101 protein-coding genes and 1 riboswitch (1 of these 102 running past the window's edge) are annotated in these 114,755 nt (G+C 72.8%); of the genes, 54 read left to right on the top strand and 47 right to left on the bottom strand.

What is annotated here, in order from left to right:
• Both ACI78R_RS07420 and ACI78R_RS07415 read left to right on the top strand, forming a co-directional pair.
• Positions 1-443 carry the 3' portion of an SIR2 family NAD-dependent protein deacylase gene (locus ACI78R_RS07420; RefSeq protein WP_457040205.1) on the top strand. Its footprint begins 1,183 nt before the window's first position, so the window shows 443 of its 1,626 coding nt (coding positions 1,184-1,626); the start codon falls outside the window, past its left edge; the stop codon is at positions 441-443.
• A 37-nt stretch (positions 444-480) separates the two neighbouring features.
• The gene (locus ACI78R_RS07415) at positions 481-1,713 is read left to right on the top strand and encodes a cytochrome P450 (protein ID WP_457040204.1); all 1,233 of its coding nucleotides are present in this window, start codon (positions 481-483) and stop codon (positions 1,711-1,713) included.
• A 137-nt stretch (positions 1,714-1,850) separates the two neighbouring features.
• On the opposite strand, the gene ACI78R_RS07410 is transcribed toward ACI78R_RS07415, so the two are convergent.
• The 3 genes from ACI78R_RS07410 to ACI78R_RS07400 all read right to left on the bottom strand — a co-directional run bounded on the left by ACI78R_RS07410 (position 1,851) and on the right by ACI78R_RS07400 (position 5,709).
• Positions 1,851-4,178, bottom strand: coding sequence for a HelD family protein (locus tag ACI78R_RS07410; RefSeq protein WP_457040203.1), 2,328 nt, complete (start codon positions 4,176-4,178; stop codon positions 1,851-1,853).
• 98 nt (positions 4,179-4,276) lie between these two features.
• Complete coding sequence (locus tag ACI78R_RS07405) at positions 4,277-5,002, bottom strand: alpha/beta fold hydrolase (RefSeq protein ID WP_457040202.1); 726 nt, start codon at positions 5,000-5,002, stop codon at positions 4,277-4,279.
• 41 nt (positions 5,003-5,043) lie between these two features.
• Positions 5,044-5,709: a hypothetical protein gene (locus ACI78R_RS07400; RefSeq protein ID WP_073420508.1), complete on the bottom strand. Its 666-nt coding sequence runs from the start codon at positions 5,707-5,709 to the stop codon at positions 5,044-5,046.
• Between the two features lie 248 nt (positions 5,710-5,957).
• Between ACI78R_RS07400 and ACI78R_RS07395 the strand changes: the two genes are divergently transcribed.
• From ACI78R_RS07395 to ACI78R_RS07370, 6 genes are all read left to right on the top strand, one after another.
• Positions 5,958-6,089 carry a hypothetical protein gene (locus tag ACI78R_RS07395; protein ID WP_281248085.1) on the top strand — a complete coding sequence of 44 codons (132 nt, stop codon included), beginning with the start codon at positions 5,958-5,960 and terminating at the stop codon, positions 6,087-6,089.
• A 184-nt stretch (positions 6,090-6,273) separates the two neighbouring features.
• Positions 6,274-7,044: an alpha/beta fold hydrolase gene (locus tag ACI78R_RS07390; RefSeq protein ID WP_457040201.1), complete on the top strand. Its 771-nt coding sequence runs from the start codon at positions 6,274-6,276 to the stop codon at positions 7,042-7,044.
• A 10-nt stretch (positions 7,045-7,054) separates the two neighbouring features.
• Positions 7,055-9,316, top strand: a complete 2,262-nt coding sequence (locus ACI78R_RS07385; protein ID WP_457040200.1) for a SpoIIE family protein phosphatase — start codon at positions 7,055-7,057, stop codon at positions 9,314-9,316.
• A gap of 107 nt (positions 9,317-9,423) precedes the next feature.
• Positions 9,424-9,717, top strand: coding sequence for a hypothetical protein (locus tag ACI78R_RS07380; RefSeq protein ID WP_457040199.1), 294 nt, complete (start codon positions 9,424-9,426; stop codon positions 9,715-9,717).
• Positions 9,718-9,851: 134 nt separating this feature from the next.
• On the top strand, positions 9,852-11,021 hold the full coding sequence (locus ACI78R_RS07375) for an acyl-CoA dehydrogenase family protein (RefSeq protein WP_457040198.1): 1,170 nt from the start codon (positions 9,852-9,854) through the stop codon (positions 11,019-11,021).
• Positions 11,021-12,097, top strand: a complete 1,077-nt coding sequence (locus tag ACI78R_RS07370) for an acyl-CoA dehydrogenase family protein (RefSeq protein ID WP_073420503.1) — start codon at positions 11,021-11,023, stop codon at positions 12,095-12,097. The genes ACI78R_RS07375 and ACI78R_RS07370 overlap by 1 nt, the downstream gene beginning before the upstream one ends.
• Positions 12,098-12,125: 28 nt before the next feature.
• Here the strand turns inward: ACI78R_RS07370 and ACI78R_RS07365 are convergent, their stop codons facing one another.
• Positions 12,126-12,746 (bottom strand): antibiotic biosynthesis monooxygenase, encoded by a 621-nt coding sequence (locus tag ACI78R_RS07365; RefSeq protein WP_073420501.1) that lies wholly within the window; start codon positions 12,744-12,746, stop codon positions 12,126-12,128.
• A gap of 147 nt (positions 12,747-12,893) precedes the next feature.
• The gene (locus tag ACI78R_RS07360) at positions 12,894-13,823 is read right to left on the bottom strand and encodes a DNA-3-methyladenine glycosylase family protein (RefSeq protein WP_457040197.1); all 930 of its coding nucleotides are present in this window, start codon (positions 13,821-13,823) and stop codon (positions 12,894-12,896) included.
• 2 nt (positions 13,824-13,825) lie between these two features.
• Here ACI78R_RS07360 and ACI78R_RS07355 point away from each other — a divergent pair, with 2 nt between their 5' ends.
• From ACI78R_RS07355 to ACI78R_RS07330, 6 genes are all read left to right on the top strand, one after another.
• Positions 13,826-14,545: a type 1 glutamine amidotransferase gene (locus tag ACI78R_RS07355; RefSeq protein WP_457040196.1), complete on the top strand. Its 720-nt coding sequence runs from the start codon at positions 13,826-13,828 to the stop codon at positions 14,543-14,545.
• 22 nt (positions 14,546-14,567) lie between these two features.
• Positions 14,568-15,302 (top strand): alanyl-tRNA editing protein, encoded by a 735-nt coding sequence (locus ACI78R_RS07350; RefSeq protein WP_457040195.1) that lies wholly within the window; start codon positions 14,568-14,570, stop codon positions 15,300-15,302.
• A gap of 51 nt (positions 15,303-15,353) precedes the next feature.
• Positions 15,354-17,579 carry a hypothetical protein gene (locus ACI78R_RS07345; protein WP_457040194.1) on the top strand — a complete coding sequence of 742 codons (2,226 nt, stop codon included), beginning with the start codon at positions 15,354-15,356 and terminating at the stop codon, positions 17,577-17,579.
• Positions 17,580-17,891: 312 nt separating this feature from the next.
• A complete protein-coding gene (locus ACI78R_RS07340; protein WP_457040193.1) occupies positions 17,892-18,059 on the top strand; it encodes a hypothetical protein in 168 nt (55 codons plus the stop codon).
• A 51-nt stretch (positions 18,060-18,110) separates the two neighbouring features.
• The gene (locus ACI78R_RS07335) at positions 18,111-18,359 is read left to right on the top strand and encodes a hypothetical protein (RefSeq protein ID WP_457040192.1); all 249 of its coding nucleotides are present in this window, start codon (positions 18,111-18,113) and stop codon (positions 18,357-18,359) included.
• 57 nt (positions 18,360-18,416) lie between these two features.
• Complete coding sequence (locus ACI78R_RS07330; RefSeq protein ID WP_139252947.1) at positions 18,417-18,668, top strand: hypothetical protein; 252 nt, start codon at positions 18,417-18,419, stop codon at positions 18,666-18,668.
• A 19-nt stretch (positions 18,669-18,687) separates the two neighbouring features.
• On the opposite strand, the gene ACI78R_RS07325 is transcribed toward ACI78R_RS07330, so the two are convergent.
• Positions 18,688-19,746: a glutathione S-transferase family protein gene (locus tag ACI78R_RS07325; RefSeq protein WP_457040191.1), complete on the bottom strand. Its 1,059-nt coding sequence runs from the start codon at positions 19,744-19,746 to the stop codon at positions 18,688-18,690.
• A 158-nt stretch (positions 19,747-19,904) separates the two neighbouring features.
• Positions 19,905-20,327 (bottom strand): DUF1810 domain-containing protein, encoded by a 423-nt coding sequence (locus tag ACI78R_RS07320; RefSeq protein ID WP_457040190.1) that lies wholly within the window; start codon positions 20,325-20,327, stop codon positions 19,905-19,907.
• Positions 20,328-20,432: 105 nt separating this feature from the next.
• On the opposite strand from ACI78R_RS07320, the gene ACI78R_RS07315 reads away from it, so the two are divergent.
• Positions 20,433-20,882 carry a hypothetical protein gene (locus tag ACI78R_RS07315; protein WP_457040189.1) on the top strand — a complete coding sequence of 150 codons (450 nt, stop codon included), beginning with the start codon at positions 20,433-20,435 and terminating at the stop codon, positions 20,880-20,882.
• A 7-nt stretch (positions 20,883-20,889) separates the two neighbouring features.
• Here the strand turns inward: ACI78R_RS07315 and ACI78R_RS07310 are convergent, their stop codons facing one another.
• From ACI78R_RS07310 to ACI78R_RS07295, 4 genes are all read right to left on the bottom strand, one after another.
• On the bottom strand, positions 20,890-22,833 hold the full coding sequence (locus ACI78R_RS07310; RefSeq protein ID WP_245794578.1) for a glycoside hydrolase family 15 protein: 1,944 nt from the start codon (positions 22,831-22,833) through the stop codon (positions 20,890-20,892).
• A gap of 126 nt (positions 22,834-22,959) precedes the next feature.
• Positions 22,960-23,160: a hypothetical protein gene (locus tag ACI78R_RS07305; protein ID WP_457040188.1), complete on the bottom strand. Its 201-nt coding sequence runs from the start codon at positions 23,158-23,160 to the stop codon at positions 22,960-22,962.
• A gap of 59 nt (positions 23,161-23,219) precedes the next feature.
• Positions 23,220-23,846 carry a DUF6308 family protein gene (locus tag ACI78R_RS07300; RefSeq protein WP_457040187.1) on the bottom strand — a complete coding sequence of 209 codons (627 nt, stop codon included), beginning with the start codon at positions 23,844-23,846 and terminating at the stop codon, positions 23,220-23,222.
• Positions 23,847-23,876: 30 nt separating this feature from the next.
• Entirely contained in the window at positions 23,877-24,656 is a 780-nt protein-coding gene (locus ACI78R_RS07295; RefSeq protein ID WP_457040186.1) for a DUF6308 family protein, read from the bottom strand.
• A 66-nt stretch (positions 24,657-24,722) separates the two neighbouring features.
• On the opposite strand from ACI78R_RS07295, the gene ACI78R_RS07290 reads away from it, so the two are divergent.
• A complete protein-coding gene (locus tag ACI78R_RS07290) occupies positions 24,723-25,292 on the top strand; it encodes a TIGR03086 family metal-binding protein (RefSeq protein ID WP_073420489.1) in 570 nt (189 codons plus the stop codon).
• Here the strand turns inward: ACI78R_RS07290 and ACI78R_RS07285 are convergent.
• The 4 genes from ACI78R_RS07285 to ACI78R_RS07270 form a co-directional block, all read right to left on the bottom strand.
• Positions 25,289-26,305, bottom strand: coding sequence for a hypothetical protein (locus ACI78R_RS07285; RefSeq protein WP_457040185.1), 1,017 nt, complete (start codon positions 26,303-26,305; stop codon positions 25,289-25,291). The two genes, ACI78R_RS07290 and ACI78R_RS07285, sit on opposite strands and share 4 nt — an antisense overlap.
• Positions 26,306-26,356: 51 nt before the next feature.
• Positions 26,357-26,893, bottom strand: a complete 537-nt coding sequence (locus ACI78R_RS07280) for a hypothetical protein (protein WP_457040184.1) — start codon at positions 26,891-26,893, stop codon at positions 26,357-26,359.
• 353 nt (positions 26,894-27,246) lie between these two features.
• The gene (locus ACI78R_RS07275) at positions 27,247-27,834 is read right to left on the bottom strand and encodes a hypothetical protein (RefSeq protein ID WP_457040183.1); all 588 of its coding nucleotides are present in this window, start codon (positions 27,832-27,834) and stop codon (positions 27,247-27,249) included.
• Positions 27,835-27,912: 78 nt separating this feature from the next.
• On the bottom strand, positions 27,913-28,854 hold the full coding sequence (locus ACI78R_RS07270; protein ID WP_457040182.1) for a YncE family protein: 942 nt from the start codon (positions 28,852-28,854) through the stop codon (positions 27,913-27,915).
• A gap of 223 nt (positions 28,855-29,077) precedes the next feature.
• Between ACI78R_RS07270 and ACI78R_RS07265 the strand changes: the two genes are divergently transcribed.
• The gene (locus ACI78R_RS07265) at positions 29,078-29,824 is read left to right on the top strand and encodes an enoyl-CoA hydratase/isomerase family protein (RefSeq protein WP_457040181.1); all 747 of its coding nucleotides are present in this window, start codon (positions 29,078-29,080) and stop codon (positions 29,822-29,824) included.
• A 34-nt stretch (positions 29,825-29,858) separates the two neighbouring features.
• On the opposite strand, the gene ACI78R_RS07260 is transcribed toward ACI78R_RS07265, so the two are convergent.
• The 4 genes from ACI78R_RS07260 to ACI78R_RS07245 all read right to left on the bottom strand — a co-directional run bounded on the left by ACI78R_RS07260 (position 29,859) and on the right by ACI78R_RS07245 (position 32,384).
• Complete coding sequence (locus ACI78R_RS07260) at positions 29,859-30,407, bottom strand: hypothetical protein (protein ID WP_457040180.1); 549 nt, start codon at positions 30,405-30,407, stop codon at positions 29,859-29,861.
• Complete coding sequence (locus ACI78R_RS07255; protein WP_457040179.1) at positions 30,404-30,859, bottom strand: hypothetical protein; 456 nt, start codon at positions 30,857-30,859, stop codon at positions 30,404-30,406. Before ACI78R_RS07255 ends, ACI78R_RS07260 begins: the two co-directional genes overlap by 4 nt.
• A 77-nt stretch (positions 30,860-30,936) precedes the next feature.
• Complete coding sequence (locus tag ACI78R_RS07250; RefSeq protein ID WP_457040178.1) at positions 30,937-31,320, bottom strand: very short patch repair endonuclease; 384 nt, start codon at positions 31,318-31,320, stop codon at positions 30,937-30,939.
• A gap of 155 nt (positions 31,321-31,475) precedes the next feature.
• Positions 31,476-32,384 carry an alpha/beta hydrolase gene (locus tag ACI78R_RS07245; protein ID WP_457040177.1) on the bottom strand — a complete coding sequence of 303 codons (909 nt, stop codon included), beginning with the start codon at positions 32,382-32,384 and terminating at the stop codon, positions 31,476-31,478.
• A 121-nt stretch (positions 32,385-32,505) separates the two neighbouring features.
• On the opposite strand from ACI78R_RS07245, the gene ACI78R_RS07240 reads away from it, so the two are divergent.
• On the top strand, positions 32,506-33,402 hold the full coding sequence (locus tag ACI78R_RS07240; RefSeq protein ID WP_457040176.1) for a helix-turn-helix domain-containing protein: 897 nt from the start codon (positions 32,506-32,508) through the stop codon (positions 33,400-33,402).
• A gap of 7 nt (positions 33,403-33,409) precedes the next feature.
• Here ACI78R_RS07240 and ACI78R_RS07235 read toward each other — a convergent pair whose 3' ends face one another.
• From ACI78R_RS07235 to ACI78R_RS07225, 3 genes are all read right to left on the bottom strand, one after another.
• Positions 33,410-34,741, bottom strand: a complete 1,332-nt coding sequence (locus ACI78R_RS07235; protein ID WP_457040175.1) for an ABC1 kinase family protein — start codon at positions 34,739-34,741, stop codon at positions 33,410-33,412.
• 28 nt (positions 34,742-34,769) lie between these two features.
• Positions 34,770-35,231 carry an ester cyclase gene (locus tag ACI78R_RS07230; RefSeq protein WP_457040174.1) on the bottom strand — a complete coding sequence of 154 codons (462 nt, stop codon included), beginning with the start codon at positions 35,229-35,231 and terminating at the stop codon, positions 34,770-34,772.
• An 89-nt stretch (positions 35,232-35,320) separates the two neighbouring features.
• Complete coding sequence (locus ACI78R_RS07225) at positions 35,321-36,865, bottom strand: long-chain-fatty-acid--CoA ligase (protein WP_457040173.1); 1,545 nt, start codon at positions 36,863-36,865, stop codon at positions 35,321-35,323.
• Between the two features lie 130 nt (positions 36,866-36,995).
• On the opposite strand from ACI78R_RS07225, the gene ACI78R_RS07220 reads away from it, so the two are divergent.
• A complete protein-coding gene (locus ACI78R_RS07220; RefSeq protein ID WP_457040172.1) occupies positions 36,996-38,243 on the top strand; it encodes a diguanylate cyclase domain-containing protein in 1,248 nt (415 codons plus the stop codon).
• A 640-nt stretch (positions 38,244-38,883) separates the two neighbouring features.
• Here the strand turns inward: ACI78R_RS07220 and ACI78R_RS07215 are convergent.
• Together ACI78R_RS07215 and ACI78R_RS07210 are read right to left on the bottom strand one after the other, a co-directional pair.
• Entirely contained in the window at positions 38,884-39,387 is a 504-nt protein-coding gene (locus ACI78R_RS07215) for a hypothetical protein (protein WP_457040171.1), read from the bottom strand.
• Between the two features lie 400 nt (positions 39,388-39,787).
• The gene (locus ACI78R_RS07210) at positions 39,788-40,000 is read right to left on the bottom strand and encodes a hypothetical protein (protein WP_457040170.1); all 213 of its coding nucleotides are present in this window, start codon (positions 39,998-40,000) and stop codon (positions 39,788-39,790) included.
• 510 nt (positions 40,001-40,510) lie between these two features.
• Here ACI78R_RS07210 and ACI78R_RS07205 point away from each other — a divergent pair.
• From ACI78R_RS07205 to ACI78R_RS07195, 3 genes are all read left to right on the top strand, one after another.
• The gene (locus tag ACI78R_RS07205; protein WP_457040169.1) at positions 40,511-40,843 is read left to right on the top strand and encodes a hypothetical protein; all 333 of its coding nucleotides are present in this window, start codon (positions 40,511-40,513) and stop codon (positions 40,841-40,843) included.
• Between the two features lie 1,529 nt (positions 40,844-42,372).
• Entirely contained in the window at positions 42,373-44,385 is a 2,013-nt protein-coding gene (locus ACI78R_RS07200) for a DEAD/DEAH box helicase family protein (RefSeq protein WP_457040168.1), read from the top strand.
• Positions 44,386-44,623: 238 nt separating this feature from the next.
• On the top strand, positions 44,624-46,753 hold the full coding sequence (locus tag ACI78R_RS07195; RefSeq protein WP_457040167.1) for an AAA family ATPase: 2,130 nt from the start codon (positions 44,624-44,626) through the stop codon (positions 46,751-46,753).
• Between the two features lie 664 nt (positions 46,754-47,417).
• On the opposite strand, the gene ACI78R_RS07190 is transcribed toward ACI78R_RS07195, so the two are convergent.
• Positions 47,418-47,723 (bottom strand): hypothetical protein, encoded by a 306-nt coding sequence (locus ACI78R_RS07190; RefSeq protein ID WP_457040166.1) that lies wholly within the window; start codon positions 47,721-47,723, stop codon positions 47,418-47,420.
• A 570-nt stretch (positions 47,724-48,293) separates the two neighbouring features.
• On the opposite strand from ACI78R_RS07190, the gene ACI78R_RS07185 reads away from it, so the two are divergent.
• The 10 genes from ACI78R_RS07185 to ACI78R_RS07140 all read left to right on the top strand — a co-directional run bounded on the left by ACI78R_RS07185 (position 48,294) and on the right by ACI78R_RS07140 (position 62,488).
• Positions 48,294-50,372: a GTPase gene (locus ACI78R_RS07185; protein ID WP_457040165.1), complete on the top strand. Its 2,079-nt coding sequence runs from the start codon at positions 48,294-48,296 to the stop codon at positions 50,370-50,372.
• Positions 50,369-52,108 carry a GTPase gene (locus tag ACI78R_RS07180; protein WP_457040164.1) on the top strand — a complete coding sequence of 580 codons (1,740 nt, stop codon included), beginning with the start codon at positions 50,369-50,371 and terminating at the stop codon, positions 52,106-52,108. Before ACI78R_RS07185 ends, ACI78R_RS07180 begins: the two co-directional genes overlap by 4 nt.
• 172 nt (positions 52,109-52,280) lie before the next feature.
• A complete protein-coding gene (locus tag ACI78R_RS07175) occupies positions 52,281-52,913 on the top strand; it encodes a hypothetical protein (protein ID WP_457040163.1) in 633 nt (210 codons plus the stop codon).
• 832 nt (positions 52,914-53,745) lie between these two features.
• Positions 53,746-53,973 carry a helix-turn-helix transcriptional regulator gene (locus ACI78R_RS07170; RefSeq protein ID WP_457040162.1) on the top strand — a complete coding sequence of 76 codons (228 nt, stop codon included), beginning with the start codon at positions 53,746-53,748 and terminating at the stop codon, positions 53,971-53,973.
• Positions 53,970-55,169, top strand: a complete 1,200-nt coding sequence (locus ACI78R_RS07165; RefSeq protein WP_457040161.1) for a cysteine desulfurase family protein — start codon at positions 53,970-53,972, stop codon at positions 55,167-55,169. Before ACI78R_RS07170 ends, ACI78R_RS07165 begins: the two co-directional genes overlap by 4 nt.
• Positions 55,166-56,119, top strand: a complete 954-nt coding sequence (locus ACI78R_RS07160) for a DUF4007 family protein (RefSeq protein WP_457040160.1) — start codon at positions 55,166-55,168, stop codon at positions 56,117-56,119. Before ACI78R_RS07165 ends, ACI78R_RS07160 begins: the two co-directional genes overlap by 4 nt.
• A gap of 560 nt (positions 56,120-56,679) precedes the next feature.
• A complete protein-coding gene (locus ACI78R_RS07155; RefSeq protein WP_457040159.1) occupies positions 56,680-59,664 on the top strand; it encodes a hypothetical protein in 2,985 nt (994 codons plus the stop codon).
• Positions 59,657-60,520 (top strand): phosphoadenosine phosphosulfate reductase family protein, encoded by an 864-nt coding sequence (locus ACI78R_RS07150; RefSeq protein WP_457040158.1) that lies wholly within the window; start codon positions 59,657-59,659, stop codon positions 60,518-60,520. Before ACI78R_RS07155 ends, ACI78R_RS07150 begins: the two co-directional genes overlap by 8 nt.
• Positions 60,517-61,125, top strand: coding sequence for a hypothetical protein (locus ACI78R_RS07145; RefSeq protein ID WP_457040157.1), 609 nt, complete (start codon positions 60,517-60,519; stop codon positions 61,123-61,125). Before ACI78R_RS07150 ends, ACI78R_RS07145 begins: the two co-directional genes overlap by 4 nt.
• Before the next feature lie 4 nt (positions 61,126-61,129).
• Positions 61,130-62,488 carry a DNA sulfur modification protein DndB gene (locus tag ACI78R_RS07140; RefSeq protein WP_457040156.1) on the top strand — a complete coding sequence of 453 codons (1,359 nt, stop codon included), beginning with the start codon at positions 61,130-61,132 and terminating at the stop codon, positions 62,486-62,488.
• A gap of 612 nt (positions 62,489-63,100) precedes the next feature.
• On the opposite strand, the gene ACI78R_RS07135 is transcribed toward ACI78R_RS07140, so the two are convergent.
• Both ACI78R_RS07135 and ACI78R_RS07130 read right to left on the bottom strand, forming a co-directional pair.
• The gene (locus ACI78R_RS07135; protein WP_457040155.1) at positions 63,101-66,208 is read right to left on the bottom strand and encodes a DUF3427 domain-containing protein; all 3,108 of its coding nucleotides are present in this window, start codon (positions 66,206-66,208) and stop codon (positions 63,101-63,103) included.
• Positions 66,209-66,256: 48 nt separating this feature from the next.
• Positions 66,257-66,538, bottom strand: a complete 282-nt coding sequence (locus ACI78R_RS07130; protein WP_457040154.1) for a GIY-YIG nuclease family protein — start codon at positions 66,536-66,538, stop codon at positions 66,257-66,259.
• Between the two features lie 87 nt (positions 66,539-66,625).
• On the opposite strand from ACI78R_RS07130, the gene ACI78R_RS07125 reads away from it, so the two are divergent.
• From ACI78R_RS07125 to ACI78R_RS07085, 9 genes are all read left to right on the top strand, one after another.
• Entirely contained in the window at positions 66,626-66,946 is a 321-nt protein-coding gene (locus ACI78R_RS07125; RefSeq protein WP_457040153.1) for a hypothetical protein, read from the top strand.
• A 764-nt stretch (positions 66,947-67,710) separates the two neighbouring features.
• The gene (recC, locus tag ACI78R_RS07120; RefSeq protein WP_457040152.1) at positions 67,711-71,049 is read left to right on the top strand and encodes an exodeoxyribonuclease V subunit gamma; all 3,339 of its coding nucleotides are present in this window, start codon (positions 67,711-67,713) and stop codon (positions 71,047-71,049) included.
• Entirely contained in the window at positions 71,046-74,444 is a 3,399-nt protein-coding gene (locus ACI78R_RS07115; RefSeq protein ID WP_457040151.1) for a UvrD-helicase domain-containing protein, read from the top strand. Before recC ends, ACI78R_RS07115 begins: the two co-directional genes overlap by 4 nt.
• Positions 74,441-76,330, top strand: a complete 1,890-nt coding sequence (gene recD, locus ACI78R_RS07110; RefSeq protein WP_457040150.1) for an exodeoxyribonuclease V subunit alpha — start codon at positions 74,441-74,443, stop codon at positions 76,328-76,330. The genes ACI78R_RS07115 and recD overlap by 4 nt, the downstream gene beginning before the upstream one ends.
• Positions 76,331-76,795: 465 nt before the next feature.
• Entirely contained in the window at positions 76,796-78,466 is a 1,671-nt protein-coding gene (locus tag ACI78R_RS07105) for an NERD domain-containing protein (RefSeq protein WP_457040149.1), read from the top strand.
• Positions 78,467-78,764: 298 nt separating this feature from the next.
• Positions 78,765-79,385 carry a hypothetical protein gene (locus tag ACI78R_RS07100; protein WP_457040148.1) on the top strand — a complete coding sequence of 207 codons (621 nt, stop codon included), beginning with the start codon at positions 78,765-78,767 and terminating at the stop codon, positions 79,383-79,385.
• A 167-nt stretch (positions 79,386-79,552) separates the two neighbouring features.
• Complete coding sequence (locus ACI78R_RS07095) at positions 79,553-80,743, top strand: hypothetical protein (RefSeq protein ID WP_457040147.1); 1,191 nt, start codon at positions 79,553-79,555, stop codon at positions 80,741-80,743.
• Between the two features lie 316 nt (positions 80,744-81,059).
• Positions 81,060-81,935 carry a hypothetical protein gene (locus ACI78R_RS07090; protein WP_457040146.1) on the top strand — a complete coding sequence of 292 codons (876 nt, stop codon included), beginning with the start codon at positions 81,060-81,062 and terminating at the stop codon, positions 81,933-81,935.
• Positions 81,932-83,263, top strand: a complete 1,332-nt coding sequence (locus ACI78R_RS07085) for a DUF4407 domain-containing protein (RefSeq protein ID WP_457040145.1) — start codon at positions 81,932-81,934, stop codon at positions 83,261-83,263. Before ACI78R_RS07090 ends, ACI78R_RS07085 begins: the two co-directional genes overlap by 4 nt.
• Here ACI78R_RS07085 and bla read toward each other — a convergent pair.
• Both bla and ACI78R_RS07075 read right to left on the bottom strand, forming a co-directional pair.
• On the bottom strand, positions 83,260-84,174 hold the full coding sequence (gene bla / locus ACI78R_RS07080; protein WP_457040144.1) for a class A beta-lactamase: 915 nt from the start codon (positions 84,172-84,174) through the stop codon (positions 83,260-83,262). The genes ACI78R_RS07085 and bla overlap by 4 nt on opposite strands.
• A gap of 10 nt (positions 84,175-84,184) precedes the next feature.
• The gene (locus ACI78R_RS07075) at positions 84,185-84,706 is read right to left on the bottom strand and encodes an HAD domain-containing protein (RefSeq protein WP_457040143.1); all 522 of its coding nucleotides are present in this window, start codon (positions 84,704-84,706) and stop codon (positions 84,185-84,187) included.
• A gap of 150 nt (positions 84,707-84,856) precedes the next feature.
• On the opposite strand from ACI78R_RS07075, the gene ACI78R_RS07070 reads away from it, so the two are divergent.
• Together ACI78R_RS07070 and ACI78R_RS07065 are read left to right on the top strand one after the other, a co-directional pair.
• Positions 84,857-86,110: a hypothetical protein gene (locus tag ACI78R_RS07070; RefSeq protein ID WP_457040142.1), complete on the top strand. Its 1,254-nt coding sequence runs from the start codon at positions 84,857-84,859 to the stop codon at positions 86,108-86,110.
• Positions 86,111-86,298: 188 nt separating this feature from the next.
• The gene (locus ACI78R_RS07065; RefSeq protein ID WP_457040141.1) at positions 86,299-86,535 is read left to right on the top strand and encodes a FitA-like ribbon-helix-helix domain-containing protein; all 237 of its coding nucleotides are present in this window, start codon (positions 86,299-86,301) and stop codon (positions 86,533-86,535) included.
• Positions 86,536-86,590: 55 nt separating this feature from the next.
• On the opposite strand, the gene ACI78R_RS07060 is transcribed toward ACI78R_RS07065, so the two are convergent.
• A complete protein-coding gene (locus ACI78R_RS07060; protein WP_457040140.1) occupies positions 86,591-87,433 on the bottom strand; it encodes a trypsin-like serine protease in 843 nt (280 codons plus the stop codon).
• A 130-nt stretch (positions 87,434-87,563) separates the two neighbouring features.
• Between ACI78R_RS07060 and ACI78R_RS07055 the strand changes: the two genes are divergently transcribed.
• Together ACI78R_RS07055 and ACI78R_RS07050 are read left to right on the top strand one after the other, a co-directional pair.
• Positions 87,564-88,376 carry a hypothetical protein gene (locus tag ACI78R_RS07055; protein ID WP_457040139.1) on the top strand — a complete coding sequence of 271 codons (813 nt, stop codon included), beginning with the start codon at positions 87,564-87,566 and terminating at the stop codon, positions 88,374-88,376.
• Between the two features lie 91 nt (positions 88,377-88,467).
• A complete protein-coding gene (locus tag ACI78R_RS07050) occupies positions 88,468-89,859 on the top strand; it encodes a DUF4407 domain-containing protein (protein WP_457040138.1) in 1,392 nt (463 codons plus the stop codon).
• 148 nt (positions 89,860-90,007) lie between these two features.
• Here ACI78R_RS07050 and ACI78R_RS07045 read toward each other — a convergent pair whose 3' ends face one another.
• The 7 genes from ACI78R_RS07045 to ACI78R_RS07015 form a co-directional block, all read right to left on the bottom strand.
• On the bottom strand, positions 90,008-90,379 hold the full coding sequence (locus ACI78R_RS07045; RefSeq protein WP_457027063.1) for a DUF1330 domain-containing protein: 372 nt from the start codon (positions 90,377-90,379) through the stop codon (positions 90,008-90,010).
• A 30-nt stretch (positions 90,380-90,409) separates the two neighbouring features.
• Positions 90,410-90,706, bottom strand: coding sequence for a hypothetical protein (locus tag ACI78R_RS07040; protein WP_457040137.1), 297 nt, complete (start codon positions 90,704-90,706; stop codon positions 90,410-90,412).
• Entirely contained in the window at positions 90,703-91,149 is a 447-nt protein-coding gene (locus tag ACI78R_RS07035; RefSeq protein WP_457040136.1) for a hypothetical protein, read from the bottom strand. The genes ACI78R_RS07040 and ACI78R_RS07035 overlap by 4 nt, the downstream gene beginning before the upstream one ends.
• Positions 91,146-91,826: a helix-turn-helix domain-containing protein gene (locus tag ACI78R_RS07030; RefSeq protein ID WP_457040135.1), complete on the bottom strand. Its 681-nt coding sequence runs from the start codon at positions 91,824-91,826 to the stop codon at positions 91,146-91,148. The genes ACI78R_RS07035 and ACI78R_RS07030 overlap by 4 nt, the downstream gene beginning before the upstream one ends.
• A 93-nt stretch (positions 91,827-91,919) precedes the next feature.
• The gene (locus ACI78R_RS07025) at positions 91,920-92,537 is read right to left on the bottom strand and encodes a hypothetical protein (protein WP_457040134.1); all 618 of its coding nucleotides are present in this window, start codon (positions 92,535-92,537) and stop codon (positions 91,920-91,922) included.
• A gap of 422 nt (positions 92,538-92,959) precedes the next feature.
• The gene (locus ACI78R_RS07020; RefSeq protein WP_457040133.1) at positions 92,960-94,357 is read right to left on the bottom strand and encodes an ADP-ribosylglycohydrolase family protein; all 1,398 of its coding nucleotides are present in this window, start codon (positions 94,355-94,357) and stop codon (positions 92,960-92,962) included.
• A gap of 36 nt (positions 94,358-94,393) precedes the next feature.
• Positions 94,394-94,936: a DUF2510 domain-containing protein gene (locus ACI78R_RS07015; RefSeq protein ID WP_457040132.1), complete on the bottom strand. Its 543-nt coding sequence runs from the start codon at positions 94,934-94,936 to the stop codon at positions 94,394-94,396.
• 192 nt (positions 94,937-95,128) lie between these two features.
• On the opposite strand from ACI78R_RS07015, the gene ACI78R_RS07010 reads away from it, so the two are divergent.
• Positions 95,129-98,404 (top strand): TM0106 family RecB-like putative nuclease, encoded by a 3,276-nt coding sequence (locus ACI78R_RS07010; protein ID WP_457040131.1) that lies wholly within the window; start codon positions 95,129-95,131, stop codon positions 98,402-98,404.
• A complete protein-coding gene (locus ACI78R_RS07005) occupies positions 98,397-98,819 on the top strand; it encodes a hypothetical protein (RefSeq protein WP_457040130.1) in 423 nt (140 codons plus the stop codon). Before ACI78R_RS07010 ends, ACI78R_RS07005 begins: the two co-directional genes overlap by 8 nt.
• 92 nt (positions 98,820-98,911) lie before the next feature.
• Here ACI78R_RS07005 and ACI78R_RS07000 read toward each other — a convergent pair whose 3' ends face one another.
• Positions 98,912-99,427 (bottom strand): C40 family peptidase, encoded by a 516-nt coding sequence (locus ACI78R_RS07000; RefSeq protein ID WP_073420439.1) that lies wholly within the window; start codon positions 99,425-99,427, stop codon positions 98,912-98,914.
• Between the two features lie 12 nt (positions 99,428-99,439).
• Positions 99,440-99,591, bottom strand: a riboswitch (cyclic di-AMP (ydaO/yuaA leader).
• A 358-nt stretch (positions 99,592-99,949) separates the two neighbouring features.
• Between ACI78R_RS07000 and ACI78R_RS06995 the strand changes: the two genes are divergently transcribed.
• Both ACI78R_RS06995 and ACI78R_RS06990 read left to right on the top strand, forming a co-directional pair.
• Positions 99,950-100,102, top strand: coding sequence for a hypothetical protein (locus ACI78R_RS06995; RefSeq protein WP_175562858.1), 153 nt, complete (start codon positions 99,950-99,952; stop codon positions 100,100-100,102).
• Between the two features lie 224 nt (positions 100,103-100,326).
• Positions 100,327-100,803, top strand: a complete 477-nt coding sequence (locus ACI78R_RS06990; RefSeq protein ID WP_457040129.1) for a hypothetical protein — start codon at positions 100,327-100,329, stop codon at positions 100,801-100,803.
• 45 nt (positions 100,804-100,848) lie between these two features.
• Here ACI78R_RS06990 and ACI78R_RS06985 read toward each other — a convergent pair whose 3' ends face one another.
• The 6 genes from ACI78R_RS06985 to ACI78R_RS06960 all read right to left on the bottom strand — a co-directional run bounded on the left by ACI78R_RS06985 (position 100,849) and on the right by ACI78R_RS06960 (position 106,994).
• The gene (locus ACI78R_RS06985; RefSeq protein ID WP_457040128.1) at positions 100,849-101,748 is read right to left on the bottom strand and encodes an SMP-30/gluconolactonase/LRE family protein; all 900 of its coding nucleotides are present in this window, start codon (positions 101,746-101,748) and stop codon (positions 100,849-100,851) included.
• A 10-nt stretch (positions 101,749-101,758) separates the two neighbouring features.
• Positions 101,759-102,682: a fumarylacetoacetate hydrolase family protein gene (locus ACI78R_RS06980; RefSeq protein WP_457040127.1), complete on the bottom strand. Its 924-nt coding sequence runs from the start codon at positions 102,680-102,682 to the stop codon at positions 101,759-101,761.
• Between the two features lie 13 nt (positions 102,683-102,695).
• Positions 102,696-103,625, bottom strand: coding sequence for an MBL fold metallo-hydrolase (locus tag ACI78R_RS06975; protein WP_457040126.1), 930 nt, complete (start codon positions 103,623-103,625; stop codon positions 102,696-102,698).
• Positions 103,622-105,058 carry an amidohydrolase family protein gene (locus tag ACI78R_RS06970; RefSeq protein ID WP_457040125.1) on the bottom strand — a complete coding sequence of 479 codons (1,437 nt, stop codon included), beginning with the start codon at positions 105,056-105,058 and terminating at the stop codon, positions 103,622-103,624. Before ACI78R_RS06970 ends, ACI78R_RS06975 begins: the two co-directional genes overlap by 4 nt.
• An 83-nt stretch (positions 105,059-105,141) precedes the next feature.
• Positions 105,142-106,002 carry a LysR family transcriptional regulator gene (locus tag ACI78R_RS06965; protein ID WP_457040124.1) on the bottom strand — a complete coding sequence of 287 codons (861 nt, stop codon included), beginning with the start codon at positions 106,000-106,002 and terminating at the stop codon, positions 105,142-105,144.
• Between the two features lie 128 nt (positions 106,003-106,130).
• Positions 106,131-106,994, bottom strand: a complete 864-nt coding sequence (locus tag ACI78R_RS06960; RefSeq protein ID WP_457040123.1) for a hypothetical protein — start codon at positions 106,992-106,994, stop codon at positions 106,131-106,133.
• 101 nt (positions 106,995-107,095) lie between these two features.
• Here ACI78R_RS06960 and ACI78R_RS06955 point away from each other — a divergent pair, with 101 nt between their 5' ends.
• Entirely contained in the window at positions 107,096-108,061 is a 966-nt protein-coding gene (locus ACI78R_RS06955) for a TIGR03557 family F420-dependent LLM class oxidoreductase (protein ID WP_457040122.1), read from the top strand.
• Positions 108,062-108,152: 91 nt separating this feature from the next.
• Positions 108,153-108,749, top strand: a complete 597-nt coding sequence (locus ACI78R_RS06950) for an HD domain-containing protein (protein WP_457040121.1) — start codon at positions 108,153-108,155, stop codon at positions 108,747-108,749.
• Between the two features lie 76 nt (positions 108,750-108,825).
• On the opposite strand, the gene ACI78R_RS06945 is transcribed toward ACI78R_RS06950, so the two are convergent.
• Positions 108,826-109,827, bottom strand: coding sequence for a zinc-binding alcohol dehydrogenase family protein (locus tag ACI78R_RS06945; RefSeq protein WP_457040120.1), 1,002 nt, complete (start codon positions 109,825-109,827; stop codon positions 108,826-108,828).
• Positions 109,828-109,906: 79 nt separating this feature from the next.
• Here ACI78R_RS06945 and ACI78R_RS06940 point away from each other — a divergent pair, with 79 nt between their 5' ends.
• A complete protein-coding gene (locus tag ACI78R_RS06940; protein ID WP_457040119.1) occupies positions 109,907-110,269 on the top strand; it encodes a winged helix-turn-helix transcriptional regulator in 363 nt (120 codons plus the stop codon).
• 3 nt (positions 110,270-110,272) lie between these two features.
• Here ACI78R_RS06940 and ACI78R_RS06935 read toward each other — a convergent pair whose 3' ends face one another.
• On the bottom strand, positions 110,273-110,713 hold the full coding sequence (locus tag ACI78R_RS06935) for an ATP-binding protein (protein ID WP_073420429.1): 441 nt from the start codon (positions 110,711-110,713) through the stop codon (positions 110,273-110,275).
• A 69-nt stretch (positions 110,714-110,782) separates the two neighbouring features.
• Here ACI78R_RS06935 and ACI78R_RS06930 point away from each other — a divergent pair, with 69 nt between their 5' ends.
• Positions 110,783-111,133, top strand: a complete 351-nt coding sequence (locus ACI78R_RS06930; RefSeq protein WP_073420428.1) for an STAS domain-containing protein — start codon at positions 110,783-110,785, stop codon at positions 111,131-111,133.
• A gap of 11 nt (positions 111,134-111,144) precedes the next feature.
• Positions 111,145-113,388 (top strand): SpoIIE family protein phosphatase, encoded by a 2,244-nt coding sequence (locus tag ACI78R_RS06925; RefSeq protein WP_457040118.1) that lies wholly within the window; start codon positions 111,145-111,147, stop codon positions 113,386-113,388.
• Positions 113,389-113,391: 3 nt separating this feature from the next.
• On the opposite strand, the gene ilvA is transcribed toward ACI78R_RS06925, so the two are convergent.
• Positions 113,392-114,675: a threonine ammonia-lyase IlvA gene (gene ilvA, locus ACI78R_RS06920; protein ID WP_457040117.1), complete on the bottom strand. Its 1,284-nt coding sequence runs from the start codon at positions 114,673-114,675 to the stop codon at positions 113,392-113,394.
• Positions 114,676-114,755: the final 80 nt, after the last annotated feature.

The raw sequence follows: 114,755 nt of genomic DNA, 5'->3' as shown, positions 1-114,755 counted from the left end.
GCGAGCCCCGGCACCGCACCGGCACCGTGCTCGCGCTCCGGGAGGACGCCGCCCGCAGCCGCCTGTGGGAGCAGGACGTGGAGACGGTCGCGATGTCGCGCGGCAGCACCCCGCCCGCCGAGGCCGCGCGTCGGCTCGAGGTGCTGCTCGACCTCATCGGCTGCCTGTCCACCCCGCCCACCGGCTACCTGCTCGACCCCGCCTACCGCGGGATGCTCGACGCCGACGAGCGCGACCTCGCCGAGGCGCTGCAGCAGGTGGCCGCGCGGCTGCCGGAGGGCGTGGCGACGACGTCGGCCGCCGCCGAGGTGGGCGCGCTGCTGCGCCGGCTCGGGCACGGGCGGTCGGCGGGGCGCCGCGACGACGCGGACGCCTCCGACGGCCCCGCCGACGCCGCCAGCGAGCCGCGCGACGACCGCCTGCAGTCCCAGCGCCCCGGCTGAGCGGTTGGCCGCCCGCCGTCCGGGGCACCGCGGACGCATGCGTCTCGAGAACTCCCTGGCCCTGCTCGCCAAGGGGTACGCCTGGTTGCCGGACCTGCGCCGTGCCCGCGGCGCGCAGGCGGTCGGCACGCGGCTGGGCGGCCTGCCGGCGGTGGGCATCGAGGGTCCCGACGCCGCCCGGTTCCTCTACGACGAGGACCACGTGCGCCGCTCGCACGCCATCCCCGAACCGGTGCAGGGCACGCTGTTCGGCAAGGGCGCCGTGCACACCCTCGACGGCGAGGCGCACCGCGTCCGCAAGGCGATGTTCGTGGCGATGCTCATGGACGGCGCCGGCATCGACGCCCTCGCGGAGCGGACGGCGGCCGCCTGGGACGACGCCGTGCGCGACTGGGCCACCCGGCCGCAGGTGGTGCTCTTCGACGCCTCCGCCGAGGTGATCGCCGGGTCGGTCACCCGCTGGGCCGGCATCCCCGTGACCGACGCCGAGGTGCCGGCCCTGACCCGGGACCTGCTCGCGATGGTCGACGGCTTCGCCACCGGCGGGCCCCGGCACTGGCGGGCGCGGCGGGCACGCGGCCGGCGCGAGCGCTGGCTGGCCGACGTCGTGCAGCGCGTGCGGGCGGGAGAGCTCCCCGCGCCGGAGGGCTCGGTGCTGGCCGTCGTCTCCGCGCACCGCGACGCCGACGGCTCGCTGCTCGACCCGCGGGTGGCCGCCGTCGAGCTGCTCAACGTCATCCGCCCGACGACGGCGGTCGCCTGGTTCATGGCCTTCAGCGGGCACGCGCTGGCCCGCTGGCCCGGGTACCGCGGGAAGCTCGCCTCGGCCGACCCGGGGTTCGCCGGGGCGTGGGCGCACGAGGTGCGCCGGTTCTACCCCTTCGCGCCGTTCATCGGCGGGCGGGCGCCGCAGCGGCTGGAGTTCGGCGGGCAGACGATCCGGGAGAACTCGATGGTGCTGCTCGACCTGTACGGGCAGAACCACGACCCGGCGCTGTGGGAGGAGCCCTACGCCTTCCGGCCCGAGCGGTTCCTCGGCCGGGAGATCGGCGCGTTCGAGCTGGTGCCGCAGGGCGGCGGCGACCCGCGCACCAACCACCGCTGCCCGGGCGAGCAGATCACCATCGCGCTGCTGGCGACCCTCGCCCCGCGGCTGGCGGCGGCGCCGGTCGACATCCCGGAGGACCAGGACCTCACCATCGCGCTGCACCGCATCCCGGCCCGCCCGGCCAGCGGCGTCGTCCTCCGACCGGCGGCCACGACCTCCTGAGCGGCCCTGCCTCCTGAGCGGCCCTGCCTCCTGAGCGGCCCCGGCCACCGGGACCGCCCGGGAGCAGGTGCCCTTCCCCGAGCGCAGTCGTGCTCTGCCCCGTCTCCGTGGGCAGAGCACGACTCCGCTCGAGAGGACTAGGCCGCCGCAGGCTCCAGCGCCCCGAGCACGGCCGGCAGCGGGCCGGGGGAGAGCACCGTCAGCCGCTGGGTGGCCCGGGTCAGCGCCACGTACAGGTCGTTGAGTCCGCGTACGCCCTCGTCGAGCACGCCCTGCGGGTCCACGACGACGACCGAGTCGAACTCCAGCCCCTTGGCCTCGCCCGGCAGCAGCACGACCGGCCCGAGCGAGGAGTCGGCGTCCGGGCCCGACTGCACGTCCGGTCGCAGCTCCGCGAGCGCCGCCACCACCTCGTCGCGACGGCCCGGCGGCACGACCAGCGCCGTCGTCCCCTCGCCGGCGGCCAGGTCCGCCCCGACCGACGCCGCCCGCGACGCCAGGCCCGACTCGCCGGTCACCTCCGCGACCGGCGGCGCCCCGCCGGTGCGCACCGACCGCGGGGGAGTGAGGCCGGTGCCGGTCGCGGCGAGCACGTCGGCGGCCACGGCCATCACCTCGGCCGGCGTCCGGTAGTTGACGGTCAGCTCCTCCAGCCGCCAGGCGTTGCCGACGTGCGGGGTGAGCACCGCCTCCCACCGGTCGGTGCCGGCCAGGCTGCCGGTCTGGGCGACGTCGCCGACGACGGTCATCGACCGGGTGGGGCAGCGGCGCACCAGCAGCCGCCACGCCATCGGCGAGAGCTCCTGCGCCTCGTCGACCACCACGTGCCCGAAGGTCCAGGTGCGGTCGGCGGCGGCCCGCTCGGCGGTGGTGCGCAGGTCGACCTCGCGCTGCCGGTCGGCGAGGTCCTCGGCCGACAGCAGGTCGCCGGCGCTGAGCACCTCGGCCTCCAGGTGCTCGTCCTCGAGGTCCACCGACCGCGAGCCGTGCAGCACGTCGAGGGTCTCCTGCGCCCGCCGGAGCGCGCGCTGCCGGTCGCGGTCGGCGCGGGCCCGCTGCGCGCTGTCGTCGAACCCGAGCAGCTCCTCGGCCTCCTCGAGCAGCGGCACGTCGGCCGGGGTCCACGCCGCCGGGTGGGCGGATGACGGGCGCGGGCGGTGCAGCAGCGCCCGGTCGGCGTCGGACCAGCCCGCGGTGGCCGTGGCGATCCGCGCGGGGTCGGCGTAGAGGTCGGTGAGCAGTCGCTCCGGCGTGAGCACCGGCCACAGCCGCGCGAGCAGCGAGCGCACGCCGGGGTCCTGGGCCACCTCGCTCCGCAGGGCGGCGACGTCCTCCCGGTCGAGCAGGTCGGGCCCGGCCTGCACTCCGGCGCCGATGCGGTCGACGTAGCGGCGGGTCAGCAGGTCGACGACCCGGCGCACGAACACCGGCCGGGCCAGGTTGTGCAGCGGGTCGGCCTTGCGGGCGGCGGCCTGCGCCCGGCTGACGTCGATCGGCCGCAGCTTGAGCGGGAAGCCGTCGACGACGACCTCGACCGGCGCGTCGGGCACCACCTGGCGGTCGCGGACGGCGGCGCGCAGCACGTCGACCATCTCCAGCCGGCCCTTGACCGCCGCGGTCTCCGGCGACTCCTCGCCGCGCGCGTCCAGGCCCGGCCGCAGCTGCCCCAGCCCGGCCAGCAGCACGCCGGTCTCGCCGAGGGAGGGCAGCACGTCGGCGATGTAGCGCAGGAAGGTCGGCGTCGGACCGACGACGAGCAGCCCGCGGCGGGCCAGCCGCTCGCGGTGCGTGTAGAGCAGGTAGGCCGCCCGGTGGAGCGCCACCGCCGTCTTGCCGGTGCCCGGCCCGCCCTGGACGACGAGCACGCCGGCGGCGTCGCTGCGGATGATCCGGTCCTGCTCGGCCTGGATGGTGCGCACGATGTCGGTCATCCGGCCGGTGCGCGAGGCGTCCAGCGCCGACAGCAGCGCCGCCTCGCCGGTGAGCCCCGACCCGGCGATGCCGGTGGTGAGCAGCTCGTCGTCGAGGCGGACGACGGTGCGCCCGCGGGTGCGGATGTGCCGGCGCCGGACGATGCCCAGCGGGTGCACCGGCGTGGCCACGTAGAACGGCCGCGCCGCCGGCGCCCGCCAGTCGACCAGCGCCGGGTCGCCGCCCGCGTCGTCGGCGGGCAGGCCGATGCGGCCGACGTAGAGCGCGCCGCCGTCGTCCTCGCGGTCGATGCGGCCCACGCACAGGCCAGCCTCGGCCGCGTCGAGGGCGACCATCCGCTCCCCGTGGAAGCGGACGGTCGCGTCGCGCTCCTGCAGCGCCTGCGGGTCGACGGCGGGCCAGGTGATCGCCTGCCTCCACCGCTGCTCGGCCAGGGCGCGGGCGGCGTCGAGCCGGGCGTAGAGGTCGCTGACGTACTCCTGCTCGCGGGCCAGTTCTGGGTCGGGGACGACGTCGGACGGGGTGGCCGGCAATGCACTTCCCTCGTGCTCGGGGTGGCGATCGGACCGCGCGGTACCGGATGACCGGCACCACGGGCGGCCGTCCATCCTGCGCCGTCGCGGGCCGCGCGTCACGCGTGTGGGCGTGTCGTCTCCCGCACGAGCCCGTCCAGGCGTTCCGCCAGCTCGGCCGGCCGGCTCAGCGCGCACAGGTGGCCGCCCGGCACCTCGTCGACGTCGAGACCCAGCCGCTCGCGGGCCACCCGCCGCTGCAGGGCGGGCGGGAAGAACCGGTCGTCCCGCCCGGCCAGCACGCGGGTGGGCACGGCGGGCCAGGCGGGCAGCGGCCACGGCTCGGTGAACGGCGTGCCCGACTGCGCGAACGGCTGGTCCGCGCCGGCCGCCCAGACCTCCGGCGGGACGTCGTGGGAGAAGTCGCTGTCGGGGTCGTCGTCCTCGGGGCGCCCCTGCGCCCGCGCCAGCTCGGCGCGGGCGGCGGCCTGGCCGACCGCCTCCCACCACTGCCCGCCGGTCTCGCCGGGCCGCGGGACCATCGCGTTGAGCAGGACCAGCAGCCGCACCGGCCGGCGCGCCGCCACCAGCGGCGCGCTCAGCCCGCCCATCGACTGCCCGACCACGACGACGTCCCCGTCGACGTCGCCGTCCCGGGGGCTCCCGGCCGCCGCGTCCAGGGCGGCCGTCGCCACCGCGGCGTAGCGCTCCAGGCCCGCGGCGTCGTCGCCGGCCGGCAGGTCGACGGCCACCGCCCGGTGCCCGCGGCTCTCCAGCTCGGGGACCAGGCGGTGCCAGTACCAGGCGCGGCCGCCGGCGCCGGGGACGAGGAGGAGGGTGCTCACGTCCTCCCGACCGGCGCCGGCCCCCGGACTCATCGGCCCGGTCAGAACAGGGTGCGCAGGGCCTCGGCGAAGGCGTCGGACGCGGCGTCGTCGTCGGCGGAGTTGCCGGAGAACTCGACCGTGCCCGACTCCGGGGCGGCGATGCCGGTGCTGCCGTTGTCGTGGTCGCCGGTCAGGCCGTAGCCGTACTCCACGCCGACCTCCCAGTAGGCCCAGCCGTCGGCCTCGGCGAAGACGTAGGTCACCGTCGCGTAGGCGTAGGAGGAGGGCACGGCGGCCTCCGACCAGTCGGCGTAGCCGTCGTCGTCGTGGTCGTAGGCCACGGCGTCGATGAAGCCGTCGTAGTCGCTGTCGGCGCCCCACACGTCGGGCAGGCCGTTGTAGGTCGTGTCGACGCCGACCTCCTCGCTGTAGCCGTCCTCGTCGCTGTCGAAGGCGAACGTGTCGGCCCAGCCGTCCCCGTCGGTGTCGACGGCGACCTGCTCGACGTAGCCGTTCTCGTCCCAGTCGATCGCCCAGGTGTCCTCGTACCCGTCGCCGCTGTCGTCGAAGGCGTACTGGTCGTAGTAGCCGTTGTAGTCCGTGTCGTAGGCGTTGTAGGCGTAGGAGTCGGCCGACGCGGTGCCGGCGGTGGCCAGGACCGTGGCCATCGCGGCCACGGGGACGGCGGTGCGGAGCAGCGTGCGGGTCAGGCGGGTGCGGGTCATGGCAGTGCCTCCTCGGTGGGGAGCCGTGGTCCGGCTCGCTGGGGAGGACGCTCCCGCCCGCCGCCTGCAGGGGACTGGGCCGCGACTGGGGAGCCGGCTTGCAGCCCGTTCCCAGTGCGCCGCCAGCGCCCCGTGGCGGGATGGACGCGGAGTCAGGGGAGATCCGGAACCTTCCGCAACCCGCAGGACATCTCCCCGTCATCCCGGCTGCCTACCGTCGGGGGCTCCCGGACGACAGGGGAGAAGAGATGACCACGACCGTCACCGAGCGACCGACCGAGCGCACCACCGACCGGGCCACCTGGTCCTGCCCGAACTGCCAGGGCGAGACCACGACGGCCAAGAAGCGCTGCCGCGACTGCGGCACCTCCCGCTGGTGAACCCGGTGCCGGGCCCGTCGTCGCGCCCGGCACCCGGCTCCCGGCGTCCCCGCCCCGGCGCCCCGGCCGGCCGGGCACCCCGCTGACCTGCGGCCCCGCGCCGGTGTGGAACGGGACGGGGACACAGACGGCGGCGTCCGTTACGGTCGGTACGGTGAGCGTGATCACGCGGAACTGTGTGCGCGTGAGCGGCCCGCCGACCGGCCGGCCCATGCTGCTGGCACACGGCTTCGGCTGCGACCAGGCGATGTGGCGGGCCGTCGTCCCGCACTTCTCCGTCGACCACCGCGTGGTCACCTTCGACCACGTCGGCTCCGGCTCGTCCGACGTCGGCGCCTACGACCCGCGGCGCTACGCCTCACTCGACGGGTACGCCGACGACGTCGTCGAGATCTGCCGCGAGCTCGGCCTCTCCGACGTCGTGCTGGTCGGCCACTCGGTGAGCTCCATGATCGGCGTGCTCGCCGTCCGGCGGGCGCCGGAGCTGTTCGGGGCGCTGGTGATGGTCGGGCCGAGCCCGCGGTACGTCGACGACGAGGGCTACACCGGCGGGTTCAGCCGCGCCGACATCGCGGGCCTGCTGGACTCCCTCGACAGTGACCCGGACCTCTGGTCGGCGGCGCTGGCGCCGGTCGTCGCCGGGCCCGGCAACCCCGAGGTCGCCGCCGAGCTGCAGCAGAGCTTCTGCCGCACCGACCCCGGGGTGGCCCGCCAGTTCGCGCGGGTCACGTTCCTCTCCGACAACCGCGCCGACCTGCCCGCCGTCACCGTGCCCACGCTGGTGCTGCAGTGCACCGACGACACGATCGCGCCCGAGCCCGTCGGTCGGTACGTGCACGCGCACGTGCCCGGCAGCGTCTTCCACCAGCTGGCGGCCACCGGCCACTGCCCGCACCTGTCCGCGCCGGAGGAGACGGCGGCGGCGATCCGGACCTTCCTCCTCGCGGGGACCTGAGGGAGCGCCGGTGCAGGGGGAGCACGGGGCGGGCGGGCTGGCGCGGCTGCTGGAGGAGGACCCCGCCGACCTCTACGAGAACGCGCCCTGCGGGTACCTGTCGATGGTCCCGGACGGACGGGTCGTCAAGGTCAACGGCACGTTCTGCTCCTGGACCGGCCGGGCTCCCGACGACATCCGCGGCAGCCGGCTGCCCGACCTGCTCAGCGCGGGCGGGCGGGTCTACTACGAGACCCACCTCGCGCCGCTGCTGCGGCTGCAGGGCGCGGTGCGCGAGGTGGCCCTCGACGTCGTCCGCGCCGACGGGTCGGTGCTGCCGTGCCTGGTCAACGCCGTCGAGGTCCGCGACCCCGACGGGCGGCCGCTGCTCATCCGCGCCACCGTGTTCGAGGCCACCTCGCGGCGGCGCTACGAGCGGGCGCTGCTCGCCGCGCAACGGGCCGCCGAGGAGTCCGAGGGGCGCGCCCGCACGCTGCAGCAGGTGGTGTCCGAGCTCGCCGCCGCGGCCACGCCCGCGGACGTCGCCGACGTCGTCGTCCGCCGGGCCCGGCAGGCGGTGCAGGCCGGCGGCGCCGGGCTGTGGCTGGCGGCGGGCGGGCCGGGCCGCCCGGTCGAGGGCCGGCCGGTGCCGGTCCAGCTCGCCGCGGCCGACGGCCTGGGCCCCGAGCTGCTCGCCGCGATGGCGGAGGCCGCCGGCGCGGGGGCGGAGCTGGTGCGCACGGGCGGGGTGCGCACGGTGCCGCTGGGCCCGGGGCTGCGGGGGCGCTGGCCGCTGCTGGCGGAGCTGCTGGCGGAGGCCGGGCAGGAGGCGATCGTCGTCGTGCCGGTGTCGGCCACCGACGACCGGCACCTCGGGGCGCTCGTGCTCGTCCTCGGCGTCACCGACGACAGCGACCTCATCAGCCTCGCCGAGCCCGGCACGCGGGGGTCGCTCGCGCCCGCCGACGCCGACCTGCTGGCCACCCTCGGCCGCCAGGCCGGGCAGGCGCTTGAGCGGGTCCGGCTGCACGAGGAGACCGCCCGGCAGGCCACCCGCTCGGCGTTCCTGCTCGACGCCGCGCGGCTGATGGCCGCCGGCCACGGGGTCGCCGAGACCAGCGAGGGCCTCGCCCGGCTGGCGGTGGAGCGGCTGGCCGACATGTGCGTCATCGACCTGGTGACCGAGCACGGCCTGACCGAGCCGGTGGTCGCGCACGCCGACCCGACGCGCCGGTCGCTCATCGAGGAGCTGCGCGACGTGCACCTGCCGCGGCGCGACGGCTCCCACCCGAGCGTGCAGGCGATGGTCGGCCGCCGGACGGTGTGGCTGCGCGGCATCGACGAGGCGCTGCGAGCGCGGTTCACCTCCGGCCCCGGCCACCTGGCGATCTCGCGGGCGCTGGAGGTCACCGACCTCATCTGCGTGCCGCTGGTGGTCGACAACCGGCCGCTCGGGGTGATCACCCTGGGCAACGACGTCCGGCGCGGCTCGTTCACCGAGGCCGACGTCGACACCGCCGAGCAGCTGGCGCTGCAGATGGCGCAGGGCATGGAGGTCGCCGCGCGCTTCGAGCTGGAGTCGCGGACGTCGCACACGCTGCAGGCCAGCCTGCTGCCGCCGGCGCCCCCGCACCTGCCCGGCCTCGCGGTGGCGGCGCGCTACCTGCCGGGCAGCCGCGGCGCCGACGTCGGCGGCGACTTCCACGACGTCGTGCCGCTGCCCGAGGGCGACGTGGCGCTGGCCGTCGGCGACGTCGTCGGCCACGACGTCACCGCCGCCGCCACGATGGGCCAGCTGCGCAGCGTGCACCGCGCGCTGCTGGCCGAGCGGCCGGGCCCGGCCGAGCTGGTCGACCGGCTGCACGGCAGCTGGCCGCTGCTCGGCCTGCCGCGGATGGCCACCGCGTTGTTCGCCCGGCTCGACCCGGCCACCGGGGCGCTGCGGATCGCGTCGGCCGGGCACCTCCCGCCGCTGGTGGTCGCCGGCGGGCGGGCCGAGCTGCTCGACGTCGTCCCCGGCCGGCTGCTCGGCGCGCCGCCGGGCCCGGCGCCGGAGTGGACCGGCGTGCTGCTGCCCGGCGCCACCCTGGTGCTCTACACCGACGGGCTGGTGGAGAGCCGCACGGCCGACCTCGACGACGGCCTGGCCCGGCTGCGCACGGTCGCCGCCGACGCGGCCCGCGACGGCGGGGACGCCGACCCCGGCGTGCTGGCCGACCGGCTGCTCGCCGCGCTCACCGGGCCGCGCCGGGCCGACGACGTCGCGCTGCTGGCCCTGACCCGGTTGCCCTGACCCGGTTGCCCTGACCCGGCTGTCCTGACCGGTGGACGCCCGGTCCCCGCGGGCGGACCATCCCGGTAGCGCCGGTCGCGCCGGCGCCCACCCGCGAGGAGGCGGCCGTGGGACCTGAGCCGGGGGACCTGTCCGACGCGCTCGACGGCGCGGGCGCCGACCTGACCGTCTCCGGGGACGCGATGCGCTGGTCACCGGAGCGGTCCGGGGCCGAGCCGCCCGCGGCCTTCCCGGGGGCCGACGTCGCCGCCGGGATCGGGGAGTTCCTCGGCTTCGACCCGGCGACCGTCCGCCGGCTGGTGTCCGAGGCGGCCGGGCGGCTGGCGGTCGCCGCGGGCGACGCGGTCGCGGAGCTGCGGCGGCTCGCCGCCGACGCCTTCCCGGGCGACGACCGCTCCTGACCCGCGGGCGCGTCGGGTGCACGGCCGGATGCACTCGCGGGAGTGGGACATCCGACACCCCCGCCCGCGGGTGCGACACGTCGGTGACCTGTACAACCGACGGTGACCACTGCCACGCCGACGTGGGAGACCGCATGACCACCGACCAGCTCACCCTGGCGCCCGCGCCACCGTCCGAGGCCGCCGAGCGCGTGCGGCTCCAGGTGCGCCAGTTCCTCGCCGAGGAACTCGCCGCCGGCAGCTTCAGCACGCACGTCGACACCTGGCTGTCCGGCGTCGACCCGGAGTTCTCCCGCAAGCTCGGCGCCCGCGGCTGGCTCGGGATGACCTGGCCGAAGGAGTACGGCGGCCACGAGCGCACCGCGCAGGAGCGCTACGCCGTCACCGAGGAGCTGCTCGCCGCCGGCGCCCCGGTGGCCGCGCACTGGATCGCCGACCGGCAGTCCGGGCCGAACCTGCTGCGCTACGGCACCGAGGCGCAGCGCAAGGAGATCCTGCCGCGCATCGCCGCGGGGGAGTGCTACTTCGTCATCGGGATGAGCGAGCCCGACAGCGGCTCCGACCTCGCCTCCATCCGCACCCGGGCCACCCGCAACGCCGACGGCGACTTCGTCGTCAACGGCGCGAAGGTCTGGACGAGCAACGCCCACCACTCGCACTACGCGATCGTGCTGGTGCGCACCGGCCCGCCCGGGGAGGGCCCGCGCGGCAAGCACCAGGGCCTCACCCAGCTGCTGGTCGACCTGTCGCTGCCGGGGATCGCCATCAACCCGATCCGCATCCTCGACGGCGGCCACCACTTCAACGAGGTCGTGTTCAGCGACGTCGTCGTCCCCGGCGACATGCTGCTGGGCACCGAGGGCGCCGGCTGGCACCAGGTGACCGCGGAGCTCGCGTTCGAGCGATCGGGCCCCGAGCGGTTCCTGTCCACCTGGCCGCTGCTGGCGGAGTTCGGCCGCCGCGCCGCCGCCACGCAGGACCCGGCGCAGCTGGCCACGCTGGGCCGGCTGTCGTCACGGGCGCTGGCGCTGCGCCAGCTGTCGCTGCGCATCGCCGCGGCCCTGGACCGCGGGGAGCTGCCCGACATCCCGGCCGCGCTGGTCAAGGACGTGGGGACGACGTTCGAGCAGGACGTCGTCGACGAGGTGCGCCGGGTGGCCGACGTGCCGGCGTCGCTGGACAGCCCCGACCCGCTCGGGCGGGCGCTGGCCGAGGCGCAGCTGCACGCGCCGGGCTACACGCTGCGCGGCGGCACCAACGAGATCCTCAAGGGGATCGTGGCGCGAGGGCTGGGGCTGCGCTGATGGCATCCGACCAGGACCTGGTGGTCGAGACCGTCCGGGAGATCCTCCACGGGCACGAGCCGTTCGTGCTCACCGCCGAGCGGTCGTGGGACGAGGGCCTGTGGGCCGCCCTGGCCGACGCCGGGCTGACCGGCGTCGGGCTGCCCGAGGAGGCCGGCGGCTCCGGCGGGGAGCTCGCCGACGCCGTCGCGGTCGTGCGCACCCTGGCCGCCGGGGCCGGCGCCGTGCCGGTGGCCGAGCAGCTGCTCGTCGCCGGGCCCGCGCTCGTGGCCGCCGACCTCGACCTGCCCTCGCCCGACGAGCCGCTGACCGTGGCGTTCGAGGGCACGGTGGCCGCGGAGCCCTCCGACGACGGCGACGGCCCCGGTCGGTTCGTCCTCACCGGCACCGCCACCGACGTCCCGTGGGCCGGCGTCGCGCGGCACGTCGCGGTGCTCGCCACCCCGCCGGCCGGCATCGAGGGCGCGGTGCTCGCCGTCGTCGACGCCTCGGGACTGACGGCGTCGCGTGCGGTCAACCTCGCCGGGGAGCCGCGCGGCTCGCTCGTGCTCGACGGCGTCGGCGTGCCCGGCGCGCTGCTGGACCCGGCGCGGGCCGCCCAGCTGCGTGCCCGCTACGCCCTGGCCCGCGCGGTGCAGATCTCCGCGGCGCTGCAGCAGGTGCTCGCCTGGACGGTGCAGTACGCCGGCGAGCGGGTGCAGTTCGGCCGGCCGCTGGGCAAGTTCCAGGCGATCCAGATGGAGCTCGCGCAGATGGCCGGCGAGGTCACCGCTACCGCCGCGCTCGTCGACGCCGCCGTCCAGGCCCTCGGCCGCGGCGAGGAGACCCTGCCGCTGGCCGCCGCGGCCGCCAAGGTGCGGGCCGGCGAGGCGGTGGAGCGGGTGGCCAAGCTCGCCCACCAGGTGCACGGCGCGATCGGGTTCACCCAGGAGCACCGGCTGCACCACCTCACCCGGCGCTGCTGGTCGTGGCGCGACGAGGCCGGCTCCGAGCTGACCTGGTCCCGCACGCTCGGTGCCGCGCTGGTGGCGGCCGGCCCCGACGACGTCTGGCCGGCCTTCACCGCCGTCGTCTAGGGCCGTCCTCCCGCGTGCCCGGGACGGGTCACACCGTCTCGGGCACGCGCAGGTGGGCGAGGACGAGGTCGAACTCGTCGGCGTCGATGATCGCGACCTTCATGAGGCGGGCGAAGTCGTCACGGCTGGCGCGCGCGTGGGTGCGGCTGGCCTCCATGCAGTCGCGGTCCTCGAACACCACCGCGGAGGCGGCCAGGCCCTCCTCGCGGTCGAGGAACAGGCTCACGCTGCAGAACCCGGGGTAGTCCTCCATGCGCGGCACCATCACCGAGCGGTAGGCGTCGAGCACCCGGTCGACGGCGGCCGGCTCCATGCGGAACCACGTCACCCGGCAGCCGGCGCCCGACGGCGACTCGGAGCGGCGGTGCATGACCGCGACCTCCCAGTCGTGCACCTCGGGCGGGCCGCCGAACACCGACGCGGCGCGCTCGCGCAGCCCGCGGACGGCGTCGGCGCTGCTGCGCATCGCGGCGAGGTCGCGCCAGGAGGAGGTGACGATGCACCGGCCGGTCGCCCGGTCGGCCAGCATCGACATCCCCATGCAGCCGGGCATCGCGGTGATCGCGGGCATGACCTCGTCGCAGACGTGGGCGATGCCGTCGTCGATGGTGGCGGGCGCACCGGTGAGCGTGGTCGAGCGTGCGTACATGCCGTCCTCCTGTCACAGACGGCGGCGCCCGCGCGGCACCGCCGCCCGGTCAGCGTGCTCGCTCTCGCCGATCACCGGGAGCGCCTGTGCGACGCGCCCGGGACGTCCGTGACCCACCGTGCACCGGCTGGTGCGGTGTGCAGTGGCTCACAGCCGGGTGATGTCCTCGCTGCGTCCGCGCGGCCCGTGGCGCGGGGGCCTCCGCCCGCTGGCCATGACCAGCCCGAGCACCCGGTAGCGGTGCGGGCGGTGCGGCTCCAGCAGCTCGAGCATCGCGGCGTCGTCGGCCCGCCTGCGGCCCGCGAGCACCCACGCCACGAGGGAGGGGATGCCGCTGTCGCCGGGGATGACGGCGTCGCGGTCGCCCCAGGTCAGCGCGGCCAGGCAGCCGGTGGTCCACGGGCCGACGCCCGGCACGCTGCGCAGCGCCGCCGTCCCCGCGGCGACGTCGCCGTCGGCGAGGTCCTGGTGCCGGGCCAGCGCGACGGCGGCGGTGACGAGCGTCTGCGCCCGCCGCCGCTCCAGGCCGGTGAGGTGCAGCCTCGGCGTCGACAGCCGGCCGACGACCTCCGGCGCGGGCGGCACCCACAGGCCCGGGACGCCGGGCGCGGGGGAGCCGTGCGCGCTGACCAGGCGGCGCCACTGGTCGGCGGCGTCGGCGCGGCTGACCCGCTGCTGCACGACCAGGCAGGCCAGGTCGTGCCAGAGCGTGCCGGTGCGGGCGATGCGCCGGCGGCGGTGCCGGCGCCAGAGGTCGCGCAGCGGTGGCGTGGCGGGGTCGAAGCCGGTCACGTCGTCCTCGCAGCCGAGCAGCCGGGGCGCGCGCTCGAGCAGCCAGCCGGCGCCGTCGCCGTGCGCCTCGACCCGCGCGCTGCCGCCGTCCCAGGTGACGACGACGGTGCCGGGGCCCTCCGGCGTCCAGGTGGCGCGCTCGAACCGGCTCGCCCCGACCCGCACCGTCGGGTCGCCGGGCAGCCAGGCGACCGCGCCCAGGGTGGCCGCGAGGTCGACGTCGCCGGTGGGGACGGTCCGCACCGTCGTCGGTCCGGGCTCCTCGGGCACCTGCCGATACTGCACCCGTGACGACCGCTCTCGTCCTCGTCCACGACGCCGATCCCTCCCGCGGGCACCGCCTCGTGGGCACGCTCCGCCCGGCGCTGGAGGTCCAGGGGCTGGAGGTCGTCGTCGGCACGACCGTCGGACCCTCGCCCCTGATGACCGAGCTGCCCGACCCGGCGGCGCTGCGCACGGTGGTGGTCATGGGGTCCGGTGCGGCCGCCTACGACGACACCGTCCCGTGGCTGGCCGGCGAGCTCGCGTACCTGCGCTGGGCGGTCGCCGTCGGGACGCCGGTGCTCGGCGTCTGCTTCGGCGGGCAGGCGCTGTCGCGGGTGCTCGGCGGGGTGGTGGCGCAGGCGCCGGCCGGCGAGCACGGCTTCCTCGACGTCGAGACCGCCGACCCCGCGCTGGTCCCGGCCGGGCCGTGGTTCGAGTACCACGGCGACCGGTTCACCGTGCCGCCCGGCGCGGTGGAGGTGGCCCGGACCGGGCGCGCGGTGCAGGCGTTCGTCTCCGGCCCGCACCTGGGCGTGCAGTTCCACCCGGAGATCGACCCCGGCGCCTTCTCGGCGTGGGAGGAGACCTGGGAGCTCACCGGCCCGCCGCCGCCGGAGGCCGCCGCGCTGGTGCCCGCGCTGCGGCGGGAGATCGCCGAGCGGGCGCCGGAGTCGGCCGCGGCCTGCGCCCGGCTGGTGGAGGCGTTCCTCGCCCGCGCGGAGGAGCTCCGCCCGGCCGCCTGAGCGTTCGGCAGGATGCCGTCCCGTGAGCGCTGACCTGCACGGGCACACCCACCGCCTCGACCTCGACGACGCCACCGTCCGGGAGTGGGACGCCACCGTCGTCGCCGCCGACCCCGAGCAGGGGATCGTGCTCGACCGGTCGGCGTTCTACCCCGGCGGCGGCGGGCAGCCGCCGGACGAGGGCGTGCTGCTGTGGGGCGGGGTGCGCACCCGGATCGCCGGTACGCGCAAGGGCGACGAGCTGTACCTCGTCCCGGTCGAGGGCGACCCGCTGCCGCCGCCCGGGACGACCGTGCGCGGGGCCCTCGACGACGAGCGGCGCACCGCGCTCATGCGCACCCACTCGGGGCTGCACGTGCTCACCGGCGTCGTGCTGCGCGACTTCGGCGCGAAGGTCACCGGCGGCAACATGGAGCCGCTGACCGCGCGGATGGACTTCGACCTGCCCGAGGTGCCGGCCGACTTCCGCGACCGCATCGCCGAGGCGGTGAACGCCGAGATCGCCGCCGACCGGCGCATCGAGGTGCGCACGCTGCCCCGCGCGGAGGCCTACGCCATCCCGGACCTCATCCGCACCGCGACCGACCTGCTGCCGCCCGACATCGAGCAGGTGCGGATCGTCGACATCGTGGGCCTGGACCTGCAGGCCGACGGCGGTACGCACGTGGCCTCGACGGCGATGGTCGGCCGGGTCGAGGTGGTGAAGCTGGAGAACAAGGGGCGCGGGTTCCGGCGGCTCCGGATCCGGATCGTCTGAGATCTGCGTGATCGACGAGCGGACGGACCCGGACGGATCTAATCTCCGTCCGTGGCGAGGACCGGCTCGGCACCGGCGGCGCAGACCGCCCATGCGTGGCTCAGGCGAGCGCTGTTGCTCGCCGGCCTCGTCGCGTGCCTGTACGCGGTCCTGCTCGCCGTCTCCGACTCCCGGGCGCGGGCCGAGGACCCGCCGGCCCCGGTCGGCGGGGTGCTCGGGGGAGTGGCCGAGGCCGTGACCGAGCCGGCCGCCGAGGTCGACGCTCCGGTGGTCGAGGAGGTCGCGCAGCCGGTCGTCGACGCGGTGACCGAGCCGGTGACGGATGTTGTCGCTCCGGTCGTCGAGGCCGTGGCCGACGTTCCCGCGGAAACGCTGCAGCCGGTCGTCGAGACCGTCGAGCCGGTCGTCGACGCGGTGACCGAGCCGGTCGCGGAGGTGGCTGCGCCGGTCGTGGAGGCTGTCGCCGAGCCGGTCGCGGAGGAGTCGGCGCCGGTCGTCGAGGCCGTCGCCGACGTTCCCGCGGGGACGGCGCAGCTGGTGGAGCCGGCCGCGCCGATCGTCGGCGCCGTGACCGAGCCGGTGACCGAGGTGGTCGCGCCGGTCGTCGAGGAGGTCGTGCCTCCCGTCGTCGAGCCGGTGACCGACGTGGTCGAGACCGTCGTCGAGCCGGTCGGCGGCGTTCCCGCGGGAACGCCTGCGCCCGTGACCGACGTGGTGGCTCCGGTGGTCGAGGCCGTCGTTCCGCCGGTCACCGAGGTGGTGGCCCCGGTCGTCGAGGCCGTCGTTCCGCCGGTCACCGAGGTGGTGGCCCCGGTCGTCGAGGCCGTCGTTCCGCCGGTCACCGAGGTGGTGGCCCCGGTCGTCGAGAGCGTGACCGAGCCGGTCACCGAGGTCGTCACGCCGGCTGTCGGGACCGTCGTGCCACCGGCTGTCGAGGCCGTCCTCCCGCCAGTGGTCGAGGTCGTGGCGCCGGTGGTCGACGCAGCAGTGCCGCCGGTCCTCGAGCCGGTCACCGGCGTCGTGGTGCCGGTGGTCGAGGTCGTACCTCCGGTGGTGCAGCCGGTGACCGCGGTCGTTTCGCCTGTCCTCAAGCCGGTCGGGGCGCCGGTTGCCCGCGGCGTCACGCCCGTGGTCGACGCCGTCGTCAAGCCGGTGCTCCGCGGTGTCGTGCCGCCCGTGGCCCGCGTCGTGGTCCCCGTCGTCGACACCGTCATGCCGCCGGTGGTCGAGGTCGTCACGCCCGGGGTGCCCCCGGTGGTCGAGGTCGTCACGCCTGTGGTCGACGCCATCGTGCCGCCGGTGACCGAAGTTGTGGCGCCGGTGGTGGACACCGTCATGCCGCCGGTGGTCGAGGTGCTCGTGCCGGTCGTCGACGAGGTCGTGGCACCGGTGGTCGATCCCGTGGTGCCGCCCGTGGCCGAGGTCGTCACGCCGGTGGTGGACGCCGTGGTACCGCCGGTGATCGAGGTCCTCGTGCCGGTCGTCGACGAGGTCGTCGGGCCGGTCATCGAGGTCCTTCCCCCAGTGGTGGACGCCGTCGTGCCGCCGGTGGTCGACGCCGTCGTCCCGCCGGCGGTCGAGGTGCCGGCCCCGGGCGTCGGGACGGTCGCGCAGCCCGCGCTCAGCCCCGTCGAAAAGGCGGTCGCGACGCCCGGGCTCGCACCCGCCGTCGCGCCGGTGCTCGAGGTCGCGGCTCCCGTCGCCCCCGTCGCGCCGCTGGTCGTCGAGGTCGCTGCTCCGGTGCTGCGGCCGGTGACGGTCCCGGTCGCCGAACCGGTCACCACGGCCGGGACGCCCGCCGTCCAGCCCGTCGCCACCACGGTGCCCACGGCCACCACGGCCACGGCGGCCACCGCACCGACCCCGGCCGCCACCGTCGTCATCACGACGTCGACGGTGGCCGCTCCGGCAGCCTCTCTGCCCGTCCCGACCGACGTGCGCACGGTCGCCGTCCGCTCGATCGCCGAGGCCGTCGCCCCGCTCACCGCGGACCTAACCGCGCCGGCGGCCCCGCAGCCGGTTGGGAACCACCGCACCCCGGCACCGGCGCCACTCCCGCTGCCGACCCTGCCCGCCGGTGACACCGGCACCATGCCGCCCGTCGCGCCCAGCGCGCCGTCGGGCTCCTCGCAGTCCTCGTCCGGTGGGCCCGCGGCGGTTGCCGCCGTCCTCTCGGCGGGGCTCCCGGCACCGGGCGCCTTCGAGCTCCTCGTGCCCGCGCCGGCCCCGGCGGTCGCGTCGGCCTACCTGCGCGACCCCTCCTTCTCGCCCGACTGACCTCCTCGCCAGGCGCGCTCCAGCCGCCGGCCGGGTCCGGGTCCTGCCCGCACCACATCGCCGCGCTGGGCGCTGCCTCCCGGGTGTGACCCCGTCCTGGCCTCCGGCTGGGCCGGGGCCACCGGGCGGGGAGGTATCGGGGCTGGGGGTTCCACGCACGGCCGCGCCGTCGGGGCACCCCTGACCTCCCCGCCCGATCCTCAGGCCGACGGAGGCGGTGGGTGCACCGCCGCCTCCGTCGACCTCTCGGCGGACACGTCGGCGACGTCGACAGGCCACCCGTTCGACACGGAGATGTGCTGTCATGACGTCATGACGACTCGTCCGATCCTGGTCCCACGACGGGAGGACGCGACGGTCGTCGAGGTCCACGGCTCCCGGTTCCTGCTCGAGTGGCTCGACCTCGGGACCCTCGCGCACGCCGCGCTCGACCGGCCCCGCGACGAGCTGCCCGAGCCGGAGGCCCCGGCCGCCGCCTGACCGCGCGGGAGATCCCCCCGCACCGCGGACCCATCGGGCACAGTGCCGCCCATGACGGTCGTCCTGGTCGTGATCGCCCTCACGGTCGCCTTCTCCTTCGCTGTCGGCGCGCTGACCAACCGCCTCCGCGCGCCCCACCACCGGCCGCGCCACCGCAGCAGCGGCGGTGGCGACGGCGGCACGTGGTACGGCGGTGACGGCTACGACGGCGGCTCGCACTCGCATTCCGACAGCGGCTGGGGCGGCGGCGACGGCGGTGGCGGCGGGGACGGCGGCGGAGGCGGTGGCGGCGGCGACTGAGCGCCGCCGAGCCGGAGGTCCCTGGCGCGCACGAGCCGGATGCGGGACCGTTCCGCCATGACGGCAGTCGTGGTGATCGCCGCGGTGGCGGTGGTCCTCCTCCTGGCACTGGCACAGCAGCGCAACCGCGTCCGCGCCGAGCGGCGGGGCGGCTCCTGGGACGCCGCCGGCGGCTACGGCGTCGGCCGCGGCCACTCCGGCCGCTACCTGGCGGGCGGCGCCGCCGGCTACACCGCCGCCGACGGCGGCGGTGGTGGCTTCGACGCCGGCGGTGGTGGCGGGGGAGGGGACGGCGGAGGCGGCTGCTGACCGCCCCCGCCGACCGGGCTCAGGACTGCCGCTCCTCGTCGGGGCGGTGGCCGATCCCGCCCGGGCCGTGCGACTCCGGCACCTCCTCGCCGGGGGCCACCGGGCCGGGCGGCGTCCCGTCGCCGAACGGTGAGCCGCCGAGCTCCTCGCGCCCGTGCGGGGTCAGCCAGTTGCGGGTGTCGGGCCCCATCGGGATGACCTGCGTCGGGTTGATGTCGGCGTGCACCACGTAGTAGTGCTCCTTGATCTGCGGGAAGTCGGTGGTGTCCCCGAACCCCGGCGTCTGGAACAGGTCGCGCGCGTAGCCCCACAGCGCCGGCATCTCGGAGAGCTTCTGCCGGTTGGCCTTGAAGTGGCCGTGGTAGACGGCGTCGAAGCGGGCCAGCGTGGTGAACAGCCGGACGTCGGCCTCGGTGATCGTGTCGCCCATGAGGTAGCGCTGCGTCGTCAGCCGCTCCTCGAGCCAGTCCAGCGCCGTCCACAGCCGCTCGTAGGCCGCGTCGTAGGCGTCCTGCGAGCCGGCGAACCCGCACCGGTACACGCCGTTGTTGACCTCCGTGTAGACGCGCTTCATGACGGCGTCCATCTCGTCCCGCAGGTGCTCGGGGTAGAGGTCGGGGGCGCCGTCGCGGTGGTGCGCCGTCCACTGGGTGGAGAAGTCGAGCGTCATCTGCATGAAGTCGTTGGTGACGACGGCCTTCGTCGGGACGTCGACCATCGCCGGGACCGTGATGCCGCGCGGGTACTCCGGGTCGCGGGCGAAGAAGGCCTCCTGCAGCCGCTCGTAGCCCAGCACGGGGTCGCGGCCGCCGGGGTCGAGGTCGAAGGTCCAGCTGCGCTCGTCGTGCGTGGGGCCGCAGATGCCCATCGAGAAGGCCTGCTCCAGCCCGAGCAGCCGGCGCACGATCGCCGCGCGGTTGGCCCAGGGGCACGCCCGCGCGATGACCAGCCGGTACCGGCCGGCCTCCACGGGCCATGGGCTCGACCCGTCGGCAGTGATCCGGTCGGTGATGTAGTTCGTGTCGCGGCTGTACTCCTGGCCGCTGGTGACGTACCCGGATCCGCTGTTGTCGCTCACGTGATCAAGGGTCGCCGACCCGGGGCGCGACCGCCCGCCGGACGGTCGCGATCCGCAACTCACCCGCAACGTCCGGTTGCGCCAGCGGAAGCACAGGTGTCCGGAGCGGAGTCGTGCTCTACCCACGGAGGCGGGGCAGAGCACGACTGGCTCCAGGACTACAGCCGCGACGTCGTCGCCCCGTCCTCCTCGCCGCCGAAGTACTGGTCCAGCACGGTTCGGAAGACCGGCTGCGCCGGGTCGGCGCGGGCGAACAGCGTCATCGACGAGCGCAGCTTCTGCGCGTCGACGGAACCGAGGACGGCGGCGGCGTCCGTGCCGGGCAGGTCGGTGAGCGCCTGCGCCGCCTCGACCAGGCGCTCGCCGAGCACGGGGTGCGCCAGGTAGGCGCGCGCCTCGTCGAGCCCGCTGATCGCGTAGCGCTGCGCGGTCGCGCTGCGGCCCAGGCCCTCGACCTGCGGGAACACGAACCACATCCAGTGGCTGGTCTTGTGCCCGGCGCGCAGCTCGGTGAGCGCCTGGGCCCAGGTGTCGGTCTGGGCGTCGACGAAGCGGGACAGCCGGTACGGGTCGTCGGTCACGACCGGCAGCATCGCCCACTCCGCGGACGGGGGCCCGACGGGCGCGGGCGGACGGCGGCGCTCACCATGGTCCCCGGCACACGCGACGGAAGGGAGGGCCACCGGATGCAGCACGACGACCCGGTGTGGACGGCGTGGTCGGAGGCCGCCGCCCTCGCCGCCGCGGCCCTGGACCGCGCCGACGAGACCTGGCGCCGGGCGTGGGTGGACGCGGTCGCGGCCGCGGTGCCCGCCTCCGCGATGGCGCCGGCGCGGCCGTGGCAGCTGCGCGCCCGCCGCCGGGCGCACCTGCAGCGCGCCGCCGTTTTCGGCGTCGACCCGCTGCGCGACCCGGTGCCCGCCTGGTCGCGGGCGGTCGACATGGCGCGCATCCGCGCGGCGCTGGCCACCGAGCGGCCGGCCGGTCCCGTCGGGCTGGCCGAGCTGCCGTCGCTGCGGCTGCCCGAGGTCGCGGTGCGCGGCCTGCCCGTCCCGCTCGACGCCGCGGCCGCCGACCTCGCCGAGCGGGTGCGCATCTGGGACGCCGAGGTCCGCGCGGTGCTGGCCGGGGTCTGAGCCGGTCCTAGCGGGTCTCCGCCGGGTCGTCGTCGGTGCCGACCGTGATCGCGGCGTTGATCAGCGCCAGGTGGGTGAGCGCCTGGGGGAGGTTGCCCAGCCAGTCGCCGGTGGCCGGGTCGAGCACCTCGGGCAGCAGGCCGACGTCGTTCGCCGTCGTCATCAGCTCGTCCATGAGCGCGTACGCCTCCTCGCGCCGGCCGCAGAGCGCGAGCGCCGAGACGGTCCAGAACGAGCACGGCAGGAAGACGCCCTCGACGTCGGACGCGCCGGTGAAGCGGTACAGGTGCGGGCCGGCGCCGAGCTCGCGGCGCAGCGCGTCCAGTGTCGAGCTCATCCGCTCGCCGCGGTCGAAGCCGCTGATCGCGTGCAGCACGATCGAGGCGTCCAGCGCGTCCGAGCCCGGGTACCAGACGTAGGCGCCGCGCTCGGCGTCCCACGCGTTCTCGTCCACCCACGCAGCGATCCGCTCGGCCTCGTGTGCCCACCGCGCCGGGTCGCCGGGGATCTGCCCGCGCTCGGCGAGCTCCACGGCCTTGGTCAGCGCCTGCCAGCAGCCGAGCTTCGACGTCGTGTAGTGGCGCAGCTCCGGCAGCTCCCACATGCCGGAGTCGCGCACCTGCCAGCGGTCGCAGGCGAGGTCGGCGATGCCGGCGAGCATCCGGCCGGTCCCGGCGTCGAGCACGTGCCCGTTCTCCACGTACAGCGACACGATGCCGAAGACGTCGCCGAAGACGCCGAGCTGCAGCTGGTCGGCCGCGGCGTTGCCCACCCGCACCGGGCCGATGCCGCGCCAGCCGGGCACGTCGGCCACGGTGACGCCGTCGCTGCGGCCGCCGTCGACGGTGTAGCAGACCCGCGGCTCGGGCCCGTGCCGGCGCATCACCGACAGCAGCCAGCTCATCGCGCCGTGGGTCTCCTCGCGCAGGCCGAACCGGATGAGTGCCACGAGGGCATAGGCGGAGTCGCGCACCCAGGCGTAGCGGTAGTCCCAGGTGCGCCCGCCGGCCGGGCCTTCGGGCAGCGACGTCGTCGGCGCGGCGACGATCGCGCCGGTCGAGGCGTGGATGAGCTGCTTGAGGATGAGCGTGCTGCGGCGGACGGCGTCGGCCCACGGCCCCTTCCACTCGAAGGCGTCCATCCACGCGCCCCAGCGGTCGACGGTGCGGTCGATGCCGGCGTCGATGGCCTCCGGCGGCGGGAGGAACAGCGGCTCGTCCTCGGTGCCGACGACGGCGAGCAGGTGCCGCGAGCCCGCGTGCGTGGTGAAGGTGACGTCGATGCGGCGGTCGGCGGCGGTCACGTCGTCGGCGGCCAGCGTGCGGACGGCGAGGGTCAGGCCGGCCACCCGCAGCACTGGACCGTGCGTGGTGTCGTGCACCCACGGGCTGACGGTGTTCAGGCAGGTGCCCGGGCGGACGGTGCCGCGCATCGTCACCGATCCCTCGAGCCCCTCGACCCGGCGGGCCAGCTCGACCCAGGGCAGCCGGCCGGCGATGCCGGTGTTGAGCGCGTCGGTGACCCGGACCCGGCCGGTGGGCGTGGTGAACGTCGTGGCCAGGACGTTCGAGTCGCCGACGTACGCGCGGGCGACGGTGAACTCGCCGTCGGGGCACAGCTCCAGGCAGCCGCCGTTGTCGGTGTCGAGCAGCGCGCCGAACACCGGGGCGCCGTCGAGCTCGGGCAGCGGCAGCCAGTCGATCCGGCCGTCGCGGGCGACCAGCGCGAGGGTGCGGCCGTCGCCGATCGAGGCGTAGGTGCGCAGGTCGGCGTAGCCGAGGTCGTCGCGCTCGGTCACCGGTGCCTCGCGGCCGTCGCCCCAGCGCAGGCTCTCGACGCGCACGGCGCCGGGTCGGGGCACCTCGGTGCGGGCCGGGTCGACGCCGGCGGACTCGTCGACGCCGGTGACGCCGGGCATCGGGCGGGAGGCGGAGCGCGCGGTGCCGGTCACGGGCTGTGGCTGCCCGTCGTGCGCCGGGGTGAATCCCGGGTGCCGGCGGTGGCCTACGTGTTGATCATCGGATGTGTGCCGCTCGCTCCGGCGTGTCCGCGCGTGTCGGCGGCACGCAGCCGATGATCAACTGGCGAGGCGGTGCTGCGTCCCCTCGCGGAGGCGCTGCGCGGCGTCCCGCAGCGAGGTGACGTTGCTCCGCGCGGGCGTCGTCCGCTGCACCCAGGCCTCGCGCGGCGGGAGGACGTCGCGGCACCACCGCTCGCAGTCGGCCAGCAGGTGGCCGGTGGAGATCGAGCGGGACATGCGGTCGAGCGGGGGGTGCACGGGCGTCCTTCCGGAGGGGTCCTCCTGTCCATCGGCAGGCCGGACCCCGACCGGCACCCTCAGGCCGCGGGCAGCCGCAGCCCGGCGCAGCGGACGCGCAGGTGCTCGCGGTGGTGCCGCATCCAGACGAGGTCCTGCAGAGCGCGCAGGTCCCCCGTCGTGACGAGCCCGGCCGCCCGCCGGACCGCGGTCACCCGCCCGGCGAGTTCGCCGTCCTCCCCGAACGCGCCCAGCACCCAGTCCCACCCGTCGCCGGTCACGTCGAGCGCGCACCACACGACCGGGTCGGGCACCGGCACGAGCAGGGGCCGCTTGCGCGCGAGCAGCGTGCCGGCGGCGCGCAGGCCCGCGCGCTCCGCCAGCAGGTCCCGCGCGACGTCCAGCGGCGAGCCCGGCTCGAGCAGAACTGCCGCGAGCGGGTCGCTCGGCACGACGTCGTCCGGGGCCAGGGCGAGGCAGTCGGCGACGTCGAGGCCGAGGTCGCCTTCCAGCAGGTCGAGCGCGACGTCGCCCGGCACGGTCACGCCCACGAGCCCGACGGCGACCAGGTCGTCGGCCGTGACGCGCCCGGGGTCGCGGGCGCCGAGCCACTCGAAGCGCCGGCCGGGGTAGAACGGCGCGTCGTGCCGGCGCAGGTCCTCGACCGCGTGCGGGTCGTCGACGAGGGGGAGCAGATCGACGGGCATGGCGGCACGGTGCCGCGGGGGTCCGACGGTTCAGGCGGGCAGCAGCGCGTCCAGGCCCTGCTCGGAGTCGGCGGCCAGCGCCCGGCCGACGGCGACCGCGTGCGTCATCCGCAGCGACCCGGACAGCCACAGCAGCACGTCGTGCAGGCGCAGCCGGGTGAGCGGGCGGCCGATGAGCGCCGCCGTCGCCGTCTCCAGGGAGGCGAACGCGCCGGCGTTGGCGGTGAGCTCGCGGTGGACGACGGCCTCCGGTCCGCTGTCGCCCTCGCTCACGTGGCCGTAGAGCTGGCGCCGCGTGACGCCGTCGACCAGCGGCACCAGCCCCGGGTACCGCGAGTGCAGCGCGGCGACCACGTGCCGGGCGCCCGGCGAGCCGGTGAGCGTGCGCAGCGCCGCGCCGACGGTGCCAGGCTCGCCGAGCACGGAGAACTCGTCGTCGGGCAGCTCCCACATCGGGCGGCCGTTGGCTCGGTCGAGCATCGTGCGGACCAGCGGCCAGACGTCGTCGAGGGTGCTGCGCACCTCCCGCCAGGCGGCCGGGTCGAGGCGGCCGTGCAGGCCCTCGGCGACGAGGACGTCGCGGTCGGTGGGCCGGTCGGCGGTCTCGGGCGCCTGGCCGTCGAAGCGGTCGAGGGCGTAGGCGAGCACCTCAACCCAGCGTCCCTGCGGCTGGCTGGGGGAGCGGAAGAACAGCGGCCGGCGGCCGCGCGCGTACCCGAGGACGGCGGCCAGCGCGGTCGGCAGCGGGATCGGGTCGGGTCCGGCGCTGGGCAGCACCAGGACGGCGTCGCTCCCTCGTCCCGCGGTCACGGCTGTCCTTCTTACTCCGTTCCCGCGACGGCGATGAGTCCCGGCGCGCCGTCCGGTCTGCCGTCCATGACCTTCGACCTGGGACCGGCCGCGGCGACGACGGCGGGGGTGGTCGCCGGCATCCGCGACGAGCAACTCGACGCCCCCACGCCCTGCGCCGGCACCTCCGTCGCGGGCCTCCTCGGTCACCTCGCCGGGCTGGCGTACGCGTTCCGGATGGCCGCGGCGAAGACGCCGGTCGAGGGCGCCGCGTCGGTCGACCCGGCGCATCTGCCCGCCGACTGGCGCACCCGCATCCCCGCCGAGCTCGACGCGCTGGCCGCCGCCTGGCGCGACCCGGCCGCGTGGGAGGGGATGACGGCGGCCGGCGGCGTGGAGATGCCGGGCGACGTCACCGCCGTCGTCGCGCTGGACGAGGTGGTCGTGCACGGCTGGGACCTCGCCGTCGCCACCGGACAGCCCTACGACGTCGACCTAGCGGCGGCCGACGCGTGCCGGGAGTTCGCCGAGTCCTTCGGCGACGACCGCCCGCCGAGCCTGTACGGGCCGGTCGTGCCGGTGCCCGCCGGCGCGCCCGCGCTCGACCGCCTGCTGGGCGCCACCGGCCGCGACCCGGGCTGGAAGCCGCCGGCCTAGCCGAGGCGCCAGAGGGTGGGCTCGCCGCGGCAGTCGGCGACCACCGCGCCGCCGCCCTCGTCGTCGAGGTCCGCCCCGGCGACCGACCCGCTGTCGCACAGCTCCACCTCTCCGGTCACCTCCCCGGAGGCCAGGTCGACGGTGCGCTCGAGCACCCGCGGCACCTCGGCGTCGGACACGGTGTCGACGAGCGTGGCGGTGCTCCCGTCGACGGCGATCGCGGCGGGCAGGTCGCCGTCGACGGTGGTGACCACCTCGGCGCCGCGGGTGATGCGCAGCTCGCCGCGGCTGCCGGCGGTCGCGTACACCTCGCCGCCTGCCACGGTCAGCGGTCCCGCGGACCCGTTGCCGAGCGGCGTCGCGCCCACGACGGCCGCCGCGGCGTCGACCGTGGTGACGGCGGCCGCCGGCCCGTCCTCGGTGGCGACGACCGCGCCGCCGTCGCCGGTCGGCTGCAGGTCGCGCGGGGTGCCGGGCAGCGTGGCGGTACCGCGGACGGCGCCGGTCGCCGGGTCGACGGCGACCACCCGCGCGGTGCCGGTGATGCCGCCGAGCGCGAGGTGCAGCGAGTCGGTGCCGCCGGCGACGTGGACGGCCGCGACGTCGGCGGCGCCGATCGTGCCGACCGGCTGGACCTCGCCGGCGCCCTGCGGGCCGACGGCGACCAGGGCTACGCGCCCCGCGGCCGTGCCGACGACGACCACGCCGTCGCCGGTGGCCGCGATGCGGGTGAGGCCGGGCCGCTCGGCGTCGAGGCCGGGCACGGGGACGGCGGTGGCCGTGCCGTCGGCGGCGACGTCGGCGAGGGTGAGCGGGCCGCCCGGCGGGGCGAGCAGGACGACCGACCGCCCGTCGGGGAGGGAGGCGACCCCGAGGACGCCGGCGTCGGCCCCGGCGACGTCTCCCAGCGGGATCGGGTCCGGGCCCTGGCTGCTGGCGGCGTCCGCGGCGACCGGGCCGCCGCAGCCGGTGAGCAGGACGGCAGCCACCAGGAGCGCAGGTGAGCGGCGCACCCGCCGGAGTCTGGCCGGGCCGTTCCGGTGCGACAAGGAGTCGCGGCGCGGTCAGTCGTAGGGGTTCGTGAGCACGGCGGCGGCCTCGACCACGGAGAAGGTGACCGGTGGGCCGTCGGTCGTGGTCGTGCCGGGGACGTCGGCCGGCGCGCTGCCGTCGACGGTGAACGTGGCGCCCCAGGTGACGGTGAGCGACGCGGTGTAGGTGCCGGAGCGGTAGAGGTGCTCGGTGGCCTGGCCGGGGTAGGCGCGGCCGGGGTCGGTGGTGGTGAGCGTCGGGCGGGTGGGGTCGCCGGTGTGCCAGTCGTAGCGCTCCGCCTCGGCGACGATGACGACGTCGAAGCCGCGGATGTCGACGGTGAAGGTCTGCGTGGAGGGGGTGTCGGTCCAGAAGACGACGGGGAGGCCGGCGAGCCCGCGGCCCGGCGGCGCCTGGGAGGTGGCGAGCTGGGGGAGCGGGAGGCGCTGGAAGTACTGGAACACCTCCTCCGGCGACGGCGGCGGGTTCAGCGCGGTGATGTCGATGCAAGCCGTGCGCAGTGTCTCCCACCGTCCGAGCAGGTCTCCCGGGACTGCGCCCGGAGTCACCGGGACGACGGCCGTGCCGTCCGGACGCACGACTGGGCGCTGCTGCACGGACAGGTACCGGACGACCTGGCCGGGATCGGCCGGGCAGTCCTGAAAGTCGATGGCCGTACAGGCGCCCTCGCGTTCATCAGTGAGTGCGCAGGGACGGATCAGACGCCAGACGTAGTCGACTGCAGCCGCCCCGCCACCGCTGATCAGTTGACTGACAGCCCCACCCGAGTACTCGACGGTTGCCGCTCCGCTCTCTAGGCCGGTCTCCGGGCAGCGGCTCCACCCGCAGTCCGCCGCAGCAGGTGCTACCCCGAGCAGGGCTATGAACAGGGCGAGCAACACACAGATCGGACCGCGGGTCCTCATCCGAGGTTGAAGCCCAGAACGAGCCAGCTGTCGAGGTCCGGCGCCCAGACGAGGTCAATGCCGGACCCAAGGTCATCCTCCGCCGGAGGTCCGACCTCGACCACGCCACCGGTGGCATCCGTCTTCGACACGGCCGCGATGTCAGCCGCGAAGGAGACGAGGGCGCCATCCCCCTCGAGCAGCGGCTCGGCTACGGCACCGACGGCCACCTCGCCGCCGGCGTAACGCTGACCGGCTGATGCTGTTTCGTCGTATGCATTGGCGATGCGCAGGCACTCGTCGCAATCCGGCCCGAGGTCGCGTAGCGGCTGGCCAGCCGGGATCGCCTGCTGCCGGTTGAGCAGGTCGATCCAGTAGCGGAGGAAGGCCTCGGCGCCCGCGGCGTCCTGCGTGCGGGCCTCGGGCGGGACGGGGAAGTCGGGCGGGCCGACCACCGGCAGCGACTCGGTGGTGGTCGCGGGCGCCGACGTCGTCGGCAGGCTCTCGCTCGGTGCCTCGGCCTCCGCGGAGCAGGCCGACAGCAGCGCCGTCGCGAGGGTCAGCGCCGCGGCAGCGAGGCGCGTCCGTCGTCCGGGATTCCGCACGATCGCGGACGATAACCAGCCGGACGCCCTCCGCGCGGTAGCCCTGGGGACAACCCACCCGAACGGCTGCCCGGCCTCCTACGAGACGACGAACGCGGTCGACGACGGCGCGTCGCTGCTGATGCACGAGCCGACGACGACCAGTGCCTCCTTGCCCAGCGCGACGCGGCCGAAGGTGCCCTGGCCGCCGCACAGCCGGACGTCGCCGAGTTGCTCGCCGCTGTCGAGGTCGAGGGTGATGACGCCGGAGGTGACCTCGAACCCGGCCACCGGCAGGTAGGCGACCCGGCCGTCGGGGGAGACCGCGAGGTCGGGCGGGGTGCGGTCGGTGCCGGGGATGGCGTGCGACGCGGTCACCTCGCCGTCCTCGACCACCACGATGCGGAACGGCTCGTCGCCGCCGGCGCTGAGCGTGACGACGGCGGTGCCGTCCCCGGCGAGCCGTAGGCCGAACGGGACGCTCGCCGGCTGGTCGGGCGCGAGCTCGACGCGGGCGGTCTCGCGGAGCCGGTCGTCCCAGGTGGCCAGCGCGGCGACGTCGGCCAGGTCGGGCGCGCGGGCGTCGCTGAGCAGCGCGGTGACGCCGTCGTCGGAGGCGGCGAGATCCCGCACGGTGAGACCGTCGTCGAGGTCGGTGGTGCCGGCGGTCTCGCCGGTGGCCGGGTCGACGGCGGCGACGCTGCGCTCGTCGGCGAGGTAGAGGCGGCGGCCGTCGCGGGAGAGCGCGGCGGCGGTCGCGTCGACGTCGAGCGGGACGACGTCGGGCCCGCCGCCGGGCGGGACCCGCGTGAGCGTGCCCGGGCCGACGACGAGCGCGGTGCCGTCGGGCGCGACGAGCAGGTGCTGCCCGCCGTCGACCCGCCGCACCTCGTCGACGCCGTCGGCGTCTACCGGCGCCAGGTAGGTGACCGCCGGATCGGCGGTGTCGGCGAGCAGGGCGAGCGCGCCGTCCGGGCCGGCCGCCAGGTCGAGGACGTCGACGCCCGCGGGGGAGACGGCGTCCAGGTCGATGGTCACCACGTCGGAGAAGCTGCGCGGCGGCGGGGTGGGATTGCCGTCGACGCCCGTGCACCCGCTGAGGGCCAAAAGCGCGACAAAGGCTGTTCGGCGGGACGGCATGCGGGCTCCGGGGTCGGGGCCCGAGTGTGGAACCGGGCCGCTCGGGGCGGCAACCGGACGCCGTGGTCTGATGCCCCGGCAGGCCCGGCACCGGTGCCGAGGCCCCGTATCCGGAGGTGCACTGGTGGCTGACGCCGAGGTCCTGCTCGAGGTCGACGGCGGCGTGGCGGTGGTGACGCTCAACGCGCCCGACCGCCGCAACGCGCTGACGCCGGCGATGGCGTCCGAGCTCATCGACGTCTTCGACCAGGTGGACGCCCGGCCCGAGGTCGGCGCGCTGGTGCTCCGCGCGGTGGGCAAGTCGTTCTGCGCGGGCGGCGACGTCGCCACGCTGACCAACGCAGGCAAGGACCCGGCGGCGCCGGACGCCTACGACGGCATGGGCCGCATCTACGACTCCTTCTACCGGCTCGGCCAGGTCAAGGTCCCCACGATCGCCGCGGTGCGCGGGTCCGCCGTCGGCGCCGGGATGAACATGCTGCTGGCGGCCGACCTGCGGATCGTCGCGAACGACGTCCGGCTGCTGGCCGGCTTCCTCAAGCGCGGCCTGCACCCCGGCGGCGGCCACTTCGTCATCCTGTCGCGGCTGATCGGCCGCGAGGCCGCCGCGGCGATGGCCCTCTTCGGCGAGGAGATCAACGGGGCCAAGGCCGTGGAACTCGGGCTGGCGTGGGAGTCGGTGGACGACGCAGCCGTCGAGGACCGCGCCCTCGAGTTGGCCCGCCGGGTGGCCGCCGACCCCGAGCTCGCCCGCGTGGCCGTGGGCAACTTCCGCAAGGAGGTCGTCAACGGCGCGGTGAGCTGGGAGGTCGCCACCCAGTTCGAGCGCCCGGCGCAGATGTGGTCGATGCGCCGGTCGTCCCAGGGCTGATCCGGGCAGCGGGGCGACGGTCGGGCGTCTCCGGTCAGGCCTCCGACCCGGGCGGGCTGCAGACGGCGAAGCCGCCCTCCTCCTCCACGACCACGAGCCGGAGGGGGTACATGCCGCTGTCCTCCGGCAGGTAGTACTCGACCACGTACGCCGGCGGCACGGTGTCCGGCATCGGGCGAGCACGTCCGGCGACGACGGTGAGGCCCGGCGTCACGCCGTCCGAGGTGGCGATCGCCGTCTCCTTGAGTTCGATCCAGCGCTCGACGGAGCCCAGCGCCTGCCGTTCGGACGTGCAGAGGAGGTCCCACGACGCGGACCAGTCCGCGCGCCCCTCGGCAGCGGCGAAGAGCTCCACCGCCTCCTGTGGCGTGGCCGGTCCGGTGTCGACGGCCCGCCAGCCGATCACCCCACCCACGGCCGACGCGACCGTGAGCGCTGCCGCGCCGACCAGGAGCCACCGGCGTCTCCGTCGCCCGACAGCGGGCGGGGGCTCGACGGTGGCGTCGACCACCCAGTCGCGGGGACCGGGTGTCCAGCGCGGGAGGTCGTCCCGGGCGGGCGCCTCGCCGGGCTGCGCCGTCACCGGGCACCGTCCTCGGCGGGCGCGAACCGGTCGAGGAAGTACCGGACGTCGGTGAGCGGCTCGACCCGTCCGCCGGCGGCCAGGTGGAGGCTCCAGCAGGTGCCGAGCGCGTCGTCGAGGACGTCGCGGAAGGCGTCGGCCCACGCGCGGTCGTCGGCGGTGACACCCGGACGCCCGGGGCGGCACAGCGCCATCGCCAGGAGGACCTCGCTGCCGCCGGCCGGCGCGGCGACGTCCTCGTGGAGGGCGAGCAGCTCGGCGACCAGCCGGTGGCGGGGCCGGGCCGGCACGTCCTCGACGGGGACGAGGAACGGTGTCTGCCGGCCGTCCGGGGTCAGCCAGCTGAGCCAGATGCTGCGGGAGGCGAACAGCGGCGGCGCGAGGAGGTCGGCCCAGCGGTTGGTGAGCTCGAGAGCGGACCGCACGGGGTCGGTGGGCATCGGGATCGTCATGCCGGTCACCGTGGCAGCCCGGGAGGCCCTCCCACGGAGTTGTCCACAGGTCCACCGGGACGACGGGGCTCTGGGGGTCACCGGTCCCGGCGGCGCTCGGCCACCACGGCGGCGATCCGCGCGACGACGTCGTCCGGTGCCTGGTGCTCCCAGAAGCGGAGCACCGTCCACCCGAGCCCATCGAGCTGTGCGGTCGCCGCTGCATCCCGTGCACGGTTGCCGGCCAGCTTGCGCACCCACCACCCGGAGTTGGCGGTCGGGAGGTGCAGGTGCTCGGGGCACCCGTGCCAGAAGCAGCCGTCGATGTAGACGGCGATGCGGAGGCGGGTGAAGGCGATGTCGATGGTTCGCCGTCGCTGTCCGGGGATCCGGTACGCGACGCGGTAGCGGTGTCCGGCCGCGTGCAGTCGTCGGCGCACCGCCAGCTCCGGCCCGTTGTCCCGCTTGGCCACTCGCCGCATGCGCTCGGCGATGGCCGCGCTAGAGGCACCCGGATGCGGACCCGGGTCCGTCGGAGCCCGAGGCCTCGTCGTCCGCACGACGACGAACCTGCCCGTAACCTACGACAGGTGGCGGCCGGTGACCGACGTCGTCCGGCTCCCGTCGCCGGCGGAGGTCAGGTCAGGTGGCGGCGGAACCAGTCGAGCTGCGCCGGCGCCGAGCGCTCGAACGCCTCGCCCGTGTAGGCCTCGAAGTGGCCGACCGGCAGCACCAGCAGCTCCTTCGGGTGCCGGGCCCGCTCGAAGTACTCGAGGGTCAGGTCGGCGACGGTGAGGTGGTCCTTCGCGGCCACCACGACCATGAGCGGCGTCGGCGCGATGTCGGCGATGTAGGCGCCCGGCTCGTACTCGATGAACATCTCCACCGAGCGCAGCGTCGTCTCGTTGCGCCACGTAGCCGCCCGGTCCTGGATCGGGCCGAAGAAGAACTCCGAGGTGTCGGCCGTGGGCAGCGCGCACACCTCGGCCGGGTCCTTCTCCCAGGTCACCGGCATCATCGCCGGCGGCTTGCCCTCGTAGCGGGCGGCGCGGTCGGCGTCGAAGGCGGCCCGCAGGTCGGCGAACTGGTCGGACCGGATCAGCCGGCGCGCGTTGGCCAGCCCGCTCACCAGCGGCACCTGGCTCACGACGCACCGCACCCGGCGGTCGATCGCCCCGACGACGAGCACGTGCCCGCCGCTGTAGCTGGACCCCCAGACGCCGATGCGGTCCGGGTCGCACCACGGCTGCGTCTGCGCCCAGGTGATCGCCGTCCGGTAGTCCCGCACCTGCTGCCACGGGTCGATCTCCCCGCGCGGCTCGCCGTCGGAGCTGCCCAGGTTGCGGTTGTCGTAGGCCAGGACGCCGAGCCCGCCGGCGGCGAAGTGCTCGGCGAAGTCGTCCAGGTACATCTCCTTGACGGCGGAGAAGCCGTGCGCCATGACCACCAGGGGCCGGCGGGTGTCGGACGGCCCGTCGTCGGGGGCGTAGTGCCAGCCGCGCAGGGTCACGCCGTCCTCGGTCGCGAACTCGATGTCCTCTCGCATGCGGCCGACCCTGGCTCCCGCCGTCCGGCCGGTCGCGGCGCTGCCTGCACGCCCCGCGGCGATGCCTGCAGGCCTTGATGCGCGGCCCGGCCCGGAGTTGGCTGCGCGGGAGGAGGTGCCCGTGACGCTGACCGTCGAGCGCTGGGACCCTCTCGACGTGCCTCCGAGCGCGCGGGACGAGGCCTTCCGCGAGGCGGTCAGCGCCACCCACCTGCCGTGGTTGCTCGAGTCCGGCCCGGAGGCCCCCGGCGCGACCGAGCTCACCCGCTACCGCATCGGCGACGTCGCCCTCGTCGACTGCCGGTGCGGCCCCTGCGCCGGGTCGCGGGGCCGGGCGCAGCTGGCGGCCACCGACGACGACCTGGTCGGCGTCCTCCTCGTCCGCGAGGGGGTCGAGGTCGTGGAGACAGGCGGCGCGGCGGTCGTCGTCCGCCCGGGGACGGCACTGCTCTGGCGGGCCGACCAGCCCGTCCGCTTCCGGGTGCTCGGGCGGCTGCACAAGTGGACGCTCCTGGTCCCCGCGTCCCGGCTGCCTCCCGGGCCCGCCGGACTGCTCGACGGGCCGGCGGTCCGGTTGGTGAGCGCCCTGGTCGGGACGACGCTGTCCGGCGCCGACACCCTCGACCCGCGGCTGGGGCAGCCGGTGGCCGACGCGCTGGTCGACCTCCTGGCCGGGGCGCTGGCGCCGGTGGACGACGACCCGGCGTGGGCCCGGGTGACTGCGTTCGTGGCCGCGCACCTCCGCGACCCAGCACTGTCCCCGGCGGCGATCGCGGCAGGCTCCTACGTGTCGGTGCGGGCCCTCTACGGGCTGTGCGCCGCCCGCGGGACGACGCCGGCCAGCTACGTCCGCGGGCTGCGGTTGGAGGGCGCCCGCCGGGAGCTCGCCCGGCGGGGGACGGCCGTGAGCGTGGCCGGCGTCGCGCACGCGTGGGGGTTCGGCGACGTCGTCACGTTCGGTCGCGGCTTCCGCGCGGCGTTCGGGTGCACGCCGGACGACGTCCGCCGGGGCCGCTGACGCCGCGTCAGCACCGCGGCTCCGCGGCGTACCCGGGCAGCCACCGGCGCAGCTCGCCGTCGACGGGGACCGTGGCGCCCAGCGAGCAGAGGACGCCGGCGAGCCCGACGGCGACCCGCTGCAGCAGCAGGTGGCGCGGCGGGATCATGAGCCGGCGCTGGGTCCGCGACGCGGCGCTGAACGGGTCGGAGGCGGCCTTGGTCTGCTCCTGCATCCAGGCGCGGGTGAAGGCGAAGGCGGGAGAGCGCAGCGGCCGCAGGTAGGGGTCGAGCAGCGACAGCAGGGCGGCCGGCGTCACCTGGTCCGCCCGCAGCAGCCCCGCCGACGCCGCGATCCGGTGCAGCGCCGCGGCGTCGCCGTCGCGGCCCGCCGCGAGCAGCGGCCCGAGCCGGTGCGGCCAGCCGGACGGCAGGGCCTCGGTCGCGCCGAAGTCGAGGACGCCGAGCCGGCCGTCGGGCAGCAGCCGGAAGTTGCCGGGGTGCGGGTCCCCGTGCAGCCGCCGGGCGCGGGCCGGGGAGGAGGCGAGCAGGCGCGCCAGCAGCAGGCCGGCGCGGTCCCGCTCCTCCCGCGTGCCGGTGGCGATGACGCGGGACAGCGGCGTCCCCTCGAGCCAGCCGGTCACCAGGACGCGGTCCTCGGTGGCGAGCACCTCGGGCACGCAGATGTCGGGGTCGCCGCGGTAGGCCTCGGCGAACGCCATCTGGGCGTCGGCCTCGAGGACGTAGTCGACCTCCTCGACCAGCCGGGCGCGCAGCTCCGCGAGCAGCTGCCGGGCGTCGAGGCCCGGCATCGCCGCCTGCATGAGCGGAGCCGCCGTCTGCAGCATCCCGAGGTCAGCGACCAGCGCCTCCCCGGCACCCGGGTACTGCACCTTCACCGCCACCGGGGTGCCGTCGGACCAGGTGGCCCGGTGCACCTGCCCCACGCTGGCCGCCGCGACCGGCCGGTCGTCGAAGTCGCGCAGCAGCCGGCGCCAGGTCGTCCCGAACGCCGTCTCCAGCTGCTGGTGCACCATCGCCGCCGGCATGGCGGGCGCGGCGTCCTGCAGGCGGACGAGCGCCTCGCGGTAGGGGCCGGCCAGCTGCTCGGGCAGCGCCGCCTCCATCGCCGACATCGCCTGGCCGACCTTCATCGCGCCGCCCTTGAGCTGTCCGAGGGTGGCGAACAGCTGCTCGGCGGTGCGCTGCTGCACCTGGGCGGCGACCAGTTCGGCCGGCCGCCCGCCGATCCGCCTGCCGAGGCCCACGGCGGTGCGGCCGGCGAACGCCGCGGGCAGCGCGGCGAGCCGGGCGGTGCGGGCGAGGCGGCTCGACGTCGGCCGGCCGTCCCCGGAGGTCACCACCCCGCCCGCCGGTCCGGAACCCCGCTCAGCCGCCCATGCCGGGCGCGGGCGGGAGCACGCCGGCCTTGGTCAGCCAGCCGAGCCAGTCACCGATGTGCCAGGCCTCGGACACCCGGTCCCCGGTCCAGTGCAGGACGTGCGCGCCGTCGGCGGACGCGTGGTTCCCGGTCGGTTCCACCCCCGGGAGCAGCGGCGTCGTCCCGGTGAGGTCGGCCTCGGCCGTCCAGCGGTGCACGGAGGTGGTCCCGTCGACGACGTGCTCGTGCACCTGGACGTGGATGCCGGAGAAGCCCGAGCGGAAGGCGGCGACGAAGTCGCGCAGTCCGTCGCGGTCCATGTCCGGGAACGGGGGCCCGTGGTAGACGAGGTCCTCGGCGAACACCTCGTCGACGGCGGATATGTCCCCCTGCTCCCAGGCCGCCATGAAGCGGATCATCGCCTCCCGCGCCCGGTCCTTCGAGACCGTCGAACCCGTGGTCTGGGTCATGGCAGCAGCTCCTTCCGCATGCGATCCCGACGACGTCCCCGATGCTCCTCGGGCGAACGTCCCGGACCAGGGACTTCCGCCCCCGAGCGTCAGTGCACGGCCCGCTCCTGCCCCGCCCAGTAGGGCGCGCGCAGCTCCCGCTTGAGCACCTTGCCGGCGGCGGACAGCGGCAGCGCCTCGACGACCTCCATCGACCGCGGCGTCTTGTAGCCCGCGAGCCGGTCGGCGCAGAAGTCCCGCAGCTCGTCGAGCGTCACCGTGGCGCCCGAGGCCGGGACGACGACGGCGTGCACGCGCTCGCCCCAGGTCTCGTCGGGGACGCCGATGACCGCGCACGTGGCCACCGCCGGGTGCTGGGCGAGGACGCTCTCAACCTCGACCGAGTACACGTTCTCCCCGCCGGAGATGATCATGTCCTTGAGGCGGTCGGTGAGGGAGACGTAGCCCTGCTCGTCCATCCACCCGGCGTCGCCGGTGTGCATCCAGCCGCCGCGCAGCGCCTCGGCGGTGGCCTCGGGCCGGTCCCAGTAGCCGAGCATGACGTTGCCGCCGCGGACGACGATCTCGCCGACCTCGCCGCGGGGCAGCTCGGCGTCGTCCGGCCCGACGACGCGCACCTCGGTGCAGGGCGCGGCACGCCCGACGGTGCGCCGGTGGACGGCGTCCTGGTGGTCCTCGGGGGTGAGCAGGGTGGCGATCGGCGCGAGTTCGGTCATGCCGTAGGCCTGCACGAAGCTGGCGTTGGGGAAGCCCTTCATGGCGCGGCCGAGCAGCGCGTCGGACATGGGGGAGGCGCCGTAGAGGACGCGCCGCAGGCTGGTCAGGTCGAACTCGTCGACCCGCGGGGAGTCGACGGTCAGCTGGATCATCGTGGGGACGAGCAGGACGTCGGTGACGCGGTGCTCCTGGACGGCGGAGAGGACGGCGACCGGGTCGAACGCCGGGATCATCACCTGCGTGCCGCCGACCACGCAGCCGGCGACCCAGGCGGAGAAGTCGGCGAGGTGGAACATCGGCGCGGCGTGCAGGTAGACGCGGTCGCCCGGGGTGGGGACGCCGGCGAGGTAGCCCATGGACGACGTCAGCAGGTTGTCGTGGCTGAGCATGACGCCCTTGGACCGGCCGGTGGTGCCGCCGGTGTAGAAGACGCTGGCGAGTGCGTCGGCGCCGCGGCGGGCGTCCTCGACCGGCTCGTGCGCGCTCACCAGCTCCTCGAGGGCGAGCATGCCGCCGGGGGTGGGGCCGTCGCCGGCGTGGACGACGTGCTCCAGGCCGGGGCAGGCGGCGCGGATGCCGTCGACGCACCCGGCGAGGGCGTCGTCGACGACGAGCACCCGGGCACCCACCTCGGCGAGCGACTCGGCGATCTCCGGGACGCTCCAGCGGAAGTTCACCGGGACGACGACGCCGCCGGCCCACAGCGTCGCGGCGAGGAACTCGGAGTACCGGTCGGAGTTCAGGGACAGGATGGCCGCGCGGTCGCCGTCGCCGATCCCGAGCTCCTGCAGGGCGGCTGCGAGGCGGGCGATCCGGTCGACGGACTCGGCGTGGGTGCGGACGCGGCCGGCGCAGACGGTGGCGACCTCGTCGGGCCGCTGCTGGACGTGGCGATGCAGACCCTGGGTGACGTACACGGGGACCTCCCTGTCCGGTGGAGGCTCCGCATCGTGACGGCGACGGCGACGGCGCGGCCAGAGGCGGACGGCCCTGCGGCGGCGCGCGGCGTGTTCCCGGGGTGACGCGGCGCCACTAGGGTGCGCGCGCGTGAGCGCCGCCGTCGAGACGCCCGTCCTGCCCTCCCCGCGCGCCGCCGTCGCGGAGCCCGCGCGGCTGGCCGCGATCGGCAGCTACCGGTTGGGCGGGCACGCGGGCGTCGCGGACCTCGACGCCGTCGTCGCCTACATGGCGCGGACGGTGGAGGCGCCGATCGCGATGATCAACCTGGTCGGCCCGGACGAGCAGTGCTACCCGGCCGAGAAGGGCGCCGGGGCGCCGTACTCGCACGTGCCCGACGAGCTGTCGTTCTGCGCGTACGTGGTGGCGCTGCGGGAGCCGCTGCAGGTGGCCGACGCGCTCGACCACCCGGTGTTCCGCGACAACCCGGCGGTGGCGGCCGGCGCCATCCGGTCCTACCTCGGGGTGCCGCTGGTCGACGAGGACGGCTTCGTCCTCGGCTCGCTCGGCGTCTTCGACGACGAGCCGCGGGCGTTCTCGCAGGCGGAGCAGGCGCTGCTGGAGAACCAGGTCCGGCTGGTGCGCAGCGTGCTGTCGCTGCGGCGGCAGGTGGCCGCGCACTGCTGGGACAAGGGCCTGCTGGCGGCGCAGGGGCGGACGCTGGAGGCGGTCGCGGCGGGGCTGCCGCTGGAGGCGGTGCTGGACACGCTGGCGTCGTCGACGGCGTCGCTGGCTCCGGAGGCCGACGCCGATCAGGAGCGGCGGCTGCACGAGGCGGTGGACCGGCTGACCGCGGTGGCGACCAAGGCCGACGGGTGGAAGCAGGCGCTGCTGCGGTCGGCGCGGCAGGACCCGCTGACCGGGCTGGCCAACCGCAGCCACCTGCTCGACACCGGCCGCGCGGCGCTGGCGGTCGGGGGAGCGGTGCTGTTCGTGGACGTCGACCGGTTCAAGGAGGTCAACGACCGCGGCGGGCACGCGGTGGGCGACCAGCTGCTCGTCCGGCTCGCCGACCGGCTGCGCCGGCACGTGGAGCGGGAGCTGCCGGGGGCGGTGGTCGGCCGGCTGGGTGGGGACGAGTTCGTGGCGGTGCTGCCGGGGGTGTCCGCCGCCGCGGCGGAGGCGATCGGGCACGGGCTCGCCGCCGTGCTGGTGGACGAGGTCGAGGTGGGACGGCGGACGGTGCGGGTGTCGGCCTCCATCGGCCTGGCGATGGCTGCGCCCGGGACGACGCTGGATGAGGTCCTCACGCTGGCGGACCGGGCGATGTACGGCGCCAAGGAGCGCGGCCGCGGCGTCCTGCACAAGGTTGAGGCTGGGGGCCTATCAGGCTCGTAGGCGCGCGCCTCGGTCCGTGTCCTGTCATCAATGCGTCACGTCGCCACGGCACCGTCAGCCTCAACGAGCTGCACGGCGTACTTCGCGATGGCCATGCTCCACTTGATGTTCTGGTGGCCGCTTCGCCGTCGTTCCGGTTGAGCGACAATTCGTCCCACCGATGTATTCAATTCGGCGGCCTGGCCCGCTCATGGCCACCCAGCGGAAAGCGGGGTCCAAAAGAGGTTCAAGCAGGCCCTCCGAAGGCTCCGCCAGAGCCTCCTGCAGCCGGCCGACAGCGGTGGCGCCCCCGCCGGGCGCACGGCCGGGGACGACGTGGCGGCGGGCGGCCGTCCGCGCGCGACCGGGGTGCGGAAGCAGTTCGCGGACGACCTAGAGCGGCTCAACCGCGACCTCGCCGACTGGTGGGATCCCGACTTCCTCCGGCCGCGGCTAATCCTGCTCGGCCCGATCGCGCTGCGCGCGCACAGGGATGAGCAGGCCGTCGCCCGGTCCGGGCTGCGCCGCCGCCACGAGGAGGCGGTCACCTACCTCGCCACCCGCCTGCACGGAGCCACCGTCGACGAAGCCGCGACCGCGCTGCAGCCGGCCCGCGGCGGGAAGAGCGACCCGGTCAGCGCCCGCGCCTACGTGCACCGGATCACCGCCGCGCCCGCGCCTGGCTCGGCACCGACCCGCTACCGGTGCGAAGCACCTCAGCTCCGGACACCACGGCCCCTACACGCTGACCAACGTCCTCATCGACGCCGATCCCTTCCGCCAGCTGCGCGCCCGTGCCGGTGTCCGCGACGGCAAGCCCAACCTGCTGGCCGCGCTCGGAGTGGTGTCCGGACCGCCCTTCGCGCAGCGGCCCACCGGCTAAGAGTGGCTCGGCAGCCTGGACCTCACTCTCACCGCGGCGATTTGCGACGTCGCCCATCAGGTCGTTACCGCAGCACTCGCTGACGGCGACCTGGACGCCGCCCGCACCGCCAGCGCCACCGCGCTCCCGGTTGCGCCTGACGACGAGAGAGTCCTGCTCGACGCCATGGGAGTCGCCTATCGCGGAGGCAATCGCGCCGGAGCCGCGAACTATGTCGCACGCATCATCGATGTCAATGACGGTGACGACGATGGACCTACCGCTCAGCACCGCCCAGACCATCGACCGTGCTTGCTGTCAGCACCTCAATCGCGCCTCGTGAGAGATGCACGGTGGTCGCGATGGGAACGCAACGTTCGGTGTCCAGCTGGGCACGGTCGCTGCGTATTCCGACGTCTCCGTGCTGGACAGCGTGCGCAGCCGCTCAGGGTGATAGGTGCAGGGTGCCGGACGGGTCGTGCGTTGACTGCGACCGCTGGCCTCGCTGGCCCCGCTGCAGCCATGGCGGTGACCGCATTTGAGGATTGACCCGCCGGCAGCGACGACCCCTGCGTCGAGGTTGACGATGGCCGAGGTAGCTCGCCGACGTTCTGGTCGTCACGGTGAGGGTGTGCGTCGACCGCAGACGCCGAGCCGTCACATGGGTCAGCTATGGGCAATCTCTTTGGCCACCTTGCGGAGGTCACTGCGGTTTCGACACAGCACCGACCGAGCGCACCGCACGCGCTAGCGCGGCGAGGACGATGCCTTCGGGCTTTCCCTTGTGCGTCCGTGCTACCTCGTTGACCTTTCGCTGCGCCTCAGCGGTGGCATCCTTCGGCACCGCGCGCATGTGGCCCGGGACGGCCTTCTGCAGGTTCGCGGCGAGTTCCATATCGAATTTGAACGTGGCCATGAGTGGCTCCGTCCTGTCGGGCTGCGCCTGTTGCGTCGACCCGGACTAGTCCGGACCGTATGTGGTGGAGCTCACAGGAGGCGAGCTCAATCGCCCAACGAGGCCTCGGCCATGTCATCGGTGAGTCTCGCGCCGCCAGCAGGATCAAGGTCGATTCCCATGGCATCGTGCAATCGCTCCAGCTCGGTCAACACCTCGGGGTGCGGTCGGCCGGCATGGGTAGGCCGACCGCATCGATGCGATGCTCAAGCCCAGCCATGTCGCGGCCCGCGGCCCGCGGCTCAGGTCTAGGTGGAGATGCGGAACGGGCGTCTGTCGCGCCTCGCGTCGCCGATCAATCACGGGTTTGTAGGGGTCGAGGTACCCGCCAATGGTAGACCCTGCCTCCTCGGGCCCGAGCCCAAGGACGGTGCGCCGCCGACTTGCCGGATCACTCCAACGAGCGGACAAATCGCGATTCGGCCGTGTCTAAACCGGTTGCTGTCCTCGGTCGGTGTAACAGTCGCCGCCATGGAGCAGAAGTTGTGGCAGGCGCACCGTGGCGTCCCCCGTCGCACTGCGACGGTGCGTGGCGCGGGTGACCTCGGCCTGCCGGCCACAGTCGACATCATGGCGGCGATCAGCGATCAGGACGACCTCCGCGGTCAGGCGTCCTACATCCAGCTTTCGGTGCCGGGCGTGGGTCCGGCGCTGGCGTGGGTTGGCGTCCCGGGTGGCGGTCAGCGCGACGGTCGCTTCGTTCACCCGCTGAGCGGGGAGACATGGCCCTGGGGGCAACTGCACTGTGCTGTCAGATTCGCCATCGACTACGCACGCGACGGTGGCAGCGCAGCAGGCGACTAACCGAGCAACGGTCGTCGCTCGAGGAAGTCTTGGGGGAGCCGGCAGTTGCGGCGGCGCCCGGAGTGCTTACATATTTGGCACCCGGGCGGATGCGGCAGTATTGCGTGAGCGGCGACTCCGATCACATCCCGATTCCAGGCCCTCGCGAACGAACGTGCGTCTCGCGGAGGCCCACACGTCCAAACTCGAGGAACTCGCGCATCTCGGAAGGTGCGAGGGCGGCCTCCAGAACCATGGGAGCCCTCTCCTGTGAGGCGCTCGTCGGCGGATAGCGCTCAATAAGGGCGGGCGTTATAAACCCTCAGCGAAGGGTGTCTGCTGCGGAGGCTCAATCCGCTGCCGAGCGAACAAGAGGGCGGTCCTTGTCTATCTCGCCTTGGCCGCTTTCCGCGGCCGCCCATTGCTCAAGAGACTTCCCCCAAGCCTCCAGCGGGATGTCGCCACGCTATCTCGGTCGTACCAGGCCACAAGGCGCGAAGCAGACGATCTCCTCTTCGCCGTCGCTGATCGGACTAGCTCGACGAGTTCATCGCGACTATGGACGTCGGCATGCGCCTTTCGGGTGCTCTATACTTCTACGTGCCAGGTGTGACCTATACCCCACCAGTCATTCGCGTTTACGAAGGCTATGCCACGGTTCTAGCGGGGCGCAGCGACTTCGCTGACGTCACAAGGCTCAATCGCATAAATCGAAAGGTCGCGTACCTGTCTTACCCCGCGTTCGACAAAGAGGCACACCGCTCTGGCCGCATCGCTGACATGCGCCCTGAAGTCGTTCGACGTCCGTGTGCGCGACTCTCGGTCGTGCGCGAATGCCCCGATCCTGCACCGCAAGGACTCAATTGCCCCGCTTGACTAGCCCGTGAGAGGCAAGTTCGCGCGCGCCTGACCAAGCAGGAGGAGCGAGCTGGCCTCCTTGGTGCGGCGAATATCGATAATAGCCAGGCTCGGGAGAGAGGGTTGCAAGAGGCTGAATCTGTGGTTCGAGGGCACCGGCTGTTGAAGAGGAAGTCCCCCGAACCCGCTCTGGCGCCCTAGTGCATCGTTCCAAGAGGGCATCGCCGGGCGCCTCGCGCCTTATGGAGCACTGCCGGCCAATACGGGCTCTCCGGGCGAGCCGCGGCAACTTCTCACGGTGTGCCGGCAGGACACAGCCGTCGACGACTTGCTCCGACGGCACTGACTCGAACCGTCGGCGGCCGCAACTCCGGCGGGTGACTAGGCGCGTCTTTCCGACCAGTTAAGCCGCTCCCCAGGTAGATTGGCGCGGAGCGCAAGGCCTGGGCGTGCCCAGGAAAGAGCAGGGATGGGACGATGCGACACGGATGCAGCACACTTGCTTCCTTCAACAGGGGCTCTGAACGCCATGACCGTGGCGCGCCGGCTTACCCAGTCGACCGCCTCCCATGAATGAGCATGGTCTTCGTTCCGCCCTATACGCCGTGAAGCGTACGTGGTGGGTGCCCAGGGATCCCGTCGTCGACGCGGTCCTGATTCCCGCGCTCACGCATGCTACGGGTTTCGAGTGCATGGCCGGCTACTTCGGTGGCGGTGTGCTCCGCGACCTCGCGCCCGGCCTCGCCTCTTACATCGTTCGCACGGGTGCACCGATCCGGTTGCTCGTGAGTCCAGTTCTGTCAGAGGAGGACCAGGCGGCCCTGCGGGGCGGTACTGCCCATGACGTCGAAGGCCTGGCAGTATCGGCCATCGAAGCTGCGCTCAATGATGAGCTGGCGCTGACCAGCGCCCTTGCGCAGCATACGCGCCAGTGCCTCGCTTACCTGGCGAAGGTCGGGCGGCTCGAACTGCGAGTCGTCCTCATGAAGACCGGCATCTTCCATCCGAAGCAGTGGACCTTCATGGACGGCGATGACATCGCGGTCCTGTCCGGCAGCGCCAACTTCTCGCACCGTGCGGTGGCAGACAATGTAGAGAAGCTTCACCTGCAGTCCACTTGGAGCGGCGATGGCGAGGATTGCCTTGAGGCGGTCGAAGTCTTTCGCCAATACTGGGAGAACAAATTCCTTGATCACGCCGTCTCGGTAAGTCTTGATCGTGCGGTCGCTGAGAACCTGCTGCAGCCGTACGACAGCGGCGCTGTCCCTCGCCCGGAGGACTATGAGAAAGCACGGACGCTGGAGGGGTACCCGACCGTGGTCACTGCAGACAGATCCAAAGACCTTTTCGTCATTCCACCTGACGTCCGCTGGGAAGACGGCCCCTATGCCCATCAGGGCGAGGCTGTGCACCGCTGGGAGAATGCTGGGCGACGAGGCGTCCTCTGCATGGCGACCGGCGCCGGGAAGACCATCAGCGCGTTGATCGCCGCCCAGAGACTTTGGAAGGAGAAGGGCGGTCTGCTCGTTCTTGCTGCAGTTCCAACCCTTCCACTTGTGGCGCAATGGACCGAAGAGATGCGGGCATTTGGGCTTGAGCCCTACAACACTCTAAGGGGCTCGGGCGACCATCATATCAATCACATTGCAGAGCAGCTTGAGTATCTCGAGTATGGCGTCTCTTCCGTGGAGGCGACCGTGGTTACCCACGACCTGCTGAAGCGTCCGCAACTACGGGCCTTATTGGAGCAGCATCGGTCAAGAGTGATCCTGATTGCTGATGAAATGCACAATCTTGGCACGCAAGCGTTCATATCCAACCCGCCGGAACTCGAGTACAGGCTTGGCTTATCCGCAACCCCCGAGCGGCAGTATGACAGCGCCGGCACAAAGGCGCTTCTAGAGTACTTCGGAGAGGTCGTCTTCGAGTTCGGATTAAGGGAGGCGATCGGGCTGTGTCTGGTCCCGTACCAGTATGAATTGCACCCCGTTCGGCTCAGCGACGAAGAGAATCTTCAGTATGTCGAGCTGTCAGCGAAGATCCGCCAGGCTTACGCGCGGAGCGGAGGCGCGGACGATGTAAATGCCGCCACGCAACGACTGCTAGAGAAGCGGCGCCTCATTCTGGAGTCGGCTTCCGGCAAGGTCAGTGAGCTTGAGCGTCTACTCAGTCAGCAGAGCCTGAGGGATCTCAGATACACCCTGATCTACTGTACGGACAAGAACGGCGCCCAACTCCGCGAGGTCAACGCCATGCTGCGACGACTTGGGATTCGATTTCATCAGGTGACAAGTGAGGAGACGCAGAAGCCGGCCACACTCGAGCGCACTATCGCTGCATTCCGCAGCGGCAGCATCCAGTGCCTCACGGCCATGCGTGTCCTCGACGAGGGGTTCAACCTCCCTGAGATCGCAACCGCTTACGTGCTAGCGAGCACGACCGTGCGGCGCCAATGGGTGCAGCGTCGGGGTCGGGTCTTGCGACTGTCCCGCAGCACGACTAAACCGTTCGCGACCATCCACGACCTGATTGTCCTACCGCCAGACGATGTCACTGGTGACCCCGACGCCCGCCGACTCGTGAAGGCGGAATTGGAGCGGGCAGATGAGTTCGCACAGCTAGCGGCGAACAGAGACCGAGCAGATGGACCCGCAAGTGTTGTCCAGGAGTTGGAATCAGAGTATGTCGTGTGGGGGGTGCGATAATGTCTGCGATTCAGCAGCGTCATCTGCTTGAGGTCCTGCAGGGACAAATCGAGAAGATTCCCGAGGGCGAGCGGGTGGCCGACTATAGGCAGCAGCTGAAGGACCACTTGATCACTGTTCTCGCGATGGAACGAGACCACAGGACAAAGGGCGGGAACATCGTGGTGAATGTGACTGGACAGGTTGAGTTGCTCGCCCGGAGCCTGGCGAATGGCTCTTGGATGCCTGGAGTCGGCGAGTGATTCGCCTGCGTGGAGCGAGGTTCACCAATTTTAGGGGACTGCGTGATGTGCAGGTGGAGTTTGCTGCGGAAGGCGAGCATCCCTTAACTGTCATCCGAGCTGAGAATGCCACTGGCAAGACATCGATGTTGTACGGGCTCACTTGGTGTTTGTTCGGGGATCCCGGACTGCCAGTCTCGACTCGTCGACGCGGCTCATATCGGATCTCGCCGGTCGACTGGGATGCCGTCAATGACGGTGCAGAGATCAACGTTGAGGTGGCCGTCAAGGTCACTGTGGGAGACGATGTACACGCGGAGGACTACGAGATCATCCGAAGTGCGACCGAGACCGTCCGTGACAACGGGTTCGATTATACGCCGTCGTCGGTCGTTGTATACAAGGAAACGAGCGGCGGAAGCTCGGCGCTCCCTAACCCGACGACCTTCCTTGAGCTCGATCTGCTGCCTATCGCGCTGAAGGACATCTTCTTCTTGGATGGCGATGAGGCGCTCAAAGACTACGTTGAGTCTGCGCGGGATGATACGCGCAAGAACGTTCGAGACGCCGTGCGAAATTTGCTTGGACTGGAGGTCCTGGAGCAGGCGCAGAAGCACCTTGACCTTGTCCGCAGGCAGAGCTCCGCGGCGGTCAAGAACGAAAGTACCGGTGAACTAGCGAGCGTCTCGGATCGTCTACTAAATATCGACGCCGAGATCGAGCAGTTGACCGATGAGGTCGCAGATCTCCAACAGGACGTAAAGGCGGCGGAACAGAGACATGAAGCTGCCGATCGACAGCGTAGTGAGGTCCTTGCCAACGGCGGCCAGGAAACCAAGGCTCTAGAAGCTCAGGAACGGGCCGCACGAGCGCAGGTAAGGGCCGCGCAGGAGGGAGAAGCTGAACTCATCAAGCGTCAGCGAGCGCTACTTAGTAGTCCGGATCTCCTGCATGTGATTGCGCGGGATACGCTACTGCAGGCGGCGGAGACATACGAGCAGTTGCGGCGAGAGCACAAGATCCCCAACGCTTTGCCTGAACTTGTGCGCGAGCGACTCCGACATGGGGTCTGCATCTGTGGAGCTTCGCTGGAACCCGGAACGCCGGGCCACTCACACCTGAGCCAGGAGCTCGCGGAGTCAGAGCGATACGACGACGCCCATAGAGTTCTTACCGAGCTAGCCGCGCTTGCGGTGACGGCCATCACAACGTCCGAGCCGGGTGATCGAAGCTGGTTCACGCAGTCGCGCGACAACACTACGGCGTGGCTGACGGCGCGAAAGGCCATCGGCGAGAATGAAGTCCTGGCAAAAGAGCTTGAAGTAAGAATCCGTAACGCCTCGCAGTCGGGGGATTTCGAAACGGCCGACAGTCGTCGCAGTATGGAGTTCGCCAACCTCAAGGACGTTCGGGCCAGGCTGAGTGCCCAGGAGTATGCGCTGGCTTCCCGCCAGAAGGAGCGCGAGACTTTACGTAAGCAGTTCGAGACGCTGCAGCGAAAAGAGACTCGTTTCCGACGAAGGTTGGCTGAGCAGCAAGCGGTTCAGGATATGCTGAATGTGATCTCGGGGACGATCACGGTGCTGCAAGACGAGACGGTCGATCGTGTCGGTGGCGAAATGAACGCGGTCTTCCAGCAGCTGGTCGCTGCGGCGCCAGGGGAGCTTGACTCAGCGCCGGCTGTAGCGGATGCGGTGGTGCAAGAGATCCGGCTCACGAGAACCTGTGACATCGTGGTGCTGGGGCCTCTGGGCAGAGAAATTATTCCAAGCAATGGTCTCTCGGGTGCTCAGCGTCGGGCTCTTACAATCGCATTCATCCTCGCATTGACCAAGATCAGCGGGGTCTTCGCACCGCTGGTCATCGATACACCACTGGGCATGACGAGTGGGACGATCCGACGCGCACTGTTGGCGAATACGCTCAAAAATAGTCAGCAGGTAGTGCTATTCCTGACGAGGGATGAAATTAAGGGTGTCGAGGACATTCTCGACGAAGCGGCGGGTCTCCACTACACATTGACCAACACGCAACATGCTATGCATGCCCTAGACCCCGGCTTCGCCAAGGATCGACCAATGGAGGTAATCGTCTGTCAGTGCAGGTACGACTCCAGTTGTAGTGTCTGTGCGCGGAAGGTGGATTGACCATGGCTGCGATGATCAACCCCTTCCAGAGTCAGCAGTTTCACGTTCCGTTGGCCAGGCATGACTTCTTGCGGTCGCTCAGCGCTCAGCAGGGCGGTGATGACCCGGGGCGCGTTGCGGGTGCGGATATCCCGTTTCCGCGAATGGTCGACGCGTGGCTGCTAGCGGTCGCTATGGGGAGGGAGGATGGTATCTTCACGCGCGTGGGCCCGGGTGGTGTCGAACTAAAGGCTGTCACGGCCCTGAGCGTGCTAAACAATAATCCTGCGGCTGTTGCATTCCTGATGCATGTCGCAGTAGCTCACGAGGGGGATGCTTATGTCGTCCAGAGTCCGGCTCGCGTGGTGCAGATCGCAGATGGGTACGCGGTGTCAGGGTGTGAGTCATTGGCTGAGATGATCGGCGGATCGACGGGCAGTCGTGTGCTGAACCTCAGTCGGGCTCTGACTGATAGATACAGCACGACGCCGAGCCGGTAGGCGTGCAGGCGCAGCGGCGGATCCGGAGAGTACGCGGATGGAGAGCTGAACGAGTCGCGACCGTGGAGCAGACGGTGCTCGACTCAGGTCGTCCGCGGCGGGCAGGCGGCGACCGCCGCGGCGAGCAGATCGGCGGGGGACCAGCCGCCGCGGATCTCGGTGGTGACCGCGGCGACCAGGGCCGGCTACGCCGGATCGGTCGGCACTCGCGGCCCGGGCTCGCCGGGTAGCAGGGCGGCGCACCAGTCCGGGCGGATCACGTCGGCGCCCGGCGCGGCGGCGACGGTGGCCGGGGCGAGGTGCGGGACCAGCCGCCACGCCAGCGCGGCGGCGGGTAGCTCCTCGTGCAGCGGCCGCGCGCCCACCGCGGCCAGCAGGCCGGCGGCGTCGAGGCTGGCGCGGTCGGCGGCGGCCAGCCGGTGGGGCCTCGACCTCGCCGACGGCGGCCGCGGCGCGTGGCCCGGCCGGGTGACGGAGCGAGCCTCGCACACCGGACATCACCCACCTTGGTCATCCACGACCCGTCGGCCCCCAGCTCGCGCAGTGGGCCTGAGGCGGCCGCCGTTGACTAGGCTCGCTGACCGGTGGCTCGGACGGACCTCTGCGGGCAGACGCCACCGATCCGAGCGGGTCGGGCCTCTGCATCGGCGTCCTGTACCGCGTGAACTGCCTGATGTGCTGCCGTCTGCGCACATCCCGCCTGGACTCGGGAAGGGCAGTCGCCCATCCATCATCGGTATCTCTCGGATTCACCGCGAGCGGGTGGCGGCACCTTTGGATGACACGCTCGCGCGACGTGCGGAGCCATCAAGCTCCTGCGTTATAGCGTGCGCCGGCTGGCTGGACGGGGCCTGAGACGCGACGGCGATACGCCGACCCGCGGCAAACGATCGAGGTAGGGGCGCCCTCGTGTGGCAGATGAGCGGTTGAGCCGGACGGATGCGATGAAGTCAGCGCCTCCGTTACGTGGGCAGCGGGCCGGCGCGGGGTTGGAGTGGGCGCGGGCCGTGCTCTACGGGCGGGATGAGGTGACCTGCACCTTTCCCTCGGCCCTCCGCGCGGTGGTGGAGAAGCAGGTGTTGTCGCTGGCCGCCGGGCTAGAGGAGACGGCGACGGCTCTCAGTCGTCGCCTCATCGCCGATGCCGACGTCTCGAAGGCGCTCGAGGAGCTGTCGGAGGTCCTCGCGGGACAGGCTGCGGCGCTCCGCGACGCTGCGGCGACATCCCCCGGCGACGTGGACGAACGGCCGTTCCGCGTGGTTCTGATGGGGCGGACGATGTCCGGCAAGAGCACGCTGTTCGAGCTTCTATCGGCGGGGGACGGCGCCCGCGTCGGCGACGGGCGGCAGAGGTACTCCCGGGACTCCTGCCTCCGACCGGTCCGGGCCCTCGGCATCGAGGTCGTGGACACCCCAGGCGTCGGTGCCCTGGACGGCCAGGCCGACTTCGAGGCCGCCTTCGCGGAGGTTCCGCACGCGGATCTCATCGTGTGGGTTGCGGCCAACGATGCGACCCAGGAGCAGACAGGGAAGGCCCTGCGCATCCTGGCAGCAGCAGGCAAACCCCTGCTGGTGGTGCTGAATTGCCGCGCGGACCTCGATGACGAGATCGGCTGGCTCGACGTCACGGAGGAACCCCAACGGGTCTTCGATCAGAGCGAAGGCCACCTCAACGTCATCCAGCGGCACCTTGCCCGGGTGGGTGGCCGGCCCGTGGGCACGGTCCTGCTGCATGCCCAGGCGGCGCTGCGCGCTTCGGCGGGGCAGCACGACGAGGCCACGTCGCGCCTGCTGTACAGGAACAGCCGCATCGACGATCTGATGCAAGCCCTGGCAGCCGAGCGGACTCAGTCCGCGGAGGCGCGCCGCCTGCTGCGGGTCGGCGATCAGCTGCGCGAGCGGTGCGTGGAGACCGCGGTGCTTTTCCGACACAGGAGCAGTGCAGCTCACGCCGAAGCCCAGGCGCGGTCGGGACTGCGGCAGGCCTTCGCGCGGCGAGCCAACCGCCGCATCGACGACGCCGAGACGCAACTGCTGGCGGCGACGACCGCGGTGTTGAGAGCGCGCGCGCAGTGGCACGACGAGGTCGACCTCGAGTCGGACGTCGCCGCGCAGTGGCGCGCCGAGGCCGAGCTGATCCAGACGGAGCTCGTGGAAGCGGTCACCCGGGTCGCCCAGCGGCTGAACGACGACATCCAGGAGATCGGGGCCGACTGCGCGGATGACTGGAAGCACTTCACGCCGGACGGCGTGCGCGACCTGACCGGATTCGGCGATGTCTGGTTCAACCGGGTCGGCAGGGCGGGTGTCGACCTCGTCGCCGTCACCGCCACGTCCCTCGCGGGCCTGCGAGTCGGCGCGCTCGTCGGGTCGGTGGTCCCCGGGGTGGGCCACATCGTCGGGCCGGCGGTCGGGCTGGTCGCCGGCGCCCTCGCCGGGCTGCTGCTCAACCCGGTGAAGGCGCTGGCCACCGGGCTGGTCGATCGGCTCTTCCGGAGCAAGGACGCTGTTCTGGACCGTCGTCGACGAGAGGTCGAGGCGCAGATGACAGACGTCCTGCAGAAGGCGGAGGACGCCCAGGTCGCGATGGTGGCGGATGCGGTGGCTCAGTGGCGCCGGCAGGTGTCCGGCGAAGCAGCACGGCTGGAAGTCGGTGAAGTCGTCCTTCGGGATGCGACGCACTCCCTTGACCGGCTGGCCGGCACTGTGCGGGAGGCCCTCGGGGCGATCGACGCGGAGACCGTCCGCGCGCTGCTGGGCCTCGCGGGCAGGACGAGAGCGGCGTCGGCTGTGCGCCGGGCCACGAGGTGGCCCGGGGTCGGCGTGGCGGTGGAGCTGCCCGAACCCGCCTTCAGCGAGCTGGCGCTGTTTCCGGTCGCCTCGGCCACTGAACTGCTGTTGCCCACGCCGCTGGCGCCGGGGGCCTGGCCGTCCCGGTCCGCTCTGCATGTGACCCTCGGTCTCCACGCCGGCGACGTGTGGGTCTCCCAGATGACCGCCCAGGACCTATCGGTCCGAGTCGACGGGGCCATTCCGGACGGCATCCGGCAGGCGTGGTCGGACCTGGCCCTCGCCCACTCCGGCTGCGCCGTGACCATCGACGTGCCCCCTCACCCACGTGCTCCCCGGGAGGACGCATGACGCAGATCCTGCTTCACCAGCTGGCCACACAGGCTCCTCCCTTGCTGCAACGGCTCAGGGCGGTGCTGGCCGTCAAGCACGGCCCGAAAGCGGAGGAGTTGCTGGCTCACGCCGTGTTCGAGGAGCGCTCGACGCCGCGCATGGTGTTGACTGGTCAGTTCAGCAGCGGCAAGTCGAGTCTGGTCAAGGCCTTGACCGACGGCGCGGCCGACGTGGTCATCGACAGCGACATCGCCACCGACGAGGTGACCGAGTACACCTGGGACGGGGCGGTCACCCTGATCGACACCCCCGGCGTCCAGGCCAACGTCCGCGAGCACGACCGCCTGGCCGAGGAGGCCATCACCACGGCGGACTTCGTTCTGTTCGTCATGACGGTTGATCTGCTGGACGACGCCTCACGGGGCCTTCTGCGTCGGCTGGCGCTCGACCTAGGCAAAGCGGATCAACTGCTGGTCGTCATCACCCACGCAGCCACCATGTCGGCGCCGGAGGGGCACCGAAGGCAAGTGGTCCGCGAGGCGGTCGGACTGACACGGGACGCCTTCCCGGTGCTGGAGGTCGACTCCGCCTACTACCTGCGCAGCCTGGAGGACGAGCGGCGTCGGCACCTGCTGCGCCGACGGTCGGGCATCGACGAGCTCCGCGAGGCCATCAACCGGATCAGCGAGAATCGGGGCGACCTGGCGATCCTGCGGCAGCGGTTCCAACTCATCCGGCAACTCTGTGACGCCGGGCAGGAACTCTTCGCGGAGAATCCCGAGCAGCGGGCCGGCCTGACTCTCCTCGCGCTTCAGCGACGGACCATGACCGACCGCCGGGCACACATCGACGTGCAGTTCCGCGATGCCGAGGCCAAGTTCAAGCAAAACAGCCGAACGGCCATCGCCGACTTCGTCGACGCCTGCGAACTCGCCGCCCAGCAGACCTACGACGACGAGGTCGCCCGCGCCTCGGCCCGACTCGTCGACGGCTTGAACGAGCACGCCGACAGGTTCGCCGAGGACGTCAACCACCTGGTCGCCCAGCAGTTCGACCGCCTGGGGCTGGACATGCTGGACATCGCCGGCAGCAACCGTGCGGCGGAACTCCTGCGAGCGAGCGGAACGGTTCGGCTGCGGCCGGCCACCGCGCCAGATCCGCGGAGCCCCGGCGCTCCCCGGGCAGGCTCGGGGGCGCACCCCGAGCAGGGCGCGCCGTGGATGCACGAGGTCGGGGAGTGGCTGTCGAACGCCAGGAAGATGTGGGGAGCAGGAGACGGACTCACCGGCTCGTCGGGATCGCTGGGACACGGGGCAGTCAAGGACGTCGGGCACTTCTTCGGTGCGCGGTTCAAGCCCTGGCAGGCCGTCAAGATCGCTGATCGCCTGGGCAAGGCGCTCAAGGTCGCGGGGGTCGCTCTCCAGGTGGCCTCGACCGTCCACGAGGTGTGGCGCGGGGACCGCGAGGCCGTCGCCGAGGTGGAGCGTCAGCGACGTGCGCGTGCGCTGCTCATCACCGAGATCATGGCGATCGCGGATCAGATTGCGGCGGACGCGCACGCCCAGCTGCGGTCCATCGTCGATCCGCCGTTCGAGTCGGCGATGGCGGAGATCGATCGCCTGCGCGATGGGATCCTCGCCGACTCCTCCCAGCGCGATGCCGCTTCCCGAGAGCTGTCCGCCATTGCCGCGGAGGCCGACGCCTTCCTGCGGCGAAGCCAGTCGATACTGGCGCCGACCTCGCAGCCGGACTAGCGCATCGCCCGGGGCGCCGTTCTGCTCGAGCCGGTCGGCGCAGCGTTCGGCGACGCTGCGCGCCCGGAAGGCCACGCGGTCACCCCAACCACTCCAGCGGCGGCGAAGAGGATCGACGACCCGCCGGGGGTGCGGCGGCCGCGGGGCGCCGGCGTCGGCCATGCTGCGCCGCATGCGACGTGACTCGGTGCAACGCCGTCTCAGGATGGCGATCAGTAATCTGATCCTCGAGGACTGGCGCCTGCTCACGGTCCAGGCGGGCAACAGCGACCAGCCGGTCGGCGAGGTGTCTGTCGCCTGCGCGCTCGGTTGGCACCTACGCCGGCTGATGGACCGCAGCTGGGACATTGACTGCGAGTACAACCGGGCCGGACGCGACCTTGAGGCCGTCGTCAAGCGCAGGCGGCCCTCCAACGCCCCGGATGACGAGCGAGGACGCCGCGTCTATCCGGACCTCATCGTGCACCGTCGCGGGGAGAAGGGGCGAGACAATAACCTGCTGGTGCTGGAGTTGAAGACGAACCATCAGCGGCAGGAGCGCGGCAATCGTCAGGGTGGGGGGCGCAGCGGTCCCAGCCGCGGGTCCCTGGACTCGATCGCCGAGGTCCGGGACACGCACGAATACCGGCACGGTGTGCTGCTGGACCTGCGCGTGGAGTCCGACATGATGGAGCCGCACTGGCAGTGGCTGGGTACCGCCGGGCGGGAGGCGGCGCCCCACGCCGTCTACACCCGGCCCGGGTCCCTGCGGGAGCTGTGCACACGCGGCCGCGTCGAGGCCGAACGCAGGTACGCACAGCGCTGACCGTGGTGGCTGCCTGCACGGCAGCCGCCGAAGATCCGCGGCGATGGCCGGGCGGGTATCGGTGCCTGGGGTGACGAGCGGAGCGCGTCTCCGATGGCTGAGGTGCAGAGCCGCCGACGCAGTGCGGTGAGCCATCCGCAGACCTCGTTCCCCCGTTTGGGTGACCGCCCGCGCTCGAGCAGCGGTCCTGTTCGTGTCGGCAACCATCATGGCCACGCGCGCCACCGGTAGTGGTGCTAGCACGAAGGAGGGGCCATGAGCAGCTCGCCGGAGGAGGCCGAAGCGTTTGACGGCCACCCCGTCGTGGGCCGCTGCCCGCGATGTGGCAGCAGCCCGGCCGACCGCGCCCGCCTCCTTCCATGCGGCACTTTCATCCCTCCGCAGTGCTCGGTATGCGGAGCCTTCGCGGGGTCCGTGCGTCCTTCCCTCTGGCACCTGCTGGCTCTCCTCAGACGCCGGCGGTGACGTCGTCACCGGCGTCGGCACGCCCCCTGGAGGCAGCCGATTCAGCTAGACCGCGCGGCCTGATCCGCGGGGGAGGGGCGGTCGCCAGCCGGTTGATCCCGGTGCGCTGGCCCTGACGCTCGCCGACCACCTGGCGCGGATGGCGCTCCCTTCAACCGGTGGCAGCTCCAGCAGTCCCAAGGCGTAGGTTCCCAGCCACTGGCCGACCCGACCGGCCGTTCCGCTTCGAGGCTGTGTCGTAACCTGTCAGGCCCCTGAGGCAAGGTGTGGACGGCGTGTCGCGCTCGGTCAGCGGACGAGCGGCAACATAGCGTCGCAGTCATGTCCCCCGCTGGTCAGACTTGTGGGAGGTGACCCATTGCGGCCGATGAACTCTCTCGGACGGCAGATCCGTCAACTTCGGGAAGCTGCTGGACTCACGCAGGCGGAACTCGCCGAGCGGACGGGAACGTCTCAGTCGGCCGTAGCCCATCTCGAGAGTGGCAGGCGTATTCCGACTTTGACTACTCTTCAGAAGTTTGCTCACGCCTTGGGTCGAGACGTCGTCGTAACCTTGTCATGCCGCGACGGATCAGAGACTTGCTCCCTGGCATGACGCAGTACATCTACCTGGACGCCGCCGCCAACACGCCAATCGCGCCCAAGGTCTACGACGCAATGACTCGTGTCTTGCGAGACGTGGTCGGTAATGCCTCTAGTGGCAACTGGGCCGGCCGAAAGAGCGCCGAGTTGGTCGGCGTGGCCCGTGAGCAGGTTGCCGCCTTGACGGGTGGCCGGCACCAAGTTGTATTCACGAGCGGAGCGACCGAGGCGAATAATCTGGCGATCACGGGTCTTCTTTCGGGTCCCCGTGGCTTGCGCAATCAGGTAGTGGCCTGCCGGACGGAGCATCCCGCCGTCCTCAACCCGATCAACGCCCTGAGCGAGCGAGGCTACAAGGTTCAGCTCCTCGATGTGAATGAATATGGCGAGCCTGACCTGCAGCAGTTGGCCGAAGTGATCGGCGACAGGACCGCTCTGGTGAGCATCATGGCCGCCAACAACGAAACGGGGACAAGGGCGGACCTTTCGCACATCTGTCGCCTGGCTCACGACAGTGGCGCACTTGTCCACACGGATGCTAGTCAGGTGTTCGCTTTTGGGTCCTCTCCCGGCGTGGCCGCGGCCGACCTTGTGACGGTAAGTGGACAAAAGATGCATGCACCCCAGGGTGTGGGCGCCTTGCTGGTTTCCCCTGAGGTGCGGAGGCAGTTGCGGCCGTTGGTCCTAGGTGGGGGCCAGGAAAGAGGGCTCCGTAGCGGCACCGAAAATACAGCTGGCGTTGTTGCGCTCGGGGTCGCGGCCGAGCTGGCGTTGCAGGGGGCGGCTGAGAACGAAGCGCATGTTTCCCGGCTCAGGAAGACGTTGATCGACAGCCTTGAGGCATCGTTGCCTACCGTCGAGGTGAACGGGCATCCAACCGGATCCTTGCCGAGCATCGTCAATGTGTCCTTCGGTGCCGAAGACGCTGAAGTGCCGGCGGATGCCGTAATCGGCCACATGGAGTACGTCGCGGCGAGCAGTGGGAGTGCCTGCAGTTTCGGTGTTCCAGGGGTCTCACACGTTCTCAGTGCCATGGGGCTGCCTGACCACCGTGCTGAGTCCGCGGTCCGGTTCGGTCTCAGCCGACTCACCACCAGGGAGGAGCTCGCGGCCGCGGTGCCTCGGATCATCAGCGCCGTCCAAAGTGTCAGACGCTTGACCGATCCTGGCTCACGCCCTGGAACTGATGCACCTGTGAGGTATCGATGAGCGGCGCACTCTTGGCTGCTGCAACAAAACCCGCGTTCGCTCGCCACGAGACGTTCCACCTGCGCTTCGGGTGGCTGCGAAAGGCTTACGTCGAGGCGCAGGCCGACCCGTACGGTGCCGTCTTCAGCCAGGACGATGCCACGGTTAGACTGGGCGTCGGCAAGAACATGGTTAGCGCCATCCGCTATTGGGCTCAGGCGTACAAGATTCTGGAGGAGCAGGAGAACAAGGAGCGGCCGCGAATGCCGCTACTTGTTCCCACTGCCTTCGGTCATGCGCTCCTCGCCGAAGACGGATGGGATCCGTACCTGGAAGATGTGGGGTCGCTCTGGCTCCTTCACTGGAAGCTCCTTGAGCCTCCCTGCCTAGCTCCCGTTTGGTGGGTGGCCTTCAACCTCTTCGCTCAACAGCAATTCGAGGAACGACACCTGACCGACCATGTCGTGGAGCTGACTTCGGCGGCTGGTTGGCCTGCCGTCAAGGAGTCATCGATCAAGAAGGATGTGGACTGCCTTCTGCGGACCTTCGCACTTCGCCGATACGGACGCCAGACGATGGACGACTTGCTCGATTGTCCGACGCGTGAACTCGGGCTCATCACCCCAACGCCGGGCGATGCCCGCTCCTGGCGCTTCGTCGTCGGCTCGAAGAGCTCGCTGCCGAACGCTATTCTGGCGTTCGCCTCCTTCGAATACATGGCGCGTGCCGGCGCAGGCTCCCGAACTATGAGCCTGGCTCGCCTGACCGGAGATCCGGGGAGTCCCGGGCGCGTCTTCGGGCTGACGGAATCCGCAATGTACGACGCCTTGTCAGCTGCGCAACAACGGATTCCTGGTATGCGCGTCGCCGAGCCGGCCGGACTGCGACAACTCGTAGTCGAGGGGGATCCTGGGCTGCTTGCGAATGGGGCTTTGAGCGCATACTTCGGTGCTCGAAGGAGTGTCGCGTGACGCAGCTGACAATTGGGCCCGAGAGCCTTGCGACGCATATCGCTCCGCGAGCGGATTACCTGCGTGCGGCGAACCTGGAGCGGCACCTTGACCAGGGCGACCATTATATTCCTACTGGTCGAGCCCTTGAGGTACTGCGTCGGATTGTGCACGCCGTCCACGAGCCGGCGTCCGGTAGGGCGTGGTCGCTGACTGGTCCCTATGGGGCCGGCAAGAGCTCCTTTGCCCTCTTCCTCCGATCGCTCCTAGGGGCGCAGGGGCGCCACCGTCAGCGCGCAGAGGCAGCTCTGGCGGGGGCGGACCCGGGCCTTCTCAAGGAGCTCGCCCGGGCGAGGTCGACTGCGACCGGAGACCCTTCGAAGGGGTTCGTTCTTGCCACAACGACGTGCCAGCGGGAGCCTCTCGGCGACGGGCTCCTGCGAGCCCTCGAGCTCGGCGCCAAGGCTCACTGGGGCGACGCGGTCCCGCAGCCGATCACCGAGGCCTTGAGAGCGTCAAGCGAGTCGCCGGATGCTCGCTCGATCGCCGCGGCGGCGGAGGCTATAGCTGCGCACGCGCCTGTGCTCATCGTCCTGGACGAGTTCGGCAAGGCCTTGGAACACTTCGCTGGTCAGTCGGTGCGGGATGAAGAGGCGGCTACCGCCGACCTCTTCGTGCTTCAGGAGCTCGCCGAGCGGGCCAGTGGCGCCACCGCTGCTCCCGTCTTCCTTCTGACTTTGCAGCACCTCGCGTTCGATGACTATGTGCGTGCCGCGCCGGCCGCGCAGCGCAGGGAGTGGGGGAAAGTACAGGGGCGCTTCGAGGATGTGCCCTTCCTGGAGACGCCCGAACAGTCGCTGCGGCTGGTAGCCGTTGCTCTGAACGATGCGACGATCTCTGCTCCTTTCGCGGCGCAGCGCCGCCAATGGGCTGAGCGCTCCTTCGAATGCATCGCGGAACTGGGGCTGGCCAATCACATTCCGGGCGGCGCTGAGACCATCGAGCACTGCTACCCGCTGCATCCGACGGCGCTCCTGGCGCTGCCAGAGCTCTGCGCGCGGCTGGGCCAGCATGGGCGAACCCTGTTCGCCTTCCTTACTGGCCGAGAGCGTCACACCGTGGCGGACTTCTTGGAGAGAACCGCTGTACCGGCCCCGGGTCATGAGCTACCTACCCTCAAGCTGCATGACCTGTACGACTTCTTCACCGGCCCTGGCCACTCGCTTGCCCTAGGGGTCGGCGGGAGCCGATGGAGGGAGATCGACGATCGAGTCCGTGAGGCGCAGTCCATCGATGCGGACGACCAAGTCGCCCTCAAGACGGTGGGGCTGCTCAACCTGCTGGGCAACTCGAGCGGCCTGCACGCTTCTGCGGCACTGGTGGGCTACTCCCTCGGCAGGCCTGACATCAGTTCGCGCTTCGACGTCCGGGACAGGTTGACCAGTCTGGAGGCTCGCGGCTGGGTCACGTACCGCGCTTTCGCTGACGATTACCGCCTGTGGCAGGGCAGCGACGTCGACCTTCGCGGCCGTGTCGCGGACGCTCGGGAGCAGTTGCGAAACACCAGTCCAGCGGACCTTCTCAACCAGCTGCAAGACGCGTCCCCGGTCATCGCCGCCAAGCACAGCCAGCGAGTCGGCATGCTCCGCTACTTCACCGTTGCCTACGCGGATGCATTCCGCGCCTGGCCGACCCTGGAAGCGTCCAGTCCAGCCGATGGACAGCTCATCTATTTCCTCGGGGACCCCGAGCAGGCCAAGACCATGCCCGGCGTTTCGACCGACCGGCCGGTGATCGCTGTGGTGAGTGACCGTGCCTCCGACGTGCGAGACGCGGCGATCGAGGTGGCAGCGGCGCTGAGCGTCCTGGATCAACAGGACGTCGTGACCGACCGGGTCGCACGACGAGAGCTGCAGGATCGAGCCGCGGATGCACGCGCCCGTCTCCGTACCGCCCAGGCCGAGGCCTTCGCCCCTACAACCGAGGGCGTGCAGTACTTCCGCATCAGCCCTGACGGCCTAGCGGATTCCTTGAACGCGGAGCATGGCCTGTCGCGCTTGTTGTCCACGGAATGCGACCACGCCTACCCGGAGAGCCCCGAGATCCGCAATGAAATGCTGGGGCGCCGGGAACTCACCAGTCAGGGTGCAAAGGCGCGACGCAACCTGTTGGAACTCATGATGACGAGGCCCACGGAGAAGGCCCTCGGAATGACTCACTACGGGCCTGAGCGCGCCATGTACGAGGCAGTGCTGAAGCACACGGGCCTTCACGGCCTAACTCGCGATGGCAGCTGGACATTCAGTGAGCCGCGAGAGTCGAGCAATCTCGTCGACATCTGGCGCGCCATCGACCGTGTCGTGAACCCGGCCGCGAAAGCTTCCGTCGGCGTGGACGCCCTCTACTCGGTGCTGAAAGCTCCCCCAATCGGAATCAAGGATGGCCCGATCCCGGTCCTTCTCGCTGCCTGGTTGCTGCAACGCAAGGACGACGTGGCGGTCTACGAAGAAGGGACATTTCAGCCGTCGCTGAGTGCCGACCTCTTTGAGCGGATGATCAAGAATCCGAGACGGTTCCGTCTCAAAGCGTTCTCCGCCTCCGGGGCGCGAGCGAAGGCGCTCGCAGCGATCCGGCAGACCGCCTCCGCAGCGGGGCTCGTCCAGTCAGCCTCGGCCTCGCGCGGCATCAGGAACAGCTCCATCCTGACTACTGCGGCACCTCTGCTTACGTTCGTGCGGCGTCTGCCCGACTACACAATCCACACCCGGCAGCTGACCCAGATCGCCGTCGCCGTGCGTAGTGCGCTGCTCGGCGCGCGGGAGCCCGACGCGCTCTTGTTCCAACAGCTGCCGGCAGCATGCGGCATTGCGCCACTAACCACCAAGACTGCCACCGCCGACGTTGAGGGCTTCGTTAAGGCGCTGGGGTCGGCCCTACGTGAACTGGCCGGCGCCTATCCCAAGCGTCTGGCGGACAACGGTGTCCGGCTTGCCACCGAACTCGGCCTTCCGCAAGACTTGACCAAGCTTCGAGCGGAACTGGCTGCGCGCGCCGAGGTGCTTGAGGACAAGGTCCTCGATCCGCGTCTCAGGACCTTTCTCTTCACTGCACGGGACAACGTCCTGCCGGACGAGGCCTGGCTCGAATCCATCGGCCTCGCCATCGCAGATCGTCCGCCGGCCTCGTGGCGGCAGGATGATGTTGACCGCTTCGAGGTGAACCTCAGGAGCCTGATTGCTGCGTTCCGTCGAGTTGAGGCATTGCACTTCGACGCGGCGTCACGGGGGAGTACAGACGGTTTCATCGCCCGTCGCTTCACACAGACTCGACCCAATGGAACCGAGGCCACCCGCGTCCTGTATGTGGATCGCGCGGCAAGTGAGGCGGTCGCGGAAATGGCCGACGAGCTCCTTGAACGGGCGATCAAGCAGTTCGGCCCACAGGGTGCCGACGCCCTGCTGCAGATGATCGCCGAGAAGGTTCTCGAGGCGCCTACCGCGGACAAGATGCTTCAGTCCGCGGCCACGCCGAAGCTCAAGATGAACGGGGAGAGTGCTCATGGGTAACGCGCTGAACGGGAGCGCTGTCTCCCTGGAGGAAGCGCTTCGTGACACTGGTGCACGCCACGTGCTGGGCATCAGCGGGGGCAAGGACAGTGCGGCGCTAGCGCTCTACTTGCGCGACAGGGTTCCGAACCTGGAGTACTTCTTCACGGATACAGGGGCCGAGCTTCCCGAGACCTACGAGTACCTCCAGCGTCTGGAGTCCGTGCTCGGGCGCCGCATCGTGCGCCTCAACAGCGATCGCGACTTCGATCACTGGCTGCAGGTCTACGGCGGGGCACTTCCTAGTCCACAGATGCGCTGGTGCACCAAGAACCTGAAGATCAAGCCACTCGAAGCATGGCTCGGGGATGATCCCACGTACACCTATGTCGGGATCCGGGCTGATGAGAACCGCGGTGGCTACATCAGCACCAAGCCCACCATCCGGCCTGTCTTCCCCTTCAAGGAGGACGGCATCGACAAGGCGAAAGTCCTCCGCATCCTGGAGGATGCCGGCGTCGGCCTGCCCGAGTACTACGAGTGGAGGACCCGCTCGGGTTGCAGCTTCTGCTTCTTTCAGCGGAAGGCCGAATGGGTGGGATTGTCGGAGCGGCACCCGGAACTCTTCGAAGAGGCGATCGCCTATGAGGAGAAGCGAGGCTTCGAGGATTCCGCGATGCAAGGTCGCGCATACACCTGGAGCCAGGGCGAGACCCTTCGAGAGCTTCGCGAGCGTGCCGAAGAGATCAAGTCCAAGCACCAGCAGTCACTCGATCGAGCGGCTCGCCAGCGAGTGAACTTGCCCCTGGTCCAGGTGCTTGGCGATGTTCTGGATGATGAGGACGACGCCGACGGCTGCACCGTGTGTCACGTATGAGCACTGGCGCCATGTCTGACGCCCTCCGTACCGCTCTGCAGATGCACTGCGATGACGACTGGGCGAGCGTCACCTTCCGGCCGCCTTTCCTGCGACTGCTGGACGTCGACCACTGCAGCGTTCTGAGCGCGCAGCTGGCGGAGCTCGGCGAGTGGGAAATCCGGTCGGCAGTTCCCGATCTCCAACTACCCGACGCGCCCGGGCTCTACATGTTCGTCTGGCGCCCGACTTTGGTGCTCAAGGCAGCTCAGGCGCCGCATGAGCGGACCTTCCCCTGGGTCTTGTACTGCGGTCGCACCGGAGCGGGGGCGAGCACGAACACGCTCGCGAGTCGCTTCCGTACGGGCTATAGCAAGTACTTGATCGGAGAGCCCAGTGACCTGTTCCTACGCGAGCCGCCCGCCGACCGCGCTGGTCGGCTGGGTCGATACCTGCAACTGCGCCCCCTCGAGTTTTGGTTCTTGGAGATCGACGACCAGGTCAAGATCGCTCAACTCGAGAAGCGCCTGATCAAGGCTCTTGCTCCACCCCTCAATTCACAGCACAACCCCAGCCGGCTCCCGGTGCGGAGCGGCAAGCCCGTCAGCGCCTTCAAGGAGATCTGAACGCATGGCCAACAAGACCTTTATCCCCGCGCTCCGGGCGAGAGTGGGCGACTGGGACTATTACATCTGCACAATGAAATACGCCGAGGTTGCGCGGCAGGTGCAGTTCGCTTACGAGCTCAACGGAAACGCCGAGCTGAACAGCATGATCCAGCGAGGGATCAGCACGCGGACCGACGAGATCGTCAAGTACCTGATGAACAACGAGCACCGTTTCCTTGGAGCGCTCATCATCGCATGCTGGGGCGGGAGCCCGGAGTACGTGCCCCTGGAAATGGCGGATCCCGAGAATGTTCTTGAGGGTATCGATCAGGGGTTCGGTGTTCTCACGTTCGATGGCACGCAATCCTACTTCGCCCTCGATGGCCAGCATCGCCTGCGCGCCATCAAGGATGCCCTGAAGAAGGACCCCAGTCTCGGTAGCGAGGACATCGCTGTCCTGATCGTCTCGCACTACGAAAGCGAGTCCGGTCGTGAGCGGACGCGGCGACTGTTCACAAATATCAACCGGAACGCGAAGGTCACGACCGCTGCGGAGAACATCGCCCTCGACGAGGACGATGGCTACTCCGTCCTCACGCGACGGTTCCTGACGGACCATCCCTTCTTGGCGAAGGACAAGGTCGTCAAGGTGTTCACCTTCGTGGGCGACGAGGGGGAGCGCCGGCTCGCGGGAAAGCAGATCGCCGCAACCGACAAGTATGCCTTCACGACGATCGTCGTGCTCCGCGCCCTGCTGCAGGACCTCTGGTTCGAGAGCACGACTCTGGACCTCAAGGACCGGCCTGCGGCCGAAGTGCTCGATGAGGCCTATGAGGCCCTGGCTGAACGGTTCGATGCGCTGCTGAAGGCCTGCGGCGACATCGTGGGTCGGATGGACAGTGCCACCTCGGCCCGCGATGTCCGCTACCCGAAGGGGCAGGAGGGGGAGGGGCATCCGCTGATGCGTCCCATCGTGCAGCAGGCGGTGGTCCGCGTGGTCCGCCAGATCGTTAACCAGAAGGCCCTGACCTTCGAAGAGGTGATGAGTCGACTCTCAGAGCTGGATTGGCGCCTGGAGGCGGCTCCCTGGACGGCCGTCTACAACGTCGCGACGAAGAAGATGATCACCGCGAAGGAGAACGTCGGCCTGCTCGTGGACCTTCTTTACGTGCATCTGGCGCCGCCCAGTGCGCAGGCGGTCAAGCGGGCGAGGAGGTCGTTCAAGGAGATCACGCACGCCACGTATCCCGTCTCGGAGGAGACGCTCGCGGCGCGAGTCGACTCGAGTCGTCCCGCGGATGGTGGTGATGGCGTCGTGAACACCGACGACCTCAGCGAGGAGCCCAATTCCTTCGAGGCCACGGGAACACCGCCGGCCTGACGGACTGCCATTCTCGAGTGGAGGAGGTGGGGTGATGCCCTCGCCTCGTCCCTGCCGGGTTTCCCCCGACCCTGGCGGATAGAGCTGTGCCACGGTCGAGGGTTGCCGGTGGGACGTGCGGAGAGGGTCGCCTGGGACAAGGAAGTCCCAGGCGACCCTCGTGTTCTGCAGGCCCGGCACTGCTTGTGAAGCGCTGAAGCGGACCGCGCCAGCGCGGCCAAGCCGGCTCGGAGCGCCGGAATGGCAAGTCTTCGACTCCAGCCGGTCGGGACCGCACTGCCGTTCCAGCCGGTCGGGACCGCACTGCCGTTCGCGGCCCTCAAGCGCATCACCGGTGAGTTGCGGACGCCTGCGCCGAGCGGCATGACCCCCTCCGGCTCGGAGGCTGTCTCGGCGGATCGACGCGGCTATGCAAGCCGTCAGCAGTTCGTCGTTGATAGCCGGCCAGGGGCTGGGGCGGAGCTTGCGTGTGGCTAATGCGCCGGCCGTGGCGTCATTGACGCTTTGCTGCTGAACGCCGCGCCAGGTGCCGCGTCAGGCGCCCGACCAGCTAGACGGCGCCGTGCTTGTTCGAGTGTCGTCGCAGGACCGCCACCTAGGCCAACCCGACGGTCAAGCGACCTTCGAAACATGAAAGACGTCCGCCGGTAGCGCGTGGTCGAGCTGCCAAAGGATGCGCATCGGCCGCTCGCCGGTGTGGGACATGTAGGACATCGGCCCGGCGTACAGGTAGGGCGGCGTGCCGAGCGTTCCGTCCGCCGTCTTGGACTCGCGGACGAACAGGTGCACGGACGTGCCCATTGCCCGATGGTTGACGTAGCGCTGCCCCGTCTGTGACCGCTCCGCCGTCGCGTTCTGCGACTCCCACTGGAACAGCGTCGGCGTGATCGCGTGGTCGGCGTACATCGTGGTGGGGGAGAAGTGCGCCTCCGTCTTCTGCAGCGTTACGAAGAAGACGTCCGCGCGATCGCCGGGCACCCAGCGCACGCCGGAGCCCCACGTGCCGTTGAGGTCCTCGAGCCCGAAGGCCGCCAGCGCCTCGTCGCGGCTGTAGCGCGCATGGACGTGTAGCGGACGGTCGTAGGCCTCGCTCAGCGGCCGGGCCACCCGGTGAATCCGCTCGTGCAGGACGCCACTCAGCTCGACGAGCTCCTCGGCGCGGCCACGGTTGGCCAGCAGTCGAGCTAGCGACTCCTCCTTGGCACTGAACGGCGTCCGTGAGCCGAACAGCGAGAAGTGCAGCATCGCGGCCATTCGACGCAGACGAGCGCTGCTTTGTGCTGCGGTGTCTCGTCGCGCGGCCGACTGGAAGAATCGCAGCCGCTCGAGGTCGTCGACGTGCAGCATGCGGCCGAACGCGGCACCCAGGGCGGCGTCGTCCGGACCGGGTGCGTCCTCGACCCAACCGGCGGCGCGCTGCAGGTCCAGCCAGCTGCGACCGTTGCCGCGGTAGAGGTCCTCGAGCTCGACGCCCGTCTCCTTGAGAAAGTCGGACAGCGAGGGCGACTTCTCCCGCTTCGCCTCACTGACCAGCGCCTTCCACGACACGTTCAGCGACTGCTTGATGTTGTCGAGGACGATCCGCTGCGCCACACGGTCGAGCTCGATGTGGCACCCCGCCGGGAGGGTGGGGAAGCCCTGCTCGACGTCGCGCTGCACGCCTCGTCGCGAGCTGCCGGTCAGCGCGCGGAAGCGCAGGTCGAAGCGGAACTGCTTGTGCTGGGCGCCGATGAAGTCCAGGACGGTCAGGCAGGCCTTGTCCTCGGCCAGGCGCAGGCCGCGCCCCAACTGCTGGAGGAACACCGTGGCGCTCTCCGTTGGGCGGAGGAAGAGCACGGTGTCGACGGTCGGGATGTCGAGTCCCTCGTTGAACAGGTCGACGGCGAACAGGACGTTGACCGTCCGGTCCCGTAGTGCGGCCAGAGCCGCCGCCCGCTCTTCCCGAGTCGACGTGGACGTCACCGCGCGGCTCGGGATGCCGGCCCGGGTGAACCGGTCGGCCATGTACTGCGCGTGCTGGACGCTCACACAGAACCCGAGGGCGCGCATCCGGCCGGGGTCCTCGACCTTGTCCTTCACCGCCTGCAGGACGAGTCGGACGCGGTGGTCGTCGCCGGTGTAGACGTTGGTCAACTCGGTGGTGTCGTACCCGCGGCCGCGCTTCCACCGCAGTTGGTCGAGGGCGACGTCGTCGTGGATGCCGAAGTACTGGAACGGTGCGAGGAGGTTCTGCTCCAGCGCCTCCCACAGCCGTAGCTCGACGGCGGTACGTCCGTCGAACCAGGTGCGCACATCGGCGCCGTCGGTCCGCTCGGGCGTCGCCGTCAGCCCGAGCAGGACCGTCGGCTTCAGGTGCTCGAGCAGCCGCCGGTAGGTCGCCGCCTCGGCGTGGTGGAACTCGTCGACGATGACGACGTCGAAGTGCGTGGGGTCCAGCTCGTCGAGGTCAAGCTGGTTGAGCGACTGCACGGAGCCGAACACGTGCCGCCATTCGCGGGGCCGCTGGCCGCCGACGAACAGCTCGCCGAAGTCGCCCTGGCGGAGGACGTGTCGGAACGTCGACAGGCTCTGGGTCAGCAGCTCTTCGCGGTGGGCGACGAACAGTAGGCGGTCGACCATGCCGCTCTCGCGGAGGCGCCGGTAGTCCAGCGCGGAGACGACCGTCTTGCCCGTGCCGGTCGCCATCACGACGAGGTTGCGCCACCGGTCGTGGACGGTCCGCTCGGCGTCGAGCGCCTCGAGGATCTCGCGCTGGTAGCCGAAGGGGCGGACGTCGAGGGTGGTGATCTCGATGGGCAGGTCAGACGGGCCGCCGCGCTCCGCAGCCAGTGCCGCGCGAAGCCGGTCGCCGTCGCGGTGGGGCTCGTAGGTCTCGAACGACGGGTCGAGCCAGTAGCTGTCGAAGGTCTCGGCGAAGGTGGTGAGCAGGTGGGCCTGCTCGACGCTGGACAGCCGCACGTTCCACTCGAGGCCGTCGGTCAGGGCGGTGCGGGAGAGGTTCGACGAGCCGACGTACGCCGTCGACAGGCCGGTGGCACGGCGGAACAGCCAGGCCTTGGCGTGCAGCCGGGTCGTCCGGGTCTCGTAGGAGACCTTCACCTCGGCGCCGAGCTCGACCAGGCGGTCGAGCGCGCGCTGGTCGGTGGCGCCCATGTACGTGGTGGTGATGACGCGCAGCCGGCCGCCGCGTCGGCGCAACTCGCTGAGTTGCTTCTCGATGACCCGCAGGCCCTGCCACTTGATGAAGGCGCACAGCAGGTCGACGGAGTCCGCGGAGGCGAGCTCGCGGGCGACCTCGAAGCCGATGCGCGGCTGACCGCGGCCGTTGACGAGCAGGGCGCTGGTGGACATCGGGACGGCCGGTCGCTCCGGAAAGGTCGCCGGCCCGGGGGTGGGGGAGGGGCGGGTGACGGCAAGCAGCGTGCGCGGTGGCTCGACGACGGCGTCCTCGGGAGCGGCCGCGTCCGGAGCCAGTGCCGTGAGGGCCTTGATCATGTCGTTGGCCAGCGCGACCTGGCGTCCGACCGCGGCCCGGTCGCTTCCGCCGGCGATGCGCAGAGCCCGTGATGCCAGCTCGGCGATGTGGCGGGTCAGCGTCTCGTGCGCATCGACGGGGTCCAGCTCGCCCAGGGAAACGAGGTCGAAGTCCGTGCCGGCCAGCCGACCGTGCAGTGCCTCCGTCAGCAGGTGCTCGTAGACGCCGGGCGTCAGTTCTCCCACGGACGGACGGTAACCGGAACGCCACCGTCAGCAGGGAGTGCCACTCGGCTAGTGGCCGCCGATCCGGGGATTGGGCACGATCGGACGCTCGTTCCCGGCGGCACCCGCGCGACGGCGCACCTCGGTCAGCCCGGCATGGAAGGCGTTGCCCTCCAGGTTGAGCGGGACGTCCAGCGTGACGATGAGCTCGTTCTCGAGCTCCCACGGCCGCGGGTGCTCGACGATGCTCACGAAGTCGTGCTCTGCCATCCAGTCCGAGAGGACCTGCTCGCCGCGGACGAAGGTGCGGCGTCTGCCGGAGCCCACCTCACCGCCGTTCAGCAAGAACACGCGGTTCTGGTCCAGCAACTTGACGCGGCTGTGGTCGCCGGCTGGTCGCCGGCCGAATTCAAGATCTAGCCGAATCAGTTTCTCGAGGTGGAGCAACACAAGCACTTCGACGCGTACGGCGAGTTCGCCGCGTCCATGCGCCGCCATCTCCGACCGGGCGGCCTGCTGTTCATGCGCCTCGGCGAGACCGCGCCGGTCAACATGACCGAGGCGATCCGGCCCATGCTCGAGCCCTACTTCGACATCGAGTTCGCCGGACGGCGAGTGTGTCCTCGACGCGGAGAACCACGGTCTGCGCGACCAAAGGGCGACGGTCGCGGACCGGTACCTGTTCGCGACCGCGCGCAGCTGACGGCGCTACACCGCGAACAGCAAGCCACCCGGGCAGCTGCCCGGCACCTTTCGTAGCGCCTTGAGCACCAGGTCGGCGGTGAGCTTGCCGTCCCGCACCTGCTGCAACGCCGGGCGCGTCAGGGACTCGTCCCGCAATCAGTCGAGGCCCTGGCCGAGCAACTCGACGGCCTGCAGGTTCGGGCTGGGATCGCGGAGCTGCTGAAGGGCACACCGGTGAGGTCCGACAGTCGGGACAACTCGTCCTCGGTGTAGAAGTCCGCCGGAGGTCGATCGCGCTTCTCCGAGTTGTGCGCCGAGCATGGCGCCGTCGCCGTCGCCGTCGCCGTCGCCGTCGCCGTCCAACGGCCACAGCATGGCGAGCGGTCGGGTGTGGTCGAGGTGCATGGCGCTCGGAGGCGAAGGCCCGTCAACACTTGAAACACCGGCGGTCCAAGCGCGTGAAGACGTCCGCGGAGAGATCCCGGCCAGTCTCGCTCTTGTAGCGGAGTTGAGGGCTGCCGCCGTAGACGTGTTCGAGCAACTGCTCGAAGCGGCGCCGCCGGGCGGCGTCCTCCTTCATCCGGCCGGCCGTGGCTGCGGGTTGTGTGCGGCGTTGACTTCGAACTTCTTGTTGATCCAGGAAGCCCTTCCGGTTGATGGAAGTCAAGCTCACGAGCCGCGCTGCCGATGACAGACGGTGGCGTCTCAGTACCTCAGGAGGTCTGGGGCCCCACTCGTTCGCCGCGACCCTGGAGCGTGCCCGGATGTCCGACCTCGCCGCCGTGCCCTGCCACGGCCAGCCCTCCCGGCACCCGCTCGACCACAAGAGCTGACGACGCATGGCAGGTCTGCACCTCCACCGGTCGGAGAGCGCCCAGTCATTGGTCGACACCCTCGTCCACCTGCTGGCCGCCCCACGTCAGGACCCTTTCGAACCGGACGTCGTCGCCGTTCCCGCGCGCGGCATCGAGCGGTGGATCACCCAGCAGCTGGCCACCCACCTCGGCGCGACCGGCAAGCAGGACGGCATCTGCGCCCGCGTCGAGTTCCCCCGCCCCGACGACCTGCTGCTACGGGTCATCGCCGCGGCCAGCGACGAGCACCGGAGGGCCGTCGACGCCTGGCAGCCGGGCCGGGTCGTGTGGTCGATGCTCGACGTCCTCGACGAGGTTCTCCTAGAAGCACCGAACGGCGGGAGCGACTGGTGCGCCGCCCTCCGCGCTCACCTCACCACGGCCGATGGCTCACCCAGTGAGCGCCGCTACGGGGTCGCCCACCGCCTCACCGAGCGCTTCGCCGGCTACGCCGCGGCCCGACCTCACCTGATCAAAGCCTGGCACGCCGGCGATGACACCGCGCCCGCCGACCTGAGCTGGCAACCCGAGCTCTGGCGCCGGCTCCGCGAGCGGGTCGCCGCGCCTTCCCCGGCCGAGCTGCTCGACGGCGCCTGCGCCGAGCTGCGCCGCCGGCCCGAGGTCGCCGGTCTGCCGGAGCGGATCAGCGTCTTCGGTGCCAGCCGCCTCGACGCGGCCAACCTCCAGGTCCTTGACGCGCTGGCCGACCGCCGCGAGGTCCACCTCTGGGTCAACGCCGCCAGCCCCGCCTTGTGGAACGCCGTCCGCGAGAGCGGCCACACCGGCCCTCGCAGGGCAGACCTGCGCGTGCGGACGAACAGCCCGCTGCTGGCCTCGCTCTCCCGCGACGTCCGCGAGATGCAGGCCCGCCTCTCCGCGCTGAACCCCGCCAGCGACGTCCACCACCCGCCGGCCCGGCGGGCGAAGCCGCAGACCCTCCTCGAGCACCTGCAGGCGTCGCTGTCCCTCGACGACCGGCCGGCGCAGCCGGTCGAGCTCAAGCCCGACGACCGCTCCGTGCAGGTGCACGCCTGCCATGGCCGAGCACGGCAGGTCGAGGTCCTGCGCGAGGTCGTCGTCGGCCTGCTGGAGGACGTGTCCGGCCTCGAGCCGCGCGACGTGCTGATCATGTGCCCCGACGTCGAGACCTACGCGCCGCTCATCGAGGCTGCCTTCGGCGACGACGGCCATCCCGGCAGCACGCTGCGGGTGTCGATGGCCGACCGCTCGCCGCGCATGGTCAACCCGCTCCTCGGCGTCGCCGCCGACCTCCTCGACCTGGCCGCGGGCCGGATCCCCGCAACCGAGGTTCTGGACCTCGCCGGCGCGGACCCGGTGCGGGAGCGTTTCGGCTTCGACGACGACGATCTCGAGCGGCTGCACGACTGGACCGTGGCCGCCGGTGTCCGCTGGGGGTTGGACGCCGATCACCGCGACGGCTGGTCGCTCGGCGACATCCCGGACGGCACCTGGCGGACGGGGGTCGACCGGATTCTGGCCGGCGTCGCCCTCGATGAGGACGGCGGCCTCTGCGGCACCGCACTGCCCATCGACGGCATCGACTCGGCGGCCATCGAGCTGGCCGGCCGCTTCGCCGAGTTCGTCGACCGGCTCGACGACGCCGTAATCCGGATGGCCGGCCGGCACACTGCTGGCGTTTGGGGCGACCTCCTCGAGCGGTCCGTCGCCGCGCTGGCCGACGTCCCCGCCGACGAGCCCTGGCAGGCAACCGGCCTGCGCCGGGTCATCGACGAGCTCCGCGACAGCGCTGTGAACTCAACCGCGGAGATCTGCTTGGCCGAGTTCACGGCCCTCGTCGGCGCCCGTCTGCAGGCCCGCCCCACCACCGCCGGCTTCCGCACCGGCGGGCTGACCGTCTGCACGCTGACCCCGATGCGGTCGGTGCCGCACCGCGTCGTCTGCCTGCTCGGCATGGACGACGGTGCCTTCCCGCGGCCGGCCCCGGTCGATGGTGACGACCTGCTCCTGCGTGACCCCTGCCTCGGCGAGCGGGACCCCCGCAGCGAGGACCGCCAGCTGCTCCTGGACGCGCTGTGTGCCGCCGGCGAGTATCTGGTCGTCACCTACTGCGGCTCCGACGTCCGCACCGGCGCGCAGCTGCCGCCCGCCGTTCCGCTCGGCGAGCTGCTCGACGCCCTGGACGGCCTCGTCGTCACCACCGACGGCGGGCCGGCGCGCGACGCGGTCGTCGTCCAGCACCCCCTCCAGCCGTTCGACCGGCGGAACTTCCGACCCGGCGCGCTCGGCCGGCCGGGCCCCTTCTCTTTCGACGCCCTGGCCCTGGCCTCGGCGGAGGCGGCCGACGCGGAGCGCGCCGATGAGCCGGACCTCCTCGACGGGCCGTTGCCTGAGGAGGTCGAGGACGTCGTCGCGCTCGACCGGCTCGTGTCGTTCTGGCAGCACCCGGCCCGCGAGTTCCTCCGCCAGCGGCTGGACGTCGTCCTGCCCTCGGCGGGTGACTTCCCCGATGATGCGCTGCCGATTGCTCTCGACGCGCTCGACCGCTGGGGGATGGGCGACCGGGTGTTGCAGGACTGCTTGCGGGGGCTCGACGCCGAGTCGGCCCGCGTGCTGGAGCGGGCCCGCGGTGCGCTGCCGCCGTCCCCGCTCGGCGACGGCGACCTGGCCGACACCTGCGCCGTCGTCGACCGACTGCTGGCCGCCAGCAGCGACGTCCGCACCGGCACCGCGGAGACGGTCGACGTGGACGTCCCGCTCCCCGACGGCCGGCGGCTGACCGGCGCGGTCCGCGGCGTCCACGGAAACACCGTGGTCAGCGTCATCTACTCGAGGGTGCGTGCCAAGCAGCGGTTCCGGGCATGGGCCCAGCTGCTCGCGCTCACCGTCGCCCAGCCCGACCGCCCGTGGCGGGCGGTCGTCGTCGGCCGCGGCGAGGACCCGCAGCTCACCGTCGTCACCCTCGGGCCGGTCGATCCCGAGACCGCGCGGACGGCGCTGGCCGAGCTGGTGCGCCTGCGGGATGCCGGCCGCCGCACTCCGCTGCCGCTGCCTATCGCCACGGGCGAGGCGTACGCCGCGGCCCGCCGGCGCAACCCGGCGGACCTGCCCGCCGCCCGGAAGGCGGCCGAGGAGTGCTGGGTGAGCGGCCGCTACGACAAGGAGGACGCCGAGGAGGCGCACGTCCTCGCATGGGGGGCCGCCGCCCCGCTGGAGCGGCTCGAGGAGTGGACTGCGCCGCCCGGCGCCCTCGACCCCGGCACGACCGGCCCCACCGACTTCGACCGCCTCGCCCGCACGGTGTGGGAGCCGCTGCTCGCGCACGAGAAGCAGGAGTCCCGATGACCGCCGTCCCGACCGTGGTACCCGTGGACCTGTCCGGTCCGCTGCCCACCGGTACGACCGTGCTGGAGGCAAGCGCAGGCACCGGCAAGACGTACACCATCGCCGCCCTGGTGACCCGGTTCGTCGCCGAGGGCGAGGCGCGCCTCGGCGAGCTGCTCGTCGTCACCTTCGGCCGCCTGGCCACCAGCGAGCTGCGCGCCCGGATCCGCGAGCGGCTGGCCGTCACCCGCGACGCGCTCGCCGACCCTGCCGCGGCCCGAGGGTCCAAGGAGGAGGTCGTCGCGCTCCTGGCCCGTGGTTCTGACGCCGAGGTGGAGGAGCGCCGCGAGCGCCTCACCGTGGCGCTCGCGGACTACGACGCGGCCACGATCGCCACCATCCACCAGTTCTGCGCGGAGGCCCTCCGCGGGCTCGGTGTCGTCGCCGACGTGGACACCGGCACGACGCTGCGCGAGAACCTGGGCGACCTCGTTGACGAGGTCTGCGACGACGTCTACCTGCGCATGATGATCGACGCGCCTGGGATGGGCCTTGCGCATCCGGACGCGCGCGCCGTCGCCCGGGCCGCCGCGCTCGAGGACCCCCAGGCGCTGCTGGCGCCCGCGAACACGCCGGTGGGCTCCCTTGAGGGGTTCCGGGTGGAGTTCGCCGAAGCGGTCCGGGCGGAGACCGAGCGGCGCAAGCGTGCACTCCTGGTGCAGGGCTTCGACGACCTCCTCGTCCGGACCCGCGACGCGCTCGCCGCCCCGGTGACCGGGGAGGCCGCCCGCGACCGGCTGCGTGACCGCTTCCGCGTGGTCCTCGTCGACGAATTCCAGGACACCGACCCAGTCCAGTGGGAGGTGTTCCGGCTCGCCTTCCACGACGCTGGTGACGACCGTGCGCTGGTCCTCATCGGGGACCCGAAGCAAGCCATCTACGGCTTCCGCGGCGGCGACGTCCGCACCTACCTGGCGGCGGCTCAGCTCGCCGGGACCCACTCCACGCTCGGCACCAACTGGCGCAGCGACCAGCGCCTACTCGACGGCCTGCAGACGATCTTCCGCGGGGCCGCCCTCGGCGACCAGGAGATCGTCGTGCGCCCCGTCCGCGCCGGGCACACCGGCACGGCGCTGGAGCCGGTGGACGACCGGCCGGTCCAGCTGCGGGTGCTGCAGCGCGACGGCACAGTTCCGCTCGTCAGCGGCAACGGCATCCAAACCGAGGCCGCCCGTCGGGCGGTGGCGGCGGACGTCGCCGCGCAGGTGCGGGGGGTCCTCGACTCCGGCAGCACGATCCAGCCCCGGTCGGGTACGGGCGGGCCGCGCGAGCTGACCTGCGGCGACGTCGCCGTCCTCGTGCGCACCGGCGTCCAGGCCGTCATGGTGCGGGACGCGCTGCTCGCCCGCGGCGTGCCCTCGGTGCTCACCGGCCTGTTCAGCGTCTTCGCCTCCGACGCCGCCGACGACTGGCTCCTCCTGCTCGAGGCGCTCGGCGCGCCGCACCGGCGTGGCCTGGTGCGCCGCCTGGCGCTGACGGCGTGGTTCGGCTGGTCGGCCGCCGAGATCGACGAGCGGGGGAGCGAGGCCACCGACGAGCTGGCCGACGTGTTGCGCAGCTGGGAGCAGGTGTTCGCCCGCCGCGGCGTGGCCGGCCTGTTCGCCGCAGCCTGCGCGGACCGGCAGCTGCCGGTCCGCCTGCTCGGCCGGTCCGACGGCGAGCGCTTGCTCACGGACCGGCGGCACGTCGCCGAGGCGCTGCACGCCGAGGCGACGCGGTCGCGACTGGGGCTCAGCGGCCTGCAGGCGTGGCTGCGGGCCCGGGTCGACGAGGCCCGCTACGACCAGGACGAGGAGCGGGCGCGGCGGCTGGACACCGACGCGGCCGCGGTGCAGATCGTGACCGTCCACGCGAGCAAGGGCCTAGAGTTCCCCGTCGTCTTCGTCCCGTTCGGCTGGGACCCGGCTGGCGGGGGGAACGGGCAGAAGCTGCCCCGGCTGCACGACGCCGCAGGGCGGCGGGTTCGGCACGTCGGGGGCAAGGGCTCGGCCGACTACACGACGGCATGCCAGGCCGAGAAGGACGACAGCGCCGGTGAGGAGTTGCGGCTGCTGTACGTGGCTGCCACCCGCGCGGTCTCGAGGCTCGTCCTGTGGTGGGTCCCGGCGCGCTCGACTGGGACCAGCCCGCTGCACCGGCTGATCTTCACCGCGACCCCCGCCGTCGACGTCCCCGCAAAGGTGCCCGTGCCCGCGGACGCCGCCGCGCTGACCCGGCTGCAGGCCGTGGCGAACGCCGCACCCGGCGGGGTCGAGGTCGTGCCGTTCAGCGCCAGCGACGGCGGAGCCGGCGGAGAGGCCGGCGCCGCCACGGCGAGCGACGACGGCGACCTGGCCGCTGCCGTGCTGACGCGGACCGTCGATCCCGACTGGCGGCGGACCTCCTACACCGGGCTGACCCGGCGGGTGCACGAGCGGCCCGCCGCGATCGTCACCGAGCCGGAGGTGACCGGGAAGGACGACGAGAGCGACGACGTCCCGGCCGAGGACGGCGCGGCGCACACCGCCGACCAGGGGCTGCGGAAGCTGCCCTCGCCGATGGCCGACCTGGCCGGGGGCGCCGCGTTTGGCACCCTGGTGCACGCCGTCCTCGAGGACGTGCTGACCGCCGACGGCGACTCGGGGGAGCGGCTGCGCGCGGCCGCCGGCCGGCACCTGGCGGGCCGGGCGGGCGGGCCGCTCCCCGAGGAGCTGGCCGCTGCGCTGGAGCCGTCGCTTGCGACGCCGCTGGGCGCGCTCGCGGGCGGTCGGCGGCTGCGGGACTTCCCGGCGCGGGACGTCCTGACCGAGCTGGACTTCGAACTGGCGCTGGCAGGCGGGGACACCATCGGAGCCGAAGTGCGGCTCGGCGACGTCGCCGCGCTGCTGCGCGACCGGCTGCCCGCAGACGATCGCATGGCCGCGTATCCCGCCGCACTGGGGGCCCGGGAGCTGGCCGGGCAGCGCCTGCGCGGGTTCCTCACCGGCTCGCTGGACGCGGTGCTGCGCGTGACGGACGGCGCGCAGCCGCGGTACGTGGTGGTCGACCACAAGACCAACCGGCTGGCCGATCCCGCGGTCCCACTGACCGCCTGGCACTACCGCCCCGCCGCGCTGGACGCCGCGATGATCGCCGCGCACTACCCGCTGCAGGCGCTGCTCTACCAGGTGGCGCTGCACCGCTTCCTGCGCTGGCGGCAGCCGGACTACGTGGCGGCCGAGCACCTCGGCGGCGTCCTGTACCTCTTCCTCCGCGGCATGTGCGGATCGGTCCCCGGCAGCGCGCCGGAGGGCGACGTCCCCGGCGTGTGGTCCTGGCAGCCACCGGCGTCGGTCATCGAGGAGCTGTCCGACCTGCTCGCGGAGGGAACGCGATGACCGTCGCCCTAGAGTCCCGGCTGGCGCTGCGGGCGTCCGGCCTGCTCGGCGCCTTCAACCGGGCCGGCGTGCTCGACGCCGCGGACGTGCACGTGGCGCAGCGGCTAGGCCGGCTGCGGGAGGAGTCCGACGAGCAGGTGCTGCTCGCCGCGGCGCTCGTCGTCCGCAGCACGCGGCAGGGGTCGGTCATGCTGCCGCTGGCCGACGCCCCGCGGACCGCCGTCCCCGCCGAGGGCGCCGAGGCCGCCGCCGGGCTGCCCTGGCCCGAGCCGGCGGGCTGGCTGACCGTGGTCGCCGGCAGTCCGCTGGTCGCCACCGACGATGACGCTCGCCGGCCGCTGCGGATGGCCGGGGGAGCCCTGTGGCTCGACCGGTACTGGCGCCAGGAGGTCGCCGTAGCCGACGACCTGTTGCGCCGGGCCGCCCACGCGCCGGACGTCGACCTGACGCGGCTGCGGACCGTCCTCGCCCGGCTGTGGCCGGGCACCGCGCCGGACGACCAGCGACTGGCCGCGGCGGCGTGCGTGTTGTCCCGGGTCTCGGTGCTGGCCGGCGGCCCGGGCACCGGCAAGACGACCACCGTCGCCCGCCTCGTGGCCGCGTTCCGCGAGCTCGCCGAACCGGGCGCGCCGCCGCGGCTGGCGCTGGCCGCCCCCACGGGCAAGGCCGCGGCCCGCATGAGGGAGGCCATGCAGCAGGCGGCGGAGCGTGATCCGCACCTGGCCGACGCCGACCGGGACCTGCTCCGGCAGATGACCGCCTCGACGCTGCACCGGCTGCTGAAGCTCGGGTACCGGGTGCCGCGGTTCGCGCCCGGGCGGGACAACCCACTCCCGCTCGACGTCCTAGTGGTCGACGAGGCCTCGATGGTCTCGCTGACCCTGTTCGCCAAGCTGCTGGATGCCCTGCCGCCCACCGCCCAGCTCGTGATCGTGGGCGACCCCGACCAGCTGGCGGCCGTGGAGGCCGGCGCGGTGCTGGCCGACCTGACCGCGGACGCCGACGGAGGGCGCACGGCCGCGCTGACCGAGCGGCTCCGGGCCGCGGTGCCGCACGACGTCGGGCCCGGTGGGCAGGTGGTGCCGGAGTCCGCGGGCGCGCGGGTCCGTGACGGCATCGGCTTCCTGCGCACGGTGCACCGATTCGCCGACGGCGGGCCGATCGCCACGCTCGCCGACCGGATCCGGGCCGGCGACGGGTCGGCCGCCCTCGGCGTGCTCCGCAGCGGTGCGGACGGCGTCAAGTTCCTCGAGGTGCCCGACGACGGGCCGCTGACCGGCGCACCCATCGCCGCGCTGCGCGCCGAGGTCACCGACCACGCGCGGACGGTGGTGCAAGCGGCGCGGGCGGGGGACGCCGCCGCGGCCCTGGCCGGCCTGGAGCGGCACCGGCTCATGTGCGCGCACCGGCGCGGCCCGCGCGGCGTGAGCTATTGGGAGCGGTTGGTGGAGCGCTGGGTCGCCGAGGACGTCGGCGTCGAGGCCCGGCGCGACGGCCGCTACGCGGGGCTGCCGCTCATCGTGTTGGCCAACGACTACGACAACGACCTGTTCAACGGGGACACCGGCGTCGTCGTGGCTCGCGGCGGCGACCTGGTCGGGGCTTTCGGATCACCGGAGGATCCGGTCGAGGTGCCGCTGGGCCGGCTCGGGGCGGTGGCGCCGATGCGGGCGCTGACGGTGCACCGCAGCCAGGGGTCGCAGTTCGACCGGGTGACCGTGCTGCTCCCCGCGCCGTCGTCCCCACTGGCGACGCGGGAGATGCTCTACACCGCTGTCACCCGCGCCAAGTCGGGGGTGACCGTCGTTGGGTCGGCTGCGGCGGTGTCCAGCGCGGTCGCGCAACCGGTCGCCCGGGCGACTGGGCTCCGGGCGCGGTTAGCCTGAGCCGGCTCGTTAGGCCTCGGCCAGCCGTCCGGGCACGCCGGCTTTCCGCAGCAGGTCGCCCACGTGCGAGGTCAGCCCGACCGAGCCGCGCTGCGACTCATGGCTCTGCTCCAGTCCGCGCCCCTCTACAGCAAGGGGTCGGCTCTCACGGCAGCGCGCGAACGTGTCGCTTCGCAGCGGTTGGCGGACTGGTTCGACATTCGAGCAGCTGTGTGCTGCGCTGCCGAGGCGGATACAGCCGTCGAAGGGCAAGGCCTTCGGCCAGTACGACCGGGACCTGGTATACCGCTACGGCGTCGTGGACCTGCAGGTCGAGATGCGGGGAGGGTGACGGGACTCGCCAGACTCACTGTGGCGGCAGATGCGAGGCGCGCGGGCCTGGCCGACTGACGAGGCGGATGGTGCACCGGTGAACAGCCGAGTGCGTGTCCGGCACATCATGTCGGGGGTTCTTGCGATCCTCCGGTGAGTTCCACAGCGGTCACGGGGGTGCACATGACGGCGCGGGTCTTCCCGGCCGAGCCGGTCTTCGAGTCGCATGCCGAGCGGCAGTTCGCCGAGGCGTTGCGGGACCAGCTGCCCGACGACGCCGTCCTGTTCTGCGGCCAGCGCTTCAGCGACCGGCGCGAAGACCGCGAGGCCGACGTGATCGTCGCCTGGCCCGGCTTCGGCATCGCCGTCGTCGAGGTCAAGGGCGGCAGCGTGTCCCTGCAGGGCGCCGAGTGGCGCCAGGCGAGCAACGGGGAGAGCCGGCGCATCCGCCCGGTCGACCAGGCCGTCCGCTGCAAGTACCTGCTGCGCGACTACCTGCGTCGGGACCGGCGGTGGCGGGCCGGTGACCCGCGGATGGCACACCTCGTCGCGTTGCCGGCGACCGTCCTCCCGGAGAACTTCACCGCACCCGACGCACCGCGCTGTGCGGTCATCGACCGCACCGACCTGGGGCGGGCGGCGGCGCTCGTCGCGTCCGCCCTGCGGCAGTGCGAGACCGAGATCGAGCCCCCGACCATCGACGACGTCGAGGTCCTCGTCGACTGCCTGGCCGGTGTCGGCATCCCGCAGCAGGACCTCCTCGCGCAGCTGCACGAGCGCGAGTCCGAGTGCGACCTGCTCACCCGCGAGCAGGCACGCGTGCTCGACATGCTCGAGGACATCCGGCGGGTCGAGGTCCGCGGGGGAGCGGGCTCGGGCAAGACCTGGTTGGCGCTCGAGAAGGCCCGCCGGCTGGCGCGGAGCGGTGAGCGGGTCGCCGTCATGTGCTACTCGCGGGGGCTCGCGGAGTTCCTCCGCCGGCGGGTGGCCACCTGGCGGCCGAAGGAGCGCCCGGCCTACGTCGGGACCTTCCACGGGCTCGGCATCGACTGGGGCGTGCCGCCGGGTAGCGACGACGACAGCGGCTACTGGGAGCACCGGCTCCCCGACCGGATGGTCGCCCTGGCCGGCGCCCTGCCGGAGGAGGAGCGCTTCGACGCCGTCGTCATCGACGAGGCGCAGGACTTCGCCGAGAGATGGTGGCCCGCGGTCGTGGCGGCGCTGCGCTCGCCGGACGACGGCCGGCTCTACGTCTTCGCCGACGAGGGCCAGCGGGTGTTCGCCCGCCAGGGCCGGCCGACCGTCGAACTGATCCCGTTCAACCTCAACGAGAACCTGCGGAACACCAAGCAGATCGCCGGGACGTTCGGCAGCCTGACGCCGACGCAGATGCGCAATCGCGGGGGCAACGGGGTGCCCGTGCGGTTCATCCCGTGCGCAAGTGAGGACGCCGTCGCCGCGGCCGACGACGCCGCCGAGGCGCTACTGGAGGAGGGCTGGCCGCACGAGGCGGTCGCGCTGCTCACGACCTACCACCGGCACCCGGTGCAGGTGGAGCGGCAACAGGACGGCCAGGACGCCTACTGGAAGACCTTCTGGGAAGGCGACGACCTGTTCTACGGGCACGTCCTCGGGTTCAAGGGCCTCGAGCGGCCGGCCGTCGTCCTCGCGGTCAACGGCTTCCGGGACGAAGCGCGGGCGCGGGAGATGCTCTACGTCGGCCTCTCCCGTGCGCGCGACCTGCTGATCGTCTGCGGCGACCTGGAGCTGATCCGCGGCGTCGGCGGCGAGGCGGTCGTCCGACGGCTGACCTCCACCGGTTGAGCCCGGCAGAGCGCCAACCGCGTCGTAGCCGGGCGTCCGGTCGTCGATCCGGATGATCGATCGCCGTCCTGACTTGAGTCGAACCGGCCAGGTGCCGTCTTCGTCTCTAGGCGCAGCCGCGGGTGCTCATGTGGCTGATCTGCGTTGCGCCCGGTCCCTGCCGATAGAGACAGGCGGCATGCCGCGGACGCTCTCGGAGCGTCCCCACAAAACGGAAGGGGCGTCCATGTCCTCGAAGCCCATGCCGGCCGAGACGCCGAGTGTCCGCAGGCCGATGCGTCCCCGCGTCGTGCGACTCGTGGACATCGGCCTCGATCCTGCGTTCGACGCCTCCATGTCCTTCGTGCAGGCGACCCTGCACAACATCAACGCGGGCGCCGAAAGCCCGATCGTCGAAGTGGAGTTCGTGCGCTCGCGGGACCTCCTCACCGTGGGGATGGCCTTCACCGCGCCGGCTCACGTGCTTCACGTCATGGCACACGGTGGCGCCTACGGAGACGCCGGCCCGACCTTCGAGAGCAGTGACCAGCGGACGTCCTACTCACTCGACAGGCTGGCTGATGACGTCGTCCGACTGGGACGAGGTATCCGCACATCGACTGTCTTCGCAGATGGCTGCAGGACCGCTACGGCGCCCTGGCAGCGTGCCTTCGAGCACGTGCTCCAGGGGCCGATCACCTACATCGGGACGACCAGCAACATCGGCTGGCACGAGGCAACCGTCTTCGGCGCCATGTTCTACGGGGTGCTGTACCGCAACAAGGGCAAGGGGACGGACCCCGCTGAAGCGGCCATGTCCGCGGCTCAGAAGGCGGCCGCTGCCTACACCGACCTGCTGGGGAGGAAGTGCCCGTACAAGGCCACGACCCTCGAACCCAGCCAGTGGGCGTTGGAGAACGTCCGTCCGACCGGGGACTGACATCGGCAGGCCGCGCCGGTCCTCCGAGGTCCACGCGGCAGGTCAGCTCGATCGAGCACTGAGACACATCGAGGAGTCGCATGTCCGCAAGACCAGCCGTCGCTGAGTTGCTGGACGGAGTCCGCGGCGTAACGGCCGTCGACCCGAGGGCCGACCGTCGGAACTCCGTGAACAACACCGTCATCCGGTGCGTCTACGACGGCAAGCGTGCCGTCGCTGTGGGGACGACTACCAAGAACCAGATCGAAGGCCTACTTGACCTCGTCGACCTCCATCTCCACGGCGCCGACGTCCTCGACGACACGGCCGTGGCCCCGGACGAGGTCGTGCTCCTCCTGGTCCAGGACGATCCGGACACCGAAGCCGAAGGGGCCCTGAGGACCCTGGCGGCGCAGCTCAAGGCACCGTTCTCCGTCGTCCTCAAGCGACTGACCAGCCGAGGCGAGGTCCTGCCGATCAGTGGCGGCGGGCTCGACGACCTGAGCGACCACGAGAAGTACCGGTACACGGAGTGGCGCCAGTATCTGCTGAATCTCGGAGAGCAGCCGCCGGCGCTCGTCGCCCGACTACTTGCGGCTGTCCCGCGCGAGGAGTTCCGCGCGTATCCGATGCTGACCAAGACCAACTGGTGGTCGCTCCGGCTCGAGGGGCTGGAGGTCGCCCAGGTCGGTTCCCGACAAGGGCGGCTCGACGTCGGTCGCGACTACGACGGGAGGAGCGGCCCGGAGCGCACCACCTGGCTTTCGACCGTGCCCGAGGGGATGCTGCAGGTCACGGACGAGGACGCTTCCGTCGCCCGAGCCGCAGCCGCGATCAACGCTTTCGCCGACGCCTGGAACGAGGCGCTGACCGACCAGCCCGCGAAGCAGAAGGAGCACACCCTCGAGGCGAGAGTCTTGCGAGGTCTGGTGCCCGTACACGCATCGACGGGTCGACTCGAGCTCCTGCAGCCTTTGAACGACCAGAGGGTCAACTGGGGTAGCCAGTTCCCGACGCGCTGGGGACGGACGGCCTCGAACGCAGGCCGCTACCTCGATGCGCTCCTGCGGGACGGCTCCACTCCGTGGGCGCTTGAGCTCAAGACCGAGGGGTCGGCGGGGGTGGCCGGCTACTACCGGCATGCGGTCGGGCAGGCCGTCCTCTACCGCCACTTCATCCGGCAGGCGGTCCACCTGGCGCCGTGGTTCGACCGGTTCGGTCTCGATCACACTGCTTGCCGTGCTGCCGTTGTGGTCCCCGAGTACCGAGCCGAGACCGCCGCATGGGGTGAGCGCCTTCGACGCGTGTGTGAGGTCTTCGACGTGGAGCTGATCACCGTTCCGGAGCGTTACGCACGTGCCGGGGTGCTCACCGCCTGACCAACCGGTCGGACCGGTGTCCGCAGTGTCCTCCACGGCCGGACATGGCAGAGGCCGTCCCACTGTGCGCTCACACGCGGTGGGACGGCCTCGCGCCGGAGCGGAGGACACTGGCACACCGGTCCGCAGTGATCAGCTCCCGTGAGGTCGCTCGCACTTGCTCGTGTAGGCCATCGCTCGCCTGACCCGGACGGGTGAGCACACCGTGCCTTCCGTCGGCCCCGGCCGGTACGACTTCCCCGGAACTTCGATCCGATCGAGTTCCGGTGGTCCGAGGGTGTGCTGACGGCGGGGACGTCCCGCAGGTGGGGGAGACGTGTTCCGGGAGCCGCTGCGCCGCGATCCGCTCGTCGTCGGGTGGGCGGCGGTCCTGCTCCTGGCCGGCTTCGTCGCGCTGAGCAACAACACCGAGTGGAGCGGCTCGCTCGAGGCCGACCGCGTCGCCGGCTTCCTCAAGGACCTCGCCGAGGCCTTCCTCTGGTCCTTCTTCCTCCTCCTGCTCCTCGCCTGGCTGCGTGCCAAGGCCTGGCGGGACACCGGCGGCGGCCGCGGACCCGCCCGCGGGCCGCGCCCGCCGCAGCGGCGGGACTCGACGCTGCCGTGGACCGACCGCTGGATCCGCGACTGGCGCGAGGAGGCCGCCTCCGGCCGGACGGCGACCGAGCAGGAGCCGCAGCTGCTCGCCTGCCGGCACGGTATCGCCGCCGACGCCGGCGCCTCCGACACCCAGGTGCCCGTCCTGCGCGCCCTCTCGGTGAGCCACACGATCGTCCGCCCGGGTTCGGCGGTGCTGGTCACCTGGTGCTTCGAGCACGCCCGCGACGTCGTCGTGGACGGCCGCGGCGGCCACCCGCCCTGCGGCGAGGCGCTCGTCCCCGTGCACGCCAGCCGCCGCATCGAGGTCACCGGCCGCAACCGTTTCTCGACGACGCCCGCGGCCACGCCGGTCGTCGTCGCGGTGGCCGTTCCGCAGCTCGACCTGCCCACCGTCGCCGCGCCACCGCCGGTGTCCCTGCACGCCGACGTCGCCGCCACCGTCGGCGCCCCCTCGCCCGTCACCCAGCGGCTCGACGCCTTCTGGGCCACCCAGGACGCCCTGCACCCGCGGATCGAGGTGTCGCCGCGGCTCGTCGGCGTCCCCGGCTCGCTGGTCGACAGCCTGCGCCGCGCCACCCGGAAGGACCCCCGGTGAAGTCCCTCAGCCGAGCCGCCCTGAGCGAGCACCTGCTCACCGTCGCCGGCGCCAACCGCGAGGTCCTGCGCGAGGCGCCGAAGGAGCGCGGCAAGCAGGTCGCGATGGGTGCGGTCCTGCTCTCCACCGCCGGCCTCGCCGTCGTCTCGGCGAGCTACGCCCTGCACATCGCTCTGCACCTGTGGGTGCCGGTCGCGGTCGTCGGCGGCCTCGTGTGGGGGCTGGTCATCCTCAACCTCGACCGCTGGCTGGTCGTCTCCTCGCCGCGCCTGAAGCGGTGGTGGAGCACGCTGGCCATGGCGCTGCCGCGCGTGGTGCTCGCCGTCCTCATCGGCGCCGTCGTCTCCACGCCGCTGACGCTCGCCGTCTTCAGCGCCGAGGTCGCCACCGAGGTGGAGGTCATGGCCGCCGAGGCCGAGGACGAGTTCAACCAGCGCATGCAGGCCGACAGCCGGACCGTGGACCTGCAGGACAAGCAGGCGCGGATCGCCGAGCTGGAGGCCGACCTCGCCGACGGCGTCACCCAGGCCGACGTCGACGAGGACCCCGCCGTCGTCGACATGCAGCGCCGGCTCGACGAGGTGACCGCGCGCTACGAGGCGGCGGAGGCGGCCTACAACGCCGAGATCGACGGCACCGGCGGCACCGGCGACCAGGGGTTCGGCCCGGCCACCGACGCCCGCCGCGCCGACCGCGACCGGCTGCGCGCCGAACGCGACGCCCTCGCCGCGGAGCTCGACACGCTCAAGGCGCAGACCTTTGAGCAGCTGCAGGGCGAGGAGGCGCAGAAGACCGTCGACCAGCAGAACGAGCTGGCCGGCCTGCGCGCCGACGTCACCTCGCTGCAGCGGCGGCTCGCCGCCGAGGCCGCCGCGCACGAGGCCGCGGTCGACGACAGCGACGGCATCCTCGCCCGGCTCACCGCCATGTCCCGCCTGGAGGAGGGCAACCCGACCCTGGCGACGGCGCACCGGCTGCTGTTCTGGTTCATGACGGCGATCGAGTGCCTGCCGATCCTGTTCAAGACGATGCTCGCGCTCGCCCCGCCGTCCCTCTACGAGCGCCTGCTCGCCCTCGGCGACGAGAAGGTCGAGGAGCGGGTGCGGCTGCGCATGCAGACCGAGTACGAGGAGGCCGAGGTGCTGGCCAGGTCAGCGCTCGCGGCCGCCGAGGCACGGGCGGCGCGGACGCTGGAGGCCGAGTCGCGGGCGACCGGGATGGTGCTCGAGGCCCAGCTCGACGTCACCCGCGACGGCGTCGACCGCTGGCGCGACGAGCAGCTCGCCCGCTCACCGCGCGTCAACGGCGCCGTCCTCACCAAGCACTAGCCGAGTCCCGCGACGACGACCCGCGCCGCCTCCGCGACGAGCGCGTCGTCGTGGCGGGCGTCCGGCTCGTCCCGGCTCGACATGACCGCCAGGACGATCGGCGCCCGCCCGGGCGGAGTGAGGACGGCGACGTCGTTGCGGGTGCCGTAGGCGCCGGTGCCGGTCTTGTCGCCGACGTCCCAGTCGGCGGGCACGCCGGCGCGGATCAGCGCGTCACCGGTGGTGTTGCGCCGCAGCCAGTCGAGGAGCTGCGCGCGGTCCTCCTCGGCGATGCGCGGTCCGTCCACCGCGTAGGCGCGCAGCGACCCGGCCAGCGCGCGGGGCGTCGTCGTGTCGCGGGGATCGCCGGGGACGGCGCTGTTGAGCTCGGGCTCGGTGCGCGCGACCTCGGTGACGTCGTCGCCGACGGCCTCGAGCGCCGCGTCGAGACCGGCCGGGCCGCCTAGCTCGCGCAGCAGCAGGTTGAGCGCGGTGTTGTCGCTGAAGCGCACCGCGGCATCGCACAGTTCCGCGAGCGTCATGCTCCCGCCGACCCGGGTCTCCGTCACCGGCGAGTACGCCGTCGTGAGGTCCGCGGGGGTGACGGGCACCGGCCGCTGCAGGTCCGCCGGCGACGTCCGCGCCAGCAGCGCGCCGGCCGCCAGCGCCTTGATGGTGCTGGCGTAGGCGAACCGCTCGTCGGCCCGGTGCTCGAGCGTCGCCCCCGAGCCGGTGTCGACGGCGAAGACGCCGAGCCGGGCGTCGAAGCGTGCCTCGAGGGCGGCGAACTCCGCGGACATGTCCGGGGCCGGTGCGCTCGTGGCGGTGGCGGTGGAGGTGGTGGTCGCAGGGGGAGCCGCCGTCGACGGCGAGCCGCACGCCGCCAGCGCGACGGCCACGCACACGAGACCGGTCAGCGGGGCGCGGCGCACGCCCGTCGTTCTACCCGAGCCACTCCTCGACCCGGTCGAGCTGCTCGTGGGTGAGCCCGACGTAGAGGTCCGGCGCGACGACGAGCACGTGCGGGTTCGCGGCCAGCCAGTCGCCGGTGTCGTCGGCCTGCTCGGCGAGGTCGTCGTCGATCCACACGATCCGCCGGTCGGGCTCGGCCGCGGCCACCTCCTGCGCGGCGGTGAGCTTCCACCAGCCCGAGCCGCCGCCGAAGATGCCGAGGAATCCGGTGGGCGCGGCGCCGGCGCGGGCGTGCACGCGCAGCCCCCGCGGCAGGCCCATCGGTTCGGCGAGCAGCCGGTCGGCGTCGCCGGCCCAGGTGGTCAGCCACTGGATCTCCACCCGGCCCGACTCGTGCAGCTCCCGCAGCCGGGCGGTGATGGTCGGGTCCCACGCCAGCCGGTACCCGTTGAACGACCCCTGCCGCCACCCCGCGGGCAGCTCACGGCGGGGCGCGTTGAGCACGCCGTCGACGTCCAGGAGCAGGATCGGACGGTCGGCGCGTGAGCTCATGATCTGATCCTCGCGCGTCTCACCAGACCCTTCCCGTCGCCTCAGACACATGTGTGCTGATCGGTCGGCGCGTTGACCTTGAGCGCCGTGCGCCGCGCCCGATGGTCTCGTTACCCCACAGTTCCGCAACCTCGAGACCTGGAGACGACGATGACCGGCGAGGTCCAGCTGATCAGTGACGGAGACGGCCTGGCGGTCATCGGCGACCGGGCGGCGGTCGAGCGCTTCCTCGTCTCCGAGAAGCTGGCGTACGGGTCCCGTGACTTGCCCCGGCTCGGGAGTGTGCTCAGCCGGGCAGCCGCGCTCGTGGATGCCGGCTCGAAGGTGGCGGAGGAGTCGGGGCGCTGGGTCAAGCTGACCAAGCAGTCGGCAGATCTCATCGCGAAGCACGGGCTGACGCCGACCAAGACGCCGGGCGTCAGTCACGCGATGGTCGGGGACCCCGGATCGATCAAGAAGTGGATCCAGATCGCACAGGGGCCCGGGGCGAAGGCCGCCAACCCAGCGGTCCTCAGCGGAGCCGCGGGGGTCATGACGCAGCTCGCCATGCAGCAGGCCATGGACCAGGTCACCGACTACCTCGAGACCATCGACGAGAAGCTCGACGACGTACTCCGGGCCCAGGAGGACGCGGTCGTGGCCGACATGGTCGGCGTGGGTTTCGACATCGACGAGGCGCTGACCATCCGCGAACACGGGGGTCGGGTCAACGAGGTGACCTGGTCGAAGGTCCAGGCCGCGCCGGCGACGATCGCGCGAACGCAGGCGTACGCGTTGCGGCAGCTCGACGCGCTCGCCGAGAAGGTGGAGCGCAAGGCGAAGGTCGGCGACCTCGCCAAGGCGACGAAGGACGTCGAGACCAAGGTCGAGTCCTGGCTCGGGGTCCTGGCTCGTTGCTTCCAGCTCCTCGACGCCGTGGCCGTGATCGAGCTCGACCGGGTCCTGGAGGTGGCTCCTGACGACCTGGACGGGCACCGCCTGGGGTTGAGAGCGGTCCGGCAGAAGCGGCTGGACGCAATCGCGCAGAGCACCGAGCGCCTGTTGGGCCGCATGACCGCAGCAGCAGCCACCGCCAACACGAAGGTGCTGTTCAACCCCGTGGCGTCCCCGGCCGTCGTGCAGTCCAGCGAGCACGTCGTCACCGCCATCACCGCACTCCACGGACGGCTCGGGATCGAGTCCCGCGAGGAGTCGCTGGAGGCGAGGGCGTGGACGGATGCGGCCGCGGAGCTCAGGGATCGTGTCCTGGAGACCGGAGCGGACGGCGTGGATGCCGGCAAGCGGCTCGGCAGCGAGACCTTCGACCTCGCCAGGTCGGTGACCGGCCGGCTCTCGAGCGGGATCGCCGCGCGCACGTTCGGTCGGCGCACCGAGGACGAGGGACAGGCCGGCGCGAGCGAGTAGGCGCCACCTGACCGACGCGGTGCCCCGGCAGCCACGCGCTACCGGGGCGCCGGCGTCTCAGCCGAGGAGCCAGGAGAGCCGCGACGAGCCCTCGCCGGGGCACTCGGCGGTGGCGGCTAGCGTGCTCCCGTCGGCGGCGAGCGCGAGGGCCGCTGCCGAACTGCTGCTGGACCTGCCACCCTCCGTGCATGACGGTGTCCATCGCCATCCCGGACGTCCCCGACGGGACTCATGCCGTGCTACTCGCGCGCGCCACTCGGGCTGGGCAGTCGCTCCAGTGCTACGTCCGGGACCGCCTCATCGAGTCGGCGAGCCGGCCGACTCACGAGGAGTTGTGGGACCAGGTTCAGCACCGGGTCGTATCCACCGGTTCCCGGCTTCCCGCGGCGGAGATCATTGACCTGCGCGGCGGGGACCGCCGCTGACGACCGAGGCCGCCCCGCCGCGACGCTGCGGCGGGACGGCCCCGTCAGGACTGCGTCAGAGGGTTACGAAGTCGATCTCGCCGGCCTCGTCGCCGGCCTTCTCCAGGATGAAGTCGATGACGTCCTGGGTGTCGGTCCGGTAGGCGAAGCCCGTCCCCGCGCAGGCGCCGTTCATCACGAACGAGTTCACCGCGGTCACGGTGTCGCCGACGAGGACCGGGCCGCCGGAGTCGCCGAAGCACGTGCCGCCGCGGCCGCCGCCGGGGTTGGTCGACAGCTTCACGTTGTAGCCGCCGGCGTTGGTGCCGTTGAGCCCGATGATGAAGCTCTCGGCGGTGAGGCGCTCGCGGTAGGCGACCTGCTTGGTCTGGCTGCCGTTGCTCTCCTGCACGCCGTAACCGGAGATCGTCGTGGTCGCCGAGTTGCCCGGGTGTGAGCGCTTGTAGCTGTCGAGCGAACCGGCGGTGGCGAGCGAGGCGTACTCGGTGATCTCCGGGTACACGGCCGTCACCGGGTGGTCGAGGATCATCAATCCGGCGTCCTTGGTCTCGGGGATGTTGCCGAGCCCGGTGTAGCCGTACGAGTAGATCTCCGACGACGTCACGCCGTAGTCCTCGTCGTACGGGTAGGCGCCGCCGAGCGCCTGGACGTCCTGCTCGAAGTACACCCGCGCGCTCGTGGCCACGGTGCCCTGGTCGTCCAGGGTCACGCAGTGCCCGGCCGTCAGGAAGACGGTGTCGGTGAGCAGGCTGCCGGAGCAGCGGTGGGTGGCGTTGCCGTCGGCGTCGAAGAAGACGGCGAGACCGACGTAGTCGTGCTCGGTGTCGTCGGTGAAGTTGCCCGTGATCGCCTGCGCGGCGGTCCCTCCGGCCAGCACCAGCGCTGATGCCAGTGCCACCGTGGTGACGGTCTTCCGCATCCGGTTTCCCCCTCGGTCACGTGCCGGCCGCGTGCCGGCCGCCGGAGGTTAGGCAGACTTGCTAACAACACGCCAGAGCGGATACGGATCGCTCCGTAGCGTGAGACGAGTGCAGACGCCGGACCCGCAGCTCACCGCCCTCGTCGAGCGGTACCGCTTCCTGATCGAGCACGGGGCGACGGTCGTGGTCGAGCAGGGACGCGAGATCCACCTCGGCGACGTCGAGGCCCGCACCGTCGTCTTCCGCCGCGACGACGGGACCTACCAGGTCGACCGCTTCGACCGGGGGCGGCAGTGGTTCGAGATGGAGGCGCGGGACCTCGCCGAGGTCGAGTTGCTGATCGCCGACCGCTTCGGCTCCTCGGTGCACCGGCACCCCGATGCCTGGCGGTTCGCCTGCGTGCAGCGTGGCGACGGCCGCGTCGAGGTGCGCCAGGACGGCCGCCTGCGGGCCACCTTCGCCGACCTGCACGGCGCCCGCGCCTTCTCCGGCTTCGCCGCCCTGACGCCGGCGGAGCTGTGGGCCAAGCCGCCGCGGGTCGGCCGGACGGGGTGGGTGCCGCCGGTCGACGAGGGGACGCGCGCCCTCCTCGACCGGCTGCGCGACGTCAGGGTCCTCGCCGTCGACGAGGACCGCTGCGAGGTGCACCTGGACGAGCACCGGATGGGCGCCCGCCTCACCCGGGTCAGCGGCGTGTGGCACGTCTGGGAGGGCAACGACTACTCCGTCCCCGGCCCGCCGACCCTGATGACGACGGCGGCCGACGTCGTCGAGCAGCACCTGCGCCTCCGCTTCGCGGGAGACCCGGCCCCCGGCGAGCCCGTCGGCGAGCTCGTGCGCGACGGCGTCGTGGTCGCCCGCGGCGCCGGCGTCGCCACCGGGCTGCTCCACGCGCTCGGGGACGGCGTGGGACGCGTGTGACGACCGGGTCCCGACCACGACCGGGACTGCCGATCACTCGGGGGAGCGGCGGACGAACCACGACCCCCGGCGCTCGGGGAGTGCTGACCACATGGCTGGACGACGACGGCTCCAGGACCGCCTCGCGGTCCTCGGCGGCGCGCGGCCCGACCTGCTCGAGTCGGCGCCGGGTGCGCGGCCGCGGTTCGCCGCGCTCGGCGGCGTCCTGCTGAGCACCGGTGGCCTCGCCGTCGCGTCGGCGTCGTTCGCCCTGCACATGGCCCTCGGCGTCTGGTGGCCGTTCGCGCTGCTGCTCGGCCTCGGCTGGGGCGCCGTCGTGGTCAACCTGGACCGGATGCTGCTCGTCGGCATGGCGCACGACGCCTCGCTCAAGCGCAACCTCGCCCTCGCCGTCCCCCGTGTCGGGCTGGCGCTGATCCTGGGCGTCGTCGTCGCCACCCCGCTGACGCTGCAGGTGTTCCACAAGGAGATCGACGCCGAGATCACCGTCATGCAGGCCGAGGCTGCCGACGCGTACCGGGAGTCGCTGGAGGCCGACGCGCGCTTCGCCGGCCTGGAGGAGCTGCGGGAGAAGGTGGCGCTGGAGCAGGACGTCGTCGCCACCGGCGGCTCGGCCGACCCCGCGCTGGTCGCCGTCCAGGCCGACCTCACCGCCAAGCAGGCCGCCTACGACGCCGCCCTGGCCACCCAGCGCGACCTCGAGGCCCGCGCGCAGTGCGAGCTCGACGGCACCTGCGGCACCGGCGACGCCGGCACCGGTCAGGCCTACCTGCAAGCCCGGGCCGCCGCCGACGCGCAGGCCGCCGTCGTCGCCTCCGCCCGCGCCGAGCTCGACGACGCCACCCGGGGTGCCGCCGGCGCGGAGTCGCGCAGCGCCGACCTCGCCGCCGCCGCGCTGGCCACCGACTCCGCCGAGCTGGCCCGGCTGACCGCCGAGCTCGACCGGCTGCAGGCCGCCTTCGACAGCACCAACGAGGGCTCCGGCGGCATCCTCATGCGCCTGGAGGCGCTCGACCGGCTCAGCGAGCGCAACGCCACCCTGGCCGCGGCGAAGTTCATGCTGTCGCTGCTGTTCATGTGCGTGGAGATCCTGCCGGTGCTCATGAAGGTGCTGCTCAACTTCGGCCCGCCGACGGCCTATGACCGGCTCGCGGCGCTGCGCGACAGCGGCGACGTGGACATCGAGGAGCTGCAGCAGCAGTCGCGGCGCTCGGTGGCCGAGGCCAAGGAGGAGCTGCTGGTCATGGCCGAGCAGGAGCGGCTGGACCGGCAGAAGGCCGCGATCCGCGTGCGCCGGCTGGCCGCGCTCGCCCAGGAGCAGATCGACGCCGAGGAGGCCGCGCGCCCGGTGCCGCAGCCGGCTGCTCCCGTGGACGACGCCGGCCGCATCTGGGACACCGGCCCGATCCGGCTGGCCCGCTCGGCCGCCCGCACGATCCGCCCGTCCCGCCGCCCGGGCGCCCGGGTGACCTCCGGCGTCTGACCGGCTCGCCGGTCGCGCACCTGAACGCTCCTCTCGGGTGGTGTCCAGCCGGACGCTCGTGCTCTGCCCACGGTGACGGGGCAGAGCACGACTGTCTCTAGGGGACATCGCGTCCCGTCGGCGCCGCGGTAGCCGCGCCCGGTGACGATCAGTCGCGCTGCCACTCCGTGGTCGGCTGCAGCACCGCCTCGGTCAGCGCCTCGGTGCGGAAGTGCGTGAACTGCTGGTACTCGGGGTCGGCGACCATCCGGCTGAAGGCCTCACGCGAGGGATAGCGGACCAGCAGCACGGCGTCCCAGTCCTGCCCCTGCTCGGCGACCAGGGGCGTGCCGCCGTCGCCCGCGTAGACCACCTCGCCGCCGTAGCGGGCGAGGAAGGTGCCCGACAGCGCCTCGCGGTAGCGGTCGTAGGACTCGCGCCCGCCCTCGGTGAACCGGAGCAGGTTGAGCATCACCACCGGCCCGCCCGGGTCCTCCTGGAGGAAGCGCTTGAGGTCGGCACCGCGGGGGTCGATCGCCATGGCCGGACGCTAGCAACGCGCCTCCGGGGCTCAGCCCAGGAGCAGTCGCCACACGGCGTAGCCGTCGTCGGCCGCGTCGCCCAGCGCCCGCCACTCGGCGGCATCCGGATCGCTGAGCACGAGGTCGAGTCGCTGCAGCCGTTTGCGGTCGCTGCCGGCGAAGCGGGCCCGCTCGGCGAGTGGGTCGCTCATCAGGCTCGCGAGGAAGGCGGCGTCGCCGCGGTGCCGGGCCCGGTCCCGGGTGGTGCTCTGCCAGGCCGCCGCCTTGAGCACCAGCGCGCCGAGGAGGTCCGGCACCGGCACGGTCGCGGACCGGCTCCCCTTCACGACGGCGAGCGGGGTCGCCCGCCGGAGCGCCTGGTGGCCGCCGTCGATCTGGGTGGTGTCCCCGCCGACCGCGGTCCGCAGCGACCAGCGTAGGGGGAGTGGTCGGGCGCCAGGACGTCGACGACGGCGCCGTCGGCCGGGCGGCGGAAGCGGTACACCTTGCCGGTGCTGTCCGGCTCCGGGCGCAGGTCGAGCTGCCGAACCGCCTGCACGCAGCGGCTCAGGCCGGCGCGGTCGCTGAGGAGGTCGGCGAGCACGTCGACGTCCTGACTGGCCCGGGTGGGCGTCCGGCCGGCAGCGATCCCGTGCAGCATCACCATCTGCCCGCCCACGAGCACCCAGCCCGCAGGATCGAGCTGGGCGGCGATGTCGAGCACGAGGTCCCACAGTCGGTCGAGGGCGCCGCTCAGCGGCGGGAGGACGACCGTCGCGGGAGCGGTCATCCCCGGAAGGCGACCAGCGCCGCGGTGAGCAGGTCCAGCCCTGCCCGCCTGGTCCGGACGTCGGAGGACTCGGCCAGGTCGACGGCGACCACTACTACCGGCATGTGCTGCCGGCCGGCCAGTGGCAGGTCGGCGAACCTCGGGACGCGGATGACGACGTTCGGCTCCCCCCGGTCCGACAGGCCGAGGTCCCGGCGGAGTCGCTCGAGCGTGCCCTCAGTGCAGTAGCCCTCGACCGCCGCGCCGGCGGCGATGATGTCCGCTCCCACCGCGTCGGCCGCGGACAGCCCCGAGGCGACGAAGCCCTCCGCCGCGGACACCCGGTCTCGGTACGCGGGCAGTGCCCGCAGTTCCCGGCGGTCGGCGCGCTCACGCACGGATGCGACGACCTGCTCGGCGTCCGAGGACCGGAGCCGCGCCGCGACCCGGGAACGGGCCGACCGGTCCAGCCACTCCGCGCGCTCGCCGGACAGTTCCCAGAGGGTCGCCCAGGCGGTCGGTGCCGCGAGGAGGCGGCCCGGGCTGACGGGCATCCGGGCGCGCTCGTCCACCGCGTTGTCCGGGAGGACCAGCGTCCGGCCGATCCGCTGCGCCGGCAGGGTGCCGGCCCGGACGAGCCGGCGCACCTCCTGGGGGCTGACGCCCAGTCGGGCCGCGGCCTCGTCGACGGTCAGCACGGCGGCTCCTCGGTTGCAGAATCGATGCGCTAACGCATCAATTCTGCAGCACCGCTGTTATGAGCTAGCGACGGCTCGCCGATCGTTCGTCAATCAGGCGATGCGGCTCCATGTGCCACAGTCGTCGGTCCGGAAGGCCGTATCGAAGGGTAGGAGTTCGACGTAGGTCTGTCCGTCGGGGAACTCCCATGCGAGGACGGCGTCATAGTCCCCGCTCAGGTTGCTCAAGCGCTGCCATGAGCAGTTCGAACCGCCCGTGGACTGATAAGTCCCTGGCTGGAGCTCAGGACCGACGAGGTAGGTGCCGTCCGCGAATCCACCACTACGGTCAGGCCCGCCGCTCGTTGCGGGTGTCCACCGGCCGCAGTCATCCGTCGAGAAGGCCACGTCGGTGGGCAGAATCTCGACATAGGTCTGTCCGTCAGCGAACTCCCACGCGAGGACGGCGTCGTAGTCCCCGCTGACATCGCTCAGCCGCTTCCAGGAGCACCCTGACCCACCGTCGCTGCGGTACAGCCCGGGCTGGATGTCCGTGCCGACCATGTACGTGCCGTCGCCGAATCCGGGAGGCTCGGGCGGCAGTTCCGGTGAGGGCTGTGGCGGCTCAGTAGCGGTGGTGGTCGGCACAGGGACGCGGTCAGCATCTTCCTGCGCGTCGCCGGATCCGGACACGGCGCTCACGACCAGACCGATGAAGAGGAGCACCACCACGGAGGCGGCGATCGCACCCAGGATCGAGTACGGCCGACTGCCGTGCTGCGGTCCGCCGGGAGGTGGCGGGCCCCAACCCGGTGGCGGGCCCCACCCCGGCGGAGGTCCGGGCGGCGGTCCCGATGGCGGCATCCCCGGCGGACCCCACGGTGGCCCTGGCGGACCCCACGGCGGAGCACCTGCGGGCATCCCGGGCGGCGGACCCCAGCTCGGGGATGAGGGTGGTGGCGGAGGACCCGGTCGCGCCCATGGCGGCGGGAAGCCGCCGAACGTGGGTCGGCCATCGCCAGAGTGGCCCTCGCCTCGCGGCTGGTGCATCGATGTGGTCCCTCCGTCGATGAGTGCGACCGCGGGAGTATCCGGTGTCCGGGCAGCCTGCGTAGAACTGATCCGCCCGGAAGTGGTGCGACGTCCCTCGGGCCTCAGCGAGTCGCCAGGCGCTGCAGCGCCGCGGAGAAGGAGGCGTTCCAGAGGCCGAGGTGCGGCCAGCGCTCGGCGACGTGCGCCGTCGCCTCCTCCACCGACATCCCCTGCTCGCGCACCAGCCAGCCACGCAGCACCAGTCCGGTCCGCGACGCCCCGCCGTGGCAGTGCACGAGCACCCGGTGCCCCTCGGCGTGCAGCGCAGTGAGGTCGTCGAGGACGTCGGCAAGCATCACGTCGAGGTCGACGTTGTGGTCGTTGTCGGCGATGTAGGACATCCGGTGGTTGGTGTGCGGGAACGGCTCGCCCAGCCGGCACAGCGAGATGACGGCGAAGTCCTCGTCGCTGTACCTCGCGCCGTCGAGGTTGCCCGCCCAGATCCCCGGCAGCACCTCCACCGGGCCGATCCGCGGGATGACGCCGGGGTCGTACGACGGCACCGGCTTCCCGTCCAGCGCCGCGGCGAGCTGCTGCAGGTCGGCCAGCCGCCACACCCGGCCGCCGTGCCCGGGCACCGTCCCGTGCACGGGCGAGGACCACCGCATCGGGATGCCGCCCATCCCGTACACCGCCCCGGCCAGCCCGCCGGCCACGCACGCCACGGTGTCGGTGTCCCCGCCGAGGTCGATCACCAGCCGCAGCACCTCGGCGAAGTCGCGGCCGGTGCGCAGCGCCCAGAGCGCCTGACCGAGCGTCGGCCACACCGCGCCGTTCGACTCCGTCGCCATCGACGGCTCCCAGTCCGGAGCCAGCACCGTCGCCCACCGGTCGCGGTGCTCCTCCGCGACGAGTGACAGCGCATCGGGGACGGCGGCCAGCGGGTCGCCGCCGTCGAGCGCCACCCCCATGAGCTCGTGGAGGACGGCGCAGCCCTCGCCGGCCGCTGGGTCGCCGTGGGTCAGTGCCGAGATGCGCCGGGCGGCGTCCACGGTCGCCTGAGTCCCGTCACGCGAGAACCGGATCGCCGCCGGCGTCGTCCGCATCAGGGAGCCGTTTCCGGCCGCCCGTCCGGTCCGCGCGAAGTGCTCCGCCGCCGCGCGGTCCCACGGCAGGCCCGACCCGAACACCGCCCGCGTCTGCACGCCGATGTCCGGCGGCCCGGCCGCGGCCCAGGCGGCGAACCGGCCGAACAGGTCGGCCTCGTCCAGCCCGCCCCGCTCGACCAGCGACTGCGCCACCAGCAGCGCCATCTGCGTGTCGTCGGTGAACTCGCCCGGCGCCCACCCGAGCGACCCGCCGCCGCACATCTCCGTCGCTGCTCCCCGGGCCGCCACGGGGAAGCGGGCCGAGAACGCGCCGGGCGGGCCGAACTCGAACGGCGCCCCCAGCGCGTCGCCCACCGCTGACCCGACCAGCGCCCCGGCCACCCGGTGCGAGCGGTGCAGTCCTGCCGTCACCGGCTCAGTCTCCGTGATCGGTCAGCCGGGACGCCGTCAGCCTCGACGCTGCGTGTGCTCCGTCCACCTGACTCCGTCGAACCAGCGGATGAACTGGGCGTTCATCTGATCGGGGTACCAGCCAGGCGGAAGCTGCAGCAGGCCCGACTGCGCCTGCTGCACCGGCGCCGAAGGCAACGCCTGCGGCGTCGTCTGCGATGAGTGCGGCGCCGCCGGAGGAATCTGCGGCGGCATGGGTGCCGGGGACGAGGTCTGTGGCGTACCCGCAGCCGGCATCGTGCCCTGCCCCTGCTGCTGCATCTGCTGGGCGACCTGCTGAGCGTGGATCTGCTGCTGGTGCCAGGCCTGTTGCTGCCACGCCTGCTGCTGGTGCCATGCCTGGACCTGCTGCTGTACCGCCATGTGTTCCTGCTGGGCGATCATCTGCCGCTGGTGTTCGAGCGCCATCGCCTGCTGGGCGACCTGTACGCGAGCTGCGTTGCGCGTTTGACGGGCGTAGCGGGTCGCGCGCTGCTCCTTGTCCCGGAAGGACACCAGGCCGAACGTCGAGAGCGACACGGTCTTGCGGAGCAGTCCCACGGGTTGTTCCTGTCTTTCGGCAATGGGCGTTCCGCATCCTCGCCGCTCCTCCGCGCATTGAGGCGCTTCGGTGAGCGTGTCTGGCACCAAGGGAGGACCGCGCTCTCCGCGTGTGGGCGGTGTGACTCGGCGACGGCGCCACCGGCGAGGGACACGCCGATCACGGGGTCCGCGTGAGAACGTCCCGTCTCGATGTACCGCACCGACGGCTCCCTGGTCCTGAGCCCCACCGACCTGACCCGCCACCAGGCCTGCGCGCACGTGACGACGCTCGACCTCGCCGTCGCCGACGGCCGGTTGAAGCCCCTCGCCGGCGGCCCCGACGACCACGCCCTGCTCATCGCCGACCTCGGCACCGAGCACGAGGAGAAGTACCTGTCGGCGCTGGAGGCCGAGGGGCGCAGCGTCGTCCGCATCCCCACCCGGTTCGACGCCGCCGGCCGCCGCGAGGCCGAGGCGCTCACCGTGCAGGCGATGCGGCAGGGCGTCGACGTCATCGCCCAGGCCGCGTTCTTCGACGGCGTCTGGGGCGGCGCGGCCGACTTCCTCCTCAAGGTCGCGACGCCCTCCAACCTGGGCGCCTGGTCCTACGAGGTCGCCGACGCCAAGCTCGCCCGCCGCGTCAAGGTCCCCGCGCTGCTGCAGATGGCCACCTACGCCGAGCGCCTCGCCGTCCTCCAAGGGAAGGCACCCGAGCACGTCTGGGTGGTCACCGGTGACGGCGCCACGAACCCGTGGCGGCTGGTCGACGTCGCCGCCTACGCCCGCCGCGCCCGCGCGAAGCTGGCCGGCTTCCTCGCCGACCCGCCGCCCACTGCGCCCGTCCCCGTGCCGTACTGCGGCCAGTGCTCGTGGAAGGCGCGCTGCACCGCCGAGCTGGCCGACGCCGACGACCTCAGCCTCGTCGCCGGCATGCGCGCCGACACCCGCGCGGCCCTGCGCGCCGCCGGCATCACCACCCTCGAGCAGCTCGCCGGCGCCGACCCCGAGACGCTCAAGGCGGCCCGCATCGGCGCCGCCACCCGCGCCCGCGTGCAGGAGCAGGCCCGCGAGCAGCTGCGCGAGCGGCGCACCGGCGTCCCCACCCGCACCCTGCTGCCACCCACGAAGGGCCTCGGCCTGCTCCGGCTGCCCGAGCCCAGTGACGGCGACCTCTACCTCGACTTCGAGGGCGACCCGCACTCCGCCGACGGCGCCGGGCTGGAGTACCTCGCCGGCATCGGGCGGCGCGACGGCAGCTTCACCGCGCTGTGGGCGCACGACCCGGCCGCCGAGAAGCAGATGGTCGCCGACCTGATCGACCTCATCCTGGACGCGTGGCGCGCCGACCGCGGCATGCACGTCTACCACTACGCCGCCTACGAGGTGAGCGCGCTCAAGCGGCTGACCGGCCGCTACGGCGTCCGCGAGGCCGAGCTCGACGAGCTGCTGCGCAACCAGCGCTTCGTCGACCTCTATCCCGTCGTCAAGCAGTCGATGCGGATCAGCAAGGGCTCGTACTCGATCAAGAAGGTCGAGGCGTTCTACGGCCGCGAGCACACCGGCGACGTCGCGGACGCCATGGGCAGCGTCATCGCCTACGAGAAGTGGCTCGCCGACCGCGACCCGCAGCGCCTCGTCGACATCGAGCTCTACAACAAGGACGACGTCGACTCCACCCGCGAGCTGCACGACTGGCTGGAGACTCAGCGCGAGGAGCTCGAGCGCGAGTTCGGCGGCCAGGACCGCCCGCTGCTCTCGGAGGCCACCGGCCCGGTCGAGCGCACCGACGCCGAGCTCGCCGAGCTGGCGCTGGTCGACCGGCTCAAGGACGCCGGGCACGACCTGCTCGGCGACCTCGTGCAGTGGCACCGCCGCGAGGCCCGCCCCGGCTGGTGGGAGTTCTTCGCCCGCAAGGAGATGGACGACGACACGCTCGTCGAGGACGGCACCGCGCTCGGCCGGCTGTCTGCGCCCGTCGAGGTGGGCCAGGAGAAGCGGTCGAAGCTCTACGAGTACCGCTTCCCGCCGCAGGACACGAAGCTGTCGGTCGGGTCCACGGCGGTCGACGTCGACCAGCGGGCGGGCATCGGCACCGTCGTCGCGCTCGACTCCGCCGAGGGCCGCGTCGTCGTCAAGACGGCGAAGGCCCCGGCCACGCCGCGCGGGCTCGGGCCGAGCGGCCCGCTCGACGACAAGGGCATGCGCGCAGCGATCACCGCCACCGCCGACGACGTCCTCGCGGGCACGCCCTGCCTCGGGCAGGCGCTGCTGGAGCGGCGGGTGCCGGCCGACTGCCGCCGCCGTCCCGACGAGCAGGCCGGCGACGCCGTCGTCCGGATCGGCCTCCGGCTCGACGGCGAGGTGCTCGCCGTCCAGGGCCCGCCCGGCAGCGGCAAGACCCGGGCGGCGTCGATGCTCATCCGCGCGCTGCTCGACGCCGGCAAGAAGGTCGGCGTCACGGCCACCTCGCACGCCGTCATCGGCAACGTCCTGTCGGCCGTCGACCGGCCGGCGCTGCAGAAGTGCGACGAGCACCAGGCGTGCGGCGCGCCCGGCGTCGAGTGGTCGAAGGACGGCAAGGACGTCGCCCGGCGGCTCGTCGACGGCGACGTGCGGCTCGTCGGCGGGACGGCGTGGTTCTGGACCCAGCCTGACCTGGCCGAGGCCGTCGACGTGCTCGTCGTCGACGAGGCGGGGCAGTTCTCGTTGGCCAACGCGGTCGCGGTGGCGCGGGCCGGGAAGTCGCTGGTGCTGCTCGGCGACCCGCAGCAGCTGGCCCAGCCCTCGCAGGGCGTGCACCCCGGCGACTCGGGGCTGTCGGCGCTGGAGCACCTGCTCGAGGGGCACCCGACCGTGCCCGAGGGCCGCGGCATCTTCCTCGACACGACCTACCGGATGCACCCGGCGCTGACGCGGTTCGTGTCGGACCTGGCGTACGAGGGCCGCCTGGAGTCGGCGGCGCTGCGCGAGCGGATCACCGTGCGGCCGGGCGGGCTGGTGTCCGGCAGCGGGCTGGCGGTGCGGTCGGTGGCGCACACGGTGCCGGCCTCGGCGTCGTCCACGGAGGAGGCCGCCGAGGTGGCCGCCGTCTGGCGGTCGCTGCAGGGCGTCGGCTGGGTCGACGCCGAGGGCGCCGAGCGGCCGATCGGCCCGGACGACGTGCTCGTCGTCGCCCCCTACAACAACCAGGTGGCGCTGATCCGCTCGCTGCTGCCCGACGGTGCGCGGGTCGGCACGGTGGACCGGTTCCAGGGGCAGGAGGCGCCGGTCGTCGTCTACTCGACGACGTCGACCTCGGCCGACGAGGCGCCGCGCGGGGTCTCGTTCCTCTACGACCTCAACCGGCTCAACGTGGCGGTGTCGCGGGCGAAGGCGCTGGCGGTCGTGGTGATGAGCCCGCTGCTGCTCGACGCGCAGGTGCGGACGCCGGAGCAGCTGCGGCAGGTCAACGCGATGTGCCGGCTGGCCGAGCTGGCCGGTGTCTGACACCGCGGAGCTCGCGGGCCTGCTCGGCGTCGGCGCGGACGTGCTGGTGCGGGCGCTGGGGGACGGCTGGCTTGAGGTCGCCGGGCCGCCGCACGAGCGCTGGTTCGTGAGCGGGCGTCCGGTGCAGGTCGCCGTCGGCTGGGACGGGTTCGGCTTCACGCTGGCCCGCCCCGAGCCGCGCTGGTCGGGCGACGACCTGGTGTGGGAGTTCGCGGCCGAGCGCGGCTTCGGCTCCGACGAGGTCGTCTACGAGCGGGCGATGCTGGCCGAGGCCGCGGAGGAGGTCGCCCGCCGTCGCCGGCGGACGTTCCGCTGGTGCCCGGTGTGCCGCGAGGTCAACGCCCGCGAGCACGTGCACGACAACACCGGCCTGTGCATGCGCTGCGCCGAGCGCCACCTCGGCGTCACGTACTGAGCGGGCCCGGGAGGGGCCGATAGCGCGACAAAGGCCCTCTGGGGACCGACGACGGCGCCCCGGTCGGCGGTGACCGGGGCGCCGTCCGTCCGTCAGGCGACCCGGCGGGCGCCCTGGTAGCCGGTCATCGAGTCGAGGTTCACGACCGCGACCGGCTTGCCGGCGGTGGAGGCGTGCACCATCTGGCCGTTGCCGATGTACATGCCCACGTGCGAGACCGGGCTGTAGAAGAACACCAGGTCGCCGGGCTTGAGGTCGGACTTCGCCACCGGGGTGCCGAACGTCGACTGGGCCCGCGAGGTGCGGGGGATCTCCACGCCGGCCGCGCGGTAGGCGAAGCTGGTCAGCCCGGAGCAGTCGAACCGGTCGGGACCGGTCGCGCCGTACTGGTACATGTCGCCGCGCTGCGCGAGCGCGGTGTCGACGGCCGCCTGGGCGACGCCGTTCGGAGCGGCCACCGGGGCCGCCGCCACGACCCCGCCACCACCGCCGCCGCCTGCGGCAGCCGAGGCCGGGAGGGGCGAGAGCGCGATGCCGGCTCCGGCGATGGCCGCGACGGCGATGCCGCGGAACGAGCGACGGGCGAGGGGCGTGCGTGCAGTCGTCATGGACGACGGTTCTCCTGTTCTCCACGGTCGCCTACCGGGTTAGCTGACGGGTTCGGGCGGGGGAGTCGCCCGGCGCGAGAGGTCGCGCTTCACCCCTGGGACTCGATGGGTCCCCGGTCCGGAGGGCGGCTGGCTGCCGGCGTCCGGTTCGGCGTGGTCCGGCGGGTGTCACACGGGTTCGTGACGGGGGCCCGGCCAGGACCAGCGGGAACGGTAGGGAGGGCCGCGGACCGTCACAACCGCCCGAGGGACGCGCCACGCCCGGTCCCGGACCGTGGACTTGACGGCGGCCGCCCATCCGACACGCCACCGCCACCACCGCAGATGCCTCTCCGGAGCCCGCGACGCGCGACCGCGGACGCGCGGGGACACGCCGTGCCCCACGAGAAAGGACGGCGCGGTGCGTCCGCACGCGGTGTCAGGAGCCGCCCACGGACGGGCGGTCTCCGAGCGTGGGGACGTGGCGGTTGCCGGACGCGTTGACGGGGCACGGAACGGGGGATCGAGAGAGAGGAGCACCCCATGGGAATGATGAGGAACCTCATCGCCTCCGGCGTGGCCGCGAAGGTCGTGCAGGAGCTCAAGAAGCCGCAGAACCAGGCGAAGATCAAGCAGTTCGTCCGCGACTTCCAGGCCAAGCAGAAGAAGGGCGGCACCGGCGGCCGCGCCTACTGACCGCTGATCCGCCCGCGGCCCCCGTCCCACCCCGGGACGGGGGCCGCGGTGCGTCCGGGGCCGGTGCGACGGTCCGTTGCAGTTCCGAGACGGCTCGGTCCCCGGCGTCCCGGACAGCGACCCGACCCCGTGTGACGCTCGCCGGCGTCTAGCCGCGACGCCGGCGCCGACCTCCCCGGGAGGCGCTGCCGGCGCGCGTCCGCACGACCACCACGGAATGCCCCATGAACCAGTCCTCCGCCCGCCGCCGACTCGGCGCGCTTCCCGTCCTGCTCGCCACGGGCCTCCTCCTCGCCGGCTGCGGGGACGACGGCGAGACCGGCCTCCCCGCGCCCACCTCCACCCCGTCGGCCCCGGCGACGTCGTCCGCGGCGGCCCCGACCACGCCCGCCCCGACGACGCCCGCCCCCGAGCCCGCGGTGGCCCCTGCCCCCACGCCGGAGGTGACGCCGGCTCCCGTGGTCGTGGACTTCCTCATGCCCGCCGTGGTCGGCATGACGCTGCAGGACGCCCAGGACCTGATCCAGACCAACGGCGCCTACCTCAGCCTGTCCCACGACCTGCTGGGCAGCCGCAACCAGGTCCTCGACGCCAACTGGCGGGTCTGCACCCAGAACATCGCACCCGGCCAGCGGGTCACCGGGGACGTCGAGGGCGCCATCGACCTCGGCGCGGTCAAGCTCGACGAGCTCTGCCCCTGACGTCCGGCCGCGGCCCCGTCCCGGTGGGACGGGGCCGCGGTGCGGTCAGGGCCGGCCGGCGTGCGGGACGTCGACCTCGGTCGCGAGCAGCACCGCCTCGCGCACGGGCGCGCGGTTGTGCTCGTAGAAGTCCGGCGCCGCGCACATGAGCAGCGTCCGGCCGTCCTCGCCGCCGAGCATGCAGGCGTAGACGCCCAGCCCCTCGGGCGCGGCGACGGCGTCGACGATCTCGCCGCCCTCGGCCACCCGGACCACCCGCCCGCCGACGGCGTCCGCCGCCCAGATGCAGCCGTCGGCGTCGAGCGCGCAGCCGTCCGGGGCGACGGCGAGCTGCCCGAGCACCTCGTCCACGGTGCGCCCGGTGACCTCCGGCCCGAGCGACGCCCACACCCGCCGGTTGGTCAGCGACCCGTCGTCGCCGAGGTCGAACGCCGTGTACCGGTTGCCCAGCGTCTCGCCGACGACCAGCGTGCCGCCGTCCGGCGTGATCACCGACCCGTTCGGGAACTGCAGCCCCTCAGCCGCGACCGACACCGTCCCGTCGGGGTCGATCCGCTTGAGCGACGCGGTCGCCGCCTCGCCGCCGCCCATCAGGTCGAAGCCGAAGTCGCCGACGAACACGTGCCCGCCCGGGCCGACGACGAGGTCGTTGAGGTGCCCGCCGCAGTGCTCGGTCAGGTCGGCGTAGGTCGACAGCGCCGACCCGTCCCAGCGCAGCACCTCGTGCGTCTTCATCGACACGACCACCAGCGACCCGTCGGGGAGCCACCCCTGCCCCGACGGCTGCCCGGGCACCTCGAACCGCACGGTCTCCTGCCCGTCGGCGGTCACCGTGCTCACCGTGTGCCGGTAGAAGTCCGACACCCACCACGTGCCCTCGTGCCAGCGCGGCCCCTCGAAGAACCCGCCGCCGGTCAGCACCGTCCGCACCTCGCGCTCTGCCATGCCGCGGACCCTAAGAGTCCGACGCCGGCGGCCCCAGCGGAACGGGGTCGGTGCCCGCGACGACCGGCGCCGTCACCGTGCCGATCCGCTCGATCGTCACCGCCACCTCCACGCCCGGCCGCAGCCACGGGTGCCGCTCCTCGCCGTGCAGCGACCGCAGCTCGAGCAGGCAGCCGGTGCCCACGGTGCCGCTGCCGACGACGTCGCCCGGCCGCAGCTCCGTGCCCCGCGAGGCGTAGGCGAGCATCTGCCCGAACGACCAGCGGACGTCGGCCCAGCTGCCGCCGCCCTGCTCGACGCCGTCCACCGAGGCGCTCATCCGCAGCGCGTAGCCGTGCCCGGACCGGTACGGCTCCAGCTCGTCGGGCGTGACGAGCACCGGGCCGATCGTCGTCGCGCCGTCCTTGCCCTTCGCCGGGCCGAGGCCGATCTTCGACTCGACGCCCTGCACGTCGCGGGCGCTCCAGTCGACGAACACCGTGTACCCGGCGATCGCCGCCTCGGCCTCCTCCGGCGTCAGGTCCGACCCGCCCCGGCCCACGACCGCGGCCACCTCGACCTCGTAGTCGAACGCCGCCGAGCCGGGGGAGACCGGCACCGGCTCGCCCGGGCCGCGGACCGCCGCCGGGTTGGTGAAGTAGAAGACCGGCTGCTCGAACCAGACCGGGGACACCTCCCGCCCGAACGCGGCCGCGGCGTTGCGCGCGTGCTGCTCGAAGGACAGGAAGTCGCGCACCGACGGCGGCCGCGGCACCGGCGCGCGCAGCACCAGCCCGTCCTCCGGCAGCACCTCGGCCGGTTCGCGCCCGGCCGCCGCGGCGAGGTCGGGCAGCAGGTCGACCAGGGCGGCGTCGAACCCGTGCACCCGCCCGTCGCGCAGCAGCCCGGCCCGCTCGGCGCCGTCGGCCGGCGAGACGTAGGTGACCCAGCGCATCAGCTCTCCTCCCTCACGCGCGGCAGCCGATCGGGCCGCCGTGGAACTCGACCATGTCCGGCCAGATGTCGGCCAGCGGGAGCCGCTCGCCCGGCGGACGCCCGTCCAGCTCGGCGTAGGCGCGGTGCAGGTTGCCCACCAGCCGCTCGGACTCCTGCCACCCCGCGTACGGGTTGTCCGTGCGCCGCCGGGCGGTCTCCAGGGGTGTCCACCCGGCCGCGTGGCCCTCCCGCGCCGTCGCGTCGACGAAGGCCGCGTAGCCGGCCAGGTCGTCGAGCAGCCGGGCCACCTCCGCGCCGCGGCACACCGGCCCGTGCCCGGGCACCAGCACCTCCGGCTCCAGGGCGCGCAGCGCCTCGACCGCCCGCGGGTACCCGGACACGCTGCCCTCGGCGAGGAAGGGCTGGCCGCCCGCGAAGGCGACGTCCCCGGCGAAGACCACCCGCTCGGCGGGCAGCCAGGCGACGACGTCGCCGCGCGTGTGCGCCGGCCCGACCGCGTGCAGCTCCACCGCCCGCTCGCCCAGGTGCAGCGTCATCGCGCCGGTGAACGTCAGGTCGGGCGGCCGCACCTCGAGCCGGCCGTAGTCGGGCCCGGTGAGGACCTGGGCGGCGAGCAGGCCGCTGGCCAGCTGGTCCTCCCGGCTGTGTGCGTGCCCGACCACCGGCGTGCCCTCGGGGACCAGCCAGTTGCCGAAGGTGTGGTCGCCGTGGTGATGGGTGTTCACCACCGCGCGCAGCCGGCCGGGGGCGACGCCGGCGACCGCCGCGAACAGCGCCCGGTTGCGTGCCTCGGTCGAGGTGGTGTCGACCATGAGCCCCGCGCCGTCGTCGCCGGTGACGACGCCGGTGTTGTTGATCATCCAGCTGCCGTCGGGCTGCACGTAGGCGAAGACGCCCGGTGCCACCTGCTCGAGGGCCGCCGCCGAGATCGCGGTGCTCACCGGACGGCCGGCTGCGGGCGGTTGGCCTGGAAGAGCGGCTCCATGACGTCCCATCCGTTCTCCGGGGTGCCGGGGAGGGTCACGCCGGCGTCGGACAGCCGCTGCAGCAGGCCGTCGCAGACCTCGTCCGCCTGCCGGCCCAGCGCCGCCAGGTCGTGGTCCACCAGCACACCGTCGCGCTTCACCACCCGGCCGTCCACCAGCACGGTGCGCACGTCGGCGACCGTGGTCTGGAAGACCAGCGAGCCGACGACGTCCGGCCGCGGGTGCATCTCGAACGAACCGCCGCCCACCACGACGACGTCGCCGCGCTTGCCCGGCGTCAGCGAGCCGATCCGGTCGCCCATGCCCATCGCGCCCGCGGCGTTGACCGTCGTCCAGGTGAGCGCCTCGCGGGCCGTCGTCGTCACGGTCTCCGGCATCCGGCCGGCCAGGTTGACCGCCTGCGTGGCGTCCCAGCGGTCGAAGCCGAGGCCGAAGCGCATCTCGTGCCACAGGTCGCCGGAGTTCAGGCTGATGACGTCGGCCGACAGGGTCGGGGCGATCCCGTGCCGCCGGCACCGCTCGAACACCGGCCGGCCCATGCCCATGTTCAGCTCGGTCTCCACCGAGATCGACACCTTGCCGCCGGTGCGGGCCAGCGCCGCCCACTCGTCGTCGTCGAGCGTGTTGCAGTGCACGTGCACGATGTCGGGCCCCAGCTGGCCGGCCTCGTCGAGCTCGCGGATGCCGCCGGTCACGCAGCTGCCCCACACGCAGCCGGTGTGGCTGACGACCAGCGCGCCGAGCTCCCGGGCGACGGCGAGCTCGTCGAGCGTGTGCTGCCACGGCTGGCCGAACACCTCGCTCAGCGAGACGCCGAGGGTGACCAGCCCACGCGGGTCGGGGAAGTGCTGCCCGGCGAGCCGGCGAAGGTCGCGCACGCGGTCGTCGTGGGTGCCGAACTGCGGGTCGGCCGGCCGGCTCTCGAAGAACCCGTGGCAGTGCGCCGCCCGGACGCCGGACTCGACGATCCCGGCGACCGCCGCGTCGGAGTGCGCCGGGGTGTTGTTGGTGTGCGAGAAGTCGAGCAGCGTCGTCACCCCGGCGTTGAGCGCGTCGGCGCCACCGAGCAGCTGGCCGACCCGCACGTCCTCCGGGGTCATCGCCGGCGAGATGGCCAGCCGGATGCCGAAGTAGTAGTCGCCGAGCGTCCAGTCGGCGCAGATCCCGCGCACCACCGACTGCCAGGTGTGCCGGTGGGTGTCGATCAGCCCGGGCAGCACGACGCCGCCGGTCGCGTCGACCACCTCGGCGTCGTCGACCTGCAGGGAGGGGGCGACGGCGACGATCGCGCCGTCCTCGATGAGCACGTCCCCGGTGGGCAGGTCGCCGATGGCGGGGTCCATCGAGACGACGTGGCCACCGGTGACGAGGGTGCGGTGCTGGGCCATGGGGTGCCTCCGCGGCGTCGGGGAGTGGGCCCGCCCACTCCACACCCGGCGCGGCGCCGGATCATGTGCCGGATCGGCAACGGTCAGCCGGCCGCCACCGCGTCGGCGGCCCGCCGGAACGACTCCACCGCCGGCCGCCGGTCGGCGGCCCGGGTGACGACGGCGACCTCGACCGGTGGCGCGTCGAGCGGCACGAACCGGACGTCGGGGCGCGGGAAGAACGCCGCGGCGGCCGCGCCGTGCATGCCGATCCGCCCGGTGGTCGCGACGGCCGCGGGGATCGACGCCGGGTGCCGCACGGCGCTGCCGCGCCCGTCCATGCCGGCCGGGCCCACCCAGTCGCGGAAGCGCGGGTGCGCCGAGGACATCCGCAGCCACGGCTCGTCGGCGACGTCGTCGCGGGTGAGCAGGGGGGCGTCAGCCAGCGGGGAGGAGGCCGGCACGACGACGACCGACGGCGTCCGCAGCACGGTGCGGAACTCCAGCCCGTCGACGGCGCCGAGGTGCTGCACCAGGCCGACGTCGAGGTCGCCGCGGCGGACGGCGTCGTACTGGTCGTCCATGTCGAGGTCCTCGAACAGCAGGTGCACGCCCGGCGCGGCCGCGGTGACGACGTCGCGCAGCGCCGGCCAGCGGTCGGCGGCGCCGAAGCCGAGGACGCCCACCCGCAGCGCGCCGTCGTCGGGCTCCCTCGGCGCGGCGGCGTCGGGCAGCCGGTCGAGTGCGGCGAGCACCGTGCGGGCGTGCGCGGCGACCCGCTCGCCGGCCGCGGTGAGCGCCACCCGGCGGCTGGTGCGCTCGACGAGCCGCGCGCCGACGTCGCGCTCCAAGCGCTGGATGCGGCGGGAGAAGTGGCCGGGGTCGAGGTAGTGCCGCCGCGCCGACCGGCCGAAGTGCAGCTCCTCGGCGAGCGTGAGCAGGTAGCGCAGCGACTCGACGTCCACGGCCCACCTCCGGCGCCGGCCGGCTCCGTCGCCGTCCGCCCGGCCCACTGTCCAGCACGGGGCACCGGTCCAGGAAGCGGTCGTGCTCTGCACACACCCGTGTGCAGAGCACGACCGTCCCCGGGACCTCAGTCGCCCGCGGCGCTCGCTGCCCGGCGCAGCCGGAACCGGCGCAGGGCCACGGCCTTCTCCGTGCGGCCGAGGCGACCGGCGGCTTCCCGGACGGTCCCGACCATGACCTCGACGTCCTCGTCCGGGGTCCAACGTCGCGCGCCGGCCATCGGGCGAGCCCGCATGCCGGGCGGTCTCGTCCATGCGGCGACGAGCGCGGCCGCCGCGCGTTTCCGCTCCAGGGCGAGGCACCCCCGGGGATAGAGCCAGGCGGCCAGGGTGGCGGCTCCGTCGCTGGCCACCATCGGGTTGTAGACGCCGTCTCGGGTGTTCCGCCGGACGGTCCGCTCGAGGCCCGTCACCGCGCGGACCTGGGCGCAGAAGAAGTCGGCGAGCGGCTGACTCGCGGTGACGAAGCTGAGGAACGGTCGCCCCGTCCGCGTGAAGCCCACGCTCCCGTCACCGTCGACGAGGCCGCGCAGGTAGTCCCGGGTGCTGAACGGGACGGTGGGCGGTGCGACCAGTGCCGACTTGGGTCCCGCCGGTAGGCCGAGGCCGACGAGCTCACGACGGACGGACAGGTCGCACAGCGTCCACACAGCGGACCGGTGCGGGCCGAAGTTCGTCGTCCGCACGCGATGGGACACCCGCGAGTGCACAGGGAACAGGCCGGCGAACTCGTGGAGCACGGCTTCGTCCTGCACCGCGAGCTCGATCATGAGGCGCCCCTTCTGTCCGGTACCGGCGTAGAGGCTGCCGTCGGTCTGGGCGAAGCCGAAGAAGTAGGCGTGCGCAGGGTCCATGAGGTCGAGATGCGGCACCAGGCAGACATACCGGGAGCCGCCGACGGAACCGATCGCCCGTGCACCGGCGGCTCGCACACGACATCCGGCGTCGCGGACCCCGGCGTGCCGTTTCCGTTCCGCATGCCCCGGGCAGCCCGACAGCGCCCGCCGGACATCCAGCAGTGAGGACCCCCGTCATGCAGGTCGGACTGAAGCTCGCCACCGAGGCCTTCCCGCCGGAGGAGATCGTCCGCCAGACGGTCCGCGCCGAGGAGGCGGGCTTCGACTTCGTCGAGATGAGCGACCACTTCCACCCGTGGCTCGACACCCAGGGCCACAGCGGCTTCACCTGGTCGATGCTCGGCGCGATGGCCGCGAAGACCGAGCGGATCGGCCTGGTCACCGGCGTGACCTGCCCGATCATCCGGTACCACCCCGCCGTCATCGCGCAGGCCGCGGCGACCGTGCAGATCCTCTCCGGTGGCCGGTTCACCCTCGGCATCGGCGCCGGTGAGCGGCTCAACGAGCACGTCGTCGGCACCGGCTGGCCGGCCGTGCACGTGCGGCACGAGATGCTCCGCGAGGCCCTGCAGATCATCAAGCTGCTCTGGCAGGGCGGCTACCGGACCTTCGAGGGCAAGTACCTCCAGCTCGAGGACGCCCGCGTCTTCGACCTCCCCGACCAGCTGCCGGTCATCGCCGTCGCCAGCGGCGGGCCGCACGCCTCCCGACTGGCCGCCGAGTTCGGCGACGGGCTGTTCGCCACCGAGCCGCGCGAGGACCTCGTCGGCGCCTTCCGCGAGGCCGGGGGCTCCGGCCCGCACTACGCCGAGGTGCCGATGGCCTGGGCCGAGACCGAGGACGCCGCGATCCAGGAGGCCCTGGAGAAGAGCCGCTGGGCGCTCACCGGCTGGAAGGTCATGAGCGAGCTGCCCAACCCGGTCAACTTCGACGCCGCCAGCCAGACGGTGAAGGAGGACGACATCCGCGGGCAGTTCTCCGTCGGCCCCGACCTCGACCTGCACGTGCAGCAGGCGCAGCCCTACGTCGACGCCGGCTTCGACCACCTCGTCCTGCAGAACGTCGGCCCCGACCCCGACGGCTTCATCGACGCCTGCGCCGGCGGGCTCATCGAGCGGGTGCGGGGCCTGACGGCGTCCTGACGCCGTCGTCCCTGCCGATCTCCGCAGCGGTCCTGCCACCGCGCGCGGCAGTGGGGGAGGAGGGCACGGCCCGGCGGCAGACTCGCCGGCCGTGACCTCCTCCCTGCCCGCGCTGCCCGACACCCCCGCCTGCCGCCTCGCGCGGGAGGTGGTCGCCGAGTTCTCCTCGCCCGCCCTGGTGAACCACTGCCTGCGCAGCTACCTGTGGGCCGCCGACCACGCCGGCCGCCACGGCATCGCGTTCGACGACGAGCTGCTGTTCGTCGCGGCGATGGTCCACGACCTCGGCCTGTCCCCGGTCTTCGACAGCGCGACGCTGCCGTTCGAGGACGCGGGCGGCGCCGTCGGCTGGGTGTTCGCGGCGGGCGCGGGCTGGCCGGTGCCGCGCCGCCGTCGGGTGGCCGAGATCGTCGTCGCGCACATGGCGCCGGAGGTCGACGTCGCCGTCGACCCCGAGGGGCACCTGCTGGAGCTCGCCACCGGCCTCGACATCTCGGGGCGCGACCCGGCGGCGTGGCCCGCGGACCTGCGGGCCGCCGTCCTCGCGGAGTACCCGCGGCTCGGGCTGATCGACGAGTTCGTCGCCTGCTTCACCGACCAGGCCCGCCGCAAGCCCGACTCCCTCGCCGGCCGGTTCACCGAGGCCGGCTTCGCCGACCGGGCCCGCGCCAACCCGCTGGACCGGTAGTCCGCGGCACCGGTGGTCCGGGCCGGGTCGTGCTCTGCCCACGGGGACGGGGCAGAGCACGACCTCCCCGGGGAGGTCAGGGGCGGGCGACGACGACCTTCCCGATCGTCGACGACGACTCGACCCGCCGGTGCGCCTCCGCGAGCGTCGCCGCGTCGACCGGCGACAGCCGCGCGGTGAGCGTGGTGCGCAGCACCCCGGTGTCGACCAGCCGGGCCACCTCGTCGAGCAGTTCGCGCTGGGCGGTGCTCTCCGGGTCGTGCAGCGGCCGGCTGAACATGAACTCCCAGTGCCATCCCTGGCTGCGCTCCTTGAGCGGCAGGGTGTCGAGGCCCTCGGGCTCGTCGATGGCCACCACCGAGCCGCCGACCGTCATCACCCGCGCGAACGTCTCGACCATCCCGGCCGAGTACGGGCTGAACACGTACCGCACCCCGCCCGGCGCCACCCGCGCCACCTCGGCCACCAGGTCGCGGCGGTCGACCACCTCGTGCGCGCCGAGCCCGCGCACCCACTCGGCCGCCTCCGGCCGCGACACCGCCGCGATCACCGTCAGCCCGGTGAGCTGCCGGGCGAGCTGCACGAGCATCGACCCGACGCCGCCGGCGGCGCCCATGACCAGCAGCGTGCCGGTGCTCTCGCGGGTGAGCGCCCAGCGCTCGAACAGCGTCTCCCAGGCGGTGATCGTCGTCAGCGGCAGCGCGGCCGCCTCCGCCCAGTCCAGCGACGCGGGCGCGTGCCCGGCGATCCGCTCGTCGACCAGGTGGTACGCGCCGTTGGAGCCGGGCCGGGCGATCGAGCCCGCGTGGTAGACGGCGTCCCCGACGGCGAAGGCGGTCACCGCCTCGCCGACCGCGACCACCGTGCCGGCCGCGTCGAAGCCCAGCACCCGCGGCTGCCCGCCCGGGTCGGCGCCGCCGCGCAGCTTGACGTCGACCGGGTTCACCGAGACCGCCCGCACCTCCACGAGCAGGTCGTGCGGACCGGGTGCGGGGACGTCGAGCTCGACGTCGGTGAGCACGTCGGGAGAGCCGGGGGAGGAGTAGGCGACGGCGGGCATGCGGGACGGGAGGGACATGCCGGCGACGCTATGCGCGAGGTACAGGTTTCCCGCAAGGGAGCTTGGTTACTCCGGGGAACCACGGCAGGATGGGGACGTGACGACGGCGCACCTGCCCGCCTGCGGGCCCCGGGACGTGTACGCGGCCAACTGCCCCTGCCGGTCGGTGCTCGACCTGCTGGCCGACAAGTGGAGCGCGCTGGCGCTCGGCGCCCTCGAGGAGGGACCGCGCCGGTTCGGCGCCGTGCGCCAGCGGCTGCAGGGCATCAGCCCGAAGGTGCTCACCGCGGTGCTGCGCCGGCTGGAGGAGGCCGGGCTGGTCGACCGGACGGTCTACCCGGCCGTCCCGTTGCACGTGGAGTACGCGCTCACCGACCTCGGCCGCGACGCCACCGTGCCGCTGGCCGCGCTGCGCACCTGGGTCGAGCAGAACATCGACCGGTTCCCGGCACGCGCCTGAGGCTCAGCCCCGGTCGAGCAGCCGCAGCGCCGGGCGGGACAGCCGCTTCTCCAGGCTCACCCGGTGCCGGCCGTCGGGGTCGCGGCGGAAGTCCAGCGAGTCGACCAGCGCCTGCATCAGCCGCAGGCCCGCGCCGCCGTCGCCGTCGAGGCCGGCCGCGGTCAGCGAGGACCGGGCGGCGGCCTCGTCCCGGTCGAAGCCGGAGCCGTCGTCGATCACGGTGATCCGGCAGACGGTGTCGTCGATCGCGACCGACACCTCGTACCCGGCGTGGTCACCGGCGTGCCGGACGACGTTCGCGCACGCCTCGGTGAGCGCCAGCGTCGTCTCCTCGACGACCGGCCGCTCGACCTTCAGGTGCTCCAGCGCCTGGCGGCACAGGCCGCGGATGAACGGGACGCTGTCGACGTCGACGGGCAACGTCACGGTGAACGAGATGTCCACGCCGGGCCCCTCTCTGCAACAGCGGGTTACGCTCCTCCGGTCCGTCACCCGTGGAGGAGGAGCCCGATCGTGCAGTTCGCCGTCGACCGAGCATCGGTCAACGGCCGGCCCGGGCTGAGGGTACGCGGAGAACTCGACATCGCGACGGTGCCCCGGCTGGCCGAGGGCGTCGCCGCCGAGCTGGCCGCGCGGCCGCGGTCGCTGGTCATCGACCTCACCGACACCGTGTTCATGGACTCCGCGGGCGCGCGCGAACTGGCCCGCGCCGCGAAGCAGTCCGCCGCGGCCGGCGTCGCGCTCCAGGTGGTGTGCCCGCGGGAGAACAAGCCGGTCCGCCTGGTCATCGACCTGCTGGAGCTCCACCGCCTCGTCCCGGTGGTCGAGGTCGCGGGCCTCACCGGCGGGGAGGTCGGGTCGTAGGGTCGGTCGCGATGACCAGCACCCCGACCGGGACCCCGGCCGATCCGCCGCCGTCCCCGGCTCCCGACCCGGTCCGACGGCGGGTCGACGACGAGGCGCTGGCCCGCTGCGCCGAGGAGCCGATCGCGGTCCCGGGGGCGGTCCAGCCGCACGGCGCGCTGCTCGCGGTCACCGAGCCGGGCCTCGAGGTCGTCGTCGCCTCGGCCAACGCCGCGCAGGTGCTCGGCACCGACCCCGCCGGGCGCACCCTCGCCGACCTGCTGGCTCCCGCCGAGCTCGACCGGCTGCGCGCGGCGCTGGCCGCGGACCTGTCGGAGGCCGACCCGCTGCGGGTGGCCCCCGGCGGCGCCGAGCTCGACCTGGTCCTGTCCCGCAGCGGCGACCTGCTGGTCACCGAGTGGGAGCCGGTGGCCGGGGCCGAACAGGCGGGCGCTGCCTGGCACCGCCGGCTACCGACCGTACTGCAGCGGCTGTCGGCACCGACTTCGCTCGAGGGCCTCACCGGCGTCCTCGCCCGCGAGGTGCGCGCGCTCACCGGCTTCGACCGGGTGATGGTCTACCGCTTCGACGCCGAGTGGAACGGCGAGGTGGTCGCCGAGGACCGGCGCCCCGACCTCGAGCCCTTCCTCGGCCTGCACTACCCGGCCAGCGACATCCCCGCCCAGGCCCGCGCCCTGTACGCGACCAACTGGATGCGGCTCATCCCCGACGCCACCTACACCCCGGTCCCGCTCGAGCCGCCGCTGGTGCCGGGCACCGGCCGGCCGCTGGACCTCTCCGGCGCGATGCTGCGCAGCGTCTCCCCGGTGCACCTGGAGTACCTGGCCAACATGGGCGTCACCGCGTCGATGTCGGTCTCGCTTCTCGACCGCGGGAGGCTCTGGGGGCTCATCGCCTGCCACTCCTACAGCGGCGCCCACCGGCCCTCCTACGCCGACCGCACCGCCGCGGAGTTCCTCGGCCGCACCGCCTCGCTGCTGCTGCACACCACCGTGGAGGCCGGCGACCGCGACGCCGCGGTCGGCGTCACCCGGCGCGAGGCCGACCTGGTCGGCGCGATCGGCCGCAGCCCGCGCACGCCGGTCGCCGCGCTCGTCGACGGCGAGGTCACCGTGCTCGACCTGCTGCCCGCCGCCGGCGCCGCGGTGCGCCTGGACGGGCGGCTGCACCTGCTCGGGAGGACCCCGCCGGCCGAGCGGGTCGCCGCGGTCGTCCCCGCGGTGCTGCGCGCCGGCGGGGTCACCGACGCCCTCGGCCGCGATGTGCCCGGCGCCGCCGACCTCGCCGCCGACGCCAGCGGCGTGCTCGCCGTCGAGGTCGGCGGCGCGCGCGGCGACTTCCTCGCCTGGTTCCGGCCGGAGACCCCGCGCGAGGTCACCTGGGGCGGCGACCCGCGCACCTCCAAGGTGACCGCGGGCCGGCTGTCCCCGCGCCGGTCGTTCGCCCGCTGGACCGAGACCGTCCGCGGCACCTCCCGCCCGTGGCACCAGCACGAGGTCGCCGCCGCCCGCGCGCTGGCCACCCACCTCGGCGAGGCCGTGCTCGCCCGCGCCGGGGAGGACGACCGGCTCTCCGCGGCGCTGCAGCGCACCCTCCTGCTCGAGGAGCTGCCGAAGGTGCCCGGCGTCGCGCTCGGCGCGCGGTACCGGCCCAGCGAGGCCGACGTCGTCGGCGGCGACTGGTACGACCTCGTGCCGCTGCCCAGCGGCCGGCTCGCGATCGTCCTCGGCGACGTCGCCGGGCACGGGCTGTCCGCCGCGGCGGTGACCGCGCAGCTGCGGCACGCCCTGCGGGCCTCGCTGCTGCGCGACGAGGGCCCGGCCGCGGCGCTCACCGAGCTCAACCGGCTGGTCGGCGCGCTGCTGCCGGGCGAGATGGCCACCGCCGTCGTCGCCCAGCTCGACCCCGCCACCGGCGAGCTGGCGCTGGCCAACGCCGGGCACCTCCCGGCCGTGCACGCCGGCGACGGCGGCGCGCGGCTGGTCACCGACAGCCGCGGTCCCGCCCTCGGCCTGCTCGACGACGCCGACTACGGGCAGACGGCGCTGCGCCTGGACGCCGGCGACCGGCTGCTGCTCTACAGCGACGGCCTGGTCGAGCGGCGCGGCCGGCCACTGCCCGAGGGCATCGAGGCGGTGCGGGAGGCGGTGGCCGCCGGTGCCGGGACGCCGCAGGACGTGGTCGACGCCGTGGTGGCCACGCTCGACCCGCCGGGCACCGACGACGTCACCGTGGTCGGGCTGGCCCGCGTCTGAGGGTCAGGCGCCGCCGCGGACGAGGTAGCGGTAGGCCGGCGAGTCCGGGTCCAGGTGCTGTATGCGCAGCGGGCTCGCGGCGGTGCGCTGGAGCAGGCCGGGCAGGCTGTCGGCGCTGCCGAGCTCGATGCCGGTGAGCGCCGCGCCGGTCTCGCGGTTGTCCCGCTTGACGTACTCGAACAGCACGATGTCGTCGTCGGGGCCGAGGACGTCGTCGAGGAAGCGGCGCAGCGCGCCCGGCTCCTGCGGGAACTCGACGAGGAAGTAGTGCTTGAGGCCCTGGTGCACCAGGGACCGCTCGACCACCTCGGCGTACCGGCTGACGTCGTTGTTGCCGCCCGAGAGCAGGCAGACGACGGTCTGCCCGGGCTCGACCCGCACGGTGCCGCCGGTCAGCGCCGCCGTGGCCAGGGCGCCCGCGGGCTCGGCGATGATCCCCTCGACCTGGTAGAGCTCGAGCATCTCGGTGCAGACCTGGCCCTCGGGCACGGCCACGAGCTCGGCGCCGGAGTCGCGGACCAGCGGGAAGGTGACGTCGCCGGCCCGGCGCACGGCGGCGCCGTCGACGAACGTGTCGATGGCCGGCAGCTCGACCGGATGCCCGGCCGCCAGCGCCGCGGCCATCCCGGCGGCGCCGGCGGGCTCCACCCCGACGAGCCGGGTGGCGGGGCTCGCCTGCCGCAGCCAGGTGCCGCAGCCGGCGAGCAGCCCGCCGCCACCGAGGGGCAGGACGACGACGTCGGGCGCGCGGCCCAGCTGCTCGAGCACCTCGACGGCGACCGTCGCCTGGCCCACGACGACCGGCCAGGCGTCGAACGCGGGGACGAGCGTGGCGCCGGTGGCGGCGGCCCGGGCCTTCGCGGCCGCGGCGGCGTCGTCGTAGGTGTCGCCGGCCACGACCAGCTCGACCATGTCGCCGCCGAGCGCGCGGATGCGGGCGCGCTTCTGCCGTGGGGTGGTGCCGGGCACGAACACCGCCCCGCGGACGCCGAGCGCCCGGCAGGCGTAGGCGACGCCCTGGCCGTGGTTGCCGGCGCTGGCGCACACCACCCCGGCGGTGCGGGCGGCGTCGTCCAGGCGGCTGATCGTGTTGTAGGCGCCGCGCACCTTGTAGGAGCGGCCGACCTGCAGGTCCTCGCGCTTGAGCCACACGTCGGCGCCGGTGAGCGCGGACAGCCGCTCGTTGCGCTGCAGCGGGGTGCGCTCGGCGACCCCGGCGAGCCGGCCGACGGCGTCGCGCACGTCGGCGGGGAAGCGGTCGAGCTCGGGGACGACGGCGGTGCTCACGGGGGTCCATCCTCCCTGGCGGGGCGGGTGTGCTCCCGGGCGGAGTCGTGCTCTGCACACCTGTGCGTGCAGAGCACGAC

It is taken from the genome of Geodermatophilus sp. SYSU D01106 (assembly GCF_054049995.1).
This window is presented reverse-complemented; position numbering and strand designations above follow the sequence as displayed.

Excerpts from the sequence above, each read along its gene's own strand:
- ACI78R_RS06970 (WP_457040125.1), bottom strand. The coding sequence starts at position 105,058 with ATGGCCCAGCACCGCACCCTCGTCACCGGTGGCCACGTCGTCTCGATG.
- ACI78R_RS07115 (WP_457040151.1), top strand. The coding sequence starts at position 71,046 with ATGACCGCCGTCCCGACCGTGGTACCCGTGGACCTGTCCGGTCCGCTG.
- recD (WP_457040150.1), top strand. The coding sequence starts at position 74,441 with ATGACCGTCGCCCTAGAGTCCCGGCTGGCGCTGCGGGCGTCCGGCCTG.
- ACI78R_RS07290 (WP_073420489.1), top strand. The coding sequence starts at position 24,723 with ATGACCTTCGACCTGGGACCGGCCGCGGCGACGACGGCGGGGGTGGTC.
- ACI78R_RS07175 (WP_457040163.1), top strand. The coding sequence starts at position 52,281 with ATGCGACGTGACTCGGTGCAACGCCGTCTCAGGATGGCGATCAGTAAT.
- ACI78R_RS06955 (WP_457040122.1), top strand. The coding sequence starts at position 107,096 with ATGCAGGTCGGACTGAAGCTCGCCACCGAGGCCTTCCCGCCGGAGGAG.
- ACI78R_RS07245 (WP_457040177.1), bottom strand. The coding sequence starts at position 32,384 with ATGCGAGAGGACATCGAGTTCGCGACCGAGGACGGCGTGACCCTGCGC.
- ACI78R_RS07010 (WP_457040131.1), top strand. The coding sequence starts at position 95,129 with ATGTACCGCACCGACGGCTCCCTGGTCCTGAGCCCCACCGACCTGACC.
- ACI78R_RS06990 (WP_457040129.1), top strand. The coding sequence starts at position 100,327 with ATGAACCAGTCCTCCGCCCGCCGCCGACTCGGCGCGCTTCCCGTCCTG.
- ACI78R_RS07205 (WP_457040169.1), top strand. The coding sequence starts at position 40,511 with ATGGAGCAGAAGTTGTGGCAGGCGCACCGTGGCGTCCCCCGTCGCACT.
- ACI78R_RS07145 (WP_457040157.1), top strand. The coding sequence starts at position 60,517 with ATGAGCACTGGCGCCATGTCTGACGCCCTCCGTACCGCTCTGCAGATG.
- ACI78R_RS07375 (WP_457040198.1), top strand. The coding sequence starts at position 9,852 with ATGACCACCGACCAGCTCACCCTGGCGCCCGCGCCACCGTCCGAGGCC.
- ACI78R_RS07250 (WP_457040178.1), bottom strand. The coding sequence starts at position 31,320 with ATGCGGCGAGTGGCCAAGCGGGACAACGGGCCGGAGCTGGCGGTGCGC.
- ACI78R_RS07000 (WP_073420439.1), bottom strand. The coding sequence starts at position 99,427 with ATGACGACTGCACGCACGCCCCTCGCCCGTCGCTCGTTCCGCGGCATC.
- ACI78R_RS07255 (WP_457040179.1), bottom strand. The coding sequence starts at position 30,859 with ATGACGATCCCGATGCCCACCGACCCCGTGCGGTCCGCTCTCGAGCTC.
- ACI78R_RS07415 (WP_457040204.1), top strand. The coding sequence starts at position 481 with ATGCGTCTCGAGAACTCCCTGGCCCTGCTCGCCAAGGGGTACGCCTGG.
- ACI78R_RS06985 (WP_457040128.1), bottom strand. The coding sequence starts at position 101,748 with ATGGCAGAGCGCGAGGTGCGGACGGTGCTGACCGGCGGCGGGTTCTTC.
- ACI78R_RS07300 (WP_457040187.1), bottom strand. The coding sequence starts at position 23,846 with ATGCCCGTCGATCTGCTCCCCCTCGTCGACGACCCGCACGCGGTCGAG.
- ACI78R_RS07165 (WP_457040161.1), top strand. The coding sequence starts at position 53,970 with ATGACGCAGTACATCTACCTGGACGCCGCCGCCAACACGCCAATCGCG.
- ACI78R_RS06980 (WP_457040127.1), bottom strand. The coding sequence starts at position 102,682 with ATGCGCTGGGTCACCTACGTCTCGCCGGCCGACGGCGCCGAGCGGGCC.
- ACI78R_RS07340 (WP_457040193.1), top strand. The coding sequence starts at position 17,892 with ATGACGACTCGTCCGATCCTGGTCCCACGACGGGAGGACGCGACGGTC.
- ACI78R_RS07215 (WP_457040171.1), bottom strand. The coding sequence starts at position 39,387 with ATGGTCTGGGCGGTGCTGAGCGGTAGGTCCATCGTCGTCACCGTCATT.
- ACI78R_RS07395 (WP_281248085.1), top strand. The coding sequence starts at position 5,958 with ATGACCACGACCGTCACCGAGCGACCGACCGAGCGCACCACCGACCGG.
- ACI78R_RS07160 (WP_457040160.1), top strand. The coding sequence starts at position 55,166 with ATGAGCGGCGCACTCTTGGCTGCTGCAACAAAACCCGCGTTCGCTCGC.
- ACI78R_RS07315 (WP_457040189.1), top strand. The coding sequence starts at position 20,433 with ATGCAGCACGACGACCCGGTGTGGACGGCGTGGTCGGAGGCCGCCGCC.
- recC (WP_457040152.1), top strand. The coding sequence starts at position 67,711 with ATGGCAGGTCTGCACCTCCACCGGTCGGAGAGCGCCCAGTCATTGGTC.
- ACI78R_RS07065 (WP_457040141.1), top strand. The coding sequence starts at position 86,299 with ATGACGGTGTCCATCGCCATCCCGGACGTCCCCGACGGGACTCATGCC.
- ACI78R_RS07335 (WP_457040192.1), top strand. The coding sequence starts at position 18,111 with ATGACGGTCGTCCTGGTCGTGATCGCCCTCACGGTCGCCTTCTCCTTC.
- ACI78R_RS07170 (WP_457040162.1), top strand. The coding sequence starts at position 53,746 with ATGAACTCTCTCGGACGGCAGATCCGTCAACTTCGGGAAGCTGCTGGA.
- ACI78R_RS06995 (WP_175562858.1), top strand. The coding sequence starts at position 99,950 with ATGGGAATGATGAGGAACCTCATCGCCTCCGGCGTGGCCGCGAAGGTC.
- ACI78R_RS06925 (WP_457040118.1), top strand. The coding sequence starts at position 111,145 with ATGACCAGCACCCCGACCGGGACCCCGGCCGATCCGCCGCCGTCCCCG.
- ACI78R_RS07210 (WP_457040170.1), bottom strand. The coding sequence starts at position 40,000 with ATGGCCACGTTCAAATTCGATATGGAACTCGCCGCGAACCTGCAGAAG.
- ACI78R_RS07140 (WP_457040156.1), top strand. The coding sequence starts at position 61,130 with ATGGCCAACAAGACCTTTATCCCCGCGCTCCGGGCGAGAGTGGGCGAC.
- ACI78R_RS07045 (WP_457027063.1), bottom strand. The coding sequence starts at position 90,379 with ATGGCGATCGACCCCCGCGGTGCCGACCTCAAGCGCTTCCTCCAGGAG.
- ACI78R_RS07370 (WP_073420503.1), top strand. The coding sequence starts at position 11,021 with ATGGCATCCGACCAGGACCTGGTGGTCGAGACCGTCCGGGAGATCCTC.
- ACI78R_RS07070 (WP_457040142.1), top strand. The coding sequence starts at position 84,857 with ATGACCGGCGAGGTCCAGCTGATCAGTGACGGAGACGGCCTGGCGGTC.
- ACI78R_RS07230 (WP_457040174.1), bottom strand. The coding sequence starts at position 35,231 with ATGACCCAGACCACGGGTTCGACGGTCTCGAAGGACCGGGCGCGGGAG.
- ACI78R_RS06945 (WP_457040120.1), bottom strand. The coding sequence starts at position 109,827 with ATGTCCCTCCCGTCCCGCATGCCCGCCGTCGCCTACTCCTCCCCCGGC.
- ACI78R_RS07035 (WP_457040136.1), bottom strand. The coding sequence starts at position 91,149 with ATGACCGCTCCCGCGACGGTCGTCCTCCCGCCGCTGAGCGGCGCCCTC.
- ACI78R_RS07200 (WP_457040168.1), top strand. The coding sequence starts at position 42,373 with ATGGCCGGCTACTTCGGTGGCGGTGTGCTCCGCGACCTCGCGCCCGGC.
- ACI78R_RS07075 (WP_457040143.1), bottom strand. The coding sequence starts at position 84,706 with ATGAGCTCACGCGCCGACCGTCCGATCCTGCTCCTGGACGTCGACGGC.
- ACI78R_RS07365 (WP_073420501.1), bottom strand. The coding sequence starts at position 12,746 with ATGTACGCACGCTCGACCACGCTCACCGGTGCGCCCGCCACCATCGAC.
- ACI78R_RS07180 (WP_457040164.1), top strand. The coding sequence starts at position 50,369 with ATGACGCAGATCCTGCTTCACCAGCTGGCCACACAGGCTCCTCCCTTG.
- ACI78R_RS07150 (WP_457040158.1), top strand. The coding sequence starts at position 59,657 with ATGGGTAACGCGCTGAACGGGAGCGCTGTCTCCCTGGAGGAAGCGCTT.
- ACI78R_RS07400 (WP_073420508.1), bottom strand. The coding sequence starts at position 5,709 with ATGACCCGCACCCGCCTGACCCGCACGCTGCTCCGCACCGCCGTCCCC.
- ACI78R_RS07330 (WP_139252947.1), top strand. The coding sequence starts at position 18,417 with ATGACGGCAGTCGTGGTGATCGCCGCGGTGGCGGTGGTCCTCCTCCTG.
- ACI78R_RS07050 (WP_457040138.1), top strand. The coding sequence starts at position 88,468 with ATGGCTGGACGACGACGGCTCCAGGACCGCCTCGCGGTCCTCGGCGGC.